Source organism: Winogradskyella rapida (assembly GCF_042675845.1).
GTDB classification, from domain to species: domain Bacteria; phylum Bacteroidota; class Bacteroidia; order Flavobacteriales; family Flavobacteriaceae; genus Winogradskyella; species Winogradskyella rapida.
In genome coordinates, this window is the sequence record NZ_JBHTKM010000017.1 from 289,685 (window position 1) to 405,027 (window position 115,343).

The following is a 115,343-nucleotide window of genomic DNA, read 5'->3' on the forward strand; positions in this document are numbered from 1 at the left end:
TCTCTTCAGCATAATCTTTAGACACTTCTTGATATAAACGGTTTGAGTCTTCATAACTAAGAGAGGCACTTTCTACTTCTATAGTGTCTAGCAACAATACCGTTTCAAAGGGCTTCATTTGAGGATAATCTACCATTCTCACCTTTACTTCTGCAAACCTAAAACCGTACAACTCTTTAATACTAAAGATTTCGAGGACTTCAATAATATCACCATTAGCAATAAAGCCTACTTCTGTGTTGGGTTTAATCCAGAAATAATTATTTTTAACAACCATTAAGTAATCGCCCGAAGACAATTCACTTTCATTAAATAAGATCCGCTGCCGTATTTGTTGGTTATACATATTGGCGCGTTTATTACTTCTTACTATTATAGCGGTTTCTTCATAGCCATTTTCACTATAAGCATCATTAATGGCATCCATAATTTCATAACCGTCTATTAGTCTCACGCTATCGGTAAAGCCATTCAAGTTAAATTTAAAGCTTTCATAAATGGTAGAATCTAAAACTGCTCTTAATTCGGTGGCATTACTTAAAATACCCGAATCATATTCTTGTCGCACCACTTCATCTAACTCAATCCCTAGAACATCCTTAACGTAAGTTAAGCTAAGATTGTTTTCATCTAGAGCCGGACTTAAATCAGACTTTACCGGTGGTAATTGGGCTTTATCCCCTATTAATAAGAGTTTACAATTCTGACCCGAATACACATAAGAAATCAAATCATCTAATAACGAACTGCTATCAAAGGATTTAGAATCTGGAGGCGTATCTGAAATCATAGAGGCTTCATCAACTATAAATAAGGTGTTTTTATGTTTGTTGGGTTGAATAACAAAATTAACACCCCCGCCCTTCTCTTTTTTAGGAAAGTAAATCTTCTTATGAATGGTAAAGGCTTCTTTCTTTGAATAATTAGAAATCACCTTAGCCGCCCTTCCTGTAGGTGCCAATAATACGGCACTCTTTTTAGCGTGCCATAAATTAGAAACTACAGTACCTATAATACTTGTTTTACCGGTACCGGCATAACCTTTAAGGAGATAGATGGCATTTTTATTCAAATCAAAAATAAATTGAGACAATTGCATTAGCACCATATCTTGTTTAGACGTTGGTGTAAAGGGAAATTTAGATTTTAATAGCGAATAAAATGCGGATGCATTAGAAATCATATAAGAATTTAAATAATAGAGCAAGATAGCATTATTCTCTCTTTTTAGAGCCCATTATACCTGAAGTTAATTATTTTTTTTGATTTTTATTTTAGATAGTTTTTAGCAACAAAAAAAAATTGTAGATTTGCGTTAGACCTAATTAATAAAAACTAATATGAACGTAATTATTGCAATTGTAGTTATTATACTTTTAACCGTAGGAATCGTATGGTTAATTGACAAATTTGTACCAAGAAAAATAAAACCAGTTATTAATATCTTACTTTGGGTCTTAATTATTTTCTTAGGCTATATTACTTATAATTCTGTTTACAAAGAAATAGAATTTAACCAACTTAAAAAGAAACGTTACGCTGTTGTTATTGACCGTCTTATTGACATTAGAGATTCACAATTAGCTTATAAAGATGTTAACGGTGCTTACACTGCAAGTTTTGATTCTTTAATTAAATTTGTTGAAACAGGAAAAGTGCCAATTACACAACGTCGTGATACTTTAGTTTTAGATGAAGAACGTACACGTGCTTTTGGTGGCGTTGAAACCATGAAGACTTTAACACTTATTGACACCTTAAGTTATTACTCAGTTAAAGATTCTGTCTTTAAAGGAAGTGACCGTTACAAAACCATGATGAATGTTGGTGTTGGTAAAGAAGGTGCTAAATTTACACTTAAAGCTGATAAGTTAGATGAATTTCCAGTTTTTGAAGCAAGTGTAGAGAAAGATGTTATCTTAGCTGACCAGGAAGCTTACTTGGTAGAAAAAGAAAAGCAAGTTGTTTCTGTTGATGGTGTAAATGGACCAACTTTAAAAGTAGGATCTATGGAAGAAGTTTTCACAAAAGGAAACTGGCCAAAAAGCTACACTAATAAAGAATAGTTTGAAAATAAACGATATTAAAGAACTGTCCATTCAAATTAATTTGAATGGGCTTTCTTTTTGTATACTAAACAAAACTCAGAATTCTATTAAGTTTCTTAATAGCATTACCTTTGATGTTAAGCAAACTCCAGACGAAGTCCTTCAACTTTTAAAAGAGGAACTCAGTCAACAAGCGGTGTTTTCTGAAGATTTTAATGCTGTTAGAGTTATTCACCAAAACGAACTATCAACCTTAGTTCCTGAAGCACTCTACGATGAACAATACAAAACCGACTACTTAAAGTTTAATTCTAGAATTTTAAGAAACGATTTTATCACTGAAGATCGCCTCTCTACCAACAACAGTGTTAATGTTTACGTTCCTTATGTCAATATCAACAATTACATTTTTGATACTTTTGGTGCCTTTGAATACAAGCATGCCTCCAGTATTCTTATAGATGCATTATTAAACCTTACTCAAGAGACCGAGGAAGACCAAACGGCTGAAGCTAAAGTCTATATTCATGTTAATACCGTAAGCATTGAAGTGTTAGTGGTTAATGGCACGCAATTAGAACTGTTTAACACGTTTGAATACTACAGTAAGGAAGATTTTCTTTATTATATTTTATTTGTGTTTGAGCAGCTAAAACTCGACCCCGAAACCACCGAAGTAGAACTTGCAGGCCACATCTCCCTTGGCGATGAGCTTTATGTTTTACTCTACACTTATATCAGACATCTTAACTTTGTAGATAAAGACTACAATTACGCTATAGATACAGACTTAGATAGACGCTATTTATATCATTATTTTTTAATCTTAAATTCCTTTGAATGCGCATAATTTCAGGATTATTTAAAGGCAGACGTATTACGGCGCCTAAAAAGTTACCCGTAAGACCTACCACTGATATGGCTAAGGAAGCCTTATTTAATATTCTTAATAATCAATATTATTTTGACGATATCTCTGTTTTAGATTTATTCTCAGGCACTGGTAATATTAGTTACGAATTTGGATCGCGAGGCACTACACAAATTACTGCGGTAGACGATCACTATGGCTGTATTAAATTTATAAATGAAACGGCAGATGCTTTTGATTTAACCATCAGTACCATTAAAAGTGATGTTTTTAAATTTTTAGAAAGATCCAAACAAAAGCATACTATCATTTTTGCGGATCCTCCTTACGATTTTGAGGTGGAAGCTTTTTCTAAAATTCCAGAATTGGTCTTTCAAAATGCCTTATTAGAAGATGAAGGCGTTTTAATTGTAGAACACTCTAAGCATACTGACCTAAGTCATTTAGAGCATTACGCCTACTCAAAGAGTTACGGTGGAAATATGTTTAGTTTTTTTGAACCAGACAGCGAATCGTAACACACTTATAAAAAACAAAGCTTCATGAAAATCATGAAGCTTGTTTATTTAAGCATATCTATAAGCCGAATTCTGTACTCCAAAAAAAGAGCCCTTATCATTTATCTACGTTTACTGTTACCAGCAAACTTTAGCTGCCTACCCTCTAACAATCGCGCGTGTACGCTCAAGCGTTAGTATACATGACATTGCACCTCATAGAGTTTACCTGGTTTCACTACAGCATGACCTGTACATACTTTCTGTTGCACTTTTCCTCACCTTCCGGCGGATGGCTGTTAACCACTATGATTACACTATGGTGTTCGGACTTTCCTACCCTAAATACATTTAGAATCGATAAGGCGATATACTTGCCGCAAAAGTACATAAATTGTTAATAACTCCTATTAAATTTCAATCCTTATAAAGAGCATTTAAATGGTTATTATTAAATTTGTCATTCAGTAATAAATTTTAAGTCTCACAACACCGAAAGGTATTTAATTAGCACAGTAAACATTGGAACACTTTGTAGTATCGGCTCGAAAATACAGACCACAAACCTTTAAGGATGTTGTAGGTCAACAAGCTATTACAAACACTTTACTGAATGCTATAGAGAACAATCACTTAGCCCAAGCCCTATTATTTACAGGGCCAAGAGGGGTTGGTAAAACTACCTGCGCTCGTATTTTGGCTAAAATGATTAATAGCGACGGACAGACTAGTGAAGACGAAGATTTTGCCTTTAATATATTTGAACTTGATGCCGCGTCTAACAACTCTGTAGATGACATTAGAAATCTAACAGACCAAGTACGTATTCCGCCTCAGGTTGGAAAATACAAAGTCTATATTATTGATGAGGTCCACATGTTGTCTCAGTCGGCCTTTAACGCTTTTCTTAAAACTTTAGAAGAGCCACCAAAGCATTGTATTTTTATACTTGCAACAACTGAGAAACATAAAATTATTCCGACTATATTATCACGTTGTCAAATTTTTGATTTCAAACGTATAACGGTTTCAGATGCCAAAGACTATTTAAAATATATTGCACAAGAGCAAGGTATTGAAGCTGAAGATGATGCTTTACACATTATTGCGCAAAAGGCTGATGGCGCCATGCGAGATGCCTTATCTATATTTGACCGTGTGGTTAGTTTTTCTGGAAAGCACCTTACACGACAAGCGGTTACAGAAAACCTAAACGTATTAGATTACGAAACGTATTTTACCAGTACAGATCTTATATTAGAGAATAAAATTCCGGAGTTATTAGTACAACTCAACAGCATTCTCTCTAAAGGTTTTGATGGCCATCATTACATTGCAGGTTTAGCTTCTCATTTTAGAGATTTAATGGTCTGTAAAAATCCTGCCACCATCCCTTTATTAGAAGTTGGTGAAGATACCAGTCTAAAATACAAAGAACAGTCCCAGAAAACCTCGCATGGCTTTTTAATGCAAGGTATACAGCTCGCCAACGACTGCGACCTCAAATACAAGACTAGTAAAAATCAACGTTTACTCGTTGAACTCACGCTTATGCAACTTGCCTCTATCACTTTTGATGGAGAAAAAAAAAATTCTAAGCACTTCATAATTCCGCCGTCTTATTTTAGAGCCAAAGGCATAAGCCCTATTGCGGTTACAAAACCTAAGCCAGCGGCCGCTAAGACTGCAGCCAATACACAGGCCTCACAAACCACAGCACAAAGTACACCGCCTGCTGCTAAAACGCCAAAGCCTAGTATCCCAAAGTTATCCTTAGATCAAGCTAATAAACGCACCTCAGGACTTTCCTTAAAAAGTATTAGGGAGAAAAAACAACATCAATTACGCCAAATGGACGTGGTTATTGATGAAGACAATCTGCCTAAAGAACCGGTTACACAAGAAGCGTTGACCGAAGCTTGGCAAGAGTACACCAACCAAATGGATAAAAAAGGGGAAAAAATTATGGCCTCTATTTTACAAATGGACGATCCTAAATTAAACGGAACAACCATCCATTTAACCTACTCTAACAGCACCAATAAAATAGAATTACAGCGTGCCGAATCTGCTTTAATGGGCTTTTTAAAGAAAAAGTTATTAAATTACGATCTAGCGCTAGACATTACAGTGAACGAAGAAATTGCAAAAAAGTTTGCTTATACTCCTATTGAAAAGTACGAAAAACTAAAAGAGAAAAACCCGAACGTTGAGATTTTAAGATTAAAATTTGGACTAGACATTTAATACCATGCGACATACTATAGCTATTTTTATCCTAATTATTTTTGGCACTATTAGCTGTCAAGGACCTAAAAGTAAGCGTCAAGCCTTGTCCGAAAGTATTACCGAATTTAAGAACAACGTCACTTTAGAAAAACAAGTTTTTATTCCTAAGGCGTATATAGAGCGTGAGGTAGACACCTTATTACGCAACGGGTATCGCGTTAAAATTAAGACCTACGCAGACATGAGTCAAAGCGTGTTAATTTCTAAAATAAAAGATACCGTAAATTACCAAACGCACTACCGTAATTTTAACTTCGATATTCGTGTTGAAAAAGAAGGCCAATTAATTTACGAAGAACATTTTAACAAAGCGAAAGCCAACGCCTTATTAGGGTATCGTGATAATTATGAGGCGGATTCGCCTTTTTATAACTTCCATTCCTTAGGCGTATTAGAATCTATACAGGTTGATGATGAGCCCGCATTAAAAGATGAAGTTCTTATAGATGTGGTGTATAGCATTCCTGAAACGGATCGTTTTGCCCAACACACCTTATTTATTAATGAAGATGGGAACCTACAAATGGTACATGTAACACAAAATTAATTATGCTAGGATTAAAATTACCAACTGACCCAAGATGGGTTAATATCGTTGAAAAAAATATTGAAGATATTTTAACAGACCATGCTTACTGTGAGCAAAAGGCAGCAAGTACAGCTATTTCTCTTATTGTAAGCTTTCCGGAATACACGGAATTAGTAGAGGAAATGATTGCTTTGGTCAATGAAGAAATGAGTCATTTTAAAATGGTGCATGATCTCATCTTAGAACACGGATGGACGTTGGGTAGAGACCGTAAGGACGACTATGTTATTGCGCTTTTAAAATTCTTCCCAAAAGGCGGAAGCAGAACCACACAATTGGTACACAGACTCCTTTATGCAGCTTTAATTGAAGCTAGAAGCTGTGAACGTTTTAGATTACTTTCAGAAGCTTTAGAAGACCAAAAACTCGCTAAATTTTACCGTAAATTAATGATTAGTGAAGCCAACCATTATACAATGTTTCTAAATTTCGCACGAACTTATGGCGACCGTACGGAAGTCGATGAAAAATGGGAAGCCCTACTTGTTTATGAAGCCGAAATAATGAAGGACCTAGGGAATAAAGAAACCATTCATGGTTAAGCTAAAAACCTCTTGAAATCACTCATAAAAAAAACGCCTTAACTAAAGTTAAAGCGTTTTTTTTATGTTAGTAATGTCGTTTTATAATTTCATTCCTATACCAAATTGTAACACATGGTTATTGGCTTCTGTATCTGTAAAATCTTCATCTAAAATATTAGTAATACCATAATAATACCTTGCATCTACAAATAACTCATCGGTAATCATATATTCTAATCCTGCCACACCAGAAAAGGCAAACGTCTCAAAGCTATCTTCATAAGCCCACGTTTTTAAGGCTATTTGAGGGCCATAACCTAAAGTAAAGTTATCCGCTATATTTACTCTAAATAGAATAGGTAACTTTATATAATCGGCTCTAAGATTACGTTCTTTTCCACCTTCTGCAGACCACTGTAATTCTGTAAGTAATGAAACACGGCTAGACAAATTAAACTCTACAAAACCTCCAAATGCAAAACCGTTTCTATGTTGGTTTTCAAAGGTTGCATCGGGTTCAAAATCTAAATTAGACACATTTAATGCGCCTCGAACACCATACAGGATATCTTGTGACATTCCGATAGAAGTAGACGCTACAAACAATAAGGCAACAATGTATTTTTTCATAATTTTCAATTTGAGAATACTAATATATATAAATTCTGAAACGAAGATGAATTAATAGGTCTATATAGAGAAAAATCGGACAAATGGAATATTTCGTACTTATAACTACACAGTTACACTCGAAACGGTCTCATAATACATGCTTTTTATAATCCCATCAGAGAGTCCAATTTTAGGAACATAAATATCTTTTGCCCCACTCCATTTCATTGCTGAAAGGTAAATTCTAGTTGCAGGAATAATCACATCGGCCCTATCTTGATTAAGGTTGAGTTTGGTAATACGTTCTTCATAAGAATAATTTTGAAGCATCTTATAGTAACTCGTTAAATAGAAATAGGTCAACGGTTTTCCGGCGTCTTTACCCGAGATTTTAAAAATCTTATTGATATTTCCACCAGAACCGATAAGCGCTATTTTTTCATAAGGACTTGTATGCTCTTTGATCCAGCGTTCTAGCTCTATCCAGGTTTCATTCTTTACAATATCATTCAACAGTCTTACGGTTCCGATTTTAAAGGAAAGCGATACTTTTTTATCGCCATTATGGATTACGGAGAACTCTGTACTTCCTCCCCCCACATCTACATATAAATAGGTTTTATTAGGGTTTATAAAAGACTGCAAATCTGTAGCAGCAATTATAGCTGCTTCTTCTTCCCCGTCAATAACTTCGATATTAATCCCACAGGTCTCTAAGATTTTTTCCGTTAAAGGCGCACTATTGGCAGCCTCGCGCATCGCCGAGGTAGCACAAGCCTTATATCTTACCACACCATGCGACTTTATAAGAAGACTAAAAGCCTTCATGGTGTCTAACATCCGTTCTTGGTTGTATTCTGAAATTTCCCCCTTTAGAAACACATCTGCACCTAATCGAATTGGGACTCTGACCAGTGAGTTTTTTTTAAAAACCACCTTGGTGTCATCTTGTTCTATAATGTTTGAAATTAATAATCTTACAGCGTTAGATCCAATATCAATAGCTGCATATTTTTGTATTTTCAGCATGTTCTATCCTTCAAATTTGTTTAAATAATACTTGTATGTATCAAATTGTGCTCTCACTTTTGGTTTATCGTTTCTAAGATAAGTATTATTTTGCGTTTCATCAATGATTCTAGCTTTAACATTGTCATTCCAACAAATCTCATATAAATCTTGAAGCTCCTGTTTGATGTCTTCGTCATAGATTGGGCAACTTACCTCTACTCTATGATCTATATTTCTCGTCATCCAATCTGCTGAAGAAATATAAATTTTTGGGTCGTTATCATTAGAAAAAATATACAAACGGGTATGTTCTAAAAACTTATCGATAATACTGATTATCTCTATATTTTCACTCATTCCTTTTACGCCTGGAACTAAGCAACAGATCCCTCTTACAATCATCTGAATTTTAACACCTGCCCGACTAGCTTCATACAGCTTATCAATCATCTTATAACTACTGATACTATTCATTTTCAGCTTTATATAAGCAGACTTTCCGGCTTTGGCGCTTTCAATTTCCTTATCTATTAAACTAAATATTTTAGTCTTGGTATAGTGCGGAGATGTGATAATATGTTTGTAGCGATTTACCTTATAATTCACCTCAAAAAAGTTAAAGACCTTATTCACATCTTTAAGAATTTTAGCATCCGAAGTCATCAATGTAAAATCCGTATAAATTTTAGCTGTAGACTCATTAAAATTCCCTGTACTTATAAAACCATACCTTACAAGCTTGTCATTCTCTTCGCGCTCAATAACACACATTTTACAATGTACTTTTAAGCCGGTTACCCCAAAGAGCATAGTAATGCCTTCGTCTTGCATCTGCTCTGCATAATTAATATTAGCCTCTTCATCAAAACGGGCTCTAAGCTCAATAGATACGGTAACTTTTTTTCCGTTTTTTGCGGCATTAATTAAAGAACTGGCCACGTGAGAAATTTGCGCCAATCTGTAGATGGTAATTTTTATGGTTTTTACTTGTGGGTCTAAGGCCGCTTCACGCAAAAACTTAACAATATAAGAGAAGGTATGATAAGGCGTATACACCATATAATCCTTCTTCGCGATGGTTTTAAAAATACTATCTTCAAAACTAAGTCCTTTTACAGGAAGTGGTTTAATTTTATCATAGAGCAAATCTGTACGACCTAAGCTTGGAAAGCTCATATAGTCTCTTCGATTATGGTAACGCCCTCCCGGAATGATACTTTCTTTTTCATCTATAGCCATCAATTTTAGAAGAAAGGTGAGCGTATCAGGATCAATATTCATATCGTAAACAAAACGCACTGGCGCTCCACTTTGGCGATCTTTTACACTTTCAGATAGCTTATCGATAAAACTTTTACTCAGATCACTGTCAAAATCCAACTCCCCATCGCGAGTAATTTTAATCATATGGGCACTAATTGCGTCGTAAGTAAATATATTAAAGATATCATCGAGGCAATACCTTAAAATATCATCCACCATGATAATATAGCTATTCCCATCTAAACTTGGTAAGACCACAAAACGATCCATGGTAGAAGAAATCTCTATAAGCGCCACCTGATCTTTACCTTCCTTGGTACTCATTTTTACAGTAAGGTAGGCCGATATATCCATAAGTTCGGGTAAGGCCACCTCTTCATTTAACATGATGACCACTAATGCCGGACTCAACTCTTGATAAAAATAGTTTTTTATAAAATCGTGATGACGTTCATCAATTTTAGTCTCATTAATCACATAGATGTTCTCCTTTTGGAGTTCCAAATCAATTTCCTCTAAAATTTCTAAACTATAACTCTGTTGCGCAATTACAATTTGTGTAATCTCCTCTAAAAGATCACCTGCACGGATACCTCCAAGTTCTGATTTTCCACCTTTTCCCGCTTCATAAATACGTTTTACCGTAGCATATCTTACCTTAAAGAATTCATCGAGGTTATTAGAGAAAATTCCAAGGAAACGCAAACGCTCAATAAGCGGCACATCCTTATCTGCCGCCTCTTGAAGTACACGCTCGTTAAATTTTAACCAACTTAACTCTCTATTAATATATATGTTTTTATCTTTTGTCATTATCTTAAATCCTTTGGAATAATAATTAGTTCTGTGGTTCCTTTTTTCAACGCATTCCAATCTTCAATATCTACACAAATTTTCACTAAACCACTTGTAGGAAGATTATCTATATATTGATTTCCAAAGATATTAGAAATTGACGTTAAAGCGTGGTTGTGACCAAAAATCATAACCTGATCAACATCATTTCTTAACCTTTTTATAAAGTCAATAACATTTCTACCATCAAAATCATATAGTTCTTCATCAATTGTAATCTGATCCACTTCCCTATTAAATATCGTAGTGAAAATCTTACAAGTATCGAGTGCTCTTTTGGCTGGACTAGAAAAAACGTTTAACGGTGCGCTATTTTTCTTACAAAACTCTTGAGCTACTAATGCCGCATCCGTTCTACCACGCTGTTTTAAAGGCCTTTCGCGATCTAACACATCATATTCCCATGATGACTTTCCGTGTCTAACAAGTATAATTTCCTTCATTTTATGTCGATAAAGTGCATTTATTCTCGATAAAGAGTTGCATATGTCCGTTTTGACGAGTATATTGCCTCTTCAACTCAAATATTTGTGTATGCTTTTAGTTATAAGTTATTTTGTTTTGTAAAACTAAAGTAAATGACCCCAAATTTAAAACATATTAATAAATCCATTTACTAGTCTTACAAAACAAAATTCCCTCCCTCAAAATATTTAATGATGTTATTAAACAGCATATGTTTAATAAAGAATTGGTATAAAATAAAAATTGAAAATAAAACATCGCAGTGCGACTATAAAAATTTTGTTAATCAATATTAAGTATGAAAACTATGTTAACCAAAATATTAATAGGGACTAAAAGCTATAAGTCTGCTTTATTAGACTTAGCGCTATTACTTATAAAACATTATAAGCAACTTACTGAAGACTTTTATACTACTCTAAAAAGTCAACCATGGACCTACGGTTCAATGCCTTTTCTTAAATCACAATTTAAAAACAATATAACGCTACCAATATTTACCTTAATTAAACCACACAATCAAATTTTAAAGCAATCATAGCCTGGTTAACTTAAAAAAGTTTACGATGAAACACTTATACAATCCCAAATCGAAAATACCATTTAGACCTTTGATGACCTTAGCGTTATTCGCCGGTCTAATGATGGTGAGTCTCCAATCTTTTGGACAAGGTGTAAAACCTTTGCGTCATAGCGCATCTCAAACTACTAATGTTCCTTCTGAGGATATTAATTTAACGAACGCGCGTTTAGATGCGTATCGCGCTTCAGACTACAATGACTTACAAGTTGAAGTCAACGGAAACGCTAATGTAGCCTTTAACTGTGCAGACGGCCTTGGTTATATTTTAACCAATGTAGGCAGTCCTAACGGAAATGTTACGGGTTTATATTCCTTTGATCTCTCTACAAACACACTTTCAGTGATTAAAGATCCTTTAATTGCTACAACAAATACCTCACAGTTTGTTAATGCCATTGGTTACAATGTTGTTGACAATTTCTTGTATGGCTATTTACAAGGAAGTGATAAAGTGGTAAAAATTGACAGTAATGGTGATATAGAGTTATTAGACATTGTGGGTCTTGTTGGGACTAACTATCCTTCAGGAGATGTTGATGAAAATGGAATTCTATATTTATTTGGTCAAGGCCGCTTTGTTTCTATAGATTTAAACGCCACAAGTCCAAACTATTTAGTTGCTAATACCTTATTACAACAATCCGTATCTATTAATGATATGGCGTTTAGTCCTGTAGATAATAACATCTATATGATTACGAGTTCTAGCAGCCGAACATTACTTCGATTCAATACAGCTACCAATACCATGACTACCTTAGGTCAGGTTTCAGGATTAAGTTCTGAAAGCTCCTATTCTTTTGGTACCGCTTATATGGATGCCTTAGGAAATATGTATATTGCGAATAACTCTTCTGGAAACACTTATAAAATTGCGACGCCTCATTTAGGAGGCTTAACAGCAACCTTTTATAGTAATTTACCAGGCGTAAGTCCTGGAGATGGAGCACGTTGTCCTTCTCAACCTACAAAACCAATGGCTATTGCTGATAGCGTTTGTATGACCGCTTCAGAGAGTGAAGTGACCTTTAATATCGCCGCTAATGATTCTGAAGGAACTTATGCTCTAGATGCTAATTCGGTTGAACTTATAGATCCGGTAACATCACAACCAACAACTACAGTAACTATTGCTGGTCAAGGTACATTTACGTTAGGGGCTAATGGGGAATTAACGTTTGAAGCTTTACCGACTTTTACAGGAGCCTCTTTAAGTTATACTATTAAAGATGTTATTGGTTTTACCTCTATCCCTGCTGTTATTACCATTAATTTAAACGATACAGCAGCACCAACAGGTGAAGCTACACAAGTATTTTGTGAGAGTGATAACTTAACGGTTGCAGATCTTCAAGCCAATGGAACAAATATTCAATGGTATGCTTCTGCAACAAGTACAACTCCTTTAAGTACAACAGCAACTGTTGATGCAGGAGAAACGTATTACGCGTCTCAAACTAGTGCTGAAGGTTGTGAAAGCACAACACGATTTGAGGTTACAGTTGCCTACGCTCCTAAAATTACATTAATAGCTCCTGAAAAAACAGACTGTACGGTTATGAACGGTACGTCTTATACCATCCAAGCAACGTTTACGGGAACAGCACCTTTTACAGCAACTGGTGATGGTCAGTCTGGAACTTTTACAGCTAATAATGACGGTACTACAACTTGGGTTTCAGGTCCGATTGATAGTTCGGTTGAAGTATATAATGTAACGATTGAAAATGAATGTGAGAGCTTAGTCTTAAGCGGAGACTCTCCTTCTGAATGTTTAAATACACCTTTTGATTGTGAAGACGGATTTGCTTACATCATTATCAACACAGGAACCGGACAACACAATTACGTTTCTGGTCTATACACTTACGATTTAAATACAAACAATCAAAGTCTTATTAAGTATCCATTGATTGAAGATACTTCAGGTTCTCAATTTATTAATGGTATCGGATATAATGTTTTTGATAACAATATCTACGGTTTACAACAAGGAACTCGAAATATCGTAAAAATTGACGCTTCTGGTAATATTGAATTTTTACCAATTGTTGGCGCTTTCGATGTTGGAAACTACAGTTCTGGTGATGTTGATGAGAATGGTATCTTATTCTTACATGGTGAAAATAAATTTGTTTCTATAGATTTAAATCCTTCAAGTGCGAACTACCTACAATCAACGACATTATTAAATTATTCAGTTACCATTAATGACCTTACTTTTAATCCTGTAGATGGTAACCTTTACATGATGACAAGTACACCGGCTAAAAAGTTACTTCGATTTAACACCACAACCAATGTCTTAGAAGATTTAGGTTCGGTAACAGGTTTAAATTCTGAAGCTGATAACTCTTTTGGTACTGCGTTTATGGATGCCTTAGGAAATATGTATGTGGCGAACAACCAATCTGGAAACATCTATAAGATTTCACTTCCACATAACGGTAATTTAGCAGCAACTTATTATAGTAACCTTATCGATGTTCATCCTGGTGATGGTGCACGTTGTCCTGCACAAATTACGATTCCTGTAGCGATTGACGACTATGTATGTCTTACTTCTGAAGAAACTTCAGTAGAAATTAATGTCTTAGACAATGATACTTCTGGAACCTATGAGCTTAACCCTAACTCGGTTCAACTTGTAGACCCAGTAACTTCAGACCTTACTAACACGGTAACGATTGCAGGACAAGGTACATTTACTGTAGGAAGCAATGGCGTTGTTTTATTTGAAGCCTTACCAACATTTACAGGAACATCTGTAGACTACGTTATGGCAGATATCATTGCAACATCATCTATGCCTGCGACAATTACAGTGAGTGTTAATGAAACTACTGCACCAACAGGAGATGCAAATCAAGATTTCTGTGCATCTAGCGATCCAACTGTTGCGGATTTAATGGCAACAGGAGAAAATATACAATGGTATGCAACTTCAGACAGCACTACAGCACTTGAGGCTACTGAGGCTCTAGTAGATGGTAACACTTACTATGCCACACAAACCACAAGTTTAGGTTGTGTTAGCTTAGAGCGTTTTGCGGTTACAGTAAACTTTACAGCAGATATTACGTTGGTCGCTGAAGAAGAAATTACCTGTTCTGATGATGGAACAACCTACACGGTTAGCGCTACTTTTACAGGAGAAATGCCATTTACAATAAATGGAATGGCTCCAACAGGAACTTGGATTGAAAATGATAACGATACCTTTACATGGACATCTGAAGCTTTACCAAGTGATCAAGATTACAACTTCGAAATTCAAGATGTAAATACTTGTAACCTTATCACCTTAGCAGGTGTTGCACCAAACTGTTGTGAGTTTGAAGTGACGTGTCCTACGTTTGAACCAACAACTGTAGCATGTTATAGCGATTTACCAACGGAAACAACGTATACAATCGATGCTTTTGAAGCGCTAGGAAACGCTGATGGAATGATTGGAGATAATGCTTGTGGTATTATTGTAATTACAGCATCGAATAGCGAAGATCAAGGTTTATGTGAGCAAACAATAACGCGTACCTACAGTATTATATCTTATGAAGATACCAATGGAAATGGCGTTCATGATACGGATGAAACTAACGTTATAAATAGTACAGAGTGTACGCAAACTATAACTGTTGCTGATACTGAGGCACCAAGCTTTACAGTCCCAGCAGATATTACAGTAGAGTGCGATGTAGACGTTACTGATTTAAGCATCACAGGAGATGTTACAGATGAAGCTGATAATTGTGCTACTGCACTTGAAGCAACGTACACCGATACTGTCGAAGCAGGAACATGCCCAACCGTATCTTTAATCTCTAGAGCATGGTCATTAACGGATGCTTGTGATAATACAACAACTTATACGCAAGTCATTACGGTACAAGACACAACGGCTCCAACCTTTACAGCGCCAGCAGATATTACCATTGAATGTGATGTTGATCCGTCTGATTTAAATCTTACAGGAGAAGTTACTGATATAATCGATAATTGTGCAACAAACCTTGAAGCGACTTACACGGATACCGTTGAAGATGGTACTTGCCCTAGCCTTTCAGTAATATCTAGAGTTTGGTCTGTAACCGATTCTTGCGATAACACAGCGACTTACACACAGATTATTACAGTTCAAGATACTACGGCACCAACCTTTACGGTACCTGCTGATGTGACTTTAGAATGTGGTGTTGATGTTTTAGATTTATCAATTACAGGAGATGTAACGGATGAAGCGGATAACTGTGCTACTGGATTAGAAGCTAGCTTTACAGATACAGTAGAAGACGGAACTTGCCCTAGCCTCTCTATTATTTCTAGAGAATGGTCATTAATGGACGCTTGTGGAAACACGACCTCTTTAACACAAATCATTACTATTGAAGATACAACAGCGCCAACCTTTACAGTCCCTGCTGATGTGACTTTAGAATGTGGTGTTGATGTTTTAGATTTATCAATTACAGGAGATGTTACAGATGAAGCTGATAACTGTGCTACTGGATTAGAAGCTAGCTTTACAGATACAGTAGAGGACGGAACTTGTCCTAGCCTTTCTATTATTTCTAGAGAATGGTCATTAATGGATGCTTGTGGAAACACGACCTCTTTAACACAAATCATTACTATTGAAGATACAACGGCGCCAACCTTTACAGTTCCTGCAGATATTACTGTAGAATGTGATGTTGATGTTACCGATCTATCAATTACAGGAGACGTAACGGATGAAGCTGATAATTGTGCTACTGCACTTGAAGCAACCTATACAGATACGGTTGTAGATGGTTCTTGTCCTATAGTATCAGAAATTTCAAGAGTATGGACATTGACTGATGCTTGTGATAATACAACAAGCTACACACAGACCATTACGGTTCAAGATACAACTGCACCTTCATTTAATGAAACTTTACCTGCGGACTTAGCCGTAGAGTGTGATGCAGTGCCAACAGCTGAAACCTTAACAGCTTCAGATAACTGTGGTACAGCAGAGGTAAGCTATGAGGAGGTTATTACAAACGGAGCTTGTGTAGGCGACTACATTATAGAACGTACTTGGACAGCGACCGATGCTTGTGGAAACGATGCTGTACATACACAGATCATCACCGTTCAAGATAATACACCACCAACGGTATTAACCGATTTTGAAGCGAATGTGAGTGTAACTTGCGATAATATTCCTGAGGTGCCTAGTTTAGTGTTTGAAGATTCTTGTTCAAGTAATATTGACGTTTCTTTTACTGAGGAGTCTACACAAACGAGTACTTCTGAAGATTACATCATCACAAGAACATGGTCTGTTATTGACGACTGTGGAAATGAAGCCTTATTTACACAAGAAATTTCAGTAGAACTGACAAGTACAGTGGAAGGAACAGACGTTAATCTATGTATCTTAGATAGTGAAATAGATTTATTTGACTTACTAATTGGTGATTTTGAAACTAACGGTTCTTGGACTGTTGTTTCTGGAGAGGCGACTTTAGACGGAAGCATCTTTGATCCTTCTACAGCACAGGTTGGTGAATATACCTTTAGTTATGAAGCGAGCAGCCAAGCTTGTCCTACAACTGCAGAAGTGACAATTACTTTAGATGACGATTGTGTAGTATTAGCTTGTGGAGAAGATGATGTTGTAATTTCTAAAACGGTGACCTCTAACGGAGACAATATTAACGAGTTCTTTACTGTAACTGGTGTTGAAGATTGTGGATTTGTAATTGAATTACAAATATTCAACCGTTGGGGAGCTGAGATTTACAAGTCTAACAATTACGGAAACGACTGGGCTGGTGAAGCTCATGGGTCATCAATTGGAAGTTCAGGGAAAGTCCCAACTGGTACATATTATTACATTATTAACTTAAAAAATAGTGGATTAGAACCAATAGCAGGTCCTATCTACGTAGCTACAAATTAATAAAAACTTAACCGATGAAGTTATCAAAAATTCTAAGTATTGTGGTACTATTCTTGAGTGTATCTTCTGCATTTGCCCAGCAGTTACCTCAGTTCACCCAATACATGTTTAACACGATTTCGATTAATCCTGCCTATGCAGGAAGCAGAGAAACACTAAGTGTTGTAGGTTTACATAGAAGTCAATGGGTAGGTTTAGATGGAGGACCAGAAACGCAAACCCTATCTATACATACGCCATTACGTAATGAAAATATGGGTTTAGGCCTTTCATTTATCAACGATAAATTGGGTTATGAGAACTTCTCATACCTCTATGCCGATTATTCTTATACCATTCAGGCGACTGAAACTGTAAAATTAGCCTTTGGTATTAAAGGAGGTTTAACACATTACAGTTTAGATGAAGAACTTTTAACAGATCCGTCTGTTGTAAGTGACCAATTCTTTAATGATGTCTCTAACCGATGGAGTCCTAATATTGGCGCTGGTTTGTATTTACACTCTTCACGTTGGTACCTTGGGTTATCAACACCAAGAATTCTAAACACCGATTATAATAATGGTCGTAACGGCTCTGTAGACTATGTAGCCTTAGAACGTATCAGTTATTATTTCACAGGTGGATATGTATTCGATTTAAGTGAGAGCGTAAAACTAAAGCCTTCTGCCCTATTGAAAGCTACGAATGGTGCACCGTTATCGTTTGATCTTTCGGCCAACTTCTTATTCAATGAAAAGTTATGGTTAGGAGGTGCCTATAGAGTTAATCAATCTGCCGCAGCTATTGGAGGAATTGCAGATTTCCAAATCTCTAAGCAACTCCGTATTGGTTATGCCTATGAATACCCAGTTTCAGATCTTAAACCTTACACTAGTGGTACCCATGAAGTATTATTAATGTTTGAAGTATTTAAAAGTAAACGTATAAAATCGCCTAGATATTTCTAAAAAGACCCCAATTATGAAGATTAAAATATTAGCGCTCGTAATAATTTTAAGCAGTTCTTTGTCTTTTGCACAAACGAAACTAGCCGATAAATTCTTTGAAAATTATGGTTATGTAAAAGCCATTGAATTGTATGAAAAAGCCTATGAAAAGGGAGATGAAAGTGCTCACGTTCTAACACGTTTAGGAGATGCGTACTATAACAACTCCAATTCTGAAAAGGCTGTATACTGGTATGAAAAAGCTTTGAATCAATACAACGATATTGAAGCTGAGTTTGTCTATAAGTATATTCAATCTTTACGAAGTATTGGTAACTATGAGGAAGCCGATGTTTGGTTTAAGAAATTAAGTGATGCTCAACAAGGTGATAGCAGACTTAAAGGGTACAACCCTGATGAAGTTGATATTTTCGATAAATTAACGTCGAAGAATGATGAGCTTATTGTAAACATTGAAAATTTAGATTTCAATACTGAAAATTCAGATTTTGGTCCATATATGTTTGGTAACACACTTTACTATGCTTCTGCCAACAGTGATGATAAAAAAGTGTACAACTGGAATAAAGAACCTTTTTTAGATCTTTTTGAAATTGAAGTCACGGATGAAGAGGATGGGTCACAATCTTATGGTTCTTCAACCTCTCTTAATGCTATGGAAATTAATACCGATTATCATGAAGCTTCTATAGCGATTACTAACGACGGTCAGACCATGTATTTTACACGAGATAATACTAATAAACGTAACCGTTTAGAATACGATAAAGAAGGAACCACTCACCTTCAAATCTATAAAGCCACGTTAGTAGACGGCGCTTGGGATGATGTAGAGGAATTACCTTTTAATGATGATGTCTTTTCAACAGGTCACCCTGCTTTAAGTCCGGATAACAAAACCTTATACTTTGTATCGGATCGTGAAGGTGGTTTTGGACAAACCGATATCTATTCCGTAGAAATCAACGATGATAACACTTATGGATCTCCAGTGAACTTAGGTGAAGGAATCAATACAGAAGGACGTGAAATGTTTCCATTCGTGGCCGCTGATAACACCTTATACTTTTCTTCAGACGGACATTTAAATCTTGGGTTATTAGATATTTTTAAATCTGATGTTTTACAAGTAGAGATTGCTTCAGATCCTGTGAATTTAGGAGCCCCTTTCAATAGTGGTTATGATGATTTTGCCTATTTTATTAATAACGACAACCAAAAAGGATACTTCTCATCAAATCGTCCTGGAGGAAAAGGTAGTGACGATATTTACAGCTACACCGTAACAGAATGTAAACAACAAATTACAGGTACTGCAAGAGAGGCTAGAACTGATATTATTCTTGCTGATGTAAAAGTTCAACTCATTGATGCTACAGGTAAGATTATTGAAGAGGTTACAACGACGGCTGACGGTACTTATAGCTTTGATGTAGACTGTAATCAGACTTATACCGTATTAGGTAGTAAGGCCGATTATAAAGATGATAAGGCGACGTTAACAACGACGAATACTAATGAAGAAGTTCATACTGCAGACCTAACCTTAAGTCCATTAATTTCTGAAGATCAAATTGTCATTAATCCAATATTCTTTGACTTTGACAAATGGAACATTAGAACGGATGCCGAATATGAATTAGAAAACATTGTAGATGTGATGCGTAAGCACCCTGATATGGTGATTAAAATTGAATCGCATACCGATAGTAGAGGTCGTGATAAGTACAACTTAAAATTATCTGACCGTCGTGCTAAATCGACTAAAGACTATCTTTTATCTCGTGATATTAGCCCAGACAGAATTGAAAGTGCTATTGGTTATGGTGAAACACAGTTATTAAACGATTGTGGTAACGGTGTAAAATGTACAGAAGAAGAACACCAATTAAACAGACGTTCTTACTTCTACATTATCGATAGTAATAAAGATAAAGAAGAATAGGCCTCCTAACTATAAGGCTTATACTAAGAGAAAAAGCAAACTCATTTTTGAGTTTGCTTTTTTGTTTTATAAGAGTTAGTTAAAATCGAATCTTAAAAGCCCATTAGCATCAAAATCCTACGGCATAGTCCTTAAAATTTTATTAACTTAAAATCTATAAGGAGATTCTTTATAATTCGTTCTAGGGTTGAAGATATAACTCTAGAAATAAAACAGATCTAGCATATTCCGCAGGAATGGCCGTTAATTGGTAGAGATCTAACAACTCCTCACAAACAGTGTTCGTCTTTATTTTTTTTCACGCTATGCCATTTTTAGACTTTTTTTATAGTCGTGACCTACATTTTTAATGGTATCCATTTCCCAATTAAACCTTCAATTAATCTCGGCTTTCAATTTCGTATTGGCTTTAAAAAAATGGTACCAGTCTCTGGTCTACGTACCACTTGTTGCAAAGCCAAACCCGTTGTTCTGAACGTCGCTAGCATTACCTAATTCGCCTTATAAACTAATCAATCATTTCAGGTAAGACCATTGTAAATCCAGTCCCGTATTTTAATTCCCTAAAGAAATTCAAGATTTACATGGGGTAGGTTATTAATACGGAATGAGCGGAGTGATGACATTAAGTTCTAAATCGCGTTACAGAACTATAACATATAGAAAAACACTTATGCACCCCTACTCTAGCGGCATAAGACTTTTAAATAGGCTTATAAGATTAGTTACACTTAAAAAGAATACTATATCACCGCTAAAACAAAAGTCCCTTAGACGGCGTTTATCCTTCACTACTAAAAGGAAACACGTTAACGCTCGTTCTACGGAAAATGTTATGCTTATACCAAAGCTATTAAACAAAAAAAGTATAGAATATTAAATTCTATACTTTCTAAATAGGGCCAAAGACCCATTATTATATCTAAAAAAATTGAGGTTTTAAGACTTTAGAGTTTCAACGCATCACTTAACGGGTACTCCTAGAGTCTCTAATTCAAAACGATTTATTACAATCGCTTCGTTTTCTACAACCTAAAGGGAAATGCTTATCGTTTAATAAACATATTGGTAAAATACCATTTTCCGTTACTATTCTGTTCTGCCGACACATCAAAATCCGTGTAATCTCCAACAATATTATCTCTATGTCCTGGGCTTGCAATCCAAGCGTTAACTACAGATTCTGCAGAGCTGAAACCATAGGCTACATTTTCTGAAACCACATCTGCATCAGCATTGGCTTGTAAACTTTGTTTTCTTAAGAAGAAGTTATCATGAGAAACGTTATTCACTTCAATCATATACTCCGTATGTGTAGAAGCAACCGCTTTTACCGTTGTATTATTTGCTAACGTATTTAAACCTTCGTTAATCCTATACGCATTAATAAGCTCCATGATTTCAATTTCAATCTCTTTAGCATCAGGAGCAACAGGAACTTCAATAGCGTTTAAAGAAGCGTCATCTGCAGCATCAGTTGCACAAGAAGTAATACTAAGTAGGGCGAAAACAGCCACGAAAGGCAGTAGTTTAGTAATTTTCATAATGTAGGTTAATTAGGTTTGGGACTGCTAAATTAACCTCACATCTGAGCTAAACTGTTAATAAAATGTTAAAATCGATAAACAACGTGCATTTTATCGTCTTTTCATGTAAATAATCGATGAAATGCACTTTTTCTGTCAAAAAAAATGAATTACAGCGTCAAAATCATGCATTTCATCGGAAATATATAAAAACTGACGCTGCTCATTTTTAACTTTTAATTTAAGGGGCTAATCGGTCTATTTTCCAATTGTAATCTTCTTGCAATTGAAAGCGAATTCTATCGTGCAAACGATTAGGACGTCCTTGCCAAAATTCCATTTCTACAGGTTTTACTATAAAGCCACCCCAATGTTTAGGACGTTCTATGGTTTTGCCTTCATAGGCTTTCTCTAAGGCCTTTAGTTGATTCTCTAACTCAGAGCGGTCTTTTACCACTTCACTCTGATGGGACACTAGGGCGCCTAATTGGCTGCCACGCGGACGGGATTCAAAATAGCCATCGCTAAGGTTTTCCGAAATCTTTTCGGCTTTGCCTTTAATAATAATTTGCCTTTCGGCTGAAGGCCAGAAAAAAGAAATACAGACATTCGGATTGGCTAGAATCGCTTTTCCTTTTTCACTGTTATAATTGGTATAGAAAATAAACCCTTCATAGGTATATTTTTTAAGCAGCACTACTCTACTTTTTGGAAAGCCATCTAAACCTATTGTAGACACCGTCATTGCATTGGCTTCTTCCACATCAAAATTTTGATCGACCTCATAAAACCATTTCTGAAATAATTCCATAGGATTATCTCCAATGAAGGCTTCTAAAAGTTCTTGTTTCTCGTAAGATTTTCTATAATTACCTAGGTCTGTATTCATTACAATTAAATTTATATTTTTCTTTAAAAAATATTTCTACAATTAATATTTTACCCATAAATTTAAGCATTAATCCCTATAAATGAAGTTTGAAGACAGTAAATATTCCGACCTTTTGGAATATGAAAAAGTGTGTTTCTCATTCGGAACGTTTTACCTCACGGAACGGTTCTTATTATCAGAATTTAATGAAGGTGTTCATGTCAATTATGAAATCGCCGGAGAATTAGTCACCAAATTTAGTGCACTCATAGACAAAAAAATACAGGTTGGATATATTGCCAATCGTTATAATTCCTATTCTTTTGATCCGCAATTATGGGTTGACTTTAATAATGAATATGATACCTTTATCGCCTCGGCAATTATCACCTATTCAGATTTCAGTTATCTAAATGCTTCTTTAGAAAAACAATTTTTCAATAAAAGTTTAAAGCGATGTCGGAACTTGAAAGAAGCTATTGATTGGATGTTGCAATTACGAGAATTTAATCAAAGTTAAAGACCTTTCCGTCTTTTGCCAGAACAACATTTTCAAAAACCGTTTGCGCCTCCGTTTTAAAGTCCTCATAGCCATTGTAACGGGTTGAATAATGCCCTAGGATTAAAGTCTCTACTTCGGCTTTTTTTGCGATTGTAGCCGCTTGTTTTGCCGTACTATGGCGTGTAGGCAGACATAGTTTCTCGTTTTTCTCTAAGAATGTGGATTCATGATACAAAACCGTACTCTTTTTAATCAACGGCACGATGGCCTCATGGTAAGCCGTATCACTACAGTAGGCATAACTCTTAGGTGGCACTGCATCTTTGGTTACTTTAGCATTACTTATTAAAACACCATCTTCGTTAACCACATCAAAACCTTGCTTTAACTTTCGGTAATAGGCAACATCAATATTGGCTTCTCTAACCAAATTAATATCTAGCTTTCGCTCATTTTCCTTTTCCTTAAAAAGAAAACCACTGGTATAAATACGATGTTTTAAGGGAATGGTATACACCTCTACTTTATCATCTTCATAGATTAACTCAGACGCTTTAGAGCTTAATTCATGAAATATTAACGGATAATTGGTCCAACTCCCAGACAGTTTCATCTGTAAGGTTATCACCTCTTTTAAACCTTTGGGCGCATAGATGTGTAATTCAGTTTCACGAGTTAGCAAACTAAAGGTATTCACTAAACCAATTAAACCAAAATAATGATCGCCATGCAAATGAGAAATAAAAATATGCTTAACCCGTGAAAATTTTATCTTGTTCCGCCTTAATTCTACTTGGGTACCTTCGCCACAATCAATAAGAAACATATGGTTTTTTATTTCAAGAATCTGTGCAGTGGGATTGGTATTGGTCCGTGGTGTTGCGCTATGGCAACCTAGAATTGTTAGTTTCATTGATACAGGTAAAGGATTATAAGGGACAAACTTTTAGAGTCATCTCCTTAAAGAAGAATTTAGAACCCTAAGTCGCGCTCAATATCTTCCATTTCAATGATATCGTAAGCTTCTTGTAGTGTCGGTACCACAACCATTTCTACAGGAACAAGATCTAGGTCTACTTTTTCAGATACAATAACAAAACTCTTTTTATCGGCTCTGTGGTTATTACTTAAACGTAAAAACTCTACCACCTCTTCTAAAGCGACCTGTTCTAAACTCGATAATTTAATGATGAGATGATAATTTTTATGGGTATCATATGCCGCTTCAATATTACTAACTAAGGTTTTAACTGAAGCTGTTTCTTGTGTAATAATGGTAGTGTTACCGTCTCTATCTATAATCATAATCTATTGTTTTATTTTAGACGCCAAAAGATAAATTACAGCCATCCTAACCGCTACTCCATTTTCTACTTGATTGAGAATAATAGCTTGTTTAGAATCTGCAACATCACTTGTAATTTCTACACCACGGTTTATTGGGCCGGGATGCATAATAACAATCTCTTTATTAAGGCTATCTAATAGTTCTTTATTAACGCCAAATTGTTGTGTATATTCTCTTGTTGAAGGAAAGAAACTAATATCCATACGTTCGTTTTGTACACGAAGCATATTAGCCACATCACACCACTCTAAGGCTTTCTTTAAATTGGTCTCTACTTTAACCCCTAAATCTTTGATATATTTAGGAAGTAAGGTTTGAGGACCACAAACCATCACTTCTGCACCTTGCAACTGCAGGGCGTAAATATTTGAAAGTGCTACCCTACTGTGTAAAATATCACCAACAATAACGACTTTTTTACCTTTTACAGTCCCTAATTTTTCTCTTATAGAATACGAATCTAATAAGGCTTGCGTAGGATGCTCGTGAGCGCCATCACCGGCATTGACAATACTGGCATTAACATGTTTAGACAAAAACACCCCTGCGCCAGGATTAGGATGCCGCATCACCACCATATCTACTTTCATAGATAAGATATTATTTACCGTGTCTATTAAGGTTTCTCCTTTTTTAACTGAAGATTGAGACGCCGAAAAATTAATCACATCTGCAGAAAGTCGCTTTTCAGCCAATTCAAAAGATAATTTTGTTCGTGTTGAATTTTCAAAAAACAGATTGGCAATGGTAATATCTCTTAGAGAAGGCACCTTTTTAATAGGTCTGTTGATGACTTCCTTAAACTGATCTGCGGTTTCAAAAATAAGATCGATATCTTCTTTAGTAAGATATTTAATTCCTAATAAGTGATTGACACTTAATTCGCTCATTTCTTTCAGTCTTTATTAGCTAGTGACCCTTATTTATAGGTCCTTAGCAATTTACTTTTATGTTTATCTTAATTCTAAATCCCATGTTGATATACAGCGTCTGTGCTATCAACATCATGATCGGTTTTATTTATCTACCAAGTACACGGCATCTTCCCCATCATTCTCTTGCCATTTTACAATAACCTTTTGGTTGTCTATCGCATCGACTTGTCGGCCTCTATAATTAGGTTGTATAGGCAAGTGTCTACTAAAACGTCTATCTATTAAGGTTAGTAATTCTATATCTTTTGGGCGTCCAAAGGACTGAATGGCGGTAAGGGCAGATCGTATACTTCTACCGGTATATAATACGTCGTCTATAAAAACAACATTTTTATCTTCTACAATAAAATTGATGCTGGTGGTATTGGCCTCTAAAGGTTTATCACCGCGTCTAAAGTCGTCTCTAAAAAAGGTAATGTCTAAATGTCCGAGTTGAATATCCTTGATCTTATAGTCGTCGCTAAGCATTTTAGCTAATCGATCGGCTAAGTATTTTCCGCGTGGTTGAATACCGATTAATACCGTTTCAGAAAAATCATCGTGATTTTCAATGAGTTGACAAGCCAATCGGTGAAGGGTAATATTGACTTCTTTAGAGTTAAGTAAAACTTTTTGACTCATATCGTTTCCTAGCATTATGGTTTACAAAGTTAAGGTAAATATATTTGTTTACAAGGGATATTTTAAGCTCTTTCCGCAGTGAATTTTGAGAAGAACAACACATCATGCTTCTGTTGTAATGAAGAAATCAACTCTCATTATAGCAGGAAGAAAAGCCACCTCATTCTAGAAGGCTCTTAATTAAGACCTTGTATAGTGTTGCCGTTAGTTTTAGAAGATTTACCTAATGATATAGGTTTTGCACTAGTTCTTAAAATAAGGGCATAAAAAAAGCCTCTCTAAAAATAGAGAGGCTTTTATATGATTAATGGTTTTTCTTTATCACCAAACTAAAGCTCGGTGTTGCGAAAAAAGGAATTATTTTTTCCCGTCCATTTTATCTTTAAGTGCTTGTAAAGCATCATTTGCATCACCTAAAGTAGGTTTAGCTTCTGCCGCTTGAGCTTCTGCTTTTTTCACAGCTTGCTTAACGATTTTAGCTTCTTCTTCTCTAAAGATTGCAGTATGAGATGCTACTACACGTTTGAATTCTTTATTAAATTCAATGATCTTGAATTCTGCTTCTTCACCTTTACCAAGTTTAGAACCATCTTCTTTCTCTAAGTGACGTGCAGGAACAAAAGCAACGATATCTTCGTTAAAATCAATTGTAGCTCCTTTATCTACCATCTCAGTGATCGCAGCTTTATGAGTTGTACCTAAAGCAAATTCAGTTTCATATTTATCCCAAGGGTTTTCCTCAGTTTGTTTATGACCTAAAGATAATTTACGTCCGTCTACATCTAATTCTAATACTACTACTTCTAGAGTATCACCTACGTTACAGAACTCAGATGGGTGCTTAATTTTCTTAGTCCAAGATAAATCAGAGATATAAATTAATCCGTCGATACCTTCTTCTAATTCAACAAAAACACCAAAGTTTGTAAAGTTACGTACAATACCTGAATGCTTAGAACCTACAGGATACTTCGTAGTGATATCAGTCCATGGATCTGGCGTTAATTGCTTAATACCAAGAGACATTTTTCTGTCTTCTCTATCTAAAGTTAAGATTACAGCATCGATTTCATCTCCTACAGATACGAAGTCTTGAGCTGAACGTAAGTGTGTAGACCAAGACATTTCACTTACGTGAACTAATCCTTCAACACCTTCTTCTACTTCAACAAAAGCACCGTAATCAGCGATAACGACAACTTTACCTTTTACTTTATCTCCAACTTTTACGTTTTCACCTAAAGCTTCCCAAGGGTGCTTAGATAATTGTTTAAGACCTAATTGGATTCTTGATTTGTTTTCATCAAAATCAAGGATTACAACATTTAATTTCTGATCTAACTCAACAATCTCATTTGGATGGTTGATACGAGACCAAGATAAATCTGTAATATGAACTAAACCATCTACGCCACCTAAATCGATAAACACACCGTAAGAAGTAATGTTTTTCACAATACCTTCTAAGACTTGTCCTTTTTCTAATTGACCAATGATTTCTTTCTTTTGCTCTTCAATATCAGCTTCAATTAAAGCTTTATGAGAAACAACTATGTTTTTGAATTCGTGGTTGATTTTCACAACTTTAAACTCCATAGTTTTGTTTACATACTGATCGTAATCTCTAATAGGCTTCACATCAATTTGAGAACCTGGTAAGAATGCTTCAATACCAAATACGTCAACGATCATACCACCTTTAGTTCTGCATTTTACAAAACCGTTTACGATTTCACCAGTGTCATGTGCGTTATTTACACGTTCCCATGCTTTAATAACACGTGCTTTTCTGTGCGATAATACTAATTGACCTGTTGCATCTTCACGAACATCAATTAATACTTCAACTTTATCACCTACAGCTAGGTTTGGGTTGTAACGGAATTCGTTAAGTGAAATAACACCTTCCGACTTTGCATTAATATCGATAATTGCATCACGGTCTGTGATAGTAATTACAGTACCTTCTACAACTTCATCATCTAAAGTGTCAACGAAATTTTCTGATACTAATTTTTCAAATTCTTCTAATTTCGTATCCGCTACTTGCTCAATTCCTTCTTCGTAATTGTGCCAATCGAATTCTTTTAAGAATTTTTCTGGGTTTGCTTGTGCTTCAGAGATTACTGGAGCTGCCGCTTCAGTTGCTTCAACTTCAGCTTGGTTTGTTTCTTTTTCAGACATGTGTGCTGAATAAAAATTTGTATTCTGTAAGTTTTGAAAGATTTGCGAAAAATCTACAGAAGTTATTATTAAATTTGTTTTTCTTTCCCTTTCCTTACTTTCTTGTATTCGCTAAAAAGGAGTGCAAAAGTACTACATATTATTCTGAAAACCAAATACTAAATCATGTGACTTTATTTTTTATTTGGGGTCTTAACTTATAGAAGATCAAATTGATGGTTTACAGTTTACATTTTAAATCATAAATTCTTATCTTTACAAGTAACGATTAACAATTCAAAAAACAACTATTATGGTAAAAGCAAAATATCAAGATGTTCTTGATTTAGGAGAAAAATTAAACATTAAAGAAGGAAAAGTTGAAGAGGCTGATGGGAAACTAAAAGTTTGGGGAACTGCAGCAACACCTTACGAAAAAGATTTAATATGGGATAAGATTAAAGAAATCGGAGGCGAATCTCCTTCTGATATTATGGCCGATATTAAAGTTGAAGACGATTCTGTCTATGCAAAGCACACGGTTAGTTCTGGTGAAACTTTAGGTAAAATTGCAAAGCAATATTATGGTGAGCCAGGGAAGTACCAAAAAATATTTCAGGCTAACACCGATATTTTAAAGAACCCAGATGTGATTCATCCTGGTCAAGAATTAGTGATTCCTAAATTATAATCAGAGACCTTAACATCTTAAATTATATAAAAAAGCGACTTCCCTTATGTTTAGGAAAGTCGCTTTTCATCTTTAATAAGATTATATTTTATTGTTCTATTAAAGTCTTAGCCATAAGCACTAACCTATCGAGCTGCGTTTCAATACTTAAGTCTGAATTATCAATCTCTACTGCATCTTCAGCTTTTACTAAAGGCGAATCTTCTCTAGTAGAATCGATATGATCTCTGGTGGTGACGTTTTCAAGCACTTCTTCATAACTTAATTGATGCCCACGACCTATTAATTCTTGATAGCGACGTGTAGCTCTTGTTTCTGCAGAAGCCGTCATAAAGATTTTTAATTCGGCCTCCGGAAATACCACGGTTCCAATATCGCGCCCGTCCATTACAATGCCTTTGTCTTTCCCCATGAGCTGTTGTTGCTCTACTAACTTACGTCGCACTTCCGATAAGGTTGCCACAGGACTTACATACTTAGAAACCTCTAAAGTTCTAATGGCCGCTTCTATATTTTCTCCGTTTAAATATACCTCAGCAAAACCTAAGTCCGGATTAAACTTAAAGGTAATATGGATAGAATCTAAATTTTGGATCAACGCTTCTTCCTTAAAAAAACCTTCTCCTATATACTGCTGCTCTAAAGCAAAATAGGTAACCGCCCGATACATCGCTCCGGTATCTACGTAGATATAGTTTAACTGCTTTGCTAATTGTTTCGCAATGGTGCTTTTACCAGTGGATGAAAATCCATCTATGGCAATGACTATTTTACTCATATATTATTGTAAATCGATTTGAAGCCCAAAAAAACTTGTGTTTGAAGCTCCTGAATATCTGGCATGCGTATAACTGAAACGCATTTTATTAAGTTTAATTCCGACACCTACTGAAAGTCCAGAAAAGTTTCTCTGGTCTACAATACGTAGTTCTTCCGCACGTCTAAAATTATATCCCAAACGAATATTGAATCCGCCTTCTGGGAATAATTCGGCTCCTAAAATTAAATGTCTCAGCCCTTCATTAAAAAAGCTGACCTTCTCTTCTGTTTGATTCCCATCTAGATCTGTGGTAACACGTGCCGGATTAGCCACTGAAATTGGCCATTTCTGTAAATTCTCTAAAGTAAGATGCCAACGTAAAGGCACATTTTCTAGCGTTTGAGACATCCCAAAATTAACCTCTAAAGGTAAAGGTTCGTTTTGACCAGCATAGGTGGAAAATTGAGTTCCTAAATTTCTAACGGTTAAAGCGGCGTGAAAATCGAGTTTTTCGTTGATGTACATCACACCAAAATCTAAGGCGCCACCCACTGAATTATATTGTTCTAAGGCCGAAGTAATCACTTTTAAATTAGCACCGACATAAATATCTGAAAATGGAATCTTATAATTATAACCAGCTGAAATTGCCGTTTCGTTACCACTGAATGTTCCTGTGGAGTTTCCATCCAAATCATAACCATCAAAGGAACCATAGTTTATATAAGTGACTCCGATATGAAAAGTTTGTACATGCCGATCCCAAGTATACGCATAGGCCGCAGTACCATAACTGATATCCCCCAAATAGCTTGAATAGTTTATAGCAAGCTGATTATGCATTTTATAGTTTATTGAAGCCGGATTGTATAAGGCTTCCGTGACATCATGATCAAAATTGGTAATAATTTTACCACCTAAAGCAGCCTGTCTTGGCGAAGACACCAAGTTTAGAAATTGATACGTTGATTCTCCACCTAATTGTGCGAATACAGAACATGCTGAAAGCATTAAAATAAAGGTAGAAATCCTTTTGATCATAGACTTGCAAAATAAGTAAATCTATCTTAAAACGGTGATATGATTTTTTTATTTTTTTTAAGCTTTAGATATTGTTACACTTTTTTCTGTTATCGTGTATCTCTGCTCCTATATAGGCATAAAAAAAAGCCTTTTAAAAAGGCTTTTTATTTCAAAAATGGTAGTAGGTATTAACTTTGCCTTATCCCAATTGTTGTGAGGTAAGGCAAAGTTATACGTCTCTAGAATCCTAAACGCTTATAGCTGTTTAGCATTATCCACTTTTTGTTTGGTAAGGGCTAGTTTTAACACATCGCTCATATCTTTTACGTAATGGAATGTTAAGCCTTTAAGGTATTCTGGTTTAATTTCGTCAATATCACGACGGTTGTCTTCACACAATAAAATCTCTTTTATACGCGCTCGTTTAGCCGCTAATATTTTCTCTTTTATACCACCAACTGGTAAAACCTTACCTCTTAAGGTAATTTCTCCCGTCATGGCTAAACTCTTTTTCACTTTACGTTGCGTAAATAAAGACACTAGTGACGTTAACATCGTAACTCCAGCACTAGGACCATCTTTAGGTGTTGCCCCTTCTGGAACGTGAATATGAACGTTGTATTTATTAAAGACCTCAGGATTAATTCCGAATTCCTCTGCATTCGCCTTGATATATTCCATAGCAATAGTTGCAGATTCTTTCATCACCTTTCCTAGGTTACCAGTAATAGAAAGTGTTCCCTTTCCTTTTGAAAGAATTGATTCTATAAATAAAATATCACCACCTACACTAGTCCAAGCTAAACCTGTAACCACACCAGCAACATCATTGTTTTCATATTTATCGCGCTCTAACCTTGGACTTCCTAAGATTTCAATAATATCATCATTAGAAATTTTGATATTATAATCCTCTTCCATCGCAATATTTTTAGCAGCATAACGCACCATTTTAGCAATTTGCTTTTCTAAGCCTCTTACCCCCGATTCGCGTGTATAGCCTTCCACAATTTTTTCTAATTGCGGTTTTGCAATTTTTAATGCGCTACTATCTAAACCATGCTCGGTTAATTGTTTTGGTAATAAATGTCTTTTGGCGATTTCTACTTTTTCTTCAATCGTATATCCCGTAACATTGATAATTTCCATACGGTCTCTTAAAGCAGGCTGAATGGTATTTAAACTGTTAGAAGTCGCAATAAACATAACCTTAGAAAGGTCGTAGCCCATTTCTAAGAAATTATCATAAAACTCATTGTTTTGCTCCGGATCTAAAACTTCTAACATGGCAGAAGACGGATCGCCTTGACTTCCTGTTGAAAGCTTATCAATTTCATCTAAAACAAATACAGGATTAGAGGTTTGGGCCTTTTTTAAACTTTGAATAATACGCCCTGGCATAGCACCAATATAGGTTTTACGGTGTCCACGTATTTCAGCTTCATCACGTAAGCCTCCTAAAGAAATTCTTACGTACTCTCGGCCTAAGGCTTCTGCTATAGATTTTCCTAATGAAGTTTTACCTACACCTGGAGGTCCATACAGACATAAAATTGGCGACTTCATATCGTTACGTAGCTTTAAAACCGCTAAGTATTCAATAATTCGCTTTTTAACATCGTCTAAACCAAAATGATCACGATCAAGAATTTTCATGGCACGTTTTAGGTCAAACTTATCTTTACTAAACTCGTTCCATGGTAAATCTAAAAACAGATCTAAATAGTTACGTTGTATAGAATACTCGGCAACTTGAGGATTCATACGTTGCATTTTAGACAATTCTTTTTCAAAATGCGCTTGTACTTTATCGTCCCATTTTTTCTGCTTTCCACGCTTTTTCATCTCTTCGATTTCTTCTCCCGAAGACACACCACCACCTAATTCTTCTTGAATGGTTTTCATTTGTTGGTGTAAGAAATACTCACGTTGCTGCTGGTTCATATCGCTCTGAACCTTTGACTGTATGTCGTTTTTAAGTTCTAACTTCTGAAACTCTAAATTCATGAATTTCAACGTTTGAAGCGCGCGTTCTTTAAGATCATTAATCTTTAAGAGTTCTTGCTTTTCTTCAACATTAAGATTCATATTTGAAGACACAAAATTGACTAAAAACGAATCGCTTTCAATATTTTTAATCGCGAAACTCGCTTCAGAAGGAATATTTGGACTTTCTTTAATGATATCTAAAGACAAATCTTTAATCGAGTCTATAATCGCTCTAAACTCCTCATTATCTTTCGCTGGTTTAGCTTCAGCAATATCAGAAATGGTTGCCGTTAAATAAGGTTTTTCAGAAACTACTTCTTTAATTTCAAAGCGTTTTTTTCCTTGAATAATTACCGTTGTATTGCCATCAGGCATTTTTAAAACCTTTAGAATACGTGCCACCGTACCGGTTTTGTAAATATCCTTAGCGGTCGGGTTTTCTACAGACTCATCAATTTGAGAGACCACACCGATAACTTTACCGCCTTTATTAGCATCATTAATTAACTTGATAGAAGCGTCTCTTCCCGCTGTAATTGGGATAACAACGCCCGGAAACAATACCGTGTTTCGCAATGGTAATATTGGCAATGATTCTGGTAAAGATTCATTGTTTATTAATTCTTCATCTTCAGGTGTCATTAACGGAATTAATTCTGAATTCTCATCAAAATCCTGAAATGACAGATTGTCTAAGTTTAAAAAATTTGATTTTCCCATATATATTTTTAAGTCATTCTGTCACTCTTACCGACAGAATCCTATGATTTTTAAATGTATTAATAATTAACTTTATACTGAATACCAAAGTATTACAAGATATTTAAAGTTATTCACATCGTAATAAATTCAATTGTTATGCCATTCGTTTTATAATGCTAAATAAATCGTAAAATAATTTATTGACTAGAGCAGTCTTTTATCCTACATAAATAGTATAAGCTTCTGAAAAAGTAAACCGCTCTAAGTAAAGGCCATTATTTTTTTAATGTTATCCTAATCAACTCTTCAAAAACTCTAAATAAAAAAGGCTACCCTTTTAGGTAGCCTCTTAAATCTATTTCGTTATAACCTCAATTAGTTAAGGCTATAGCTTGCTAATGTCCCAGAACTTAGGTCGCCAACAAATTCTATTAATCCTACATCTTTCGCATAGAAATAATCTACAGTCGTCGTCGGTGCGCCTAAAGCTTCCAATTCCAATCTAACTTGCAAAACGTTGTCATATTCTACGCCTTCCACGGTACGCGTTAAATCTCTAGCGATCATTTCAAAATTATATGTTGCACCATAATCTACATTTGGAATCTCAGGATAATTAGAATCAGTAGCGGTATAAGAAATGGTATAACTCACATGACTCGTCCATTCATCACCCGCTTCAGCAGAATCTACTAACATTTTTGTTGTAATATAACTTGTTGTAATCGCATATCCAGGAATATCATACCCTCCAACTGCGGTTCTTATATAATAACTATCTCCAGACTTAAGTAACCAAGACTCAGAATTTAATAAGTCGTCAAATTTGTAATAGGTATCCCCATCAATAACCTCAGTCCCTACCATATCATAAGTTACACCTCCATAGAACGTATCATTAAAATTCCAAAAATTACCAACAGCTCTAGGCCAATAATCTCCCGTGGAAGCTGCTCCTGTATCATCGGTATTACCTCCATCTGATCCTCCGTCATCATCGGAAACCCCTGACGTTAAGTCTGAATCTAAAGGTTCATTTTCACAAGACTGAAAAGAGGCCACAGAAATTAAAAAAATAAAAGCGAAGGCTAGTTTGGTAATTTTCATCATAATTGGTTTTATAGTTAAAAATACTTGATTTATTTATTTTTTGTTGGCACTCGGAATAACAAGAAAATTCCTGCTAAAAAAAAGACGACCAAAAACAAAATGGCATTTCTCATACTGCCTGTAACCTGATCTATCGTTGCAAAAATGACCATCCCTATAACAATACCTATTTTCTCAGCAACATCATAAAAACTAAAATACGATGTGGTATCATTAGTCTCTGGTAAAAATTTAGAATACGTAGATCTTGCTAAAGATTGAACACCACCCATAACCAAACCAACAAGTCCTGCTGCAATATAAAACTGAAATGGCGTCACCATAAAATACGCATAAAAACACAGGGCCATCCAAAAGCCATTGATAACAATTAATGTTTTAATATTTCCAACAACAGAGGAGGCTCTAGAGGTTAAAAATGCTCCTAAAATAGCAACCACTTGTATAATTAAAATACTAGAGATCAATCCGAAGGTTTTAGCATCTGCCCCACCCCATGCAATCTCTTCTTCTCCAAAATACACGGCAACCAGCATAATGGTTTGAACCGCCATACTAAACACGAAAAAAGCAATTAAGTAACGCTTTAGACGTAAGTTAGATTGCAACTGCAACCAAACTTGCTTGAGCTCTCTCAATCCATTAAAAACAACATCTTTGGTAACTTTACCGCCTTTAGAAACACCTTTAGGAAGTATATAGAAGGTGTACTGACTAAAGAGCATCCACCATAACCCCACGGTAATAAAAGACAATCGCATAGCTTCAAACGAGGCCTTATTTTTAGCCGCTTTTACGGCTTCAGCAACTTCGATTTCTGTCCCTGTTTCTTGCAGTGACACCGGGATGCTAATATCAAACCCGAACCATTGTGGATACATTACCATGGCCAAATTCAGAATTAATAATAAAACACTTCCTAAATAGCCCAAGCTAAACCCTTTGGCACTAATGCGGTCTTGCTGTTCTGGAAATGCAATATCAGGCAAGTAGGAATTGTAAAACACTAAACTCCCCCAATAGCCAATAAGTCCCATAAAATAAAAGAGTAAACTTAAATGGATATGATCTAGGTTAAACCAATACAATCCTATACAACCTAAACCACCGACGTAGCAGAAGAATTTCATAAAATTCTTTTTATTCCCAATATAATCGGCAATACCAGAAAGAATTGGAGATAAAAACGCCACGATTAAAAATGTAAACGCCGTGACATAAGTAATTAGAGCGGTACTTTTAAAAAGCACCCCAAAGGCCATAACATTCTTTTCTATCTGACTTACAAATAAAGCCGAATAGAAAATTGGAAAAATAGAAGAAGCAATCGTTAAGGTATACACTGAATTGGCCCAATCGTAAAAAGCCCATGCATTTAATAATTTTTTACTTCCTTTTTTAATTTCACTCATAGTTACTTATCCTTTATAAAGTTCTCATCTTAGATTAACCAAGCGTATGCTGTAGAACTCTGACCTATTAACACAAAAAAAAGCTGCTCAAAATGAGCAGCTTCGAAAGTAAACAAATATTCTTAAATTTTTAATTTATCGGTCTAAATGATGTCACCCCAAATTTTTGAGCTTCTTCCTTAGCTTTCGGCGCTAAAGCCGTTAAGTTTTCTATCCTAGAATCGTTGCTAGGGTGTGTACTTAGAAATTCTGGAGTAGAAGATTCACCACTATGCGCTTTCATACGAACCCATAATTCTGCAGCTTCATCGGGGTTATACCCTGCAATTGCCATAAGGTAAAGGCCAATTTTATCGGCTTCGGTCTCATGAGAACGACTAAAAGGCAACATTCCGGCAACATTAGACACTACACCAAAAGATTGGTTAAAGATTCCTAAAGCTTGATCATCGTTAGATAAGGCCACATTACCCACTACAGACACCCCTTGCTGAATATACGCCGCACTCATACGTTGCTGACCATGGTTCGCTAAGGCATGCGCTACCTCGTGCCCCATAATTGCGGCTACACCAGTTTCGTTATCAGCAATAGGAAGAATTCCTGTATAAAACGCAATCTTCCCTCCTGGCATACACCACGCGTTAACCTGATCTGATTCTATAAGTTTATACTCCCAAGCATAATCTTCCAAGTACCCTTCAAAACCATTAGCGGTAAGGTAGCGCTCTGCAGCAACAGCTATACGTTGCCCTACACGGGTAATCATTTCGGCATCAGAAGTTCCTGTCACCACTTTATTTTCAGCAAGCACTTCATTGTATTGTGCAAAAGCCGTTGGAAATAATTGATCGTTTCCTACAAATGCCATTGTTTTTTTACCTGTAAAAGGGTTTGTAGCACAGGATACGGCTACCACTACAATGACAAGACTTGAGACTATTTTATTAAGTTTCATATGTTTCTTTTTGTTTAAACGTTATTCGCTCTATAGGCTTAGACACTAAATTAAATATTTTGTCACTATTTAATGACCTCTTTTCCTTTAATATGTAACTGAGAAAAATTCTTGCAGATTCTTATGGATTGTCCTTTCTCTCTATCAAAAGGTTCAATTTCCATTTTTTCATTATCTAAATAGATCTCAGTAATCTCAAATGGCAGACCGTGAAATTGAATATTAAACTTCTGGAATGTCGCTTCAAACTTTCCTTCTTTATGTTGATTAATAATCAATTGTTTGGATTTCCCTGAAAGACTAAAATTTCTAAGACTGTAGCGGCCTTTCGTATAATCGAAGCCATCATTAGCATCGCTATACAATTCACTGCTCTCTTTCCCTTTTTTATAATATACATCTAGAGTTATCTCTATAATCTCTTTTTCTCCAACATACTGTTGTATTGGATACTTTGGAATAATAGCCCCAGCTTTTACATAAATAGGCATACTATCAATATCGGCATCAACCCACATTTCTCTTCCCCCCTTTACAACGGTATCCGTCCAGTAGTCGTACCATTTTCCTTTAGGAAGATACATACGACGCCCTTTAGCGTTAGGTTCTAAAATTGGACAAGCCAAAATTTGTTCGCCAAAAATAAACTCATCCGTTCTATAATGCGTTTGCACATCATCTTGATCATACAGTACTAAGGATTTTAGCAATGGCGTTCCATGATCTACATAATTCCAAAAGGCGGTATATAAATACGGCAACAATTGGTATCTAATTTCAATAAATTTTCTAACAATATTAGTTACATCTTCATCAAAAGCCCATGGTTCTTGATCACCATGATCTCCTGAAGAGTGCACTCTAAAGAATGGATGAAAGGTTCCTAACTGTACCCAACGCGCAAATAACTCGCCTTGTGGCTGCCCGGCAAAGCCTCCGATATCACTCCCAGCAAAAGAAAAGCCCGACATCGCCATACGTTGTGCCTGAATGTTGGCAATCCATAAATGCTCCCATGTTGCTACATTATCTCCTGTCCAAGTAGAAGTGTAACGTTGTGTTCCTGAATAAGCGGAACGTGTTATAACAAATGGTCGTTTTGGAAATGAATAACGCTTTAAACCTTGATAGGTAGCACGTGCCATTTGCATACCATAAATATTGTGTGCTTTTCTATGACTACAAGGATTACCATCGTAATCATGACGCACATCATCTGGAAATGTTTTATTAGGCACTTCCATCACGGCGGGTTCATTCATGTCATTCCAAACCCCTTTAATTCCGATATCTTCAATAAGTTCTTGAAATAAGCCCGACCACCAATCTCTAACTTCAGGATTCGTAAAATCTGGGAAATAACATTCACCAGGCCATACTTTCCCTTTCATATAATCCCCGTCGGCACGCTTACAGAAATAATCATTCTCTAGGGCTTCCTGAAATACCGAATAGGTTTTATCAATCTTAATTCCTGGATCTATAATAGCTACAGTTTTGAATCCGTCGTCTAACAGTTCTTTCACCATACGCTTCGGATCTGGGAAATAGCTTTTGTTCCATGTAAAACAACGAAAGCCTTCCATATAATCGATATCTAAATAAATAGCATCACATGGAATTTGTAATTTTCTGAAGGTAGAAGTGATTTCTTTTACCTTACTTTCGGGATAGTAACTCCATTTACATTGGTGAAAACCTAAAGCCCAAAGTGGAGGTAAATGGTGAGGCTTACCGGTTAAATCCGTATAACTCTCTACCACATCATTCATCTTAGGACCGTAGAAAAAGTAATAATTCATCTCACCTCCTTGGGCCCAAAAACTGGTTACATTTCTGCGTTCATGTGCAAAATCGAAAGAAGACTCAAAGGTATTATCAAAAAAGACCCCATACGCTTTTCCTTGATGCAAGCCTGTGTAAAATGGAATGGCTTTGTAAATAGGATCGGTATCTTTTCCGAAAGCATAAGAATCGGAAACCCAATTGCTATAACGTTTCCCTTTTAAATTAAGATGGTTTGGTTTGTCTCCAAGTCCGTAATAACTCTCGCCATCTCTAGAAACTTTACTCATTTTAACGACGTTACCACCATGCTCGTAACTTTCTTCCCAATGGAATCCACGTTCATCCTGACTTATTAAAACGTCATCAATAGCATCGTAAATTGAGATTTTCATATCTGACTTTGAAATCTCACATCGTAATTTAGAGGTGATAATTTCATACGTATTTTCCTTCTCCTCAATCTCTAGCTTATTATACCCTATACTGGCATATTTGGTAATGGCGTACGAAAAGTCATTTTTAAAGTTCCCTACGGTTGTATATCTAAAACGAAGTAAACTATCTCTAACTACTGTTAATTCTAAAATAACGTCATTATCTGCAGTAAAATAAAGTTTATCAACGTCCTTTTTGAAGTCTATGATTTTTGAAGGAAATAAGTTTCCTTTATTTTCTAATTCAGTATTTATAATCATAAGTCGATTTTTAGGAACAATAAGCAGTAAAAAAACGGAAAAAATACAACATTAGAAAGCGTTCGCCCTTGATATTACAAATTGTTATCAACGAAAACGTTTTCAATTTGTGGATTATAGTCTTCTGACAGTGAAAAGAATAGGGTTTAAAACCAGAAAAACCTGTTAGTTTTTACACCTAACAGGTTAACATTTTATTGGTCTTAAGTTATTTTGAATATTTAAAAGCTACCATACCCAAAGGCGGAATATCTATTTTTATAGAATGATCTCTAAAATTCCACGGTTCAGCTTTGGTTGCTTTCGCTTTATTTTTATACTGTCCGGAGCCAAAATAGGGTTTAAGATCGCTATTAAAGATTTCTTTTAAACGTCCTTTTTTAGGCAGTCCTATTTGATAGCCTTCCCTTGGTACCGGCGTCATATTGCAGGCCACAATAATAGTATCTTTATCATGATGTCCTTTTCTCATATACGTAAATACGGCATTTTCTGAATCGCCATAGTCAATCCACTCAAAACCTTCCATTGAAAACTGCTTTTCATATAACGCAGGTTCATTTTTATACAAGGTATTTAAATCTTTTATAAGTTGTTGTACACCTTGATGCGGACTATAATCTAACAAGAACCATTGCAGACTGTTTTGGAAATCCCATTCTTCACTTTGTCCGAATTCCGCCCCTTGGAACAATAAATTTGTTCCTGGATGTGTAAACATATAACAATACAATACCCTTAAATTGGCAAAACGCTGCCATTCATCTCCAGGCATTCGTCCTAAAATTGAGCGCTTCCCATAAACGACTTCATCATGACTTAGCGGTAACATAAAATTTTCTGTAAAGGCATAGGTCATTGAAAAAGTTAAATCATTCTGATGGTAAGGCCTATGAATAGGATCTTTAGCAAAATATTGTAGCGTATCATGCATCCAGCCCATCATCCACTTCATTCCAAAACCTAAGCCACCAATAAACGTAGGTTTAGACACCATTGGGAATGCCGTTGATTCTTCGGCTATCGTTTGTACATCGGGATAAGACGCATAGACAGCCTCATTCATTTCTCTTAAAAATGACATGGCTTCTAAATTTTCGTTTCCACCGTACATATTAGGCTCCCATTCCCCGTCTTCCCTACTGTAATCTAAGAATAACATCGAAGCTACAGCATCTACCCTTAGGCCATCGGCGTGGTATTGGTCTAACCAAAATAAGGCATTACTAATGAGAAACGATTTAACTTCATTCCGTCCATAATTAAAAATTAAACTCTTCCAATCTTGGTGATAGCCTTTACGTTTATCGGGATGCTCATAGAGCGCAGAACCGTCAAAAAACCCTAAGCCATGGGCATCTTCAGGAAAATGCGACGGTACCCAATCTAGAATAATTCCGATATCGTTTTGATGAAATTTATCAACCAACAATTTAAATTCTTCCGGGTAACCAAAGCGCGATGTGGGTGCAAAATACCCCGTTACTTGATATCCCCAAGACGGATCATAAGGAAATTCCATAACCGGCATCAATTCTACATGGGTAAAATTCATGGCTTTTACATAGCTCACCAATTCATCTGCCATTTCTACATAAGACAAAAAACGTCCTTCTTCAAAATGTTTTTTCCAAGAGCCTAAGTGCACTTCGTAAACCGAATACGGCGCATCTAAGGCATTATGCTTAGCCCGTTTTTTTAACCAAGTGTTGTCTTGCCACTGGTAATCATCTTCCCAAACAATAGAGCCTGTACTTGGGTTATGCTCACAACGCCGTGCATAAGGATCTGCTTTTTCGGTAACGATGCCATTATTATGGCTATGAATTTTATATTTATAAATACTGCCTTTACCAACATTAGGAATAAAGCCTTCCCAAATACCACTAGAATCCCAACGGACGTTTAATGGATGTTCTTCTTCATTCCAAAAATTAAAATCGCCTACCACAGAAACCTGCTTAGCACTAGGAGCCCAAACGGCAAAATAAGTCCCCTTAACCCCTTCTAAAGTGGTGATATGAGATCCAAATTTTTCATACAATCGGTAATGCTTACCTGATTTAAAAAGGTTGATATCAAATTCTGTAAAACGACTGTGTACAATGACTTTTCCCATAGATTAAAGTACAAAACCTTTAGGAATCACTGTACCTTTTTTAATAACTACAATACCATCTTTAATTACATATTTATCTGTTTCGGTATCTTCAAGATGCGGACCGCCATTAATTCTAACGTCGTCACCGATACGTACATTTTTATCGATAATGGTATTTTTAATAAAACAGCGCTCTCCTATTCCCACTAAAATTTCTGTATTATTTTTATTAATGCCTTCTAAAGACTCATAATCGTCATTCCCCATCATATAGGTATTTATTATTGTAGAATCTTTTCCGATTCTAGATCGAATACCGATAACGGATTTTTCAATTTTTGCTGCACTAATAATACAACCTTCAGATACCACAGCCTTATCTAAACTTGTCCCTGAAATTTTTGAAGTTGGTAGAATACGCGCATTGGTATAAACACGTTGTTTAGAATCGTAGAGATTAAATTTAGGAATATCATCGGTTAAACCAATATTTGCCTCAAAGAAGGAATCTATATTTCCAATATCCGTCCAATACCCTTCAAACGGATAACTTACCGTTTTGTATTTTTCAATAGACTGTGGAATAATTTCTTTCCCAAAATCTACGGTACTTTCATCGGCCATAAGCTCAATCAATAAATCTCTATTAAAAACGTAGATTCCCATTGATCCTAAGTACTCACGTCCTTGACTTTTCATTTCTTCTCCAACGTCAGATTTCCAATCCACTAAAAGGTCCGATGATGGTTTTTCAATAAAAGAAGTGATCAGGTTATTCTCGTCCGATTTTAAAATCCCGAAAGAGGTGGCGTCTTTCGCATTTACAGGATAAGTAGCCACTGAGATATCGGCCTTACTTTCTATATGCTTATCAATAATATCATTATAATCCATTTGGTAGAGCTGATCTCCAGAGAGGATGAGTGCAAACTCAAAATCGTGCTGTAAAAAATGATCCATACTTTGCCGTACTGCATCGGCAGTGCCTTGAAACCACTTATCACTTTTAATGGTTTGTTCTGCAGCCAAAACATCTACAAACGCAGAGCTAAAAAAACTGAAATGATAAGTATTCTTTATGTGTCTATTTAGAGAGGCAGAATTAAACTGCGTTAACACATACATACGTTTCATATCAGAATTGATACAATTAGAAATAGGAATATCCACTAATCTATACTTACCAGCAATCGGCACCGCTGGCTTAGACCTTTTTTCTGTTAATGGGTAAAGCCGAGAGCCTTGACCTCCTCCTAAAATAATTGATAATACTCTGTCGTTAATCATAGTGTTGTTGGTTTATTGAATTGTACAAGTTTATGTAGGTTTTTGCTGAAGTTTTCCATGAGTGATCAATACTCATTATAAACGTTCTATTGGCTTGAAATTGGACTGTATCATTATAAAATTCTAAAGCACGATGCACGGCATAGGCAATATCAGAGACCGTAACATCGTCGTGACAAATGCCAAAACCGTTGTCATTAATATCTACAACGGTATCCTTTAATCCACCAATGCGTCGCACCACAGGAACCGTTCCGTAACGCAGACAATACATTTGGTTGAGTCCGCACGGCTCCACACGCGAAGGCATCAGAAGAAAATCGGCCCCTGCATATATAATATGAGACAATTTTTCATCGTAGCCGATGTACACATTGTAATTTCCACTATAGTTGGCCCTTAATTGGCTTAATTGTTCTTCTGTATCTTGATGTCCTGACCCCAAAAGCAAAATATTCACAACTTCTTGTTGCAAGACTTTATGAAACACTTCTGGTAACAATTCTGCACCTTTTTCCCCCACTAGACGCCCAATAAAAGCTACTAGAGGTTTTTCTTCATCTAAATTAAATCGCTTACAAAGCCACTTTTTATTTGCTTTTTTTCCTGCAGCGACTGTTGTGGCGTTATAGTTTTCAATAATATAATCGTCCGTTTCGGGGTTCCACACTTCGGTATCAATACCGTTTAAAACCCCAACGGCTTTGCCACTTTCGTGCGCTAACAACTGTTCTAATCCGTTGGCATTTTGCTTCAACTCTTCCATATAACTCGGCGATACGGTGGTAACACGCCAAGCACATTTTATTGCTGCAGCCAAAGGGTTAATCACCTTATCCCAATCTAACAAACCAATATGTTCCATATTAAATGGAGGAATTTTATGCAAATGTTCATACGGCATCCATCCTTGGTATTGCGCGTTATGAATGGTTGTTATAACAGGAATTTTATTCAGAGCTTCATATTTATAACACTCTTGCGTCATAAAAGGAATTAACCCCGTGTGGTGATCATGGCAATGCAGAATATTTGGAAATTGCTTTAAGGTTAAAATCCAATCTAAAGCTGCAATCTGAAAGGCCAAAAACCGATCGATATCATTTTCAGAATATACAAATGGCGTATTCAATAAGGCATCAATGGCGACAAAATACACCTCAAACCCTAAAGACACCTCAGATGTCTTTAAAATTTGATACGGATAAGATGTATTCCCTAAATGCACATGCCCCTCAAAAACAGCGCTAAAATTATGGGTAGTGGTAAACGGATTTTTATAGAAAGGCATAATAACGGCACTCTCTTCTCCATTATCATTTTGGTATTTTGGTAAAGCCCCAACCACATCTGCTAAGCCCCCAACTTTAGCTATAGGGTAACATTCTGCGCTTAAATGGAATATCTTCATCTATTCGGTCAATTTGTTTCTAAATTTAACAAATATTTTTGGGAAAATTCAACCATTTCCTAAAATAAATAAAAGAAATTAGTAATTCTCAAGAGGATTTTACGACCAAGAGAATAAAATCAATTTTAAAGCTCTTGAAAATGAAAAATCTTCTTATAATTACCTTCACCATTTTTTTATTTAGCTGTAACGGTACGGCTCAAAAAAACGATGAGAATAAAACTAAAAACATTCCTTTCGCTATAACAAAGACGGATGCCGAATGGAAAGCTCAGCTTACCGATCTGCAATACCACGTTCTAAGAGAAGCAGGCACGGAGCGTCCGTTCTCTAGCCCATTGAACGACAACCATGAGGAAGGCGTCTATGTTTGTGCTGCTTGCGACACGCCTTTATTTAAAAGTGAACACAAATTTAACTCCGGAACCGGTTGGCCAAGTTTTGACCGCCCTATTGGAGATAATGTCGCCTTTGGAAGCGACACCAAACTGGGTTATACAAGAGATGAAGAACACTGCGCTACTTGTGGTGGCCATTTAGGTCATGTTTTTAACGACGGCCCAAGAGCGACAACTGGAAAACGCCATTGCATTAACGGTGCTGCTCTGAAGTTTATCCCTACAGAAGATTAGTGTTCTCATAGCCGCTTTCTCTCCCGTAAAACATTCGTTTTAAGCAAAACGGGTCTAAATAGCTTGGTCTCGTATTTTAATGCAATTTAAAGGCTTCTGATGTTGGGATTTTCTTTTTGGAATTTGTTACTTTTGTAAATACAAAAATTCAATAAAAAAAACTTACCCATGAGTAAATACGATATTATAGTATTAGGAAGTGGTCCTGGTGGCTACGTAACTGCAATTAGAGCATCACAATTAGGATTTAAAACTGCGGTAGTAGAAAAAGAAAGTCTTGGTGGTGTGTGTTTAAATTGGGGTTGTATTCCTACAAAAGCCCTTTTAAAATCGGCTCAAGTCTTCGAATATTTAAAACATGCTGGAGATTACGGATTAAAAGTTAACGATGCAGAACACGATTTTGATGCCATTGTTAAACGTAGTCGTGGTGTTGCTGATGGAATGAGTAATGGCGTTAAGTTCTTAATGAAAAAGAACAAAATTGACGTTATTGAAGGTTATGGAACCTTAAAAACTGGAAAGAAAATTGATGTGGATGGCAAAGAATATTCTGCCGACCATATTATTATCGCTACAGGAGCACGTTCTCGTGAACTTCCTAGCCTACCACAAGATGGTAAAAAAGTGATTGGTTACAGACAAGCCATGACTTTAGAAGAGCAACCTAAGAAAATGATTGTTGTAGGTTCTGGAGCTATTGGTGTAGAGTTTGCTTACTTCTACAACTCTATAGGAACTGAAGTTACCATTGTAGAGTATTTAGATAAAATTGTACCTGTTGAAGATGATGAGGTATCTAAACAATTAGAACGTAGCTTTAAGAAATCGGGTATCAAAATTATGACTTCTGCTGAAGTAACGTCTGTAGATACTTCTGGAAGTGGTGTTAAAGCAACTGTAAAGACTAAAAAAGGAGAAGAAGTTTTAGAAGCGGATGTTGTACTTTCTGCAGTTGGAATTAAATCGAACATTGAAAACATCGGTTTAGAAGATGTAGGTATCGCTGTTGATAGAGATAAAATCTTAGTTAATGATTTCTACCAAACTAACATTCCTGGTTATTACGCAATTGGAGATGTAACTCCAGGTCAAGCTTTAGCTCACGTAGCTTCTGCTGAAGGAATTCTTTGTGTAGAAAAAATAGCAGGACAACATGTTGAAGCTTTAGACTACGGTAACATTCCAGGATGTACCTATTGTTCTCCTGAAATTGCCAGTGTTGGTTTAACTGAAGCTCAAGCTAAAGAACAAGGTTTAGACGTGAAGATTGGTAAATTCCCATTCTCTGCTTCTGGTAAAGCTAGTGCCGGTGGAAATAAAGAAGGTTTTGTAAAAGTAATTTTTGACGCTAAGTATGGCGAATGGTTAGGTTGCCATATGATTGGTGCCGGTGTAACCGATATGATTGCTGAAGCTGTTTTAGGCCGTAAATTAGAAACTACAGGTCATGAAGTCTTAAAAGCTGTTCACCCTCACCCAACCATGAGTGAAGCGGTAATGGAAGCTGTTGCTGCAGCATACGATGAAGTTATTCATTTATAAGAAGACCGTATCCTTATAATTAAAAAGGTGATTTGAAAGTATTCAAATCACCTTTTTTTTATTGCAACCTTAAGCAAATTAGACGACACGTTTAGACGTATAATATTAAGGTTGCATAGAAAGAAAAAAGCCTCAGATTAGTCTGAGGCTTTTTTTATCTTTATTAGCGCTTAGGATTAAAACATAAATCCTAAACCAAACTGCCATACATCATTTTTACCATCTACACCGTCAAATACAGTATCATCTTTAAATATACTGGTCACACCAATATTATAACGTGCACTTAAAAAGAAACCGTTATCAAACTTGTACGATGTTCCTAAGGCCACACTCGTATCAAAATCCTTTACATAAGAGTCATCGTTATCAATTTCAATATCACCACCATCATCGTTAGGTTGCGAATCAAACTCTTCATGAATTTTAAATCCGAATTGAGGTCCTGCTTCAACACTTAGTCCTTTCACTAAATACACTTTAAGTAATAATGGCACTTGGATGTAATCTAATTGATATTCGATATTTTCATCGGTATCAAAAACATTATCCTGATCTCTTTCAGCAATATCAAACCCTTGCCCAGAGTAAAACACCTCGGGTTGAAAAGAAAGACGTTCTGAAATTGGAAATTCCGCGACCAATCCGGCATTAAAACTTGTTCTTGAATCGACATCATCAAAATCGTCACCACTCAGCTTAGAAAAGTTAACCCCTCCCTTAGCTCCTAGTTCTACCATTTTTGAGTCTGACTGTGCATTAATTGAAGTTAATGCTATTAAAAATACGCCTGTAAATGCAATTAATTTTTTCATCTTAATCATTGTTTTAATTTGGGTTAATACCACAAAGCTATAAGCCTAAAACCACCTACCCATAGGGCTTAACAGCAGTTTAACAAGTTGTTAATCAAGCGCATAAATCAATCGGAAAAGTTTTATTTTAAGACCTGCTCAAATCGAGAAATCATTAACTCGTATGCCATTAAAGCACCTCTTTTGAAATTTATAGCGCATCGTCAAAAAGTGGAATTTTTAGTGAGCTTGCCCTAAAACAGAAGATTTATCAAATTTAATTTTTGGAAGACGTTGTCCCTTGAAGTTAAGGTTGCCTGTAAATTATTTTATTGAAGAGCTATAAAACATTACAGCGCTAAGTGAAGCATACCTCATATTATCCGTACAAGACTTATGAGATGTCAGCGGCGTTATTCCGAAGTAAAATCTAAATGGATTTTATAACATTAAAACGCCTGAAGGCTAAATTGGCATTAAAACAACAAAAAAAAGGTATGCTTTCCTATTGATTGCCGCTTACTACACGTCATCAATGTGGAACGCATCCCTATTCCGGATTGTATTAATTCCGTACAAAAGCCGTGGCATTCACAAACGACTTCAATCCCAATAACCCGTTATTCAATGTTATTTCTGAAAAATTTTAAGAGGCACTGATAAAACTCTCAATAGCCAATTCATAACTTTGTAGACCAAAACCTAAAATAACACCTTTAGCATTTGGTGAGATATACGATTGATGCCTAAATTCTTCTCTAGAAAACGTATTAGAAATATGCACTTCTACAACCGGTGTAGTAACAGCCTTAACCGCATCACCAATACCCACTGAAGTATGTGTGTAAGCGGCCGCATTAAGAATAATACCATCATAACTAAAGCCAACTTCCTGAATTTTATCAATGAGTTCTCCTTCTATATTTGACTGATAATAGGTTAAATCGACATCAGGATATTTTTTCACAACAGCTTCGTAAAACTCGGTGAAGGTTAAACTACCGTAGATATTTGTTTCGCGCTTTCCTAATAAGTTAAGATTAGGCCCATTTATTATAATCAACTTTTTCATAAAGTAAAGATATTAAAATTACAGCATAAAAAAACGTAGCCTTCCCTTCGGTTTTCATTTTAATCCTTTTCCACGCCCACAAAAGAAATATCCATGAGATATTAGATTCTATAAACTTTTAAATACTTATTTTTAACTATGAAATGGGATCAGGCACTCGCAGACTACAAACATTATCTTCAAATTGAACGTGGTTTATCTAAAAACTCTATTGAGAATTACAGTTACGATATAAAAAAACTGAAGACCTATTTGGCTACTGAAGACCTAAAGGTAACACCCCTAACAATAGATACAACGGTGGTGAAGTCTTTTATTTATTCGGTTTCAAAATCAATAAATCCCAGGTCTCAAGCTCGTTTAGTATCAGGACTTCGTAATTTTTTTGACTATCTCATTTTTGAAGATTACAGAACAACCAATCCTTTAGATCTTATTGAAACCCCGAGAATTGGCCGTAAACTACCCGACACTTTGTCTATTGAAGACATTGATAAGCTTATTAATGCGATAGATTTAACCTACACTTATAGTGGTATTAACCTAGGCGAACGCAATAGAGCCATGCTCGAGACCTTATACAGTTGTGGGTTACGTGTAAGTGAGTTAATTGCTTTAAAAATTTCAGATCTTTATTTTGAAGAAGGCTTTATTAAAGTGAACGGAAAAGGAAATAAAGAACGTTTTGTTCCGATTGGAAAGTCGACCCAAAAATTCATTTCTATTTGGATGGCTATAAGAGCTCATATTGCTATCGAGGCCGACTCTAAAGACATACTCTTTTTGAATTACAAAGGACGCCAACTCACAAGAGCTATGGTTTTTACCATCATAAAAAAACTCGTAAAGACCGCTGGAATAGAGAAAAACGTCTCTCCACACACCTTTAGACACTCATTTGCTACACATCTTTTAGAAAATGGAGCGGATTTAAGAGCTATACAAATGATGTTAGGTCATGAAAGCATTACAACAACAGAAATTTATATGCATGTTAACCGAACGCACCTCAGCGATATCTTAGAGCAGTTTCACCCTAGAAATTAAAGACTCCCAAATAAAGAAAAAAGTGCCGTAAATTCAATAAAAGGAAAGCTAAACGCAATTCTGTTAAAGCTGTTAAACTGAGTTTAATATTGTGACCTTCTGGAAAGAAAAGTGTCTCAAAATAAAGCCCACTAGAATGAATTTTATTGCCCTAACGCTAAAAAACATTAAATCAATAGCTTATAACACCTTTAATTCTAAAGCTGCAACTTTTGAAGCTAATAAATATAAGCACGCTCTAGAATTATCTCAAGTCGGTTTTTGGGATTGGCAAGTCTATAAAAATGAGGTTCATTTTTCTAAAGAATCTAAACATATATTAGGCTATCCTGACGATCACTCCCTAAATAATGTGCAATTTTGGAATGAGCAAGTACACCCCGAAGATCGCGAAGCGTATTTTGAAAGCTTTAAACAGTTCTTAGAAGGTCTTAATTTACTTTACGAACATGAATACCGTGTAAAATGTAGAAATGGGCAATACAAATGGATTTTAGACAAGGCGAAAGTTGTAGAACGCGATGCCAACCAAAAAGCCACACGGATTATTGGAACGCACACCGATATTTCTAAAAGCAAACAAAGTGAAGACCTCTTAAAAAAGAAATTAGACGTTATCACCAACCAAAACAAGCGTCTATACAGTTTTACGCACATTGTGTCTCATAATCTAAGAACACACATTGGAAATTTTAAAAATATCTTAGAATTCTATAATGAAGCCACTAGCGAAACTGAAAAAGGCACCTTGATGGGCCACTTACAGACTATTTCTAAATCCTTATCCACGACCATTAAAGATCTCGATGATATTGTAAGCATTAAATCTAAATCCAATATTAGCGAACTTAATGAGCGCGTAGAACTCTACCCTTTTACGTCTACGATTATAAACAGTCTTTCCTTAGAAAGTGAAAAAAACGAGGTGCGTATACACAACGACGTTAGAAAAGAGGACGTTTTAATGACCAATAAAGCCTATTTAGAAAGTATTTTATACAATTTAATCTCTAACGCCATTAAATATTCAGACCCTAACAAACCGTCTGAAGTTACTATAGCATCTATGGAAACCGAAAGCCATGTTAGGATTTTAATTTCAGATAACGGAATTGGTATTGATCTGAATAAATTTAAAGATCAGGTTTTTGAAATTTACAAAACCTTTCATGGCACCAAACGTAAAGACTCTAGAGGCATTGGTCTCTTTATTACTAAAACTCAAGTGGAGGCATTAAATGGTGAGATTCAAGTGGAAAGCAACCTTAATCATGGCACCGCTTTTTCACTAAGCTTTAAAAAGCAAAACGCACTCTAAATTAGAGTGCGTTTTAAGTTTATATAATGTGAAGCGTTTTTATTTTGCAATATTTACCGCTCTTGTTTCTCTTATCACAGTAACTTTTACTTGTCCTGGATAAGTCATATCCGTTTGTATTTTCTGAGAGATTTCAAACGATAAACTTGCAGCCTTATCATCTGATACTTTTTCACTCTCTACAATAACACGTAATTCTCTACCAGCTTGGATGGCATAAGCTTTCTTTACCCCTGTAAATCCGAAGGCCACATCTTCTAAATCTTTTAATCGTTGGATATAAGAATCTAAAACCTGACGTCTTGCTCCTGGTCTTGCTCCTGAAATCGCATCACAAACCTGAATAATTGGCGATAACAACGTCGTCATTTCAATTTCGTCGTGGTGTGCTCCAATAGCATTACAAACCTCTGGTTTTTCTCCGTGTTTCTCAGCCCATTGCATACCTAAAATAGCGTGAGGTGTTTCTACATCGGTTTCTGATGACGGTACTTTTCCAATATCGTGTAGTAAACCAGCACGTTTTGCTAATTTCGGATTTAATCCTAATTCCGCAGCCATCACCCCACAAAGTTTAGCAACCTCACGTGAGTGTTGTAATAAGTTTTGACCGTAAGACGAACGGTATTTCATACGTCCTACCATTTTAATCAATTCTGGGTGTAATCCATGAATTCCTAAATCGATAACCGTACGTTTTCCAACTTCAATAATCTCTTGTTCAATCTGCTTTTCTGTCTTTCTTACCACCTCTTCAATTCGTGCCGGGTGTATTCTACCATCGGTCACTAATTTGTGTAAAGATAGACGTGCAATTTCTCGTCTTACAGAATCGAAACAGGATAAAATAATAGCTTCAGGAGTATCATCAACAATAATCTCTACACCTGTTGCAGCTTCAATGGCTCTAATATTTCGACCTTCACGTCCAATAATACGACCTTTAACGTCATCAGATTCAATATTAAATACAGAAACACAGTTATCTACAGCTTCTTCTGTACCAATACGCTGAATAGTGTTTATAATAATTTTCTTAGCTTCTTGTTGCGCGGTTAATTTAGCTTCTTCAACATGGTCTTGAATAAAGGCCATGGCATCTGTTTTTGCTTCCTCTTTTAAAGATTCTACCAATTGCGACTTCGCCTCTTCTGCAGATAACGATGAAATAACTTCTAATTGCTTTATTTGGTTTTTATGCGCTTTTTCAATTTCTTCTTGCTTCTTGTCTAAAAACTCCAATCTAAAATCGTAATCTTTTATTTTACTCTCTAAAGATTGATTTGATTTTTTGGCTTTACTTAACTCGCTAGAAAGTTGAGATTCTTTATCTCTAATGCGTTTTTCAGTTTCAGCCATTTTTTTATCGCGAGAAAAAATCACTTTTTCATGTTCTGATTTTAACTCAATAAACTTCTCTTTGGCCTGCAGTATTTTATCCTTTTTTAAGGAATCACCATCAGATTTGGCTTGTTTTAAAATTGATTGTGCTTCGATTTCTGCGCTAGCAATCAACTTAGACGCTTTCCCTTTTTCTAAAGCTTTAGCGATTAAATATCCTATTATTATTCCTCCTAGTATTCCTCCTACAATAAACATTATTGCGTAATTATCCATCTTTATAATTTAGTTTTAGTGTATAAAAAAGCCTACACTAGTATCGGTTTTGTATAAACTCCTTAAAAACAAGTTTAGGGCTAACAAGCTGATCAAAAATCTGTCTAAGCTACTGAAGCAAGTTCAGCACTAACAGCACGATTTTACAACTTAAACTCACCCTTTTTAAAGAATTGATCGTTGAGTTTATCAAAAAATATAACTAATGTAGGCAGTAACCTTTTATTTATTTTAAAGAACGTACGAGTTAAACATGTTGACTTAAAAGTTCATTTAAAGCTTCTAGCTTTTCCTGTACTTCTTCATTAACATACTCTTTATCTATTGACTTTTGCTCTACTTGAGCCGCAAATTGTAAAGCACACATGGCTAAAACATCTTGCTTGTCTCTTACAGAGTAATTCTGCTCAAATTGCCCAATCATCGCCTCAATATTCTTTGTGGCTTTGCGTAAACCTTCCTCCTGACTAGGGTTTATCGTCAACGGATAAACTCTATTGGCTATAGAAAGTTTAATTTTTAATTGTTCAGGCATTATAATCTAAATTTACAATATTATTCTGAGAGTTGTCCTATACAATGGTCTATATCTCTAATAAGTGCATTTATTTTGAGTTTTGTTTCTCGTTTATTTTCGTCACTACCAAGCATTGAATTTGCCATTTTGAGGGTATCATATTTTTCTACCCATGCAGAAATTTCTTCTTGCTGTTCTAAAAGCTTTTGTTGTTGCTGTTCTAATTGACTTTCTAGCTTAGCATTGGTTTGTTTTAAAACGGTTTGCTTGTGTAAAATCTTACTGATTTTATTTTCTAGTGCATCAACAATGTCTTCTATTTTACTCATAAAAGCAATTCAATACTATTAAAACAAAGTTAACATACCTATTGAATAATCACAATTCTTTTACAATTATTTTTTATTAAAGCCACCGATTTTTTAAGCTTATCCTTCTAAAATTTCCTTAGCATCTGCTTCATTAAGAGCTAACCCTCAAGATTCCCAATAGTTAAGGGCTCAATAAATTTTTATTCTCAAAAATCAGACCCAAAATTTAGCCTTGCGTCTTACATTTATTTCAAAAGCACATAAGTTCTGTTAAAATAAGACATTACTAAATTTATACCCTTGAACAGTTTGGAAACTGTAAGCAAATTAATATTTTCGCTATTATAGCTATATATATGAAACAATTTTTAATTCTCGTTCTTATTTCTTGTTCCCTTTATGGGCAACCTCACACCGCTACAGGTGAAGAATCAGAATATCCGCAAGATTATTTTAGACATCCTTTAGACATTCCATTAGTCTTATCAGGAACCTTTGCAGAATTACGATCTACCCATTTTCATGGTGGCTTAGATATTAAAACGCAACAACGTGAAGGCTTAAAAGTTTATGCTGCTGCTGAAGGTTATATTAGTAGAATTAAAATTTCGCACTATGGTTATGGTAAGGCGCTTTATGTGACCCACCCTAATGGCTATACCACCGTTTATGGGCATCTTAAAAAATTTTCTAAACGCTTAGAAGATTACATTAAGCAATGCCAGTATGATAAAGAGCGTTTTGAAGTAGAGGTCTTTCCGCATTCAAAAGAACTCCTAATTGCTCCCGATGAAGTTATTGGCTATTCTGGTAATACTGGTGGTTCTGGCGGGCCGCACTTACATTTTGAAATAAGAGATAATCTTGAGCGCCCCATAAACCCTTTGCTTTTTGGTATGGAGGTTAAAGATTCTAAACGCCCTTACGTTAAAGGTGTATTTGCTTATCCGAAAGACGAAAATGCTACCATTAACGGAAAAAACGAACGTGTTCCATTAAGGCTTATTCCTAAAAGTACTGGTGATTACGCTGTAGAAAAAATTACCGCTTATGGTAATATCGGTTTCGGAATTACCGCCAATGACCAACAAGACTTAGCCCCAAACAATAATGGGGTAAGCAATATTCAAACTTTTTTTAATGGGAATAAAAGTTTAGAAATCGATTTTAAGCGTTTTAGTTTTGATGAAACCAAACACATAAGACGCCTTGTGGATTATGAGTATTACATTAAACACCGTACTAAAATTCAAAAGTTATTTATTGAACCCAACAATCCGCTTAGTCTATATAAAGATGCTTATGATCAAGGCTATGTACGTGTTGAAGATAGCACGGCCTCTGTTTATAAAGTAAGAGTTAGAGATTATCACGGAAATGAATCTTGGGTGGTTATCCCTATTGATGGTAAATATGAGCCTCTAAAAAAAGACAATACTCTTATTGATCGTTCTAAACAATCTTTAGTGTACAGCAACAAAAACAGCACATTGACTTCTGGAAATTTTACGGTAGACTTTTATAAAAACACCTTATATGATGATGCTTATATTGATTTTAAAGTGAATTCAGACACCCTATTTTTAGGGGAAGATAAACTACCGATGCAACAGAACTTCTATATTAATTACGACCTAAGTAATTATAAAGCGGAGGACCAAGACAAGTTGTACATAGCGCGTTTTTATGGAAACTATAAAAAACCTTATTACGTTTCCACCTCTCGTAAAGGCAATAGTTTAACTGCCAAGACAAAAGCTTTAGGAACTTATGCCCTAGCTATGGATACCGAACCGCCTGTGATTACTCCGGTAAACTTCACCAATAAGAAATGGATTAGCAACTACCGCTTTCTAAAATTAAAGATTGAAGATAAATTAACAGGCATCAGCAAGTACAGAGCTACGGTAAACGGAAAGTGGATTTTAATGGAATACGATTATAAAACCAATTCATTGGTTCATGATTTTAATGATAACGTGGTGAAAGACACTAAAAACGAATTAAAAATAATTGTCACCGATAATGTAGGAAATAGTTCTACATTTGAAGCAACATTTTTTAGAAAGTAGTAAATTAGAACCCAGATAAATACCTGTTAGACTTTTATGCTTTTAACGCCTATTACTGGTGTTATCTTAAATTTATTATGACCTTGGCTTCCTAACCACACTAAAAACATCATATTTGAAACGCTCATATCTTACCGTCCTCATTGGCTTAATTTTTAGTCTTTTGTCTTTTTCGCAATCTGCAATCGTTAGAGGTGTAATTCTCAATGAAGCCCACCAACCTATTGAAGGCGTCAATATTACCACCAATACAGGTGAAGGAACCGCCACCAATAGTAATGGTTTTTACGAGCTTAGAATTCCATATGGCATAGAGGTAACGGTGATTTTTAGTCATGTTTCTCACGAGCGTGTAGAACAGAAATTTCTTTTAAAGAACGGTCAAGAAATAGAATACAATCCGGTAATGCTTATGGATGTTGAGCAAATTGCCACGGTAGTTATTAACACCAATACGCGGCAATCTGTAGATGGGGTTACCTCTATTTCACCACAAATGATAAGAACGATAAAAGGTGCACAACCTGGCGTAGAGAATATTTTAAAAACATTACCCGGCGTTAATATTTCTAATGAATTAAGTACGCAATACTCTGTTAGAGGGGGAAATTTTGATGAAAACTTAGTCTATGTTAATGATATTGAAGTTTACCGTCCTTTTTTAATCCGCTCAGGAAACCAAGAAGGTTTAAGTTTTGTTAATACCGATTTAGTTCAAAATGTAGATTTTTCTGCGGGTGGTTTTCAAGCCCGATATGGCGATAAGCTATCTTCAGTTTTAGACATTACTTACCGAAACCCTGTAGATTTCGGAATTAGAGCCGATTTAAGCCTCCTCGGTGGTAGCCTTGCTGCAGAAACCGTTTCTAAAGATGGAAAATTCTCGGGTATTGCCGGCGTGCGTTACCGCGATAACAGTTTACTTTTAAATAGTCTTGAAACCGAAGGCAATGTAGAACCTGTGTTTGCAGATGCGCAAACCTTTCTGACTTATAGGTTTTCTAGTAAATTCCACCTTAATTTCTTAGGAACAATTTCATCTAACAAATACAATTTTCAACCTGAAAATAGACAAACCAATTTCGGAACCATAGATGATCCTGTTGCACTTTTAGTGTTTTATGACGGTCAAGAAAAAGACCAATATCAAACCTATTTCGGAGCCTTTAAAGCCAATTATTTTCTAAATGATCAAGTGACGCTAAAACTTTTAGCTTCAGCCTACCAAACTACAGAGCAAGAGTATTTTGACATCTTAGCACAATACCGATTAGGTGAAGTTAATACCAGTATTGGAGACGAAAATTTAGGAGAAGTTGAATTTAGCGAAGGTATTGGATCTCAATTAACCCATGCCCGTAACGATTTGGATGCTTTTATTATTAATGTAGAACATCGTGGAGATTATAAAATTGATGATGAAAGTACTTTAGAATGGTCTGCGAAATACACGCATGAAGATATTAGAGACCGTTTGGTAGAATATGAAGTGATAGATTCTGCCGGTTTTTCCATTAGACCGCCTTTAGTTAGCGGGAACAACCCACAACCTTATGAGGCGTTTTCAGGACCTTTAACCGCCTATCAGAATATCAGAGCAACCAACCGCGTTCAAATTAACAGGTTTCAAGCCTTTTTACAATACAGTAAGCAGACGGAGTGGAATGGCCATGAGGTTTTTTACAATGCCGGTGTAAGATCGCATAGTTGGGTGGTAAGCGGTGATACGTTTAGCACAGGCGATTCTCAGACGGTTATTAGTCCAAGGGGGCAATTTGCCATCAAACCTAATTGGGATAAGGACATGCTGTTTAGAGTTGCTGCCGGACTTTACTACCAACCGCCTTTTTATAGAGAATTGAGGGATTCTTCAGGAACCATTCAACCCAATGTAAAAGCACAAAAATCTTTCCATGTCGTTTTAGGTAATGAATACAGTTTTGAAATTTGGGAACGCCCTTTTAAGTTGGTTACCGAAGCTTACTATAAAGGCATGACCGATGTTAACCCTTATACTCTAGAAAATGTTAGAATACGTTACAGCGCAAGTAATAATGCTGTTGCTTATGCCTACGGTTTAGATTTAAGAATAAATGGAGAATTTGTACCAGGAACCGAATCCTGGTTTAGTTTTGGTTATTTAAAGACCGAAGAAAACATAGACGATCGTGGTTATATTGCAAGACCTACAGATCAACGCTTAAAATTTGGTGCATTATTTCAGGATTATGTTCCTAATATGCCCGATCTTAAAATGTACCTTAACTTGGTTTATAACACCGGAGTCCCTGGAGGTTCTCCAAGTTATGCCGATCCTTACGACTACCAATTGCGATTACGAGATTACCGCCGTGCAGATTTAGGGATTTCTTATCAGCTAGTAAATCCGGAAAAAACATACAACGCGCAATGGAAAACAGCCTTTAAAGAACTCTCAATTGGTTTTGAAATTTACAACATGTTTAACAACCAAAACTCCATTACCAACACTTGGGTGAGAGACGTGTACTCTAAAGCTCAATATGCCATTCCTAATTATTTAACACCACGTGTGTTTAACCTAAGAATGTCCGCACGATTCTAAGCCTCAAAATATTAAGGGCAAGAAAAGAGTAAGGTTTTGAAAGAATTCAGCAACTAACACGTGTTTAATTTTCTTATATTTGATACACTAAGGTGTTTTAAGTCAACTTATTAGACTTTAGTGATAAAAATTAAGAATTATGAAACTATCCCTCTTTTCATTTCTGCTATTAAGTTGTAGCCTATCTTTTGCTCAACTTAGCGTTCAGAATAACGCTTATATCTTTGTAAAAAATCAATACCTCTACGTTACCGACGACGTTAATATTAATGATACCGATTCTAAAATATATCTAAGAGACGAAGCCCAACTTCTACAGGGTGATGGCCTTACCGGTAATTCTGGTGTAGGCCAATTAAGTGTCTATCAAACAGGGACCGCTAACCAGTGGAGTTATAATTATTGGTGCTCACCGGTGGGCAATAATTCGGCCGCCTTTGGTAATGAAGCCGCCTATGTTAACTTAATCGATGAGGCTACAGGCATACCAACCGCTAATGATCCTTTAGGCTTAACCTCTAGCACGGATGCCTTATTCACTAGCAGTTACGACGGAAGTTCTAGTCCGCTTACAATTTCTGAACGTTGGTTATGGACTTTCCAAACCTCTACAAACTATGCCGATTGGGTTTATGTGGGTAGTTCTGGAGCTATTCTACCTGGATTAGGATTTACAATGAAAGGAAATGGAACCAATGACACAGGCAGTCAGCTTTACGATTTTAGAGGCAAACCCAATAATGGTACAATTACCAATAACGTTGTCAATGGACTAAATACTTTAATAGGTAACCCCTACCCGAGTGCTTTAGACGCTGCAGCATTTATTCATGATCCAGACAATCAAGCCGCTATAACAGGAACCTTACTATATTGGGAACAAGACGGCTCTGTTAATTCGCACATATTACAAGACTATAGAGGAGGGTATTATGCTTTCACCATTGATGCCACAGGTACTGTAATCACAGATTCCCCAGCTGAATTTATGACGTATGATGAGCAAGACAATACGTATCCCCTCACTACACCTCAAGATGGGGTAAAATCGGCACGACGTTATATTCCGATAGGGCAAGGTTTTATGATAGAAGGCGCTGCGGGAACCATTTCTGCACCAGCAATGGTATATACAAAAAATGAACATCGTGCCTTTGCTAAAGTTTCAGATGGAAATAGTTATTTTTTTAGAAATCAAAATGATAATGAAACTCAAGACAATGGAGGTATTCAATACCAAGCTAATGGACTCCCTATTGTTCCAAGTGATTTTAAACGCTTCAGAATTAATGTAGATTTCGCGGTAAACGGCACCTTTTTTACCAAGCAATTGCTGCTGAATTTTCACGATACCGCCACAGAAGGATTTGATTATGGTTTAGAGTTAAAAGGCAGTTCTTCAAATGTTAACGACGCCTATTTTTCATTGGATGATGCCATCTATTTAGCACAAGCCTATCCTTTTGAAACGGAACTGAGTATTCCCATAACTTTAACTATTGATGCCCAACAACCTTTGCGTTTTAGAATTTTCGACATTCAGAATTTTGAAGAGTCACAGAGCATTTACCTACATGATACCGCCACGAACACGTATACCGACCTTAGCGCTAATGATTACGAATTAGATATCGCACCCGGCTTCTACACCGACCGTTTTGAAATCGTTTTTGAGACAGAAAACACTTTAGACATCAATCATTTAAATCTCGAAAACTTAAGCATTAAGCAATTAAATAAAACACAAGAAGTATTGGTAGAGAATCCCACGGGCTTAGATATCCAAGCCATCAGTCTTTATGATGTTTTAGGAAAACAAGTGGTAAAACAAACCTACACCACTACGCATACGCAATACAATATACCGACATCTCATTTAAGTAACGGTGTCTATGTGGTACATATTAGCACCCGTACGCAGAACGCTTTAAAAACACAGAAAATCATCATTGAGCATTAAGCGGTTGTAAAGGCTTTAAGTACATCGATAACATAATCTACATCGTCCTTGGTATTAAAAATACTGAATGAAAATCGTACGGAAGGTTGTTTTAATTGTTCAGCATCTAAAATAGCTGTTAATACATGAGACTGTTGGTTACTTCCACTTTGGCAAGCACTTCCTCTAGAACAGGCAATGCCTTTTAAATCTAGCTGAAACTGCAACATTGAAGCTTTCTCAGGTGCAATAGGTAAACACACATTAAGTAAGGTAAACGTGCTGTCTTCCTGGGATTCACAACGTCCGTTAAAACTTGTTTTAGGTAGCTCTTTTTTTAATGCTTCAACAAAATAGCTCTTAAGCTCTAAAATGTATTGTTTTTCAACTTCAAGATTATCATAGGCCAATTTAAGCGCTTCAGCCATACCTACAATATTATGTATAGCTTCGGTTCCTGCTCTATATCCACGTTCTTGTTCACCTCCAAAAATTAAAGGCTTTAATCCTGATTCTTTTCGAATAAAACAGAAGCCAACACCTTTAGGACCGTGAAACTTATGCGCACTCGCCGCCATAAAATCAACAGAAATCGCTTCTAAATCGATTTGGTAATGTCCTACGGATTGTACCATATCAGAATGAAATAAGGCCTTATAGCTTTTACAGAGTTCCGCCACTCGTTTAAGTTCTAAAATATTTCCAATTTCATTATTAACGTGCATTAAACTTACCAAAGGTTGGTCTGCGGCTTGTAGTAATTCTTCGAGATGGGTATAATTAACCCTACCACACTCATCTAAATCCACATACTTTAGCGTTATTTGGTATTCTTTTTCCAATTGCTCTACAGTATGTAAAACGGCATGATGTTCAATTCTTGAGGTAATAATTTCCTTTATTCCAAGATCTCTTACCGCACTTCTTAGTGCTAAATTATCAGCTTCGGTACCCCCTGAGGTAAACACTATTTCTGAGGCCGAAACCTTAAAATAACGGGCAATATCCTTTCTACATTGTTCTAAAAGCACTTTAGAAGAACGTCCAAAACTATGACTAGACGACGCATTACCATAGGTTTCATTTAGTACTTGCGTCATTCGTTTCACCACTTCTGGTCGTAATGCCGTTGTGGCTGCGTTATCGAGATATACTGAATTCATGACGCAAAAATATTGTAAATAAAATTATTTAGTTAATCCAACGTTATAATTTTACAAATCCATTATTTTTGTTGAAAATAGAATCTATGATACGCCCATTATTACTTTTCTTTTGTCTTACCTTATTGACCGCCTGTGATGATGGCGATATCTTAACTATAGATTTAGATTTTGACGAAGAACTCGCCTATTGCGACAACTTTGAAGAGTATCATTTGGTCTATGACACCCGTGAAGATCCTAATGAAGCACTGATTTTAATTTTTGAAAAAGGCGAAGATATTAACGATGCCTTCTTTACTCATGCTACAACTGAAGGATCTCCAGAAACTTTAACTATTGATGCGAGTACCACTAGATTTATATACAGAACCTATAATAGAGCCTTAACCTCTGATGACGTCTGTGCGGTAGTATCGCCTTCAGGTCTTTCTGTTCAAGAAGATTACGAAGCGGGTTCTGGGACAATATACGTGACTTCTACCATTGAAGATGATGATAACGATGGCGTTCCTAACGAATACGAAGGCATTGCTGGTTTACCTGATGAAGATGGTATTTACTGGGATTCTTTAGACACGGATGGTGATGGTATCCCAAACTATTTAGATATTGATGATGATGGTGATAATATACTAACAGCTAACGAATTGGACGACGATAATGCCGATGACGATGATAACCCTTTAACTAACCCTTTAAATACTGATGCAGATCATCCAACAAACAGTGATGATATTCCTGATTATTTAGATAATGATGATGATGGTGATGGTGTTTTAACTCGATTAGAAGATGCTAATGGTGAAAATGGACCTGGTGACGACCGCATCTCTGTTAACGGCATATTGGTTGAACTTTACCTTAATAGTGAAGAAGCTACAGCTTATACTTTTGACGATTACGATGCGTATACAAATTCTTACACAAGAACCGTTGAAACCTCTTTTGTAGTCACGGATACAGATTTAACCATTTTTAGATCTACTGAAATTAATTTAGGAACCTTAACAACAGAAATTGAAGATTTTAATCCTGATGATTACGACAATTAAGGCGCTACATTCTGAAGAATACGTACTTCCGTAGCTCCTAGCCCATAAGTTTTATAATCGGCATCATAAAAAGTAACATTATTATAACGGCTGAAAAGGGTTTCTAATTCTTGACGTAGAACGCCCTCTCCTACACCATGGATAAATACAATTTTTGGTATGCGTTTACGCATGGCAAATTCTAATTGTCCTCTGGCCGTATCTAACTGAAGGTTAAGCATATCAAAACTTGTCATATGCTTATACGATTTCGTGAGATGGTGAATATGGAGATCCACCTCAAATTTTGGAGCATTTCGTTCCTTAGGCTTCACAGTAGGCGCCGATTTTCGCTTTTTAGAGGCTTTCTCTCTTTTAACAGCTTCAAAATCGGTATTATAAATGGAGCGTTCCAATGAATGCCCAGAAGCGACAAGCATCAATTCTCGGGCTTCAAACTGAAACTCAAATCCTTGCGCATCCTCTAGGGTCACTACTTCATCTGAAACCTTAGTAACAACACCCGTTATAGCATCGTCTATAGTTTCAACCTGATCTCCTTTTTTAAACTTCATGGTCCTTTTCTGTTTTTACAAACGATTCTTCTGGCTTATCGTATTTACTCGGAATATTTCTAGAAGTTCTATAAATTCCAAACATTAATAAAGAGACCCCACCTATTAAAACGTAAGGGTTAGAATCGGCCTGACTTTGTGCGTATAATGCTAAAACACCACCAACAATAATAGAAATGGTATTTATGACTCTTGAGATATTCATATATAAGTATTGTATTACGGTGCAAAAGTAAGATTTAGAAGCATTAATTGCTGTTATTTTATAAAAGAAATCAAGACGTCTAGAGAAAGCCTAATACTGCTTGGTGTTATTTTTATATTGAATTGGACTGCAATGTCTAAGACAAATTAATTATTTTAGCCGTATGTTATTACTTACAACAGGACTTGAAGACTATATGTTACCCTGCTTATGGAAGCAAACCTTTAATGTAGACTGTATGGGGTGTGGCACCCAACGTGCACTTAATCTCTTGTTACAGGGTGATTTTGTTGGAGCCTTCTATATGTATCCTGCCATATACACCTTAATTATAATGTTTGCTTATTTGGTGTTACACCTTAAATTTCAGTATGCCAATGGACATCGTATCATTTTAGGCCTTTTTATATTAAATATTAGTATTATTGTTACAAGCTTTATAATCAAAACTTTTTTAATCAACTAAAAATCAAATTAATTATGGAAAAACAACCAATCCCTAATGGAACTTTAATTCTCATCATGGGAATTTTATCAATAATAGGCTGTTGTTGCTACGGTTTACCGGGACTAGTCTTTGGTATCGTCGCTATTATACTCGCAGGCAAAGCAAGCAAACTTTTTATGGAAGCTCCCGAAAGCTATACAGGTTACGGAAATGTAAAAGCTGGTAAAATTATGGGGATTATTGGTGTAGTTCTTAGTATAGTAATGGTCGTATTAATCATTTGGATGTACACCGCTATAGGTATAGAAGCGATGCAAAACCCTGAATTAATGGAAGAAAGAATGCAAGAGATTTTTGGTCCACAACCTTAAAACTTATAAGTTCTTTACTATAAAAAAAAGCGATTTTCAATTCAGAAAATCGCTTTTTTTATAACTAAACTTCAAGCGCTAGATTAGGCTTCAAATTCTTTTAAGGTTTTCGTTATAATAGACACACAGTCTAACAATTGCGCTTCTGTCATCACTAATGGTGGTGCAAAACGAATAATGTTACCATGTGTTGGTTTTGCCAATAAACCATTATCTCTTAATTTCAAACAAATATTCCAAGCGGTATCGCTGTCTTCAGAATCATTGATTAAAATAGCATTTAATAATCCTTTTCCTCTTACTGAATTTACAATAGAACTGTTTTCAATAAACTTAGAAAGTTCACTTCTAAATAACTGTCCTAAAGTTTCAGCGTTTTCGGCTAATTTTTCTTCTTTAACAACGTCTAAAGCCGCAATAGCTACTGCCGCAGCAATTGGGTTTCCTCCAAACGTACTTCCATGATTTCCTGGCTTAATCACATTCATTACAGCATCATCAGCTAATACTGCCGAAACCGGATAAGCGCCACCACTTAAGGCTTTACCTAAAATTAAAACATCAGGTTTTACATTTTCATGATCAACAGCTAACATTTTCCCCGTTCTTGCAATCCCTGTTTGTACTTCGTCTGCAATAAATAATACATTATGTTTTTCACATAAGGCTTTGGCTTTCGCTAAATAACCTTCAGAAGGTACATAAACACCAGCTTCCCCTTGAATAGGTTCTACTAAAAACCCTGCGATATTAGCATTATCTTTAAGAGTTGCTTCTAAAGCTTCTAAATTATCGTATTCAATTTTAATAAAACCATTGGTATAAGGTCCAAAATTTTTACGCGCTACAGGATCATTACTAAAGGAAATGATTGTAGTGGTTCTTCCGTGGAAATTGTTCTCACAAACAATAATCTCTGCATCATTTTCATCTATTCCTTTCACTTCATAAGCCCACTTTCTACAGATTTTTAAAGCCGTTTCAACAGCTTCTGCTCCTGTATTCATTGGTAAAAGCTTATCGAAATTAAATGTTTCCGAAGCATATTTTTCATACTTCCCTAACATATCATTATAGAAGGCTCTTGAGGTAAGCGTTAAGGTTTTTGCCTGCTCGGTCATTGCTCCTACAATTTTTGGATGACAATGCCCTTGGTTTACTGCAGAATAGGCCGAAAGAAAATCGTAATACTTTTTACCTTCTACATCCCAAACATACACACCTTCTCCCCTGCTTAATACTACAGGTAACGGATGGTAATTGTGTGCACCATACTTGTTTTCTAAATCTATCGCTTGTTGCGAATTTAATTGCTCTAAAACAGCCATTTTAAAAAGTTTAAACGTTAATATCCACATCAAAAATGGATATCTAAAATAACCATTCCTTATCTACCTTTATCCTTTCGAAGTGTCCGAAAATTCAGCGTGGGAAAGAAATCATCCCTAGAGAGTTGCAAATTACAAAAATATTAGAGAATTGCTACTAGCTTATGACGCAATTAACGTTATGCCATTTGTAAAATTGCACCTATCTTTGCAGTCAATTTTATAGACACACAATGCCAAAAAGAGAACGAAACAAATTTGTTAGACGCGGAGAAATAATTGAAATCTTAATAGAAGATTATGCCTTTGGAGGTAAAGGTATAGGACGTATTAGAAATGAACACGGCGAATTTGTGGTCTTTGTTCCTAATACATTACCGGGACAATTAGTTAAAACTCAGATTAAAAAAACGAGTAAAAAATATGCCGAAGGGAAACTTTTTGAAGTCTTAAAAGCTTCTGATGATGAAGTTGATATGCCTTACCAAAGTATTCCTGGTGCACCTTATATTCAGTTACCCATTGAAAAACAACACCAATACAAGAAGCAAAGTACCTTAGAGCTTTTTAAAAGAATTGGTAAAGTTGCCGATATAGAAGACAAATTTGACGAATTTGTAACTTCTCCAAATACCTTTCATTACCGAAATAAAATGGAATATGGTTTTTCTGCCATAGGTTATGATCACGATCTTAAAACTGATGTTGATGAGTTTACCTTAGGCTTTAAAAAACGTGGTACTTGGTGGTGTGGTGACGATCTTAAAAAAGATTCAGGTTTATTTGATGCCGAATTTGAAAACCGTTTAAAGGAGATTAAAGCCTATTGTGTTAACACCAACTTAGCGCCTTGGCACCCACCAAAGCGAGAAGGGTTCTTTAGGTATTTTGTAGTTAGAAAATCGTATAAGACCAATCAGTTGTTATTTAACTTAGTAACGACTTCTTACGACCTTCCAAAGTTTGATTTAAATGAATTTGCTAAGTTTTTGGTTGAATTATTTGGCGATCGTGTTGCAGGATTATTACACACCATAAATGATGAAACTGGCGATAGAACTATTGCCACTACAGGAAGTATTTCCTTAGTCTACGGCGATGATAAAATTGTTGAAGAGTTATTAGATCTGAATTTTGAAATAAGCATGAAGAGCTTTTTTCAGACCAATCCAAAATGTGCCGAAAAACTCTATACTAAAGTTGTAGATTACGCGCTAGAAAATAAAGATGCTGTAGATAATACTGTGGTGTTAGATTTATTCTGTGGTACAGGAACCATAGGTCAAATTATTGCGAATAAAGCTGAAAACACAAAAATTGTAGGGGTAGATATTGTTGCTGCGGCCATTAAAGATGCTGAAGAAAATGCCAAACGTAACGGTATAGAAGGCCTTAAGTTTTATGCTGCCGATGTTGGTAAATTCTTAACCGAGCACCCTGAATACACCAATAAGATTAGAACTATTATTTTAGATCCTGCCCGTGCTGGTATTGCTCCAAAAACCTTAAAAAAGATAATAAACCTCAATGCAGAACGTTTGGTTTATGTATCTTGTAATCCTGCTACTCAGGCTAGAGATACCGAGCAATTAATGGCATCAGGGTATACCATTAAAAAGATGAGCTTAGTAGATCAATTTCCGCACACCGCACATATAGAAACGGTTGTGTTATTTGAAAAATAATCGATGAAAAACGTAAAATTTTTAATTCTATTTATAGCTATTGCACTGATTAATTGCGAACGCGATGATATTTGTGCCGCTACAACGCAAACGACCCCGCGATTAATTGTGGAGTTCTATGATGCTACGGATACCGATGAGTTACTCAATGTCTCTAGAATTACCGTTTATGGAGAAGGATTAGTAACGGATGAAGATGGTAATAGTATTGAACCCACAGAAGAATCGGATGCTACACTACTCTTTAATGAAAATGCAAATTCGGTAGAGTTACCTCTAATTATAGATGCGGAAGGTGTAGAAACCACGATCACCACCCGTTATGTGATAGAAAAAGACACCGATTTAAGAATTGAAGATGAAGATGACACCACCAACTCTAACATAGACATTATAGAAATTTCTTATAATACTGAATTTGTTTATGTCTCTAGAGCCTGCGGATATAAAAGTAATTTTAACAGTTTAGGTGTTGCCAGAATTACCGATGCCGACAATTGGATTTCCAATATAGAAATTGAAGAAACGACACAAGCAAGTATAGAAAATGAAAACACAACACATGTACGCATCTATCATTAGAGGTGTTTTTTTAACGCTGTTGTTTTCTACAATGGCTTATGGGCAACAAGAAAAGAATAAAACAGTCCAAGATACTTTAGTTTATAAACAAAAGTATGGTCTTAGATTGGGAACCGATATTAGCAAATTAGCACGTAGTTTTGTCACTGACGATTACTCTGGATTTGAAATTATGGGTGACTACCGTCTCAGCAAACGTATTTATATTGCTGGAGAAATAGGAAATGAAGAACGTACATTAGACTATAACCAACTCAACAATACCACGAAAGGAAGCTATTTTAAAGCTGGTATTGATATGAATTTTTATCAAAACTGGTTAGACATGGAAAACATGATTTATGCTGGTTTTAGAGTTGGTGCCGCGAGTTTTAGCCAAACAAGAAACAGTTATACGGTTTACGATGTTTACAACCAATATTGGGGCGACCGCTACACGGTTAACGAATCGCAAACCTTTGACGGCTTGTCCGCTGTATGGACCGAATTACAAGTGGGCCTCAAGGCAGAACTTTTTAATAATTTCTATGCAGGGTTTAACGTGCAGCTAAAAGTGCTTATTACCGAAAAGGAAATTGATAATTACGAAAACTTATATGTTCCTGGGTATAACCGTACTTACGACAGTAGTCGTTTTGGTGGCGGTTTCGGGTTTAACCTTTCTTATTTAGTTCCTATATTTAAGAAAGATAAAATTGTCATTCAAGAGAAAGAAGTAGAAGATTAAGTTGCTTTGACTAAATACTGCCCTTACTGCTAGTCTATTTCACTTCAATTCCTGTTCTACGGTATCTTAAAATACTTGCGATCAACAGAATCACTAAAATATAAAGGCAATGAATTGCCTTTAAACGAAAACAACCTAACCATACAAATTGTACGGTTAGGTTGTTTATTTTATACATTATGGTTTTCTATTTTAAATAGTCCAAAACATTTTTTTCTATTCGTGCCTGAATATCCGACACATCTGCTTTTACAAAGGTATCTCCAGTGATATTTTCATAAAGCTCTATATAACGTTCACTTACCGATTCAATATAATCATCACTCATAAAAGGAACAGTTTGTCCTTCTAAACCTTGAAAATCATTAGCAATTAACCATTGTCTTACAAATTCTTTTGACAATTGCTTTTGTGCTTCGCCCTTATCTTGACGTTCCTGATATCCTTCAGCATAAAAATAACGTGAAGAATCTGGGGTATGAATTTCATCAATCAATACAATTTTACCGTCTTTAGTTTTTCCAAATTCATACTTAGTATCGACTAAAATCAAGCCTCTAGCCGCAGCGATCTCAGTACCACGTTGAAATAATTTCTTGGTATAATCTTCTAATACAATATAATCTTCTTCAGAAACAATACCTTTCTTCAGAATGTCTTCACGAGAAATATCTTCATCATGATCGCCCATTTCAGCTTTTGTAGCAGGTGTAATAATAGGCTCTGGGAATTTATCATTTTCCTTCATACCTTCTGGCATCGCAACACCACAAAGCATACGTTTACCAGCTTTATATTCGCGTGCAGCATGCCCAGACATATAGCCACGAATTACCATTTCAACCTTAAAAGGCTCACATAAATGACCGACAGCCACATTAGGATCTGGTGTTGCAACCAACCAATTAGGTACCAAATCTTCAGTTTCCTTCATCATTTTAGTCGCAATTTGGTTTAAGATCTGCCCTTTGTAAGGAATTCCTTTAGGCATCACCACATCAAATGCACTTAGACGATCGGTAGCAACCATCACCAATTGCTCGTCGTTGATGTTATAAACTGCTCTTACTTTTCCTTTATAAAAACTCTTCTGATTCGGAAAGTTGAAATTGGTATCTATTATGGTGTTCATGTAATCATCATTTATTGTGAACTACAAATGTAATTTCTTTCCTTGGGCGAAACAATAAAGTGCATAAAAAAGGAGAAATAAAATTTCTCCTCTTTAATTTAACCAGTATGTTTAAATATTTTATTTAAATCTAATGTTATACGTTACACCAAGTCCTACGGCTTGTACATCAATATCATTTTCTGCAAAGGTGTTTTGGTAGTAGGCATAAAAATTCCAATCGCGGTTATGGTAACCAATTTGTGGATTTACATAAACCCCACCGTCATTATCATCTACACCGGTTAAAAAACCATATCCTACATCTGTTCCGAAGAAAAGACCATTTGGTGTAAAATAGTAACGGATAAATCCGGCTAATGGAATTACTCCAAAATCATCATTCTCATCCTCACCAAAATAATTGGTATATCCGGTAGCAATACCGACCCCTACATTGGGATTGAACAAATATTGCCCTCTTAAATCGGCACCCAAAGAAAATGACGAGACATCACCAGCATCACCTACAGGCACACCAGCTGTAATTCCTGCTTTTAGCCATGAGTTGTCCGAGTTGAAGTCAATATCATCATCTTGAGCAAATAATGGGCTTAATCCTAATACGAGTCCTAATGTTAAAAATATTTTTTTCATGTTTTTTTAAGTTTTGATTACTATGACAAATTTAGGCCCATTAGCACCCAAAATTTTTATACAATTTGTCATATCTTTTATATAATCAAACCCTTGAAAAACCTAAGAAACTCGTTTATAAACACTTATCGATTACTCCCTATTTTCAATACTTTTATAAGCCGCAATAACTTTCTTAACAAGCTTATGACGAATAACATCTTTATCGTCTAAATAGATAATACCAATACCCTCTACATTTTTTAAAACCAGTAAGGCTTCTTTTAATCCTGAAATTGTACGGCGTGGTAAATCAACCTGACCTGGATCTCCGGTTAATAAGAACTTCGCATTCTTTCCCATTCGGGTTAAGAACATTTTCATCTGAGCATGCGTGGTGTTTTGTCCTTCATCTAAAATAACAAAAGCATTATCTAAGGTACGCCCTCTCATAAAAGCTAAGGGTGCAATTTGAATAACCCCTTTCTCTATATAACTATCTAATTTTTCAGCCGGAATCATGTCGCGTAAGGCATCGTATAAAGGTTGCATATACGGATCTAATTTCTCTTTTAAATCTCCTGGTAAAAACCCAAGATTTTCTCCAGCCTCTACAGCAGGACGTGTTAGAATGATACGTTTTACTTCCTTTTTCTTTAGAGCTTCTACGGCTAAGGCTACCCCAGTATAGGTTTTACCTGTTCCGGCAGGGCCAATAGCAAAGACCATATCATTTTTACGCATACTGTCTACCAATTTGCGTTGGTTTGCCGTTTGGGCTTTAATTAATTTGCCCCCAACACCATGGACCAATACTTCTCCACTACGAGATGTGGTTTCGTAATCTGCGGTGCTGTCACTGGTTAATACGCGCTCAATAACATTTTCGTCGAGTTTATTATACTTGCCAAAATGTTGCATAAGCATGGTCATTCTTTGGTCAAATTGTTCAAGTAAATCCTCATCGCCATACGCTTTAAGTTTATTGCCGCGGGCTACAATTTTAAGTTTAGGAAAATACTTTTTTAACAGCTCAATATTAGCATTTTGAGCTCCGAAAAATTCTTTAGGAGATATTTCTTCGAGTTCTAGGATAAGTTCATTCAAAAGCGAGCTTTATTTAGTGCGTTAATATGTTTTCTTTTATTAATTTTGTAATTCTGTTGTTTACACACAAATTTAACTATTTTACAACCACAAATCTTAAAAAAATATCAACAAATCAATCTATGGCGATAATCACTTTAACGACTGATTTTGGATATAAAGATCATTTTACTAGTGCCATAAAAGGAGCTATTTATAGTGAACTTGATGAAATAAATATTGTAGATATTTCGCATTCTGTATCGCCTTTTAATATTAGTGAAGCCGCGTATATTATTCAGAATGCGTACAGCAGTTTCCCTAAAGGAACCATACATTTAATCGGTATAGATTCCGAGTTAAGCCCTGATAATAAACACATTGCACTAAAATTAGACGATCATTACTTTATCTGTGCCAACAATGGGATTATGAGTATGATTTGCAATGAGATAGCCCCTGATAAGATTGTTGAAATTAACATTCATGACAAGGTTGAAACCAGCTTCCCGGTCTTAGATATTTTTGTGAAGGTCGCTTGCCATATTGCACGTGGTGGAACCTTAGATGTTATAGGAAAAGTTATTAACACTATAAAACCCATTAAAAATTTAAACCCATTTGTTAATGATGAACATAACCAGATTATTGGCAGTGTAATCTATATTGATAATTATGGAAATGTGGTGACGAATATTAAGCGCAAATTTTTTGAGAATATTCAGAAAGGACGTCCTTACATCGTTTATGCACGCAACCACAAGTTTAAAGAAATTCTGAATAAATATAGTGACATTATAAATTATGACGATGAAGAATCCGTACGCAGTGTAGAAGGAAAAGCTATGGTGGTATTTAACTCTTCGCAGTATATTGAAATTGCCATTTATAAAAGCAACAACAGCACCGTTGGTAGTGCTTCTACGCTAATGGGTCTAAAAACCAAGGATACGGTAACAATTAACTTTTTAAACGCTTAAGCTTTGTTAGTAAGAATTGTAAAAATGAGTTTTGAACCTTCTAATATTGAAGAATTCTTGACTAATTTTGATCAGGTAAAAGATAAAATAAGACATTTTGAAGGTTGTAATTTTTTAGAACTGTATCGCGATCAGCAGCAGCCTCATATCTTTTTCACCTATAGTTACTGGGATTCTGAAACGCATCTCAATCAGTACCGCCACTCAGATCTATTTAAAGGAGTTTGGTCTAAAACTAAGCCTTTATTTAATGCTAAACCCGAAGCTTGGAGTGTAGACAAAGTCGCTTCGCTTACGTGAGTTGTGAGTTGTGAGTTGTGAGTTGTGAGTTGTGAGTTGTGAGTTGTGAGTTGTGAGTTGTGAGTAAATTAATATGTACGAATTCAAAAAAAAATTAAAGAATAGATGATTGCCATTTTAAAAAAAGAAATAAACACCTTTTTCGCTTCACCAATAGGCTATTTGGTCATTGGGGTGTTTTTATTACTCAACGGCCTTTTTCTATGGGTCTTTAAAGGCGAGTTTAATATTTTTAATTACGGACAAGCCAGTTTATCTTCCTTTTTCTTATTGGCACCATGGATTTTAATTTTCTTAGTTCCGGCTGTAACGATGCGAAGTTTTAGTGATGAAAAAAAGCAGGGAACTTTAGAGCTCTTGGTCACAAAACCTATTTCGCATTTTCAAATTGTATTGGGTAAATATTTCGGAGCCTTTGTTTTGATACTCATGGCCCTCCTCCCTACGCTATTGTATGTATATACCGTGTCTTCTTTAGGAAATCCTGAAGCCAACCTAGATATGGGGAGCACCATTGGATCTTATTTTGGTCTTTTATTTTTAGTAGGCGCTTATACCGCTATTGGCGTGTTTGCCTCTACACTATCAGACAATCAAATTGTGGCCTTTATCATTGCGATTTTTATTTGCTTCTTTTTCTATTTCGGATTTGAAGGCTTATCAAATTATCACATTTTTGGCGACCTTATATATTTAGAAAACTTAGGAATGGCCGCGCATTACAACAGTATGAGTCGTGGCGTTATAGACACCCGAGATTTGGTCTACTTTATAAGTATTGCTATCGCCTTTTTATTATTCACCAAACTTAGAATTCAAAAACAGTAAAATGATTATCACACCTTTATTTGTCGTCTTTTTAATAATTGTTTTTGTACTCTTATTTCTATTTTTAAACACTGTAGATAAGCGAAAATGGTTAACCCTACTCATCAGTTTGGTATTAACACCATTTGCCTATTTCTTTGTATTCTATCCGTTTATTAATATTTTAAGCAATCACCATCATCAGAAGTATTTTAATAGTACCGCTTGGATTGAAGATCCTAATCTGCGATACGAGATGATTGATAACACGATTACTTCAGACACCTTAATTGGCCTTTCAAAAGAAAAAGTAAAAGCCCTTTTAGGCCCAGAAGAATGGTTAACCTGGGATGATGCCGCCAAAGCTCATGACACCAATAAATGGAATTACGGTTTAGGCATAGAACCTGGTGCCTTTACGGAGCACAAAGAATGTGTAGAAATCACCTTTAAAGACGAAAAAGTGGTAGCCCTTAAACCTTACCAAGAGCTAATAACCTTTGAGAAGCAAGACGATGAAAAAAAATAAAACCAGCCTATATATTCTAGCCATACTTGTTGGATTGGTTCTTGTTAACCTACTCTCTAGCACGGTTTTTAAACGTTTCGATTTAACTAAAGACCAACGCTATACTTTATCTGACAACTCAAAAACACTCATTTCAGATTTAGATTCGCCTTTAATTATTGATGTGTTTTTAGAAGGTGACTTTCCTTCGGAATTTAGATTGCTTCAAACCGAAGTACGTCAAATTATAGAGGAGTTTCAGCTTGAAACCGATCAAATTTTCATCAATTATATTAATCCTATTGAAGATGAAACAACCCGCGAACGCAATATTGAAGAACTTACTAAATCAGGATTAGAGCCCTATATCAACACGGACAATAGCACCGGAAAAGTAACCCAAGACATTATTTTCCCTTGGGCATTTGCAAGCTACAAAGGGGAAACGGTAAAAATTCCACTTTTAAAACGTAGTATTACTCAGGGCTTACAAGAGCAAATTAATAATTCCGTACAAGCTTTAGAATATGCTTTTGCTGATGGTTTTAATAAATTGGTAAATGCTAAATCTAAGAAAATTGCCATTTTAAAAGGGAATGGTGAGTTAGACGATATTTATATGGCAGATTTTCTAACCACTGTAAAACCTTATTACAATTTAGCACCATTTACTTTAGATAGTGTGGCCAATAACCCACAAGGGACTTTAGATAAATTAAAGGATTACGACTTAATTGTTGTGGCAAAACCTAGTGTTCCTTTTTCTGAAAATGAAAAATTAGTTTTAGACCAATACACCATGAATGGTGGTAAAAGTTTATGGTTAACGGAAGCTGTGGCTATGGACAAAGACAGTTTGTACAATGCGGCAGGACGCGGAGTTTCTATTATGCGTGATCTTCACCTCAATGATTTTTTCTTTCAATATGGAGTAAGAGTCAATCCTACCTTAGTCAAGGATCTTTACTCGGCACCTATTATGCTATCTATTGGCGAAGGCAGTCAGGCGCAGATGCAACCTATACAATGGCAATATTCGCCATTAGCCGCGTCTAACCCTAACCATGCCATTACTAAAAATTTAAACTTGGTTAAGTTTGATTTTGCAAGTCCTATTGACACTTTAAAAAACAGTATTAAAAAATCGATTTTATTACAAAGCTCACCAAAATCGAAATTAGAAGGTGCCCCAACAACTATTTCATTAGATGCCGTAACGCAATCTCCAGATGAGGCCAGTTATAATCAAGGTCCTCAAAATCTGGCTGTACTCTTAGAAGGCGAATTTACATCGGTGTACAACCAACGGGTGTTACCCTTTAAGGTCAAGGATTTTAAAACGCAAAGTACTGCCACTAAAATGGTGGTTATTTCTGATGGTGATGTTATAAAAAATGAGGTTTTAAGAAACCGACCTCAACAATTAGGTTTCGATCAGCTCACCGGAAAATCATTCGGAAACAAAGAATTTCTGCTAAATACGGTGAATTACCTTTTAGACGATTCTGGACTTATAAACATAAGATCTAAAGAAATTAACGTTGCCTTTTTAGATGCAGACAAAATAAAAGAAGAAAAATCGAAATGGCAATTTATTAATATCGCTTTGCCTCTCATTGTTTTAGGGCTGTTTGGCTTTCTCTTTAATTATTTACGAAAACGTAAATACACTGCGTAATAGACCGCAATAGTTTGGTGATAAAACCATATAAAGCGACCTATTTTGTTAATAAGTTTGTTTTATAAAACCCTTCTATTGAGATATATTTGTAAGACCAATTAAAAGTATAAAACACATCTATTCAGCATGAAATTTATTGTTTCAAGTACCTATTTATTAAAACAGCTTCAAGTATTAGGAGGTGTTATTAATAACAGTAATACACTACCAATTTTAGATAACTTCTTATTTGAACTGAGCCAATCAAAACTAACGATTTCGGCTAGTGATTTAGAAACTACAATGTCTGCAACAATTGATGTTGAAAGTGATTCTGAAGGTAGTATTGCTTTACCAGCTAGATTACTATTAGATACCTTAAAGACGTTTCCAGAACAACCTTTAACCTTTGTTGTTGAAGATAATAATACAGTGGAAATCAGTTCTAACCATGGTAAGTATGCCCTAGCTTATGCTGATGGTGCAGAGTTTCCAAATGCGGTTTCTATAGAAGATGCGAGTACAACAACAATTATGGGCGATATTTTAGCCACAGCAATTAGTAAAACTATTTTTGCTGCGGGTAATGACGACTTAAGACCTGTAATGAGTGGGGTATTCTTTCAGTTTTCGCAAGATAGCTTAACGTTTGTGGCTACAGACGCTCACAAATTAGTAAAATATACACGTGCTGATGTAACGGCTACAGAATCGGCTGAATTTATTATGCCTAAAAAACCTTTAAACCTTTTAAAAGGAATTTTAGCAGGAAGTGATGATGACGTGCTTGTAGAGTATAACGACTCTAATGCAAAATTCACCTTTGAAAATTCAGTATTAATCTGTCGTTTAATTGATGGTAAATACCCTAACTACGAAGCGGTAATCCCTAAAGAGAACCCTAACAAATTAGTTATAGACCGTACACAGTTTTTAAATTCTGTACGTCGTGTTAGTATTTTCTCTAACAAAACAACACACCAAATTAGACTTAAAATTGCAGGTGCAGAATTAAATATTTCTGCTGAAGATATTGATTACTCTAATAAAGCTGAAGAGCGTTTAAGTTGTGACTACCAAGGTGATGATATGCAAATTGGGTTTAACTCACGTTTCTTAACGGAAATGATTAATAACTTAAATTCTGATAATGTTCAGTTAGAAATGAGCTTACCAAACCGTGCCGGAATCTTAACGCCTATTGATGGTTTAGATGAAGGTGAACAAGTTACTATGTTGGTTATGCCAGTAATGCTAAATAGCTAGTATTTCAACTACGCCTTATATTTAATCATAAAAAAAGCTCACTAATTTAGTGAGCTTTTTTATTTAGTCTAATCACTGTTAATCAAGACTATTATTGATATAAATAAATGAACCTTTGTAATCTCCGGAAATTACAACCCCATCTGCTCGTGTAAACGTAAATGTTAAATTAATAGCCTCTACAGCGTAATCTATAACGGTAATACTACCATCAACGATTCTTAAATCTGAAGTTCCATCTCCTAAATAAAATTGACTCACGCCATTTTCAAAGTCGGCACCAATAAAATCACCATCCACAACAAACTCTAAACTTGAAATTTCTGATAAGTTGTAAGTTCTATTAGGTGTAAGATCTAAGGCATTAATTCGAGCCGAAAATAAATCCACATTATTAATTGCCGTCCCGTTAATAGCAGCTGTTATTTCTGCCTCAGTTTTATTGCTCACACTTAAATATACATAGTGACCTATTGATGCAGGTTCTACAATGGCCGTTTTCATTTCATAAACCGATGCTCCTACTGTAATATGGTTTTCGTTTTGAGATCCTGAATTATCATCATCGGATGAACAAGACACACTTAAAATAACTAAGATTGCGAATGCAAAACGTTTTATATGTTTCATAGATAAGACATTTTAAAAGTTAGAAAAGGCCCACCTCTTACAATGGGCCACTTGCTATAAATCCTAAAACAAGGACTTATTTTTTAAGGAATTTTTGAGTTGTAGTATTGGTATTTGTTTGTATTTGCACCATATATAAACCGCTAGGTAATTGCGATACATCAACACTGTTTGTTAATGCATTTGTTTGCTTTACCAATTGACCGTTAATGTTATAAATAACAAGACGTTCTACCTGTGCCGTTGTACTAATAAACAATTTATCGCTTGCTGGATTTGGGTATAGTTTTACTGAATTTGTATTTAAAGATACATCATCAATTCCTAATGTTGAATTGTATTCATAAGCTCCTAAATCTATAGTGGTATTGAAAACTCTATCACTACCAGATAAGTCTAAATCACCAAATAACGCCACATCGTAGTAAGCGTTATCGCCTTGATCAACAATATAATTTGAAGCTGATGTTGGTTTGTATTCAATATCTAAATTTAAATCATCCGTTGCAGGATCTAAAGTGGTTAGGTTAGTCGTTGAAAACGTTCCGTAAGTTCCAGAGTTTGAAGGTACATTAGCAATAGAATTTTTAATAAATACATCGTAATGCTCCTCTATTCCATTAGAAATATCTCTGGTTGCTGCTGCTCCGTTAACAGTATTCTCCCAAAAAATAGAATTATTAACATTTAGGTTGACACTTCCATTACCTGATGCTGTAATAGAATTACCATAAGTACCATTATAATCATTATTAACAAACGTACTATTATTAATGACGACATCTAAAGTACTTCCGTTATTCCAATCTTCTCTGTAAATATTTAGAGCTGAAAGATTAATATCATTAACTGCGACCAATACATTTGCCCAACGTGTAAAAATATAACCGTTTGTACTATCCGACTGTATATAAACCAATCCCATGTTTACAATGGTATTATTAATAAACTTGGTGTTTTCAATAAGTAATCCTTGATTAAATTTTCTAATTTTAAGTAAATAGCCATTAGAATAGTTATTCCTAAATACCGAATTTTTAATTTTCAAATTATTAGCATTTAAACTATTTGGTATAAATATCACACCATTTTCTTCTACGCCACCAGATTGTGAGGTGTCGTAAATGTTTTCAAAAATAATACCATCAAAAGTGACGTTGCTTGTTCTTAATTCAAATAATCGTTCTGCATTATCTGTTTTGTTCGATGAGAAATCTCCATCAATATCATCACCATTAATATCACCCGTAAAAATGGTAGCATTTGTAGTATGAATAGCTGTTAAATCTCTATCGGCTAGAGTCGTTTCGGTTCCTGAAAAACCTCCAATAATATCCACTTCATCTGTATTAATGGCTATTGGCGTGTTTTTATCTGCTAATGTATAGGTTCCCTTTGCTACCCAAACAGCATCATTTAAATTGGTATTTGCTAAAGCAGGAGTTATGCTTGTATATGCATCTGCCCATGAACTACCATCGTTGGCACCTGTTGCATTTGCATCTACATAATACACAGTTGGTATGCAATTTTCACTATAACTTGTTTGATTATCTTTAGTCCAACCTACAACATACTGACCACTATTTGCTGGTGGCGAAAAGCCTGCATCAACTTGAATACAAGTTAAACTTGGATTACCATAAGCTTTCATCCAGTTTATATTGCTGTTATTACCATTAGCTATATTTAATTGGTATAAAACACCGTTATTATGACATTGTATGTCTGTAATTAGCGTATTGGCACTAATATCTAAAGTTTCAATTTGATTATCAGCACAATGTAAACGCGTTAAGGCTAAGTTATTACTTACATCTATAGTTGTTAAATTATTTGTGTAACAATCTAAACGTGTTAAATTGGTAAAGGCTTCAATACCTGTTAAATCTGAAATAGATAGACCATTGATAAGAAGCTCTGTTGTAGCTTGTGCTTCAGCCACTGTAATTTCAGTATCATTGTTTAAATTGATACTACTATCGTTTACTAAAAAACTTTTGAAATTAGCATCAGGAATATTTACTATTTGGTTTAACGCTACGCAATCTTCACTATAAAATCCTGAGTTACCTTTGGTCCAACCTTGGCTGTATATTCCGGCATCTGCTGGTGGTGTAAAACCAGCATCTATCTGAATGCATGATAAACTATTTCCATAGGCTTTCATATAACTAAAGTTGCTGTTATTACCATTAGCTATATTTAATTCATATAAAACACCATTGTTATGGCATTGAATATCTGTAATTGATGTATTTGCACTAATATCTAGAGTTTCAATTTGATTATCAGCACAGTGTAAACGCGTTAATGCAAGGTTATTGCTTACATCTAAAGCCGTTAAATTATTACTATAACAATCTAATCGTGTAATATTGACAAAAGCTTCAATACCTGTTAAGTCTGAAATGGATAACCCATTAATTAATAATTCACCCGAAAAAGCTTGCGCTTCGGCAACTGAAATTTCTGAATCATTATTGGTGTTAATAGCTGGATCTGCTAATAAATAGCTTTTAAAATTAGTATCTGGAATAGTAACGTTTTGGGCAAAAGCCGAAAACACACCCAAGCATAAGCAGGTTGTAAATAAGAGTAAATTTTTTTTCATGGTTGTTTTGAATATTAAAATTAATCAAGTACAAAACAACGCTAACACTTCATGTTTTTAAGTGGCTTTTTTCTGAATAGGGCTATTTTCTTTCTGAACGTAAACACGTAAAAACACTGATTACCAAACAAAAGAAAAGGCTATCTAAACGACAGCCTTCAAAAAATCCCCTTAATAATCTATATATAATTACTCACAAGTCATTTTTTGTCCATAAGGCATTTGCCCGTGAATAATGCCTCCAAATTCCGAACTACCATAACCACTGCCATTATAATGTTGCTTGATTAAAAAGCCTTGTAAGTAACAGTCGTTATTTTTATTTTTCTCGGTAAACGCGCCTTTTATCCAACGGTATAAAATGTGTCCTGTGTATTTGTTTTGTACAATACTCCAATCATTAGATTCTATATTTAGTTTTAGAAGTTTAGCACCATCTTTTTCAATAGTTTTAGACACATTTTGTTTGGCAAAGCTTACTAATGAGGCATTGCTATTCATACTACCAGCGTTTGGCATTTTTATAGCATCCATCGTTGATTTTGCAGCAGCATCATAATTCGCTTTTAGGGTCGCTTCAAATTCTTGCACAATTGGTTTTGCTTTTTCTAACCAGTCTAAATGAAATTGTTCCTCGCCTTTACCAATGACGTTAAGTATGGTAATATCTTTTTGATGCATATACGATGGCACGTTAAAAGCGTGTCCGCCTTGGTGCGATGCTGCATAAATCACAAAAACATCGTCTGCAATGAGCATTCCTCTAACTAATATTGGCATACCCGTACCAAGTTCTAAAGTTTGCGATCGGTCTGCACCAACTTTGGTTGTAAACATTCCTGAAACCAACTCGTAACCTATATAACCTTCTGGCGACATAGCTTCTAATTCTGGTGTCGTTAAAAAGCGTAACCATGCATATTCAGGATCTTGTGCAGGTAATAAATCTACATTGTCCCCTCTGTCTGTCATTTGACGTCTTAACTTTACACGGTCTACACCAACAGCACTCATCCCTTTGGTCATAGCAAAAGGGTACGACATGTATAAAAAGTCATCACTTATACTAGAGGCTGTTTTAGATTGGTTTGCTTCAGCGTCTTTTTGTTTTTTCTCAAGATATTTTTGATAGTATAAATCTTGCTTCGCTTGATCGTTAGGATATTTTTTGGCTAATTCTGCTTTAAATTCTTCATCCGAATAGTCTGTCTGAGCTGAGGAACTACCAACCATTCCTGTAGCGTCTTCTGATTTGGAAGATGAACTTACCTCCTCTTTGTTTTTCAGCTTCTGCTCTACAGCTGCCTTTGCTTTTCTTTGAAGCAATCTTTTAAATTGTGCATGTGACGTATTAAAAACCAATGCCAATAGGAACAATAAAATAACTCTTTTCATTTGTCTGATGTTTAATTCACTTCAAAAGAAGCAACTTCAACTGTACAAACAAGGCTGATTTTTCTGAATAGACCTATTTTCTTTCTGAATGTATTCTAATCACAAATTTGCACGCGATATTGAATAGATTCTTTTGTAACAAGCTCAATACTAAAATCTAAGCATCATTATAGCCTTTATTCTATGATTTCCTTTTATTATTTAAAGAGCCCTTTATAGCCTTAAAATGCATTCTCTACTTCAGCAGCTTCCAACATTAAATAATGTAAATCTGTATTTTTTATAAAAGGTTTTAAGAGTTGACTTCCTGGGCCATACATCGCTAATTCTACATAATCTGCAGAATGTTGCATACTTATCCAACCTACAGAATTATGTTGTTTTTGTATACTAGCCAAGAGATTAAAAGGCAAATGTTTGGGGTTATAAAGACCATTAGCGGTTGGTATATTTTTGTAATAATCTAGTAATTGCTGACACTCGTCATTAGTGAGCGCTATAGTATTAGCATAGTGTATTCTCTCTTTTACTTGTGAAACCGATGTTTCCTTTCCAACACCATTTAAAATCCACTCGTTAGTGTGCTTGTAGTTTTGAATTGCATCAAAATTAGTATTGGCATTTTTACCATAGATTACACCTGGATTGGCATTACCATGGTCGGTCGTAATAATCACTAAGGTTTCGCCATCGTCTTCCGCAAAATCCATAGCAACTTTTATAGCTTCATCATGATCTATTTGATCGTGAAGTAATCCCGCAATATCATTACCATGTGCTGCCCAATCGACTTTACCAGCCTCGACTTGTAGCACAAAACCTTTGTCATGATCTTTCATAGCCGCAATTGCCTTTGCTGTCATTTCGGCAAGAGTCGGTATTTTTTGTGCTAAGGATTTATTTTGCTTTCTATCTATGGCGTAAGGAAGTGCGTTATCATCAAAAACACCAAGTATAGGTTTGTGATTTGAAGCGGCAACCATATCCTGTTTTGTTCTTAAAACCTGATAGTCTTGAGATACAAATGCTTGATACATATCTTTTTTATCCTTTCTTTTATCTGAAGCAAAGTATTTATGTCCTCCACCCATCATTACATCAAACTTATACTCTAAGTACTGTTCTGCAATAGTTTCTTGGGCATTTCTAGATTTCGAATTCACACAAAATCCAGCGGGTGTCGCATGAGTAATGGGGACAGAAGTTACACAACCCGCTTTTTTGCCTGCTTTTTTAAATTTTTGCCAGATAGGAAGATGTGCTTCACCGTTTTGACTAACATTTAAAGCGCCATTTGCAATACGGACGCCTCCTCCCCAGGATGAACTTGCTGCGGCAGAATCGGTAACAATAGAACTTGCCGACGCCATATCCATCAGGGCTCGGTTCACCTTATTCTTTTTATAGAGTTCTAACCAATGAGAACCTTTTCCTGTTGCTCTTGAAAGGTACAAATCAGTCATATTTAATGTCCCAATACTCATACCATCACTAACCACAATTATGATATTCTTAGCCTTTTTATTTTTATTCGTAGCATCATAATTATCATTACTAGCGAAACTATCAAAGGGCTGCAACAAGCTGGTCCCTAATGCAAATAAGGATCCTTTCTTAAAAAAATGTCTTCTGTTCATTATGATGGGTTTTATGATTAATCAATAAGTTCTCCTTTACAGTCTTCTAAAATGAAAATAAAATGATCGACGTCTTCACTATTTAAGATCAACTTACCGGTGACACTTACAATAGCATCCGTTTTAAAATTTGGTGTGTTTTTAAATTGAAGTTCTATTACGGTATCAGGTTCACCTTGACCACAAAAAAAGCAAGAAGACATTGGGGATTTAGATAACATATACATATCATCTTCTGGTGCTATATTTAGAAAATAACCAGTAATTTTAATTTGTTTACCATCTAATGCTTTAACAGCAAGTAGAAATGTAGGATACTTAAAAAATTCCTCATAGATGGGAAAGAATTTATCGGTATACTCTACATGAGACATATCTTCCCAAGTGACCTGTTTCTGACCATAACTTAGTGACGTAAATAGAAGCGTAATTAACAGTACAAACTTATTTCTCATGACTTAAAATTGTTGAAATATTCATTTTAATAATTGGATATATAGCCAATGAGACGGATAAAATAACCATCATAAAAATCAAGACAGCGACGTATAACAATTCTTGAAGTGGTAGATCTATCAATAAATTTTGTTGACTTTTGTTGAACATATAATTGGCCCCTACCGTTAATCCTATTTTCACTAGGAAATAGCCTATCACAAAGGCTAAAAAAGCAATCATTAACCCTTCATAGAGCACCATTTTTATTAACTGAAAATTACTAGCGCCATAGGTTCGTAGAATGGCCAAGTCGAAAGCGCGCTCTTTCACCATTTTATATAAACTTATAAAAATGGTGAGGCCAGACATCACTAAAATGACATAAGCAATCCAAGTAATCGTTTTAAAACCGACACTTGTATACTCATATAGCTTATGCAACTCAAAACTAGGTAAAGCCGCTAACAGATTTGTACTTTCATTAATTTTCCTAGGGAAGTTTAAAAGTGATCTCGCACTTTTAAACTTAACTAATAAAGACGTAATGTCCTTATCTGCTTCTCGTTCTTCGGCGCCGTCATCGTGATGATGGTGATGCTCATGATCCTCATGTGACTGATGTTCATCTTCATGATGATGCACCTCCCAAATACTTTCTAGATTGGTAACAATTAAGCGATCTATGACTTTATGTGTCGGTTTTAAGATGCCTACTATAGTTAATTCATCATTATGAACATCAACACTGTTTTCAACTAAACCATGCGAACTTAAAAAGGTATCTCCTAGCTTCAAATTTAAACTTTGGGCTACAGAAGCTCCCAAAACAACTTCCATAGATTGCGCTACATATCGACCTGTTTCTAATTCGGCTTTATAAATAGATAAGAAGGCTTCAGTTGTTCCTACAATTCTATAGCCTTTGTAATTATCGCCGTAGGACATGGGTACTGCCGACTTAACTCTCGGATTTTTTATAATCTTTCGCGCTTCCGCATATGAAATATTTCCTGTGGGATTGTCTAAATGCAATACCGATGCTAATACCAATTGTAACGGACTTCCTTTGGCACCAATCACTAAATCTATGTTTCCTAAATTGGTTTCAATCTGGTTTTTAAAAGCATATTTTATCTGCTGAATTCCTAAGAGCAGTGTAATACTAAGGGTTAAAACACCAATGCTCAAAAACGTATATAACGGTTTACTTCTAATATTTTGCCAGCTGATTTTCCAAACATTCATAGTACAATAGTATTTTGGAAATAAGGTCTTATTCTATGATCGTGCGTAATGACGACTAAATTAGCTTTGGTTTTGGCAGCTTGTTTTACTAATAAATCGAGTACAATTTTACAGTTAGCATCATCTAAACTAGAGGTTGGTTCATCTGCTAAAATAAGTTCTGGCTCATGGATTACCGATAAAGCAATCCCCAGACGCTGCAATTGCCCTTCACTAAGTGTTTGTATTTTACTGGTTTTACAGTCTAACAAATCCAATTCCGCTAGCAAGGCTTCAATTTTCTGAAGATTGACCTTTTGATAGCTAAAAAAAAGTCGTGCTTTTAAATTCTCTAAGACATTTAGAGTTTGAATAGCATGATTTTGTTGAAATACAAGTCCAATATTTTGGCCTCTAAATCGATCTAAGCTGTTGTCACGAAGTCTCGTTATGTCCACGTTATTTACAGCTACAATCCCAGAACTTGGTTTTAAGATGCCCGCAAGAAGATGCAATAATGTGGTTTTTCCGATACCAGATTTACCTAAAATAAGTAAGTTTTCCTGTGTTTTTAAATCGATATTAGGAAAACGAAACAAACGATCTGTTTTTTTGTATTGAAAGGTTAGATTACTGCTCTGTAACATTTTAAATCTTATATCAAGCTTGTCTCACTATAGGCCATTGGTCGTCCTGTGGAAAGCCATTAGTTTTCCATAAGCTCACTTCTTCATCAGTTAACAGGCAAGAGTCTAGTTCACTTTGCATAGCGGCTTTATCTATATATTGACCGATAAATACCAGTTCTATTTTTCGATCTCCAAAAACAGCATCCCAATTGGCTTCAATTTGAGCTTGATTCTCACTAAAGGCATTGTAATCTATACGCTCAGCAAAAGGCATCGAGGCCCACCAAACTCCAGCAGAATCGGCTTTACAAGACCCTCCTGCAGAACTCCAAATTAAAGCTTGACCAGATCTTGAAGCCATCCAAAACAAGCCTTTACTTCTAATAACATTTTGAGGAAAATTGGTGTTTAAATAGGTTAAAAAACGTTCGGGATGAAACGGTTTTCTACTTCTGAAGACCAACGACCCTATACCGTATTCTTCCGTCTCTGGTGTATGTTCGTTTTCGAGTTCTTTTATCCAACCTGCTGAAGCTTCTGCTTTTTCATAATCGAATAATCCTGTATTCATTACAGCATCGGTGGCAATTTCAGAGTGCTTAGTAAGGTGAAGTTTGGCTTCCGGATTTAAGGAGTGAAGGATACTCTGAAGCTCTTGAAGCTCCTCTGCACTCACCAAATCAGTTTTATTGATGAGGATCACGTTTGCAAATTCAATCTGATCTGTGAGTAAATTTACAATCGTGCGGTCATCACCTTCAATATCTGTAAGTGCTCTTGTGGCAAGATAATCGGCACTCGAGAAATCTTTCAGAAAATTAAAAGCATCTACAACCGTCACCATGGTATCTATATAACTAAAACGACTTAGATCAATGTTACCATCTTCACTTTCAAAAGAAAATGTTTGTGCCACAGGAATAGGCTCGCTAATGCCTGTACTTTCTATCAGTAGATAATCAAATTTATCTTGTGCGGCTAGTTTTTCAACCTCAACCATTAAATCTTCTCTAAGGGTACAACAAATGCAACCATTAGACATTTCTACTAAAGTTTCTTCGGTTCTAGAAAGTGTATCTTCATTCTCAATAAATTGAGCATCGATATTCACCTCACTCATATCATTAACAATAACGGCCACTTTTAAGCCTTCTTTATTGTGTAAAATATGATTTAACAAGGTGGTTTTTCCGGCTCCTAAAAATCCACTTAAAACAGTTACTGGTAATTTTCTCATGTACTAAATAAACTTACTTTATACTATTATTTATAGTCTAAACAACTACAATTTAAAGCGTCTCCTGCGCCACGATATTTAAAAATTCTTGTCGAATTTCAGCATCATAAAAACGGCCACCATATTCTAAAGTTGTGGTAAAACTACTTTGGTCTTTGATCCCTCTAGAGGATACACACAGATGCTTTGCTGTTACTGAAACAATGACATCTTCCGTATCTAAAGCCTCTTGCAAATCATTTAAAATTTGAAGCACTAAGCGTTCTTGAACCTGCGGTCGTCTTGCATAATAATCTACCAAGCGATTAATTTTAGATAAACCCACCACTTTATCTTTCGGAATATAGCCTACATGCGCATAGCCTGTAATAGGTAGAAAATGATGTTCGCAAGCGGAATTTATTGTGATCTGTTGCTCTACTAACATCTTTTTATAACTGTACTTATTTTCGAAAACAGACAATTTTGGTTTGTTAGCAGGATCTAATCCATAAAACAATTCCTGAACATACATTTTAGCAAAACGGTAAGGCGTGCCTGAGAGACTATCATCTGTTAAATCGAGCCCTAAGGTTTCCATGATCTTTTGAAAATGAAATTGTATGTCTTCTATTTTTTCGGCATCTGTTTTTTCGAAAGCATCTGCTCGTAATGGTGTTTTAATACTCGTTAAAACATGGTTATCGCCTACGGTTGTTATCTCTTTTTTATCTTTCATGTGTACAGCATTTATCGGTGTTGCACTGGCAATATTTTCGGTTATACAAATGCAGTGCTATTAAGCCCATGGCTGGGATGTATATGGCATATTCTGGTATTGAAAACCAGCTCATTTTTTCGTTCAGAATAATAAAACATAAAAGCCCCCAACTCCCCCACAATACCGGTTTCATCCAGGTACTTGATGTCGTTTGCGTAGTACGATATATGGCAAAAAAGGAAATAATTATAAATAAATAATCAATACACCGCCACCAGATTGGGGCTTCACTGCAACCTGCAACGGTACAACTTTGAACAAGAAATAAAAAAGGTGTAGCCACGCAATGCATAAGGCAGAGTCCACTTGCCATGGCTCCTAATTCATCTGACTTTTGTTTTGTAAATATCATATCCTACTATTAATGCAACTATGTCGCAAAATTAAGCAAAATATTTATTATTGCAACCAAGTTGCATTATGTTTATTTATAGACTCGGCTATTACAAAATATAGAATCTTGTTTCAGGAATTTTTAAACGGTTGCAAAGTCAGATGACGAGCCGTAGTTTTAAAGTCAATACCTCACACACACCGAACTAAAAGGAGTTCAAGCACATTGTATTAGTTTTTTGAAATCACTCTACTTTCCTACTCTTTCAGAAGAAACAGTTATAAAAGCGTATGGAAAAACACTTCAAAATAAGACCTTCAAGACAAGGACAGCTATAGTGAAGGTATTCATATCTGAAGATCAGATAAGGATATTACAGAAATGTTTCCTTAATCACTTCAATAAATTGATCGCGTTTAGATTTTGAAATCGGAATTCGCTTTTGATTGTTCATCAGTAAATAATCACCATCATCTTTTACCAATTCATCTACATATTTTAGATTAATTAAGTAAGATCGATGACATTTAAAAAACATCGTGTTGTTCTCTAACTGCTCTACAAAATGCTTTAAGGGCTTACAAATTGTTTTTTGCTTGCCATCAATGAGCTGAACATTGGTATACATACCATCGGCTTCAAAATACACGATATCATTATGTGAGGTAAACATGATGCCTTTAGGGATTTCTAAAGCAATCTTATCTATAGACAACTGTTTTAAGGAGTCGCGTAGTTTGTTTAATTGGTCGTTTAAAGTATGTGCCGTTATCGCTTCTTTTGCCTTCTCTACGGCTGCTTTTAACTCGGAAGTATCTACGGGTTTTAATAAATAATCCACCGCAGCCATTTTAAAAGCTTCAATAGCATACTGATTATAAGCCGTCACAAAAATGATTTTAAATCCTATTTCACCCGGAAAATATTCAAGAATATCTAAGCCGGATTGTTGAGGCATTTCAATATCTAAAAACACCACATCGGGTTTTGAGGTTTTAATCAGATCTACACCCGAAGCTAAATCTTGCGCTTCTAAAAGCGTTAAAATACTGGGACAATGCGTACTGATTAAATTAGACAATAAATGTCTAGCACGTTTTTCGTCATCTATAATAATTGCTTTCATCAGTTTAGGGTATTGACATGGTTATAACCACTCTGGTCCCTGAAGCTGTCTGATCGCTATCCTTCAAATCTTCAATGGTTATGGTTATATCGCGTTTTAATTTGTTTTTATATAAATGCACACGTTCTTCATTGGCCTTAGTTGCAAAGGGTTTATGTTGTTGGTGTGTTTGTTTTATTTTTTCAGATTGTTCTCTCCCTATTCCATTATCTTCAACCGTTATTTGCAGTTTGTTTTGCGAAATAATCTGAGCCTTTACACTTAGTTTTCTATCCGCTGATTTATGCAACAACCCGTGTTTTAAGGCGTTTTCTACATAAGGTTGAATAAATAATGAAGGCACTTTTATATGAGGGGTTTTCAGATCTTTCGCCACGTTGATGGTATAATCTAACTCGTCTTCAAATCGTACTTTTTCGAGCTCTAAATACAATTTTAAAGCCTTTAACTCTTCCTCTAAGGTAATTTCATTTTGCTGACTGTACTCTAAGTACATCCTAATTAATCGACTAAATTTCACCAAATACGAACTCGCCAATTCTTTTTCGTTAGACACTATATAGTCTTGAATAGAATTTAACGCATTAAAAATAAAATGTGGATTCATTTGCGAGCGTAGATTTTCTAATCGCAAATTGGTAATTTTTTTATCAATTAAAATCTTATCAATTTCAGCAATACGGAGTTCTTCTTTTTGATGGAGTTGCCATCTAAAATACAGCCAAATTAGACCAAAAACACTAAGTAAAATAAGCGTATAAAACCACCAAGTTTCCCAAAACGGCTTTGCAATAACAAAACTAATGGGCGATGCAAAGACCGCCTTTTGAGCACTCACATTTTTTGCTTTTAACTCCACTATATACCTGCCGCTCGCTAAACTGTTAAAATTAATAACGTGGGTATTTAACGGAACAGTTTGCCAAGAACTATCTAACTGCTGAACCCGATAGTGATAAGTAACGTGTTTGTTAGATTGAAAACCGTTAGAATTAAATTGTAGTTCAATTTTATTGGCATCGTACGGCAATTGGTATTGAGACTGTAAAACGGTATCTCTATCATTTATACGAATGGCTTCTAGCGCTATTTTTGAAGTTTTAAATTTTTTAAATAAACGAGCCCCTTTGGGTAAGACATAAAAAGATTGTGGCAAGCTTACAATAATGAAGTCTTTAAGAATAAGAAATTCATCTACGGCTGTATTAAGACCATCTTGAGCACTTAAGGATTTTAAATTCGGACTCCGTGTGTTATACTGAAATAAGCCCACATCCGTTGAAATCCATAAGTCGTCACCATCAGGTTTTACGGTATTAATTTGAACCTCTTTAGGCAGTTGAACTATTGATTTACTTAACTTATTATCAGCAAGTCGCATTAAACCGTTATGTTGCGTAGCTAACCAAACCCCTACTTTAGATTGGCACATGGTATTCACCAACAAACTTTGTCCTTGAAATTGTAGTTCTTCTGATGAAAAGTAATTTAAATCGTATTGAAATAAACCATCCATATAAGCTACAAAAAGTGTATCCTTATGCACTACAGAAGCCTTAACACGACTAGAGCGAAGGATCTTTTTTTCTTTTGAATTGTATGGATTATTGTAAACAATGCCTTCTTTAAAGTTCCCGTAGAAGAGCAAGCTGTCATTAAGTTTAGAAATGGATTTCGCTACAGAAAATTTGTTAATCGCATCCGTTATTTTATCGTTTTTTAGATTCACAATAAAAGATTCTGACGCATTTATGCTGACAATTAATTGCTGCTGTTTTTCATCATAAAATAGATTGCCTATAATTTTTTGCCCAGGTAATTTCAAAGTTTTAATACGCTTCAATTGATCACAAAAGAAAAGTTTACCATCATTAGTCCCCAAAACAAACTGATTCGCTTTTAATGCGCAAGAGGCTGTTATTTTAGATTTGGTCGGAGCAAGTGCCACATGTCTAATCTCTAAATTTGGCGACACAAAGACCCCGTTATCTAAAGTCGCAAACCAATAGTTATTGTTAAAATCAACCTCAACGTCCGTAATCGATTCGGTATTAAATAGCTGTTCCTTAAAAATAAATTGCCCATGCTTTAGTTCATAAACAAAAATACCGGCAGTCGTTAAAAACCAATAGTCGTTTTCAAAATTTAAAAGATTGTATATAATTTCATCTTTTAATTCAATAGGCGTTTTGGGTTGTTTTATAGAATCATCTGCTTTATTAATGATATAAATAATATTTTCCGAATCACTTTTGTGGGTTAAAAACACCTCCTCCTTAAAAGCAAATAACCGAGGAGATTGAATTAACTTCAAACTATTAATCTCAAATAGCTTTGTAGAATGAGCGCCTTCTATTTTATAGACGCTATGCTTATTTAATTGCCCTTCTTCATTAATCACAAAGACGTAATTACTGGATTTACTATTAGCATTACTAATACATAAACCCTCAAAAACCTTAGTGATTTTTTTAGTGGTTTTATCAATATCAAAAATCCCGGTAGTCGTAAATAAACGAATATGATGGTCTAAAATAGTATAGGCTGCCAATTGCCCTTTTACCAACTGACTGGCATCATAAAACAAATGTAATTGATCGTTTTCAGCATAAAACAACTGACCATAGATGTTGTTACACCATAATTTACCTTCTTGATCTTCCTTAAGCTGAAACAGGGAATTGGCCTTTTGATTAGCATGACTATAACGGGTATAAGATTTTCCATCATAGCGAAATAGGCCTTTATCGGCCGCAAACCAGATAAAATGATTACGGTCTTCTAGAATGTCATAAAATTCCACGTCGGGAAGTGTTGAAACAGCAGACATGTGTTCAAACACTGGATTTTGAGCGTAGCTCCATGCCTTAACAAACCATAAGGCAATTACAATGATATACGTTTTTAAACTATACATAAGGTGTTGTACAATTCACAAACTTAAATATATAATTATTTTATGATGAAATGATTTTTCTGTAAGTCAGTAATTTTCTTCTAAACTAAAAAACGCTCACATTTCTGTAAGCGTTTTTACTCCATCTCGTGAAATTAAACTAACTAATAAAATTAAGAGACAATGGATAGCTAGGTAATTCTCCATTACTAGCTTTTATGGCGTTTACAATTGGCATCACAAATGCTAAAATTGCAATTAAAATTAAGGTGACAATCCCTAAACCAAGGGCAAAAATGAGTGGAATACTTATAATTGAATACACCAACATACTCAGTTGAAAATTTAAAATAGATTTTCCATGTGCATCCATCCCATCGACTTGTTCTTTTTGCGTAGCCCAAATAATTAATGGTGCTAAAAGCCCACCAAACCCTGTCACATACGTTAATAATTGCGATAAATGTGTAATTACTAATAGTTGGTTGTCTGTGCGTTTAAGCGTGTGATAATTTGATTCCATGATTACTTATTTTACACCTATAGGACGCTGGAGACTTAGAAATGTTACATTTTTTTTTAAAATTCTATGAAATTGTGGGGAAACACCCCTGAAGTCCCCTCGAGGGGACAATTCTACAACTGGAACTTTGATTAAGTTACAAGCTCTTTTGATTTGAATAAAGTGAGTTTGCATGTTTTTTTTATACCGAAACAGGAAAAGACACCTTTGAAGTCCTTTTGAGAAACAAGTCTTAAAATTCAATTTGAACAAAAGAAATACCATCTTTTAACAAGACGAACAACTTCCCCCCTCTTTCTTTACGCCTAACTTGACTAAAATAGTTTCTAACAAACACCATTTTGTAAAGGCGGATTGAATTAAATTCACACCAATAAATACAGTAAACCACATCCAATTTGGATTCACATATACGGTTAAAACAACGCTTAAAAGCACCATAAAACCAACAATAACTCTAAAATAGGTATTTAACATCTTTTCTTTTTTTATAACTTTCAAGGTTTTGCGAACCTCGTCGGTTTTGATTATTAATTAAAAGCTATACGAATACAGCTCAGATACTGAGCATAATTCAATATTTAAATTTTCTAGATTTTAAATGAATCTTTCAATAGGCACCACAATCGCTTTGATTGGATTGTTAGATTCTAAATTTTCATTAAAAACTTTAATCGCCTCAAACAAACCATCGATGCGTGCTTCATCCGTAAATGAGAAGAACATACTCGATTCATTTCCACCTCTTTCGGAAGGAAACCAACTAGAGGCCATTAATAAAGACGAACTATTTTTATGCCCATCAATTTCAGAACTGCTAAACGTTTCTATATCTGCCTTTTTAAACAATTTTAAAACATCATTTTGATACTGTTCTACTGCTGTGACTATGACTAATTTCATTTGCTCTTTTTTTTATACAACCTATAAGGTTTTACCAATCTTGTAGGTTTAATTTTCAATCTCAATTATCTCTTAACACCACACTTCAAGGTTTTGAAAACCTTGCAGGATATCATATATTAATTCGGTCAGTTCGAGTGATTCCGAATACTTTCGGAATTGTATCGAGAACCTTTAAAACTTCTCGATACTATTTTTTCGTCCCTTAAAAATCACTCGAAGTGACGGAAATGGTAACTTTATCGAGGCGAAATCTTTTCTTATAAAAGTCCTGAATAACACTTCTCGATACTATTTGTTCATGCTTCACAAATCACTCGAAAAGACAGAAACGTAAATTAAATTGAAGCGAGATCTGATCTTATAAAAGTCCTGAACACCCCTTCTCGATACTATTTTTTCGTTCCTCAAAAATCACTCGAAGTGACGGAAATGTTAATTTAATCGAGGCGAGATCTGATCTTCTAAAAATCCTAAACAACACTTCTCGATACTATTTGTTCATGCTTCACAAATCACTCGAAGTGACGGAAACATTATTTATAATTCTTTTTCTCTATCATGTAATACACCAATGGTACCACTAACAGTGTTAACACCGTAGATACAATGGTTCCTCCCATTAATGATATGGCTAAACCTTGGAAAATAGGGTCAAATAAAATTACAAAGGCGCCAATAACCACTGTTCCTGCGGTTAGTAAAATTGGTGTTGTTCGCACTGCTCCGGCTTCAATTGCAGCTTGTTTTAAAGGAACACCTTCAGCTGTTCTTAAGTTGATAAAGTCAATCAGTAGTACTGAGTTTCTTACCATAATTCCGGCTAAAGCAATCATACCAATAAAAGAAGTTGCTGTAAAAAATGCGCCCATCAGCCAATGGCCTAGGATAATTCCGATTAAGGATAATGGAATAGCCACCATCATTACCACTGGGGCTTTAAAGTTTTGAAACCAGCCTACAATTAAAATATAGATTAAGATGATAGCGCCTAAAAAGGCAATCCCTAAATCTCTAAAGACTTCCAATGTAATTTGCCATTCGCCATCCCATTTCACCGTGTAATCATCTTCAAATTCGGGTTGCCCTAAATACATTTCGTTCATTTCAAAACCTTTTGGCAACGGTATGTCTTTCAGTTTTTCTTCCATACCTAAAATAGCATACGCCGGACTTTCCAATTCCCCAGCCATATCGGCCATGACATAAACCACACGTTTCTGGTTTTTATGGTATATACTTTTAGCAGCAATAGTTTGAGAGATATCTACCAAATCAGAAATAGGTACCATGTTACCTTGTTTCGACTTTACTTTTAATTGTGAAATATCAGTAATGGTCGATTTTTCTTTTTCATCTAAAGCTAATACCAAACCAATCTGATTCACCGCATCTTCATCATACAATGTGGTAATCGCTCGATTAGATAAGGCCATATTCATGGTATAGGCTATTTGCTGTGGTGCCACACCATATAACATTGCTTTTTCTTTATTAATATCGAATTGATATTCAATTTGGTCATCTTCAACCATCCAATCAATATCTACTACATCATCAGTGTTTTTCAAAATATCTTGAACGTGATTGGCCACTCTAATTTGCTCATCATAATCTGGTCCATAAACCTCAGCAACAATAGTCGATAATACTGGTGGTCCTGGTGGCACTTCTACCAACTTCACATTAGCGTTATATTTTGCTGCAATTTTCTGAATATCTGGACGTAGTAATTTTGCAATATCATGACTCTGCGCTGAACGGTCTTCTTTAGACAATAAATTCACCTGAATATCGGCCATATTAGAACCACCACGTAAATCGTAATGACGTACCAATCCATTAAATGTAATCGGTGCTGACGTCCCAACATAATTCTGATAATTGACCACTTCTGGTCGGTTAGATAAGTATTGCGAAATCTCTTGCGCCACAACTCCTGTACGTTCTAAGGTGGTCCCTTCGGGCATATCAATTACCACTTGAAATTCATTCTTGTTATCAAAAGGCAACATTTTTACGGCTACCGAATTGGTAAAAAACAAAGCCATAGTACCTAATAAGACCGCAAAAGTGCCTAGTAAGAACAACCAACGTTTGCCTTTACTTTCTAAAAGTGGTCTTTCAAACTTGTTGTAAATTTTATAAATACGGGTGTCTTCTACCGCTTTTTCAGGCTTTTCTTCTGCACCTTTTTTATCTTTTTCTCTTAAGAAAATATAACCTAAATACGGTGTAATGGTCAAGGCGACAAACAAGGATAAAATCATTGCAATAGATGCTCCAATTGGCATTGGTGCCATATAAGGTCCCATTAATCCCGATACAAAAGCCATTGGCAATACCGAAGCAATTACTGTAAAGGTGGCCAAAATGGTAGGGTTCCCTACTTCATTAATGGCATATAAAGCCGCTTGCTTAAATGGTAAGCGTTTCATCTTAAAATGCCTGTGCATATTTTCGGCAATAATAATGGAATCATCAACCACGATACCTGTTACAAATACTAAGGCAAAAAGGGTGATTCGGTTAAGCGTATAATCCATCATATAGTAACTCAACAAGGTTAAGGCAAATGTAATTGGCACGGATAAAAACACCACCAATCCACCTCGCCAGCCCATGGCCAACATCACTACAATGGTTACAGCAAAGATAGAACCGATAAGGTGCAACAGTAATTCAGATACCTTATGTGAAGCGGTTTCGCCATAGTTTCTTGTGATTTCTACATGAACATCATCAGGAATTAAATTGGTGCGTAAATGTTCTACTTTATCGATAATAACCTCAGCGATTTTCATGGCATCAGCACCTTTTCGTTTAGCTACTGAAATGGTCACAGCAGGATATTCCGATTTATAGTCAGCAGACTGCTCTGCGCCTTTTCCAAAACCTAAGCTTACATAATTTTGAGGGACTTCTGGCCCATCAATAATCTTCGCCACTTGTTTTAAGTAAATCGGCTGATTTTCCTGAACACCAACTACTAAATTTTCGACATCAGTTACTGAGGCTAAGAATTTACCTGTATTGACTAAAAATTCTGTATCACTTTTATCAAAACTTCCGGCACTCAATTGACTGTTGTTGACTTTAATCATTTCAGACACCGACAAGAAATCTAATCCGCTCGCGGCTAATTTATCCTTATCTAAAACCACACGTAACTGACGGTCTCTTCCACCAATTTTATGCGTAATGGCCACATCATTTACCTTCTTAATTTCAGCCTCTAACTCCTGCGCCATTTGGTTGAGTTGGTAATCGTCATAATTCTCACTCCATAGCGTTAAACCCAACATAGGCACATCATCAATAGCACATGTTTTTACCAACGGAAACGTTACACCAGCTGGCATTTGGTCCATGTGTTTATTGATTTCGTTATACATTTTTACAAACGAACGCTCAATATCTTCACCCACATAAAACTGAACAATCACCATCCCTTGCTCTTTCATCGATGTTGAATACACATATTCCACACCTTTAATATTCGAGATTAATTGCTCTAAAGGTTTGATAACACGCGATTCTACTTCCGTTGGACTTGCGCCTGGATAACCCACAAAAATATCGGCCATTGGCACGTCGATTTGTGGCTCTTCCTCACGTGGAATTAAAAACGAACTATATACACCAACCACCATAAACACAATCATTAAAAGCACGGTGAGCTTCGATTGCATAAAGACTTTGGCTATTTTACCTGCGATTCCTTCTTTCATAATTGGCCCCTTTTAATTTCCCCAAAGGGGAAAAACTGTTACGGGTTATTTTTTAGTTATACTTGTTTGTTTTTATCGTCGAAGCTAAATTGAAAACTGCGACTGTCTACTAATACCTACTGCACACTTATTTTCGCTCCATTGTAAAGTTTTCCTTCAGCAGAAACGATATAGGCTTCATCTGCATTTAATCCCGATAATACTTCTACTTGGTCACCAAAAGTTCGTCCTAAACGCAACCATCGTAACAATGCTGTTTGACTTTGACTTACGGTATACACCCCAGACAATTGACCATTGGTTACAATAGCATCGGTTGGAATTAACACCATCGACGTCTCTGCTTTTCCTTCTACCGGAAATTGTACGGTTGTAAACATGCCTGATAAAATATTGGCTTCTGTTTTATCTAAATCTATCTTTACTAAATATTGTCCACCGGTGTTTTTAGCCGATGTACTGACTTCTGTCACTGTTCCTTTAATGGTTTGGCTGATAGATTTTACCAATATGTCTACAGTAGTTCCATTTTTTATCTGAGAAATTTCAGATTCTGGCACCATAGCCATCACTTCAAAATGGCCTGGTGTTTCCATACTGATTAATGGTGCGCCTGGATTTGCCATATTTCCCGCTTCTACATTTTTACTGGTAATGGTCCCGCTAAAAGGTGCTGTAATATTACTGTAAGTAAATTGGGCGTTAATTTCATTCTTCATTTGTTTGGCTGATTCTAAACGGGCTTTTGCCATATTGAAATTAGCCGTCATATCATCCATTTCTTTTTGTGACGCACTGTTTTCTGCAAACAAGTTTTTAAAGCGATTATAATCTTTTTCTGCATTATTAAATGCCGCTGTTGCTTCTGAAATACCAGCATTCACTTGTGCTCGTTTGGCTTGTAAATCGGCATTATTAATAGAGACTAACAATTGGCCTTTACGAACTTTATCGCCTACATTAACGTGCACTTTATTGACGTAACCCATCATTCGTGTGCTTAAATCGGCACTGTTTGCGGCTTGAATTTTTCCACTAACCGCTAAAAATGGACTGTTGCTATTCGTTTCAACCTCACTTGTTTTTACAACGATGGCTGGCGAATTGTCTTCAACTGCTTTTTGGTCTTCGCTTCCACAGCTCGCAAGTAACAAGACCAATGATAAGGTTAGAATTGTATATGATTTTTTCATTTTATGATTTGTTTATTTATTAGGTCTCGACTGCGCTCGACCAGACATAGGTTTGTCACCTCGAGCGCAGTCGAGAGGTTATTCTTTGGTTAAAAATTCTAAATAAGCTTGCGCGTAATTGTATTCAAATATGGTTTGGTAATATTCCAATTGTTTCTGTGCGTATTGGGTTTCAGCGATTAATAAATCGGAAGTTTTTTCTAAGCCTTCTTTAAATCTATTGGTTCTAATTCTTAGCGCTTCTTCAGATTGCTCTAGAGCCAAAGTGGTTAAATTCAATTTATTTTCTGCATCTGAAAAGGCACGTTTGGCCTTATTCAGTTCTAACTGACTTTGAGATACGTATTGCTTGTATTCTAGTTTTGATTTTTCGAATTCCGATTTACTTTTTTGCGCTTTCCCAAAACGTTTAGACCCTTGGAAAATATCCCAACTCAACTGCGCTCCAAACAGATAACCATTAGCATCAGCCTGAAATATTTGATCATCATATAACTCGTAACTTCCAAAGGCATTTAATCGTGGTAAGAAAGCCATCTTATCCGCTTTATTCATAGACTCATAAGCTTCTGAAGCTAGTGCCATCGCTTTAATATCAGAACGATTTTCTGAAATGCTTCGGTCTTTCATTTCTACAGTTGCCACTTCTAATTCATCCGTTGGCCTATACATCACGTAAGCTTCATCATTCATTAAAAATGACAAATAATTAGAGGCATTTTGCACATTACTTTTTGCGGATTGTAATTGATTTTGAACTTCAGTAACGCGTACTTCAACATTCAATACATCGGCACGTTGTAAATACCCTTGCTTAAAACTATTATCCGCTAATTTTTTATTAGCATGAGCCGCTTCTAATGCTTTTTCTAAAACCTCAACCGCTTTGTAAGCCAATTGCAATTGCATGTACGCTTTATCCACTTCAAAAGCCAAATAGTCTTGGGTACGTTCCGTTTTTAAAGACATGGCTTCCATTTTAGATTTGGCCGCCTTACGCTGATACATTCCATCCATGTTGATTAAGGGTTGTTGGATTTCGAATTTAGTCGCGTAATTTTCAATCTGAGACGGGTCGTTTAGCAAAGCCGGACTAAAATCGTTTTGTGTCAATATTTCTTGATTCAACTTAGAACCAAATGCCATTAAAGGATTGGTCGTGGCTATGGCCGTATGACTCGCTGTAATATTGGGTAAAAACACCGCATTAGTTTGTTTAAAATCGGCTTTCGCTTGATTAAAGTCTTCTTCAGAAATTTTAATACTTGTATTATGTTCTGAAACTCTAGATAAAACGTCCTGTTTAGAAATAGCAACTTGCTCTTGTGCCTGTAAACTAAGTTTACTAAACAAGGTTAAACAAAGCATTATTATGGTTATTCTTTTCATATTTAATGTATTTCCTACACAAAAATAGAGCGAACAAAAAGGTTTCTTAGTAACCAATGTTACCGAACAAAAAAAGCATTCACTAAAAAATGAATGCTTTTCACTAACCAACCTAAAACTGACCATCACATCAGTTTATATTTTAAACCTTTTAATTCTAAAAACCAGACTGTATGACCATTACAAATAATCAACTAAAAGAAAATGAAGTTGTATTTAGGCGCATACCAAAGGATTTTACATCATAAATATAACCTACACTCCTCTATAACTTTGTAACTATTGTTACCTAACAAGGTGCATATCGATTTTAAAATTTCAGGTGTATAAAAAGCCGAAGTTTCCTAATCAGCACTACGCTAAGTGGCAAAATATGTTTAAATTTATTCTCTAATTTTTTTAAACCCTCTTAACACGATTCCTACTGCATATACTAGGAATCTTGTCAACACTATAATTCAAACTTTAATGAATATTACAGCTGCATATACAGACCTTTATCAACTCACCATGGCACAAGTGTATTTTGAAACCAAACCAAAAGGACGTGCCGTTTTTGATTATTATTTTAGACATAATCCTTTTAAAGGTGGGTATTCCATATTTGCAGGCTTGGAAGACGTTTTAGAACACCTTGAAACCTTAAAATTTTCATCGTCGGATATGACCTATTTAAAATCGAAAGGTTTTAAAAGTGATTTTTTAGACTACTTAGAGAATTTCAGCTTTAATGGTCATATTTATTCGTGTAAGGAAGGCGATATTGTATTTCCTAATCGGCCGATATTACAGGTTGAAGCCAATATTATTGAAGCTCAAATTATAGAGACTTTTTTATTAAACATTCTTAATTTTCAAACTCTAATTGCCACCAAAGCCAGCCGCATACGCTACAGTGCTAAAGATGCTGTTTTATTGGATATGGGCTTACGTCGTGCCCATGCTACGGGAGGTTACTACGCTTCTAGAGCTGCAGCCATCGGCGGTTTTGATAGTACCAGTAATGTAAAAGCTGCTGAGGATTACGACATTCCTTCTACAGGAACCATGGCTCATTCTTTTATTCAAAGTTATGAGGACGAATTACTAGCCTTTAGAGACTTTGCCAAAATACGACCAGAAAATTGTGTGCTTTTAATTGACACCTATAACACTCTAAAAAGTGGGCTTCCCAATGCGATTACGGTGGCGAAAGAAATGGAAGAACGTGGTGATAAATTACTAGGCGTCCGTTTAGATAGTGGCGATTTAGCGTATTTATCGAAAAAAACAAGACAACTATTAGACGATGCTAATTTGGGCTATGTAAAAATCGTGGTGTCTAATCAACTCGATGAATATGTTATAAAAAGTTTAAATGAACAAGGTGCACCTATTGACATTTACGGTGTGGGTACCAATTTAGTGACCGGAAAGCCCGATGCCGCACTTGCAGGCGTCTATAAACTTGCGGCTTTTAATGAGACACCAAGAATTAAACTTTCTGAAAATATTATTAAAACATCATTGCCATTTAAAAAGCAGGTCTACCGTATGATTGATGATCATGGTATGTTTTATGGTGCTGATGCTATTGCCATTCATTCCGAAGAGAAAGTGACTCAAATGGAACATCCGTTTGACATTACAAAACGTTTAGACTTAACGGCCTTTAAACACGAAGCCTTACTTCAACCCGTGATGAAGGATGGTAAAAGAACCATTCCGGTGAGAACAGTGGCTGAAATTTCTGAATTTTCTCAATCGCGATTACAACAACTTCCTAACGAATACAAACGTTTTCAAAATCCGCATATCTATAAAATAGGCCTTAGCTCCAAGTTGAAAGAAGAACGTGATGCGTTAATTACACAACACCGATTTTAGTCTGAAATTATAATCCTATAAAATTAAATGATTAGTTATGAAAACGCTCTTAATTATTGATGTGCAGAACGATTTTATGCCAGACGGCTCACTTCCTGTGGCTGAAGGGGATCGCATTGTTCCGGTCATTAATAACATTCAAGATCAATTTGATTTAGTTCTCGCTACACAAGATTGGCATCCTAAAGACCATATTAGTTTTGCAAGTAACCATGACGGAAAATCTAACTTTGATGTCATTGAATTGCATGGAAATCCACAAACTTTATGGCCAGACCATTGCGTACAAGGAACGGAAGGTGCAGATTTTCATCCCGATTTAAACACGGCACAATTTGAAGCCATCTTCAGAAAAGGTACTGATAGCGCTATTGATAGTTACAGTGCCTTTTATGACAACAGCCATTTAAAATCTACCGGATTAACCGGTTACCTTAAAGAAAAAGGTGTTACAGAACTGTATCTTTGTGGTTTAGCCGCCGATATTTGTGTTTATTTTTCAATCCTAGATGCCTTTAACGAAGGGTTTGACTGCACTTTTATTGAAGATGCTTCTAAAGCTTTAGATGATGTTCATTTAGATAATCTAAAAGAAGAAATGCTGGCTAAAGGTATTAAAGTTTTGAACTCTGAATCGCTATTTTAATTAACGCGATAGACAATGCACAAAAAAGCATTCACTATAAAATGAATGCTTTTTTAAAATCAACCAAAATAAACTGATAACCAAATCAGTTAACTTTTCTTGTGCCTCCGTGTCCACCAGCAACAACAACCATTATTTTAATACTTAAATAAATGAATTTGAAAAACTGAATCACGGGATTCATCATTTTGAATCGTTGATATTTTGATATTCTTTGCGTCATGATTTATAAATTATTGTTAGAACAATGTTTTTAATATTTACTCTGGTATTAGCCACCAAAAGGGTTTCATTTTAGCTTTATAAATAAAGGCATAGTGCAACGCCAGTTTTAACCAATGGCCTGCTAAGCCAATTTCACCAAAGGTTTTCCCTAATTGTCGCCCTTGTGTTTCAGGATATTTTTCATAATCGGGAACAATAGGAAAGGTCGTAATACTAACTCCAGATCCTTTTGTTAATCCAAATCCTGCGGAAGCGATACAAGCCGCTCCCATATTTCCCATAGAGCCTTTATGATGTAAACTTTCTTTACCACCTTTAATGGAATCTATAATATTGTCGGCTACTAATTTTGCCGTAATCCCAGAGGGCATTCCCGTTCTTGGTGGTGCTGGTGTAATGTCAGTTCCATTTTTACTTTTTCTTGGTTTTGAAATGGAATGCGGTGGTGCAAACGCAATCCCTGGTGCAAAAATGTTTTTATAACTGGGGTTTTTATAGGTTTCTGGCCAATCTCTAACCGACCATTCTTCATAAGGTTTTGGTGTATAATCGGCATCGACAATCATAAAACCTTTAAATAATTTTTCTGTGATGTCGTTTTCATTTTTATCATAAGCCTTAAATCCATGACCCGAAAACGACGGGATTAACATGGCAAAATCATAAGTTTCGGATTTGTGCTCACCTTCAAGGTTTTCATAATGCGCTACACCATCTTCGACTTTATTTACACCTGCGCCTAAAATCCATTTAATGCCTCGATCTTCAAAAATCATTTCTATCATTTCGTGCGACTTCATCGTTAGGCTTCCATAACTCATTAGCATCCCATCCATTCCGAAATCACCTAATTGATATTCATTAGAAATCCAAGTCACTTCAGCCATATCTCTGACCTTATGCTTACGTAATTCTTGTTCTACATTCAAGATATATTCAAAAGCAGCCCCTTGACAAGTAGATTTAGCGTGACCAGTACCAATTAAAATTTTAGCCTTCTTACCCGCTTTCATTTGTTGGATGACTTTATTTAAACCTTCCCAAGCATGGTTGGCATGAGAATAGGTACACACGGAATAGGCTTTGTTTTTACCTGGTATTAAGCCTTCGGTCGCTTCAAAATTGAGCTTTGGTCCCGTTGCGTTTATAAGATAATCGTAGGTGATTTTTTCTTGTTGGCCTTTTTGGTTTCCTACTACATATTCGGATAACACATAAGGACTTTGTTCGGTTTTGTCACCTTCAGGATGGAACGAAATTGCTTTAGCTTGTTTAAACTGAATTCCTTTCTTTTTATATAAGGGTGCTAATGGAAAATAAATTTTTTCGGATTTCATTTTACCAATCCCCACCCAAATATTAGATGGTACCCATTGGTAATTACTATTGGGTGACACGACGACGACCTCGTGTTGTTTTGATAATTTTCTACGTAAATGCGTCGCTGCGACGTGACCAGAAATTCCTGCTCCTAAAATGACAATTTTAGACATGACCTTAAGTTTTTAATAAAGGTACTTCGCTTCTAAAGAGTACCCCGTAACTTAGGTTACACAAGGAATTTCAATCTTATCGTTACGATTTATTTATACGTAAATACAGTTTTTTAGCCAAAATCATAAGGAGGATACCGCCTAAAGCAGATACCACAAAATTGACTATTAAACGTGCGGTATTAAAATGACCATGATCCATAATGGACCAAGGATCGAACCCTAAGCGACCAAAGGTTTTAATAAATAAAATACTCCCAAATACGCCAATTAAAGTGTTCCCCGTAAAGCCAAATGAATATTTCTTTTTAAAATAAGCAAATACATTGGCTGCAATGAGCCCAATAAAAATACTAATTAAAGAAATTAAAGTACCGGTCATAACAGAGACGTTTCATTAATGTTCGCCGTAACCAACATCATCCATTTTTCCTTTAAAAACACGATATTGGATGGTAAAATAAATAATCACCAAAATAACAGCAATAACAAACCAATACACCCCAACCGATAAACCATACTCATGTGCCGCCACATTATATAAGGTTAAATCTGGATTTATAGCGTTAGTTGAAGGCAAGACCTTCGGAAAAATAGAGGCTACTGTAGAGGCTAATCCGCCGAAAAGAAATAAAGACGAAAACAAAAAGCCCATACCATGCTTCTGAAATGATTTTACTTTAAATAAGCCAAACAAACCTGAAAAGGCAATAAGAGGAAAAATCCACAACCAAGGATGGGTTATAAAATTATGAAATGGCTTTGGTTCTATAATATGCCATATAAAAAGTGAAACGACCACTAAAATGAGTAGAACGCTATTCAAATTAAAAACAACTTTCTTTAGTTTCTCATTTAAATCGGAATTGGTTTTAAAGATTATCCAATTGGCCCCATGAATGGTTAAGGCAACCACACCGATAACGCCTAAAAGCAAGGTAAACCAATCTATGATCCCTAAATGTTCTGCATGAGGACTAAAGCTAGAATTCCAAAGTGGCAGAAAGAAATAATGAGGCTCGTGTGTAGACACACCATCAGTCACCATACCCAAATTAACACCTCTTACGACATTCCCTAAGGCAATACCGAAGAATAACGCCAATAACAAACTAGAAATACCAAAGGCTTTATCCCAAATAGATTCCCACATTTTATTATGAACTTGTCCTCGAAGTTCTAAGCCGATAGCTCTAAAAATTAATAACCATAAAATCATCATTAAAGGCAAATAGAAGCCACTAAATGAAGAAGCATATAAGGTTGGAAACGCAAAAAACAAGACTCCTCCAGAGGCAATAAGCCATACTTCATTGGCATCCCAAAAAGGCCCAATAGCATTAGTAATGGCTTTTTTATCTTTTTCTTTTTTAGCAAAAAATAAATGAATAATTCCTGCTCCAAAATCATAACCATCTAAAATGACATAAATGGTTAACATGGTCATTAATACAATATACCAGAATAGTTCCATAGTTAGTGTTGTTGCGCGGTTTCAGGACCTTTGTTAATGATTTTTCCTGCTAACATTAAAAATAAAAGTCCAAGTAAAATATATAGGCCTATAAATCCTAATAAGGTAAATAAGGTGTTTCCTGAAGACACGGTTGGCGAAATACCTTCAGAGGTTTTTAATAAATTATACACCAACCATGGTTGTCGCCCTAACTCGGCGGTATACCAGCCTGTTGTATTGGCGATATACGGAAAGGGTAACATAAACATTAGCGTCCATAAAATCCAAGTTGTTTGGTATAATTTTTTGCGATATAACTGTACCGCAGCCAATAACATTAAACCTATAAAAATAGTCCCAAGACCCACCATAATATGGTAGGCGTAATACAAGCCAGGGATATTTGTGGGGTATAAACTCTCATCAAATTCATTAAGCCCTTTAATTTCGGCATCCCAACTTTGATAGGTTAAAAAGCTTAGAATATTAGGCACGGCTATTTTATTGTCTAATTTTTTATTGACCACATCGGGTTGCCCGATAAGTACAATTTCAGAACCGCCTTTTTCAGTTTCAAAAATGCCTTCCATAGCCGCAAAAGTAACAGGCTGATGTTTTACGACATTTTTAGCCACTAAATCTCCCGTAGGAAACGCGACTAAAACACTAGACACCAAGCCAAAAATAACTCCTGTTTTCACAAAAAGTTTTCCAAACTCACTATGCTTATTATTCAACAAATAGAAAGCACCAACACCAGCCACCACAAAGGAAGAGGTAATTACAGATCCCATTTGATTGTGTAAAAAGGACGGTAGAAGCCAAGGATTAGAAAATAACGCGCCAAAATTAGTCAGCACATACCTTCCGTTTTCTAATATTTCATAGCCTACAGGATATTGCATCCAAGAATGGGTTGCGATAATGAGATAACCACTTGCCCACGAGCCTAAAAACACTAAAAAACCGGTTAGAAAATGTAATTTATGCCCTAGGAGTTTTTCACCAAAAAGAAAAAGTCCTAAAAAGGACGATTCTAAAAAGAAGGAAAACATCCCTTCCATGGCTAATGTTTGCCCAATGATCCCACCTGTGAGTTCTGAAAACTTAGCCCAATTGGTACCAAATTGAAACTCCATAGGAATTCCCGTGACAACCCCCATAGCAAAATTAAGTGCAAAAATCTTCATCCAGAATTTTGCAGCGTCATTGTATTTATCAAGTTTTGATCTGAGAAATTTCCACTTAAAATAGACGATCATTAAAGACAATCCCATGGTTAATTGTGGAAAGATGTAGTGAAATGTAATCGTGAATGCAAACTGCATACGATCATAAAAAAGCATGTCTTCCATATACGATGTTTTGGAGATAACAAAGTTACGGTTTTTACATGCGTTGCAGTGTTACATTAGTTACAATTTACAGCTATATGGTGTTAAAAAATCAAATTTTAACACTAACCATTTTAGCGGAGCTTTAAAGGCTAAATTCAAAGTTTCAAGTCCCACAGTAAGGCTTAAGATTGAAATTCCTTAACCGCTTCACTCAAGTCATAAACTGCAACTTGGTCGGTGTATTTAGAAATAAGACTACTTGCTGCTGCACTTCTATACCCGCCGGCACAATGCACAACAATAGGCTTATCTTTTGGAATGTCTGCTTTAGCCTCTCTTAACTGATGTAATGGAATTGCTAAGGCCGATTCAAATATTTTCCCTTCCTTCACTTCGCTCTCGTTTCTCACATCAATTATGGTGTAATCCTCTTTATGTGCTTTAAATTCAGAAATCTCTAAATCCTTGGATGTTTCAAAGCCACGATCACCTAAAGTGATCACTCCTGCGAGTTGTTTTTCATATCCAATTTTCGCTATGCGGTGTAGAATTTCAGATCTGCATTCCGCAGAGGCAATAACTACGTAGAAAGTTTCCTTAGGTTTAACCACAGCACCTAACCAGGTTTCAAATTTATCATTCTCGGAGTTGGCCTTTATATTAATACTCTTAGGCAAATGGTTCTTTTTAAATTCTGAATGAGGTCTTGTGTCAATAATTAAATGAGCATCATTTGGAGCTGTAGAAATCTTAAAGTGAAAAGGTGGTTTCGCTATTCCTTCCTCTAGTGCACTAGCTCCTTCTTTATTAATATCTACATTATAACTAAAGTAAGACGGAATAAAAGGCTGATCTTCTAAAATAGAAGCAACAAATTCATCTTCCGTTAAATTTTTAAAAGCCCAATTTTCTTCACGTTCCTTAGCCAAGGTACTCGAACCTTCTTTACTCATGTTCTTTCCACAAAGCGAGCCGGCTCCATGAGCAGGATAGACTAAAGTACGATCGGGCAAATGATTAAATTTATGTTGCACGGTATGATACATACTCTTGGCGAGTTCCTTACGTTTTGCCTTCGTATTCCCTGATTTTTCTCTTAAATCTGGACGCCCCACATCTCCAATAAAAAGCGTATCTCCTGAAAACATAGCATGCTCATCGTTTTCATCTATAGCAATAATACTAATACTATCGGGCGAATGTCCTGGGGTATTTAAGGCTTTAAAGGTTATTGTGCCTAGCTTAATCTCATCGCCTTCATTAAAAGTTTTATGTGGGTATTCCGCGCCCAATAATTTACTTACATAAATATCGGCTCCGGTTTCCTTTTGCAACTGTAAATGCCCGCTTATAAAATCGGCATGCGGATGTGTTTCGAATATAATTTTTATCTGAGCTTTATGTTTTTCTGCAAATTCATAATACGGTTTTAAATCTCTAGAAGGATCGACTAACGCTATTTCATTACCACTGCGTATGGCGTAAGAAAAGTGTGCTAAAGGCTTATCTTCAAATTGTTCAATATGCATTATAATTAAGAAATTTTAAAAATGGATTTGACATGGGTTATTAGACCGTTATACGGAACTCTAGTATAACTAAAAAAAGGCAGTGTCATTAATCGATTTACAATCGATGTTATCCCGAATGCATAGGAACATCCTAAGGCGCCCCATGATTTATCGATAGTTAACACGCCTCTTTTTACTATTAATTAGCGGTCTTAATTACATTGATAATTGCATCTTTCTGTAAGACTCCAGATTCTCGCCACACCTGTTTTCCATTTTTAAACAACAGCATTGTAGGAACGCCTCTTACCTGATATTTTGAGGCTAAAGCTTGATTTTTGTCGACATCAATTTTTATAATTCTGACGTCCTCCCCCATCGTTTCTTTAACGTCCTTTAAAATGGGTGCCAACATTTTACAGGGTCCACACCAATCTGCAAAAAAATCGACTAAAACGGGTTGATCTTGATTTATTAATTCTGAAAATTTACTCATACCTAACTTTTTATTTTTATCCATAAAAATTACTCTACCGACGCGCGGTGCAATTCTTATAGGTTTTATGTTTATATAATTTTTGACTTTGTTTTAAAGTTACAAAGATTATTTCAAAACTAAAGTGACCTATGTTACAGTCTAATCAAGAGTGGGTCGTAAAAGCAGATTGATCTATTGCTAAAAGCGCTTGAGGGAAGGCATAAAATTTTATAGTCTTATCCGTATCCGTAATTAAAGCTAAGGCGGCTTGGTAATGCACATTAAAGTTAAGACTAAAGACCTTGACAATTGGTCTATGTAATTCCATTTGAAGCTTTATATAATGAACACCATCTGTTACGGGCATAGTCTTAAAATCATCATTAACCCCTATTCCCATGGCTTTCACCAAAGCTTCTTTCCTAGTCCATGTTTTATAAAATGTTTCAAGAGCATCGGATGCTTTATTAATCCAATCCTTTTCTTCTTCTGTACAAACGGTTGGTATGATATCCTTATACTGAAATTGTTGATTTACGAATTCAACATCTACACCCAATTCACAATTTCCAATGGCCATTATGGCATAATCTTCAGAATGCGACACGTTAAAATGCAGCGCCGGATTCTGCGATAGAAACGGTTTATGATGCTTTCCTTTTCTAAAATTAATTTCTGAAACATTAAGGTTTGTTTCGTCTGAAATCAACAATTTAAGTAAGGCTCTACAAATAACAAACCTATTTTTATCTTTCTTAAAATGATAACGTTCAGCACGGTCTTGCTCTGTATTATTCAATAACGTCCATAAGTAGGACATCATAGGCTCATAAGTGGAAAGCTGAATTTTAAACACTTTTATATCTTCAAGTTCCACCTTAGTTTGGTCTTCACTATAATTAGGAAGCCTTATCGATTTACAATAGACTGTTGTCATAATCCTGATCTTTGATCTAATACCTCTTGAAGTCGTTTGGCATAAACTTCCACATTAGGAGTCTCAAACATATCCAAATGATTTCCAGGAATCATATGTCTTTGTACCCCTTGTTGTGCAAATTTACGCCATCCTAGATATTTAAAATCATGCGCAAAAAACACATTATCTTCAGCTTTAAACAAATCTACACTAATATCTTGGGGTTCCATAACGTATTTCATACACGCCAAAGAATGCATGCGATCCATTTTCAACGTCCGGTTATGTTGCAATTCAAATTGTTTTTCATGTCCTAATTTAAGTCTTAGATAAATCCCTTCTAAACTTAATTTCAACAATCGCATTCGGCGTTTAAAATTCTTAACACTGCTAAACATATTCAGGAAAACATAAGCTTTTTGTGCCCATCCATATAGAAAGGAAGCCACGCGTTTCTTCTTAGAATCCCTATAAAAATAACTCGGAAACACATAACTATCAAAACTAGCGAGCATGCTCACTTCCCGACCTTTTGCTTTTAATTGCTTGGCCATTTCAAAGGCTATAATTCCACCCATAGAAAACCCTGCGATGGCATAAGGCCCATTAGGATTATTAACCTCCATTTCTGAAATATAATGTGCCGCCATAGCCTCAATAGCCTCTAAGGGTTCTGTTTTTCCATCCAAACCCTTTGGTTGTAGGGCATAAACCGGCTGATCATCATCTAACAACTTGGCCAATTCATTAAACACGTAGATTCCGAAGTGGGCACCATGAATTATATACAGTGGGGTTTTAGTTCCTTCTGTTTTCAGCGGTACTAAAGAATTCCAAGATTGTTTCTTATCATCTTTATCTATAAAAGCAGCTAGTTTCTCAATGGTTGGATAAAGCATTAATGCCGAAAGCGGCAATTTCTTTCCCGTTTCTTTTTCTAAACGCGTTACCACTTTAATCGCTAAAATGGAATGCCCACCCAATTCGAAAAAATCGCTCGTAATATTTATGTCCGTTTTATTTAATACTTCAGACCAAATCGAACTTACTAATTTTTCAGTAGCGGTTTGCGCCGTTTTAACTTCTGAATTTGAGACGGTCTTGGTAGAGGTCTGCAGCAGGGCTTTACGATCTATTTTCCCATTTAAGGTTGTTGGAAATTTGGTAATCAACCGGAATTCATGCGGAATCATAGGCGTTGGCAGTCCTTCTGCCAACTGTTGCTTCCATTTCTTTATTTGATACTTGGGCAGCTCGTCAATCTCATGAGACACAAAATACGTAACTAAAAGATCGTCTTCAACCACAACGACGGAACGTTCAATTCCTTCAAGATTTTCTAAAGCCTGTTCAATTTCTTCCAGTTCAATACGATGGCCTCTAATTTTCACTTGTTGATCTATGCGACCTAAACACATTAACTCTCCATTTGGTAATAATTGTCCTAAATCCCCTGTTCTGTAGAGTTTGGAGTCACTCTCCGTTTCAAATGAAGCGGTTATAAATTTTTCTTGTGTTAAATCTGCGCGTTTCCAATAGCCTTTAGACACTCCATCTCCACCAATCACGAGCTCTCCTGTTTGACCAGGTCCCATTAGCATGCCTTGGGCATTTACAATATAAAATTGCGTATTGGCAATAGGATGACCAATGGTAATTTGCGTATCTGTACTTAAAATTTGTTTGGTAGACGACCAAATAGTGGTTTCTGTGGGTCCATACATATTCCAAAGTTCATTAACCTTCGGAATTAACTTTTTTGCTAAACTCAATGGTAAGGGCTCTCCTCCACACAATGCTCTAATTGGTAAAGGCTGATTCCACCCCACGTCTAACAGCATCTGCCAGGTTGTAGGTGTGGCCTGCACCATCGTGATCTTTTCTTTTTTTAAGGCCTCTAATAAAACCCGACCATCTTTAACCATAAGCTCATCGGCTAAAACTAAAGTTGCTCCGGTTAATAAAGGAAGAAACAATTCTAAACCTGCAATATCGAAGGACACCGTCGTTATAGAAAGCAAACGATCGGCTTCTTGCATCCCAGGTTCGGTCATCATACTGAAAAGAAAATTCACTAAATTTTTATGGGTTACGACCACCCCTTTAGGTTTTCCTGTAGAGCCCGAGGTATACAGCATATAAGCGTTGCTCTGAACATCAATTGCAACATTTACAGGTGCCGCAGAAAAATTAGCGCCTTCTGCCAAAATCTCGTTTAAGATTAAAACCGTCGTCTCCGTTTCTAAACGAGACGCCAAGGCTGTGGTGGTGATTAAAAATGGAGCTTCAGAGTCGTGCAACATATAATTTAAACGCTGAATGGGATAACTTGGATCTAATGGAATATAAGCTGCGCCACATAGCAAGAGTGCTTTTAGGGTTACCATTAATTCCATAGAACGCGGTAAACAAACCCCAACAAAATCACCTGGCGCAATCCCTTTTGACCTTAAGCAATGTGCGAGTTGCTGACTTTGTTCTTCCAAATCCTTATACGTGATTTCGGTATCTGAAAATTTTAGAGCGACTTTAGCGCTATAGTTCTGCGCTTGCTGGGTTAGCAACTCATGTAAGGGCAGATTAGAATAGGCTGCTGTCGTCGCATTAAGTGTTTTATAATTGGTGTCATCCGTTTTAATAATCTCTGAAATAGCACGCTCCGGATTTTCTACAATGTTCTCTATGATATCCTCTAGAGCACTCATCATCTTTTTAATGGTCGATGCTTTAAAAAGAGAGGCGTTATATTGCCATTCTAAAACAAAATCATCTTCCGAACCACTGGCATTTAGAAATATTTCAAAAGCTTCATACGTTCTAGGATTAGCCTTTAATTTAAACGTCAAATCTTTAAAAAACACAAGATTACTCATCCCCATATCAATATTAAAAACCACAGGGACTAGTGGAATACGAGAAGGATCTCTAGCTATGGGTAATTTTTGAAGGAGTTGACCAAAACTTAATTGTTGATGATCATAGGCATCAAACATTAGAGATTTCCGATGTTTTAAATAGGCATTAAATGGCTGATCTAAAACCACTTTACTTCGTAATGGCAGTAAATTTACACAATGCCCAACAAGTTGTGTTTTTCCGGTTACGGCTTGGCCGGCTGCAGGCAATCCTAAAACAATATCATTCTGTCCTGTTTGCTGACATAGAAGCAATTCAAAAGCCGTCATTAACGTTGTTACAAAACTACTCCCAACCCGTACACCTGCTTTTTTCAGCTTAGCTAACAAGGCACTATCTAGAGGAAAATCTAAACGATCACTTTTATAATTACGCACCTCTGGTCTTGGGAAATCCGTTGGTAGATTGAGCTCAGGCACATTAGGCTGATACTGATTGAGCCAAAATTGTTCGGTTTCACGAAATGCATCACTTACTAAATAGTTTTGATGTTCGTCTGCAAAGTCACTGAACGGGATAGCCTCTGGAATTTCAAAATTCTCATGAGAACTATTTGAAGAATACAGCAACCCTAATTCTTCAATCATAATACCCGTGGACCAACCATCACAGATAATATGGTGTGCGGTTAATACCAATTGGTATTCATGTTGATTTAATCTTAGTAATCCTGCTCTCAATAATGGTCCCTTAACCAGATCAAAAACCTTATTGGCATCGGCTAAGATATACTGTGCAACGTCATCCTTTTTTTCGGAATCACTGCGTTGAGTAAGGTCCACAACCTCTAAAGGAACAGGAACCTCTTCTAAGATCGTCATAAAGCGTCCATCCGTACTAAAAATAGCACGCAAAGCTTCGTGCCTTTGAACCAGCTGTTGTAGCGCCTTCTCTAAGGCTGTTACCTCTAAATCACCTTTTAAAATAACAGAAACAGACTCGTTATACGACCTATTAGCGTCCTCTCCACCTAACCTACACCCAATCCAAATTTCGGCTTGCGATTGGGTAGCGTAAATGACCTTTTCAACTTTTGGTCCATCAAAAGGGTTGAAAGTGTTCTTATTTTTAGTATCAGTTGGTTGCAAAATCATTTCTATAAAACGGTTTGGGCGTGTGATTAAAAATTGTCTTTCTTATAATTCTATACGAAGAAATTCTCCGTCATTCTCTCCATCCTTAACAAACCATGCCGGATTCCCTTCAGCATCAATTCCTAAACGGGCATTAGAAACGGGTGGCTTATTCAATTCTTTTGTGGAATACTTTGTAGCATCATCTTGAGTACGCTCATGACCATTTAACTTGGTCTGCAGAATCCCAACAGCAACTAGCGCTTCAACGCTTAAAATGATATTCTTAATTAATTGATCTATATCCTCCTCAGAAAAAGCTTCCGTCATATAGCAAGGGAAACCATCCCAGATATGGAACCCTTTTTCTCGCATTAAAACAAAGACGAGTTCTGAATACGGAATCTCTTCTAAAAATTTAAGGCGCCATAAAGAACGGTAATAGGTGATTTCTATCGGAAGGCCATGTTTTTTGAAGTATTGATTCAACTCATTGGCTAAGCGTTCTGTTTTGGCTGATAGACCATTTTGAAGCGCAATGCCTTTATTTTTAAAGTGATTTAAGGACGCTTTTGCAGCAGCTAAAGCTAGAGGGTGACGTACAAAAGTCCCTGCAAAATAAGTCACTCCTATTTCTGGGAAAGAATCGTCGCCAAATTTCCAGAACCCACCATCTAGGGCATCCATATACTTTCTTTTCCCACATATTGCCCCAATAGACATGCCGCCGCCAATCACTTTTCCGTAAGTCGCGACATCCGCTTTTATCCCAAATATGGCTTGTGCGCCACCAGGATGCATTCTAAATCCGGTAATAATTTCATCAAAAATAAGAACCGTTTCCGAGGCTGCAGTGACTTCCCTTACCTCCTTTAAGAATTCAATCGGTTGAAATTCTGGTCTACGACTCTGAACAGGCTCTACAAGTACCGCTGCAATTTCATGAGCCCGTTCTTTAATTATGGCTAAACTTTCTTCAGTACCATAATCTAAGATTAACATATTCTGAACAGCCCCTGGCATAATCCCTGGAGCAGCAGGAAATGTTCTTAATTTTTTTGATCCTCTCACAATAACCTCATCATTAATTCCATGATAAGAACTAGAAAAGGCGACAATTAATGAACGACCAGTTACCGTTCTTGCAATACGCATAGCGCCTAATACGGCCTCTGACCCCGTGTTACATAAAGCCGCTCGATCATGACCTGTAAATTCACAAAGCAATTCACACACCTCTCCCGCTAATGGATGTTGCGGTCCAACCTCAAAACCTTGCTCTATTTGATGGTGTAACGCTTCTTTTATAAAATCGGGTTGATGACCAAATAAACAGGCTCCAAAGCCATTTAAAGCATCTATATATTCATTACCGTCCAAATCCCATAGGCGATTCCCGGACGATTTTTCAATCACCAACGGATAAACCAATTCTTTAGTTAAAGGTTTAAAACCAGACACCACTCTTGGGTCTGCCATTTTAGAACGATGGTGTTGCGCATACGCTTTACTCTTAGCCGTTTTCGTATTATAACGCATTGTTAAGTCCTTTAAGAACGCGCTTTGCGCATCACTTAAACCAATGGCTTGTTTATCGATTTTAGGCGAAGCACCAAAGGGTTTTTGATGCGCTTTCTTTTCTTCTTCTGTTCTTATATCCACATTAGTATTCACTAAAGGTGATACGGTTTTGCTTGACCTTTGCTCTTCAACTTTTGGAGGATTTGAAACCACTGGTGCAGGCGGAGCAATAGGCATTCCACCTCCTTGAAGTAATTGCAATTGTTGCCCTAAAAGCTGTAATTGTTGTGCAATAAGATGCAATGCCGGATTCTCACCGCCTTGAGGAACGACATAGGGATTCTGCGCCGTATTGCCCATAGGCGCTGATTGTGGCATCGGTGCTTGCTGCTGTTGCTGCACGGGTTGTTGTTGTTGTTGTTGTTGTTGTTGTTGTTGTTGAACAGGTGCAAAAGCTTCCGATGGTAATACCGCATCTAAATGCTCAGCCAACAAATTAGGTGACCCAAATTCATCATTAAGCTGTCTGAACGTTATAGGTACATTAAATTCATTTTTACAGGTAATAGCCATTTGCGTTAGTACTAAGGAATCAAGACCAAGTTCTAAAAAACTATGATTTGCTTCATTTTCTTCAATTTCAATTCCTGAGTTATCTTCAATGATCTCTGCTATTTTTTTAAGAAGTAAAGGTTTTCTCATAATCGTAGTATTGCTATTCGGTTGGGGTACATTAATGCTGTTGACTTCAATTTCAATAGGATTTATAACCGTATTTATCGTTGTTGCGGCCTCAACCACAGATTCTGCTACCGGTGGTTCTACCCAGCACGGTTTACGATCAAACACATAAGAAGGCAGCCAAACTTTTTGTCGTTCTTGATCCTTATAAAAAGATTTCCAATCGGGCTCTAAACCATTCAACCATAAATCGCCAAGGGCGGATAAGACGGTGTGATAGGCATTTTTGCCATCTTTAGGAACCGTTAAACTTGA

94 protein-coding genes and 2 other RNA genes (2 of these 96 running past the window's edge) are annotated in these 115,343 nt (G+C 35.8%); 33 read left to right on the forward strand and 63 right to left on the reverse strand.

Annotated elements, in window-relative coordinates; translation table 11 throughout:
• Window positions 1–1,183, reverse strand: the 5' portion of a protein-coding gene (locus ACFQ13_RS05090) for an ATP-dependent DNA helicase (RefSeq protein WP_386114787.1). Its footprint begins 257 nt before the window's first position; the window shows 1,183 of its 1,440 coding nt (coding positions 1–1,183); the start codon lies at window positions 1,181–1,183; the stop codon falls past the left edge of the window.
• A gap of 157 nt (window positions 1,184–1,340) precedes the next feature.
• Here ACFQ13_RS05090 and ACFQ13_RS05095 point away from each other — a divergent pair, with 157 nt between their 5' ends.
• The 3 genes from ACFQ13_RS05095 to ACFQ13_RS05105 are packed head-to-tail and all read left to right on the forward strand — an operon-like array spanning window position 1,341 to window position 3,437.
• Window positions 1,341–2,066, forward strand: a complete 726-nt coding sequence (locus tag ACFQ13_RS05095; protein WP_386114789.1) for a hypothetical protein — start codon at window positions 1,341–1,343, stop codon at window positions 2,064–2,066.
• 1 nt (window position 2,067) lies between these two features.
• Window positions 2,068–2,898: a DUF3822 family protein gene (locus ACFQ13_RS05100; protein ID WP_386114792.1), complete on the forward strand. Its 831-nt coding sequence runs from the start codon at window positions 2,068–2,070 to the stop codon at window positions 2,896–2,898.
• Entirely contained in the window at window positions 2,889–3,437 is a 549-nt protein-coding gene (locus ACFQ13_RS05105; protein WP_114309426.1) for an RsmD family RNA methyltransferase, read from the forward strand. The genes ACFQ13_RS05100 and ACFQ13_RS05105 overlap by 10 nt, the downstream gene beginning before the upstream one ends.
• 45 nt (window positions 3,438–3,482) lie before the next feature.
• On the opposite strand, the gene rnpB is transcribed toward ACFQ13_RS05105, so the two are convergent.
• Window positions 3,483–3,793: RNase P RNA component class A (gene rnpB, locus ACFQ13_RS05110), an RNA gene on the reverse strand.
• 145 nt (window positions 3,794–3,938) lie between these two features.
• On the opposite strand from rnpB, the gene dnaX reads away from it, so the two are divergent.
• Genes dnaX through miaE form a run of 3 tightly spaced genes read left to right on the forward strand, consistent with a single transcriptional unit; the run spans window position 3,939 to window position 6,836 of the window.
• Window positions 3,939–5,663, forward strand: coding sequence for a DNA polymerase III subunit gamma/tau (gene dnaX, locus ACFQ13_RS05115; RefSeq protein ID WP_386114794.1), 1,725 nt, complete (start codon window positions 3,939–3,941; stop codon window positions 5,661–5,663).
• Window positions 5,664–5,667: 4 nt separating this feature from the next.
• Entirely contained in the window at window positions 5,668–6,252 is a 585-nt protein-coding gene (locus ACFQ13_RS05120) for a hypothetical protein (protein ID WP_386114797.1), read from the forward strand.
• A 2-nt stretch (window positions 6,253–6,254) separates the two neighbouring features.
• On the forward strand, window positions 6,255–6,836 hold the full coding sequence (gene miaE, locus ACFQ13_RS05125) for a tRNA-(ms[2]io[6]A)-hydroxylase (protein WP_386114799.1): 582 nt from the start codon (window positions 6,255–6,257) through the stop codon (window positions 6,834–6,836).
• An 81-nt stretch (window positions 6,837–6,917) separates the two neighbouring features.
• Here the strand turns inward: miaE and ACFQ13_RS05130 are convergent, their stop codons facing one another.
• From ACFQ13_RS05130 to ACFQ13_RS05145, 4 genes are all read right to left on the reverse strand, one after another.
• Window positions 6,918–7,448: a porin family protein gene (locus ACFQ13_RS05130; protein WP_386114802.1), complete on the reverse strand. Its 531-nt coding sequence runs from the start codon at window positions 7,446–7,448 to the stop codon at window positions 6,918–6,920.
• A 105-nt stretch (window positions 7,449–7,553) separates the two neighbouring features.
• Window positions 7,554–8,459, reverse strand: coding sequence for a Ppx/GppA phosphatase family protein (locus tag ACFQ13_RS05135; RefSeq protein ID WP_386114805.1), 906 nt, complete (start codon window positions 8,457–8,459; stop codon window positions 7,554–7,556).
• A 3-nt stretch (window positions 8,460–8,462) separates the two neighbouring features.
• Window positions 8,463–10,517 (reverse strand): polyphosphate kinase 1, encoded by a 2,055-nt coding sequence (gene ppk1, locus ACFQ13_RS05140; protein ID WP_386114807.1) that lies wholly within the window; start codon window positions 10,515–10,517, stop codon window positions 8,463–8,465.
• Window positions 10,517–11,002: a SixA phosphatase family protein gene (locus ACFQ13_RS05145; RefSeq protein ID WP_386114809.1), complete on the reverse strand. Its 486-nt coding sequence runs from the start codon at window positions 11,000–11,002 to the stop codon at window positions 10,517–10,519. The genes ppk1 and ACFQ13_RS05145 overlap by 1 nt, the downstream gene beginning before the upstream one ends.
• 320 nt (window positions 11,003–11,322) lie before the next feature.
• Between ACFQ13_RS05145 and ACFQ13_RS05150 the strand changes: the two genes are divergently transcribed.
• From ACFQ13_RS05150 to ACFQ13_RS05165, 4 genes are read left to right on the forward strand one after another with little or no spacing between them, the layout of a single operon-like run.
• A complete protein-coding gene (locus tag ACFQ13_RS05150; RefSeq protein WP_386114812.1) occupies window positions 11,323–11,565 on the forward strand; it encodes a hypothetical protein in 243 nt (80 codons plus the stop codon).
• A 25-nt stretch (window positions 11,566–11,590) separates the two neighbouring features.
• The gene (locus ACFQ13_RS05155; RefSeq protein ID WP_386114813.1) at window positions 11,591–17,539 is read left to right on the forward strand and encodes a DUF6923 family protein; all 5,949 of its coding nucleotides are present in this window, start codon (window positions 11,591–11,593) and stop codon (window positions 17,537–17,539) included.
• A 14-nt stretch (window positions 17,540–17,553) separates the two neighbouring features.
• Complete coding sequence (locus tag ACFQ13_RS05160; RefSeq protein ID WP_386114815.1) at window positions 17,554–18,489, forward strand: PorP/SprF family type IX secretion system membrane protein; 936 nt, start codon at window positions 17,554–17,556, stop codon at window positions 18,487–18,489.
• Window positions 18,490–18,502: 13 nt separating this feature from the next.
• Window positions 18,503–20,434, forward strand: coding sequence for an OmpA family protein (locus ACFQ13_RS05165; protein WP_386114817.1), 1,932 nt, complete (start codon window positions 18,503–18,505; stop codon window positions 20,432–20,434).
• A 1,046-nt stretch (window positions 20,435–21,480) separates the two neighbouring features.
• Here the strand turns inward: ACFQ13_RS05165 and ACFQ13_RS05170 are convergent.
• Window positions 21,481–21,978, reverse strand: a complete 498-nt coding sequence (locus ACFQ13_RS05170) for a CAP domain-containing protein (protein ID WP_386114820.1) — start codon at window positions 21,976–21,978, stop codon at window positions 21,481–21,483.
• A 223-nt stretch (window positions 21,979–22,201) separates the two neighbouring features.
• Window positions 22,202–22,849, reverse strand: coding sequence for a pyridoxamine 5'-phosphate oxidase (pdxH, locus tag ACFQ13_RS05175; protein ID WP_386114823.1), 648 nt, complete (start codon window positions 22,847–22,849; stop codon window positions 22,202–22,204).
• A gap of 82 nt (window positions 22,850–22,931) precedes the next feature.
• Here pdxH and ACFQ13_RS05180 point away from each other — a divergent pair, with 82 nt between their 5' ends.
• Complete coding sequence (locus ACFQ13_RS05180; protein ID WP_386114825.1) at window positions 22,932–23,351, forward strand: hypothetical protein; 420 nt, start codon at window positions 22,932–22,934, stop codon at window positions 23,349–23,351.
• On the opposite strand, the gene ACFQ13_RS05185 is transcribed toward ACFQ13_RS05180, so the two are convergent.
• From ACFQ13_RS05185 to rpsA, 5 genes are all read right to left on the reverse strand, one after another.
• Window positions 23,338–24,246, reverse strand: coding sequence for a ribonuclease Z (locus tag ACFQ13_RS05185; RefSeq protein WP_386114827.1), 909 nt, complete (start codon window positions 24,244–24,246; stop codon window positions 23,338–23,340). The genes ACFQ13_RS05180 and ACFQ13_RS05185 overlap by 14 nt on opposite strands.
• Window positions 24,247–24,305: 59 nt before the next feature.
• Complete coding sequence (locus tag ACFQ13_RS05190) at window positions 24,306–24,638, reverse strand: ribonuclease Z (protein WP_114309405.1); 333 nt, start codon at window positions 24,636–24,638, stop codon at window positions 24,306–24,308.
• Between the two features lie 3 nt (window positions 24,639–24,641).
• Window positions 24,642–25,571, reverse strand: a complete 930-nt coding sequence (locus ACFQ13_RS05195) for an aspartate carbamoyltransferase catalytic subunit (RefSeq protein ID WP_386114829.1) — start codon at window positions 25,569–25,571, stop codon at window positions 24,642–24,644.
• Between the two features lie 126 nt (window positions 25,572–25,697).
• The gene (gene pyrR, locus ACFQ13_RS05200; RefSeq protein WP_114309698.1) at window positions 25,698–26,237 is read right to left on the reverse strand and encodes a bifunctional pyr operon transcriptional regulator/uracil phosphoribosyltransferase PyrR; all 540 of its coding nucleotides are present in this window, start codon (window positions 26,235–26,237) and stop codon (window positions 25,698–25,700) included.
• A 357-nt stretch (window positions 26,238–26,594) separates the two neighbouring features.
• Window positions 26,595–28,421, reverse strand: a complete 1,827-nt coding sequence (rpsA, locus tag ACFQ13_RS05205; RefSeq protein WP_114309402.1) for a 30S ribosomal protein S1 — start codon at window positions 28,419–28,421, stop codon at window positions 26,595–26,597.
• Between the two features lie 292 nt (window positions 28,422–28,713).
• Between rpsA and ACFQ13_RS05210 the strand changes: the two genes are divergently transcribed.
• Window positions 28,714–29,091 (forward strand): LysM peptidoglycan-binding domain-containing protein, encoded by a 378-nt coding sequence (locus ACFQ13_RS05210; protein ID WP_181858377.1) that lies wholly within the window; start codon window positions 28,714–28,716, stop codon window positions 29,089–29,091.
• Window positions 29,092–29,179: 88 nt separating this feature from the next.
• On the opposite strand, the gene cmk is transcribed toward ACFQ13_RS05210, so the two are convergent.
• From cmk to ACFQ13_RS05260, 10 genes are all read right to left on the reverse strand, one after another.
• Complete coding sequence (gene cmk / locus ACFQ13_RS05215; protein ID WP_386114831.1) at window positions 29,180–29,869, reverse strand: (d)CMP kinase; 690 nt, start codon at window positions 29,867–29,869, stop codon at window positions 29,180–29,182.
• A gap of 3 nt (window positions 29,870–29,872) precedes the next feature.
• Window positions 29,873–30,892: a type IX secretion system protein PorQ gene (gene porQ / locus ACFQ13_RS05220; protein WP_386114833.1), complete on the reverse strand. Its 1,020-nt coding sequence runs from the start codon at window positions 30,890–30,892 to the stop codon at window positions 29,873–29,875.
• Window positions 30,893–31,129: 237 nt separating this feature from the next.
• Window positions 31,130–33,583 (reverse strand): endopeptidase La, encoded by a 2,454-nt coding sequence (lon, locus tag ACFQ13_RS05225; protein WP_386114835.1) that lies wholly within the window; start codon window positions 33,581–33,583, stop codon window positions 31,130–31,132.
• Window positions 33,584–33,940: 357 nt separating this feature from the next.
• Window positions 33,941–34,675 carry a hypothetical protein gene (locus ACFQ13_RS05230; protein ID WP_386114837.1) on the reverse strand — a complete coding sequence of 245 codons (735 nt, stop codon included), beginning with the start codon at window positions 34,673–34,675 and terminating at the stop codon, window positions 33,941–33,943.
• Window positions 34,676–34,704: 29 nt separating this feature from the next.
• The gene (locus tag ACFQ13_RS05235) at window positions 34,705–36,087 is read right to left on the reverse strand and encodes an MFS transporter (RefSeq protein WP_386114839.1); all 1,383 of its coding nucleotides are present in this window, start codon (window positions 36,085–36,087) and stop codon (window positions 34,705–34,707) included.
• Window positions 36,088–36,217: 130 nt separating this feature from the next.
• Complete coding sequence (locus ACFQ13_RS05240; protein ID WP_386114841.1) at window positions 36,218–37,045, reverse strand: M48 family metallopeptidase; 828 nt, start codon at window positions 37,043–37,045, stop codon at window positions 36,218–36,220.
• A gap of 65 nt (window positions 37,046–37,110) precedes the next feature.
• Entirely contained in the window at window positions 37,111–39,528 is a 2,418-nt protein-coding gene (locus tag ACFQ13_RS05245; RefSeq protein ID WP_386114843.1) for a glycoside hydrolase family 31 protein, read from the reverse strand.
• A 208-nt stretch (window positions 39,529–39,736) separates the two neighbouring features.
• Complete coding sequence (gene glgB, locus ACFQ13_RS05250; RefSeq protein ID WP_386114845.1) at window positions 39,737–41,647, reverse strand: 1,4-alpha-glucan branching protein GlgB; 1,911 nt, start codon at window positions 41,645–41,647, stop codon at window positions 39,737–39,739.
• A gap of 3 nt (window positions 41,648–41,650) precedes the next feature.
• Complete coding sequence (locus tag ACFQ13_RS05255) at window positions 41,651–42,916, reverse strand: glucose-1-phosphate adenylyltransferase (protein ID WP_386114846.1); 1,266 nt, start codon at window positions 42,914–42,916, stop codon at window positions 41,651–41,653.
• A complete protein-coding gene (locus ACFQ13_RS05260; RefSeq protein ID WP_386114848.1) occupies window positions 42,909–44,327 on the reverse strand; it encodes a glycogen synthase in 1,419 nt (472 codons plus the stop codon). The genes ACFQ13_RS05255 and ACFQ13_RS05260 overlap by 8 nt, the downstream gene beginning before the upstream one ends.
• A gap of 140 nt (window positions 44,328–44,467) precedes the next feature.
• Here ACFQ13_RS05260 and msrB point away from each other — a divergent pair, with 140 nt between their 5' ends.
• Together msrB and lpdA are read left to right on the forward strand one after the other, a co-directional pair.
• Complete coding sequence (msrB, locus tag ACFQ13_RS05265) at window positions 44,468–44,959, forward strand: peptide-methionine (R)-S-oxide reductase MsrB (protein ID WP_386114850.1); 492 nt, start codon at window positions 44,468–44,470, stop codon at window positions 44,957–44,959.
• A gap of 168 nt (window positions 44,960–45,127) precedes the next feature.
• Window positions 45,128–46,504, forward strand: a complete 1,377-nt coding sequence (lpdA, locus tag ACFQ13_RS05270) for a dihydrolipoyl dehydrogenase (RefSeq protein ID WP_114309371.1) — start codon at window positions 45,128–45,130, stop codon at window positions 46,502–46,504.
• A 176-nt stretch (window positions 46,505–46,680) separates the two neighbouring features.
• Here the strand turns inward: lpdA and ACFQ13_RS05275 are convergent, their stop codons facing one another.
• Window positions 46,681–47,319 carry a porin family protein gene (locus ACFQ13_RS05275; protein ID WP_386114852.1) on the reverse strand — a complete coding sequence of 213 codons (639 nt, stop codon included), beginning with the start codon at window positions 47,317–47,319 and terminating at the stop codon, window positions 46,681–46,683.
• Window positions 47,320–47,944: 625 nt separating this feature from the next.
• The gene (aroQ, locus tag ACFQ13_RS05280) at window positions 47,945–48,370 is read right to left on the reverse strand and encodes a type II 3-dehydroquinate dehydratase (RefSeq protein ID WP_386114855.1); all 426 of its coding nucleotides are present in this window, start codon (window positions 48,368–48,370) and stop codon (window positions 47,945–47,947) included.
• Window positions 48,371–48,508: 138 nt separating this feature from the next.
• Here aroQ and xerD point away from each other — a divergent pair, with 138 nt between their 5' ends.
• Window positions 48,509–49,417 (forward strand): site-specific tyrosine recombinase XerD, encoded by a 909-nt coding sequence (gene xerD / locus ACFQ13_RS05285; protein ID WP_386114857.1) that lies wholly within the window; start codon window positions 48,509–48,511, stop codon window positions 49,415–49,417.
• Window positions 49,418–49,553: 136 nt separating this feature from the next.
• Window positions 49,554–50,735, forward strand: coding sequence for a sensor histidine kinase (locus ACFQ13_RS05290; RefSeq protein WP_386114858.1), 1,182 nt, complete (start codon window positions 49,554–49,556; stop codon window positions 50,733–50,735).
• Window positions 50,736–50,774: 39 nt separating this feature from the next.
• On the opposite strand, the gene rny is transcribed toward ACFQ13_RS05290, so the two are convergent.
• The 4 genes from rny to ACFQ13_RS05310 all read right to left on the reverse strand — a co-directional run bounded on the left by rny (window position 50,775) and on the right by ACFQ13_RS05310 (window position 53,198).
• Entirely contained in the window at window positions 50,775–52,352 is a 1,578-nt protein-coding gene (rny, locus tag ACFQ13_RS05295; protein ID WP_114309357.1) for a ribonuclease Y, read from the reverse strand.
• 55 nt (window positions 52,353–52,407) lie between these two features.
• Window positions 52,408–52,538, reverse strand: a non-coding RNA gene (gene ssrS, locus ACFQ13_RS05300) — 6S RNA.
• Window positions 52,539–52,599: 61 nt separating this feature from the next.
• Complete coding sequence (locus ACFQ13_RS05305; RefSeq protein WP_386114860.1) at window positions 52,600–52,887, reverse strand: cell division protein ZapA; 288 nt, start codon at window positions 52,885–52,887, stop codon at window positions 52,600–52,602.
• A gap of 20 nt (window positions 52,888–52,907) precedes the next feature.
• Window positions 52,908–53,198 carry a hypothetical protein gene (locus tag ACFQ13_RS05310; protein ID WP_386114862.1) on the reverse strand — a complete coding sequence of 97 codons (291 nt, stop codon included), beginning with the start codon at window positions 53,196–53,198 and terminating at the stop codon, window positions 52,908–52,910.
• A 338-nt stretch (window positions 53,199–53,536) separates the two neighbouring features.
• Here ACFQ13_RS05310 and ACFQ13_RS05315 point away from each other — a divergent pair, with 338 nt between their 5' ends.
• The 3 genes from ACFQ13_RS05315 (at window position 53,537) to ACFQ13_RS05325 (ending at window position 59,796) form a co-directional block, all read left to right on the forward strand.
• Window positions 53,537–55,252: a M23 family metallopeptidase gene (locus tag ACFQ13_RS05315; protein WP_386114865.1), complete on the forward strand. Its 1,716-nt coding sequence runs from the start codon at window positions 53,537–53,539 to the stop codon at window positions 55,250–55,252.
• Window positions 55,253–55,367: 115 nt separating this feature from the next.
• Window positions 55,368–57,836 carry a TonB-dependent receptor gene (locus ACFQ13_RS05320; protein ID WP_386114867.1) on the forward strand — a complete coding sequence of 823 codons (2,469 nt, stop codon included), beginning with the start codon at window positions 55,368–55,370 and terminating at the stop codon, window positions 57,834–57,836.
• A 139-nt stretch (window positions 57,837–57,975) separates the two neighbouring features.
• Window positions 57,976–59,796 carry a T9SS type A sorting domain-containing protein gene (locus ACFQ13_RS05325; RefSeq protein WP_386114869.1) on the forward strand — a complete coding sequence of 607 codons (1,821 nt, stop codon included), beginning with the start codon at window positions 57,976–57,978 and terminating at the stop codon, window positions 59,794–59,796.
• Here ACFQ13_RS05325 and ACFQ13_RS05330 read toward each other — a convergent pair.
• Entirely contained in the window at window positions 59,793–60,938 is a 1,146-nt protein-coding gene (locus ACFQ13_RS05330) for a cysteine desulfurase family protein (RefSeq protein WP_386114871.1), read from the reverse strand. The two genes, ACFQ13_RS05325 and ACFQ13_RS05330, sit on opposite strands and share 4 nt — an antisense overlap.
• 86 nt (window positions 60,939–61,024) lie before the next feature.
• Between ACFQ13_RS05330 and ACFQ13_RS05335 the strand changes: the two genes are divergently transcribed.
• Window positions 61,025–61,993 carry a hypothetical protein gene (locus tag ACFQ13_RS05335; RefSeq protein WP_386114873.1) on the forward strand — a complete coding sequence of 323 codons (969 nt, stop codon included), beginning with the start codon at window positions 61,025–61,027 and terminating at the stop codon, window positions 61,991–61,993.
• Here the strand turns inward: ACFQ13_RS05335 and ACFQ13_RS05340 are convergent.
• The gene (locus ACFQ13_RS05340) at window positions 61,990–62,547 is read right to left on the reverse strand and encodes a Smr/MutS family protein (protein WP_386114875.1); all 558 of its coding nucleotides are present in this window, start codon (window positions 62,545–62,547) and stop codon (window positions 61,990–61,992) included. The two genes, ACFQ13_RS05335 and ACFQ13_RS05340, sit on opposite strands and share 4 nt — an antisense overlap.
• A complete protein-coding gene (locus tag ACFQ13_RS05345; RefSeq protein WP_386114877.1) occupies window positions 62,537–62,752 on the reverse strand; it encodes a hypothetical protein in 216 nt (71 codons plus the stop codon). Before ACFQ13_RS05345 ends, ACFQ13_RS05340 begins: the two co-directional genes overlap by 11 nt.
• Before the next feature lie 163 nt (window positions 62,753–62,915).
• On the opposite strand from ACFQ13_RS05345, the gene ACFQ13_RS05350 reads away from it, so the two are divergent.
• Together ACFQ13_RS05350 and ACFQ13_RS05355 are read left to right on the forward strand one after the other, a co-directional pair.
• On the forward strand, window positions 62,916–63,218 hold the full coding sequence (locus ACFQ13_RS05350) for a DUF2752 domain-containing protein (RefSeq protein WP_386114879.1): 303 nt from the start codon (window positions 62,916–62,918) through the stop codon (window positions 63,216–63,218).
• 14 nt (window positions 63,219–63,232) lie between these two features.
• Entirely contained in the window at window positions 63,233–63,571 is a 339-nt protein-coding gene (locus tag ACFQ13_RS05355) for a CCC motif membrane protein (RefSeq protein ID WP_386114881.1), read from the forward strand.
• An 83-nt stretch (window positions 63,572–63,654) separates the two neighbouring features.
• Here the strand turns inward: ACFQ13_RS05355 and rocD are convergent, their stop codons facing one another.
• A complete protein-coding gene (gene rocD, locus ACFQ13_RS05360) occupies window positions 63,655–64,899 on the reverse strand; it encodes an ornithine--oxo-acid transaminase (protein WP_386114883.1) in 1,245 nt (414 codons plus the stop codon).
• A gap of 233 nt (window positions 64,900–65,132) precedes the next feature.
• Between rocD and rlmD the strand changes: the two genes are divergently transcribed.
• From rlmD to ACFQ13_RS05375, 3 genes are read left to right on the forward strand one after another with little or no spacing between them, the layout of a single operon-like run.
• On the forward strand, window positions 65,133–66,584 hold the full coding sequence (rlmD, locus tag ACFQ13_RS05365; protein ID WP_386114885.1) for a 23S rRNA (uracil(1939)-C(5))-methyltransferase RlmD: 1,452 nt from the start codon (window positions 65,133–65,135) through the stop codon (window positions 66,582–66,584).
• A gap of 3 nt (window positions 66,585–66,587) precedes the next feature.
• The gene (locus ACFQ13_RS05370; protein ID WP_386114887.1) at window positions 66,588–67,166 is read left to right on the forward strand and encodes a DUF6452 family protein; all 579 of its coding nucleotides are present in this window, start codon (window positions 66,588–66,590) and stop codon (window positions 67,164–67,166) included.
• A complete protein-coding gene (locus ACFQ13_RS05375; RefSeq protein WP_386114890.1) occupies window positions 67,147–67,893 on the forward strand; it encodes a DUF6048 family protein in 747 nt (248 codons plus the stop codon). Before ACFQ13_RS05370 ends, ACFQ13_RS05375 begins: the two co-directional genes overlap by 20 nt.
• Before the next feature lie 187 nt (window positions 67,894–68,080).
• On the opposite strand, the gene ACFQ13_RS05380 is transcribed toward ACFQ13_RS05375, so the two are convergent.
• The 3 genes from ACFQ13_RS05380 to ACFQ13_RS05390 all read right to left on the reverse strand — a co-directional run bounded on the left by ACFQ13_RS05380 (window position 68,081) and on the right by ACFQ13_RS05390 (window position 70,747).
• The gene (locus ACFQ13_RS05380; RefSeq protein WP_386114893.1) at window positions 68,081–69,025 is read right to left on the reverse strand and encodes a phosphoribosylaminoimidazolesuccinocarboxamide synthase; all 945 of its coding nucleotides are present in this window, start codon (window positions 69,023–69,025) and stop codon (window positions 68,081–68,083) included.
• A 120-nt stretch (window positions 69,026–69,145) separates the two neighbouring features.
• Entirely contained in the window at window positions 69,146–69,661 is a 516-nt protein-coding gene (locus ACFQ13_RS05385) for a hypothetical protein (RefSeq protein ID WP_386114896.1), read from the reverse strand.
• A 132-nt stretch (window positions 69,662–69,793) separates the two neighbouring features.
• Window positions 69,794–70,747, reverse strand: coding sequence for a PhoH family protein (locus ACFQ13_RS05390; protein WP_114309306.1), 954 nt, complete (start codon window positions 70,745–70,747; stop codon window positions 69,794–69,796).
• A gap of 122 nt (window positions 70,748–70,869) precedes the next feature.
• Here ACFQ13_RS05390 and ACFQ13_RS05395 point away from each other — a divergent pair, with 122 nt between their 5' ends.
• From ACFQ13_RS05395 to dnaN, 6 genes are all read left to right on the forward strand, one after another.
• Window positions 70,870–71,706 carry an SAM hydrolase/SAM-dependent halogenase family protein gene (locus ACFQ13_RS05395; RefSeq protein WP_386114898.1) on the forward strand — a complete coding sequence of 279 codons (837 nt, stop codon included), beginning with the start codon at window positions 70,870–70,872 and terminating at the stop codon, window positions 71,704–71,706.
• 3 nt (window positions 71,707–71,709) lie between these two features.
• Complete coding sequence (locus ACFQ13_RS05400) at window positions 71,710–72,006, forward strand: putative quinol monooxygenase (RefSeq protein WP_386114900.1); 297 nt, start codon at window positions 71,710–71,712, stop codon at window positions 72,004–72,006.
• A 105-nt stretch (window positions 72,007–72,111) separates the two neighbouring features.
• Window positions 72,112–72,834 (forward strand): gliding motility-associated ABC transporter permease subunit GldF, encoded by a 723-nt coding sequence (gldF, locus tag ACFQ13_RS05405; protein ID WP_386114903.1) that lies wholly within the window; start codon window positions 72,112–72,114, stop codon window positions 72,832–72,834.
• 1 nt (window position 72,835) lies between these two features.
• Complete coding sequence (locus ACFQ13_RS05410; protein ID WP_386114906.1) at window positions 72,836–73,342, forward strand: hypothetical protein; 507 nt, start codon at window positions 72,836–72,838, stop codon at window positions 73,340–73,342.
• Window positions 73,329–74,999 (forward strand): gliding motility-associated ABC transporter substrate-binding protein GldG, encoded by a 1,671-nt coding sequence (gldG, locus tag ACFQ13_RS05415; RefSeq protein WP_386114909.1) that lies wholly within the window; start codon window positions 73,329–73,331, stop codon window positions 74,997–74,999. The genes ACFQ13_RS05410 and gldG overlap by 14 nt, the downstream gene beginning before the upstream one ends.
• Window positions 75,000–75,128: 129 nt before the next feature.
• Entirely contained in the window at window positions 75,129–76,247 is a 1,119-nt protein-coding gene (gene dnaN, locus ACFQ13_RS05420) for a DNA polymerase III subunit beta (protein WP_114309290.1), read from the forward strand.
• 78 nt (window positions 76,248–76,325) lie between these two features.
• On the opposite strand, the gene ACFQ13_RS05425 is transcribed toward dnaN, so the two are convergent.
• The 18 genes from ACFQ13_RS05425 to ACFQ13_RS05510 form a co-directional block, all read right to left on the reverse strand.
• Window positions 76,326–76,877 (reverse strand): hypothetical protein, encoded by a 552-nt coding sequence (locus tag ACFQ13_RS05425; RefSeq protein ID WP_386114912.1) that lies wholly within the window; start codon window positions 76,875–76,877, stop codon window positions 76,326–76,328.
• 76 nt (window positions 76,878–76,953) lie between these two features.
• Complete coding sequence (locus ACFQ13_RS05430) at window positions 76,954–79,491, reverse strand: T9SS type A sorting domain-containing protein (protein ID WP_386114915.1); 2,538 nt, start codon at window positions 79,489–79,491, stop codon at window positions 76,954–76,956.
• Between the two features lie 189 nt (window positions 79,492–79,680).
• Complete coding sequence (locus ACFQ13_RS05435; RefSeq protein WP_386114918.1) at window positions 79,681–80,886, reverse strand: hypothetical protein; 1,206 nt, start codon at window positions 80,884–80,886, stop codon at window positions 79,681–79,683.
• Between the two features lie 221 nt (window positions 80,887–81,107).
• The gene (locus tag ACFQ13_RS05440; protein ID WP_386114920.1) at window positions 81,108–82,523 is read right to left on the reverse strand and encodes an alkaline phosphatase; all 1,416 of its coding nucleotides are present in this window, start codon (window positions 82,521–82,523) and stop codon (window positions 81,108–81,110) included.
• Window positions 82,524–82,540: 17 nt separating this feature from the next.
• Window positions 82,541–82,978: a hypothetical protein gene (locus tag ACFQ13_RS05445; protein WP_386114922.1), complete on the reverse strand. Its 438-nt coding sequence runs from the start codon at window positions 82,976–82,978 to the stop codon at window positions 82,541–82,543.
• Window positions 82,968–84,206 carry an ABC transporter permease gene (locus ACFQ13_RS05450; protein ID WP_386114924.1) on the reverse strand — a complete coding sequence of 413 codons (1,239 nt, stop codon included), beginning with the start codon at window positions 84,204–84,206 and terminating at the stop codon, window positions 82,968–82,970. The genes ACFQ13_RS05445 and ACFQ13_RS05450 overlap by 11 nt, the downstream gene beginning before the upstream one ends.
• On the reverse strand, window positions 84,203–84,832 hold the full coding sequence (locus ACFQ13_RS05455; protein ID WP_386114926.1) for an ABC transporter ATP-binding protein: 630 nt from the start codon (window positions 84,830–84,832) through the stop codon (window positions 84,203–84,205). Before ACFQ13_RS05455 ends, ACFQ13_RS05450 begins: the two co-directional genes overlap by 4 nt.
• 13 nt (window positions 84,833–84,845) lie before the next feature.
• Window positions 84,846–86,051 carry a GTP-binding protein gene (locus ACFQ13_RS05460; RefSeq protein WP_386114929.1) on the reverse strand — a complete coding sequence of 402 codons (1,206 nt, stop codon included), beginning with the start codon at window positions 86,049–86,051 and terminating at the stop codon, window positions 84,846–84,848.
• Window positions 86,052–86,103: 52 nt separating this feature from the next.
• The gene (gene folE, locus ACFQ13_RS05465) at window positions 86,104–86,769 is read right to left on the reverse strand and encodes a GTP cyclohydrolase I FolE (protein ID WP_386114931.1); all 666 of its coding nucleotides are present in this window, start codon (window positions 86,767–86,769) and stop codon (window positions 86,104–86,106) included.
• Entirely contained in the window at window positions 86,759–87,163 is a 405-nt protein-coding gene (locus ACFQ13_RS05470) for a MerC domain-containing protein (protein ID WP_386114933.1), read from the reverse strand. Before ACFQ13_RS05470 ends, folE begins: the two co-directional genes overlap by 11 nt.
• Window positions 87,164–87,518: 355 nt before the next feature.
• Complete coding sequence (locus ACFQ13_RS05475; RefSeq protein WP_386114936.1) at window positions 87,519–88,271, reverse strand: LytR/AlgR family response regulator transcription factor; 753 nt, start codon at window positions 88,269–88,271, stop codon at window positions 87,519–87,521.
• A gap of 4 nt (window positions 88,272–88,275) precedes the next feature.
• Window positions 88,276–91,188, reverse strand: coding sequence for a sensor histidine kinase (locus ACFQ13_RS05480; protein WP_386114939.1), 2,913 nt, complete (start codon window positions 91,186–91,188; stop codon window positions 88,276–88,278).
• Between the two features lie 139 nt (window positions 91,189–91,327).
• Window positions 91,328–91,690, reverse strand: a complete 363-nt coding sequence (locus tag ACFQ13_RS05485; RefSeq protein ID WP_386114941.1) for a DUF4870 domain-containing protein — start codon at window positions 91,688–91,690, stop codon at window positions 91,328–91,330.
• Between the two features lie 267 nt (window positions 91,691–91,957).
• Window positions 91,958–92,167 (reverse strand): YgaP family membrane protein, encoded by a 210-nt coding sequence (locus tag ACFQ13_RS05490; RefSeq protein WP_386115121.1) that lies wholly within the window; start codon window positions 92,165–92,167, stop codon window positions 91,958–91,960.
• Window positions 92,168–92,287: 120 nt separating this feature from the next.
• The gene (locus ACFQ13_RS05495) at window positions 92,288–92,593 is read right to left on the reverse strand and encodes a hypothetical protein (RefSeq protein WP_386114943.1); all 306 of its coding nucleotides are present in this window, start codon (window positions 92,591–92,593) and stop codon (window positions 92,288–92,290) included.
• A 536-nt stretch (window positions 92,594–93,129) separates the two neighbouring features.
• On the reverse strand, window positions 93,130–96,324 hold the full coding sequence (locus ACFQ13_RS05500) for an efflux RND transporter permease subunit (RefSeq protein WP_386114946.1): 3,195 nt from the start codon (window positions 96,322–96,324) through the stop codon (window positions 93,130–93,132).
• A 116-nt stretch (window positions 96,325–96,440) separates the two neighbouring features.
• The gene (locus ACFQ13_RS05505; RefSeq protein ID WP_386114948.1) at window positions 96,441–97,517 is read right to left on the reverse strand and encodes an efflux RND transporter periplasmic adaptor subunit; all 1,077 of its coding nucleotides are present in this window, start codon (window positions 97,515–97,517) and stop codon (window positions 96,441–96,443) included.
• A 78-nt stretch (window positions 97,518–97,595) separates the two neighbouring features.
• Window positions 97,596–98,906 carry a TolC family protein gene (locus ACFQ13_RS05510; protein ID WP_386114951.1) on the reverse strand — a complete coding sequence of 437 codons (1,311 nt, stop codon included), beginning with the start codon at window positions 98,904–98,906 and terminating at the stop codon, window positions 97,596–97,598.
• A gap of 468 nt (window positions 98,907–99,374) precedes the next feature.
• Between ACFQ13_RS05510 and ACFQ13_RS05515 the strand changes: the two genes are divergently transcribed.
• A complete protein-coding gene (locus tag ACFQ13_RS05515; protein WP_386114954.1) occupies window positions 99,375–100,772 on the forward strand; it encodes a nicotinate phosphoribosyltransferase in 1,398 nt (465 codons plus the stop codon).
• 37 nt (window positions 100,773–100,809) lie between these two features.
• Window positions 100,810–101,418, forward strand: coding sequence for a bifunctional nicotinamidase/pyrazinamidase (pncA, locus tag ACFQ13_RS05520; protein ID WP_386114956.1), 609 nt, complete (start codon window positions 100,810–100,812; stop codon window positions 101,416–101,418).
• Window positions 101,419–101,678: 260 nt separating this feature from the next.
• Here the strand turns inward: pncA and ACFQ13_RS05525 are convergent, their stop codons facing one another.
• From ACFQ13_RS05525 to ACFQ13_RS05565, 9 genes are all read right to left on the reverse strand, one after another.
• Window positions 101,679–103,136 (reverse strand): NAD(P)/FAD-dependent oxidoreductase, encoded by a 1,458-nt coding sequence (locus tag ACFQ13_RS05525; RefSeq protein WP_386114958.1) that lies wholly within the window; start codon window positions 103,134–103,136, stop codon window positions 101,679–101,681.
• Between the two features lie 82 nt (window positions 103,137–103,218).
• Complete coding sequence (locus ACFQ13_RS05530; protein WP_386114959.1) at window positions 103,219–103,518, reverse strand: hypothetical protein; 300 nt, start codon at window positions 103,516–103,518, stop codon at window positions 103,219–103,221.
• Between the two features lie 15 nt (window positions 103,519–103,533).
• Window positions 103,534–104,610, reverse strand: a complete 1,077-nt coding sequence (gene cydB, locus ACFQ13_RS05535; RefSeq protein WP_386114961.1) for a cytochrome d ubiquinol oxidase subunit II — start codon at window positions 104,608–104,610, stop codon at window positions 103,534–103,536.
• A 2-nt stretch (window positions 104,611–104,612) separates the two neighbouring features.
• Window positions 104,613–105,947, reverse strand: a complete 1,335-nt coding sequence (locus ACFQ13_RS05540) for a cytochrome ubiquinol oxidase subunit I (protein ID WP_114309234.1) — start codon at window positions 105,945–105,947, stop codon at window positions 104,613–104,615.
• A 164-nt stretch (window positions 105,948–106,111) separates the two neighbouring features.
• On the reverse strand, window positions 106,112–107,458 hold the full coding sequence (locus ACFQ13_RS05545; RefSeq protein WP_386114963.1) for an MBL fold metallo-hydrolase: 1,347 nt from the start codon (window positions 107,456–107,458) through the stop codon (window positions 106,112–106,114).
• A gap of 181 nt (window positions 107,459–107,639) precedes the next feature.
• A complete protein-coding gene (gene trxA / locus ACFQ13_RS05550; RefSeq protein ID WP_386114965.1) occupies window positions 107,640–107,936 on the reverse strand; it encodes a thioredoxin in 297 nt (98 codons plus the stop codon).
• Between the two features lie 145 nt (window positions 107,937–108,081).
• Entirely contained in the window at window positions 108,082–108,855 is a 774-nt protein-coding gene (locus tag ACFQ13_RS05555) for a 4'-phosphopantetheinyl transferase family protein (RefSeq protein WP_386114967.1), read from the reverse strand.
• Window positions 108,852–112,847 (reverse strand): non-ribosomal peptide synthetase, encoded by a 3,996-nt coding sequence (locus tag ACFQ13_RS05560; protein WP_386114969.1) that lies wholly within the window; start codon window positions 112,845–112,847, stop codon window positions 108,852–108,854. Before ACFQ13_RS05560 ends, ACFQ13_RS05555 begins: the two co-directional genes overlap by 4 nt.
• A 42-nt stretch (window positions 112,848–112,889) precedes the next feature.
• A protein-coding gene (locus ACFQ13_RS05565) for an amino acid adenylation domain-containing protein (RefSeq protein ID WP_386114971.1) crosses the window boundary here: on the reverse strand, window positions 112,890–115,343 show its 3' end. 4,263 nt of this gene lie beyond the right edge of the window; the window shows 2,454 of its 6,717 coding nt (coding positions 4,264–6,717); its start codon lies off the right edge, out of view — the gene reads right to left on this strand; the stop codon is at window positions 112,890–112,892.

Coding starts and splice junctions, on each gene's coding strand:
- ACFQ13_RS05095 (WP_386114789.1), top strand. CDS start 1,341: ATGAACGTAATTATTGCAATTGTAGTTATTATACTTTTAACCGTAGGA.
- ACFQ13_RS05105 (WP_114309426.1), top strand. CDS start 2,889: ATGCGCATAATTTCAGGATTATTTAAAGGCAGACGTATTACGGCGCCT.
- ACFQ13_RS05120 (WP_386114797.1), top strand. CDS start 5,668: ATGCGACATACTATAGCTATTTTTATCCTAATTATTTTTGGCACTATT.
- miaE (WP_386114799.1), top strand. CDS start 6,255: ATGCTAGGATTAAAATTACCAACTGACCCAAGATGGGTTAATATCGTT.
- ACFQ13_RS05130 (WP_386114802.1), bottom strand. CDS start 7,448: ATGAAAAAATACATTGTTGCCTTATTGTTTGTAGCGTCTACTTCTATC.
- ACFQ13_RS05135 (WP_386114805.1), bottom strand. CDS start 8,459: ATGCTGAAAATACAAAAATATGCAGCTATTGATATTGGATCTAACGCT.
- ppk1 (WP_386114807.1), bottom strand. CDS start 10,517: ATGACAAAAGATAAAAACATATATATTAATAGAGAGTTAAGTTGGTTA.
- ACFQ13_RS05145 (WP_386114809.1), bottom strand. CDS start 11,002: ATGAAGGAAATTATACTTGTTAGACACGGAAAGTCATCATGGGAATAT.
- ACFQ13_RS05150 (WP_386114812.1), top strand. CDS start 11,323: ATGAAAACTATGTTAACCAAAATATTAATAGGGACTAAAAGCTATAAG.
- ACFQ13_RS05155 (WP_386114813.1), top strand. CDS start 11,591: ATGAAACACTTATACAATCCCAAATCGAAAATACCATTTAGACCTTTG.
- ACFQ13_RS05160 (WP_386114815.1), top strand. CDS start 17,554: ATGAAGTTATCAAAAATTCTAAGTATTGTGGTACTATTCTTGAGTGTA.
- ACFQ13_RS05165 (WP_386114817.1), top strand. CDS start 18,503: ATGAAGATTAAAATATTAGCGCTCGTAATAATTTTAAGCAGTTCTTTG.
- ACFQ13_RS05170 (WP_386114820.1), bottom strand. CDS start 21,978: ATGAAAATTACTAAACTACTGCCTTTCGTGGCTGTTTTCGCCCTACTT.
- pdxH (WP_386114823.1), bottom strand. CDS start 22,849: ATGAATACAGACCTAGGTAATTATAGAAAATCTTACGAGAAACAAGAA.
- ACFQ13_RS05180 (WP_386114825.1), top strand. CDS start 22,932: ATGAAGTTTGAAGACAGTAAATATTCCGACCTTTTGGAATATGAAAAA.
- ACFQ13_RS05185 (WP_386114827.1), bottom strand. CDS start 24,246: ATGAAACTAACAATTCTAGGTTGCCATAGCGCAACACCACGGACCAAT.
- ACFQ13_RS05190 (WP_114309405.1), bottom strand. CDS start 24,638: ATGATTATAGATAGAGACGGTAACACTACCATTATTACACAAGAAACA.
- ACFQ13_RS05195 (WP_386114829.1), bottom strand. CDS start 25,571: ATGAGCGAATTAAGTGTCAATCACTTATTAGGAATTAAATATCTTACT.
- pyrR (WP_114309698.1), bottom strand. CDS start 26,237: ATGAGTCAAAAAGTTTTACTTAACTCTAAAGAAGTCAATATTACCCTT.
- rpsA (WP_114309402.1), bottom strand. CDS start 28,421: ATGTCTGAAAAAGAAACAAACCAAGCTGAAGTTGAAGCAACTGAAGCG.
- ACFQ13_RS05210 (WP_181858377.1), top strand. CDS start 28,714: ATGGTAAAAGCAAAATATCAAGATGTTCTTGATTTAGGAGAAAAATTA.
- cmk (WP_386114831.1), bottom strand. CDS start 29,869: ATGAGTAAAATAGTCATTGCCATAGATGGATTTTCATCCACTGGTAAA.
- porQ (WP_386114833.1), bottom strand. CDS start 30,892: ATGATCAAAAGGATTTCTACCTTTATTTTAATGCTTTCAGCATGTTCT.
- lon (WP_386114835.1), bottom strand. CDS start 33,583: ATGGGAAAATCAAATTTTTTAAACTTAGACAATCTGTCATTTCAGGAT.
- ACFQ13_RS05230 (WP_386114837.1), bottom strand. CDS start 34,675: ATGATGAAAATTACCAAACTAGCCTTCGCTTTTATTTTTTTAATTTCT.
- ACFQ13_RS05235 (WP_386114839.1), bottom strand. CDS start 36,087: ATGAGTGAAATTAAAAAAGGAAGTAAAAAATTATTAAATGCATGGGCT.
- ACFQ13_RS05240 (WP_386114841.1), bottom strand. CDS start 37,045: ATGAAACTTAATAAAATAGTCTCAAGTCTTGTCATTGTAGTGGTAGCC.
- ACFQ13_RS05245 (WP_386114843.1), bottom strand. CDS start 39,528: ATGATTATAAATACTGAATTAGAAAATAAAGGAAACTTATTTCCTTCA.
- glgB (WP_386114845.1), bottom strand. CDS start 41,647: ATGGGAAAAGTCATTGTACACAGTCGTTTTACAGAATTTGATATCAAC.
- ACFQ13_RS05255 (WP_386114846.1), bottom strand. CDS start 42,916: ATGATTAACGACAGAGTATTATCAATTATTTTAGGAGGAGGTCAAGGC.
- ACFQ13_RS05260 (WP_386114848.1), bottom strand. CDS start 44,327: ATGAAGATATTCCATTTAAGCGCAGAATGTTACCCTATAGCTAAAGTT.
- msrB (WP_386114850.1), top strand. CDS start 44,468: ATGAAAAATCTTCTTATAATTACCTTCACCATTTTTTTATTTAGCTGT.
- lpdA (WP_114309371.1), top strand. CDS start 45,128: ATGAGTAAATACGATATTATAGTATTAGGAAGTGGTCCTGGTGGCTAC.
- ACFQ13_RS05275 (WP_386114852.1), bottom strand. CDS start 47,319: ATGAAAAAATTAATTGCATTTACAGGCGTATTTTTAATAGCATTAACT.
- aroQ (WP_386114855.1), bottom strand. CDS start 48,370: ATGAAAAAGTTGATTATAATAAATGGGCCTAATCTTAACTTATTAGGA.
- xerD (WP_386114857.1), top strand. CDS start 48,509: ATGAAATGGGATCAGGCACTCGCAGACTACAAACATTATCTTCAAATT.
- ACFQ13_RS05290 (WP_386114858.1), top strand. CDS start 49,554: ATGAATTTTATTGCCCTAACGCTAAAAAACATTAAATCAATAGCTTAT.
- rny (WP_114309357.1), bottom strand. CDS start 52,352: ATGGATAATTACGCAATAATGTTTATTGTAGGAGGAATACTAGGAGGA.
- ACFQ13_RS05305 (WP_386114860.1), bottom strand. CDS start 52,887: ATGCCTGAACAATTAAAAATTAAACTTTCTATAGCCAATAGAGTTTAT.
- ACFQ13_RS05310 (WP_386114862.1), bottom strand. CDS start 53,198: ATGAGTAAAATAGAAGACATTGTTGATGCACTAGAAAATAAAATCAGT.
- ACFQ13_RS05315 (WP_386114865.1), top strand. CDS start 53,537: ATGAAACAATTTTTAATTCTCGTTCTTATTTCTTGTTCCCTTTATGGG.
- ACFQ13_RS05325 (WP_386114869.1), top strand. CDS start 57,976: ATGAAACTATCCCTCTTTTCATTTCTGCTATTAAGTTGTAGCCTATCT.
- ACFQ13_RS05330 (WP_386114871.1), bottom strand. CDS start 60,938: ATGAATTCAGTATATCTCGATAACGCAGCCACAACGGCATTACGACCA.
- ACFQ13_RS05335 (WP_386114873.1), top strand. CDS start 61,025: ATGATACGCCCATTATTACTTTTCTTTTGTCTTACCTTATTGACCGCC.
- ACFQ13_RS05340 (WP_386114875.1), bottom strand. CDS start 62,547: ATGAAGTTTAAAAAAGGAGATCAGGTTGAAACTATAGACGATGCTATA.
- ACFQ13_RS05345 (WP_386114877.1), bottom strand. CDS start 62,752: ATGAATATCTCAAGAGTCATAAATACCATTTCTATTATTGTTGGTGGT.
- ACFQ13_RS05350 (WP_386114879.1), top strand. CDS start 62,916: ATGTTATTACTTACAACAGGACTTGAAGACTATATGTTACCCTGCTTA.
- ACFQ13_RS05355 (WP_386114881.1), top strand. CDS start 63,233: ATGGAAAAACAACCAATCCCTAATGGAACTTTAATTCTCATCATGGGA.
- rocD (WP_386114883.1), bottom strand. CDS start 64,899: ATGGCTGTTTTAGAGCAATTAAATTCGCAACAAGCGATAGATTTAGAA.
- rlmD (WP_386114885.1), top strand. CDS start 65,133: ATGCCAAAAAGAGAACGAAACAAATTTGTTAGACGCGGAGAAATAATT.
- ACFQ13_RS05370 (WP_386114887.1), top strand. CDS start 66,588: ATGAAAAACGTAAAATTTTTAATTCTATTTATAGCTATTGCACTGATT.
- ACFQ13_RS05375 (WP_386114890.1), top strand. CDS start 67,147: ATGTACGCATCTATCATTAGAGGTGTTTTTTTAACGCTGTTGTTTTCT.
- ACFQ13_RS05380 (WP_386114893.1), bottom strand. CDS start 69,025: ATGAACACCATAATAGATACCAATTTCAACTTTCCGAATCAGAAGAGT.
- ACFQ13_RS05385 (WP_386114896.1), bottom strand. CDS start 69,661: ATGAAAAAAATATTTTTAACATTAGGACTCGTATTAGGATTAAGCCCA.
- ACFQ13_RS05395 (WP_386114898.1), top strand. CDS start 70,870: ATGGCGATAATCACTTTAACGACTGATTTTGGATATAAAGATCATTTT.
- gldF (WP_386114903.1), top strand. CDS start 72,112: ATGATTGCCATTTTAAAAAAAGAAATAAACACCTTTTTCGCTTCACCA.
- ACFQ13_RS05410 (WP_386114906.1), top strand. CDS start 72,836: ATGATTATCACACCTTTATTTGTCGTCTTTTTAATAATTGTTTTTGTA.
- gldG (WP_386114909.1), top strand. CDS start 73,329: ATGAAAAAAAATAAAACCAGCCTATATATTCTAGCCATACTTGTTGGA.
- dnaN (WP_114309290.1), top strand. CDS start 75,129: ATGAAATTTATTGTTTCAAGTACCTATTTATTAAAACAGCTTCAAGTA.
- ACFQ13_RS05425 (WP_386114912.1), bottom strand. CDS start 76,877: ATGAAACATATAAAACGTTTTGCATTCGCAATCTTAGTTATTTTAAGT.
- ACFQ13_RS05430 (WP_386114915.1), bottom strand. CDS start 79,491: ATGAAAAAAAATTTACTCTTATTTACAACCTGCTTATGCTTGGGTGTG.
- ACFQ13_RS05435 (WP_386114918.1), bottom strand. CDS start 80,886: ATGAAAAGAGTTATTTTATTGTTCCTATTGGCATTGGTTTTTAATACG.
- ACFQ13_RS05440 (WP_386114920.1), bottom strand. CDS start 82,523: ATGAACAGAAGACATTTTTTTAAGAAAGGATCCTTATTTGCATTAGGG.
- ACFQ13_RS05445 (WP_386114922.1), bottom strand. CDS start 82,978: ATGAGAAATAAGTTTGTACTGTTAATTACGCTTCTATTTACGTCACTA.
- ACFQ13_RS05450 (WP_386114924.1), bottom strand. CDS start 84,206: ATGAATGTTTGGAAAATCAGCTGGCAAAATATTAGAAGTAAACCGTTA.
- ACFQ13_RS05455 (WP_386114926.1), bottom strand. CDS start 84,832: ATGTTACAGAGCAGTAATCTAACCTTTCAATACAAAAAAACAGATCGT.
- ACFQ13_RS05460 (WP_386114929.1), bottom strand. CDS start 86,051: ATGAGAAAATTACCAGTAACTGTTTTAAGTGGATTTTTAGGAGCCGGA.
- folE (WP_386114931.1), bottom strand. CDS start 86,769: ATGAAAGATAAAAAAGAGATAACAACCGTAGGCGATAACCATGTTTTA.
- ACFQ13_RS05470 (WP_386114933.1), bottom strand. CDS start 87,163: ATGATATTTACAAAACAAAAGTCAGATGAATTAGGAGCCATGGCAAGT.
- ACFQ13_RS05475 (WP_386114936.1), bottom strand. CDS start 88,271: ATGAAAGCAATTATTATAGATGACGAAAAACGTGCTAGACATTTATTG.
- ACFQ13_RS05480 (WP_386114939.1), bottom strand. CDS start 91,188: ATGTATAGTTTAAAAACGTATATCATTGTAATTGCCTTATGGTTTGTT.
- ACFQ13_RS05485 (WP_386114941.1), bottom strand. CDS start 91,690: ATGGAATCAAATTATCACACGCTTAAACGCACAGACAACCAACTATTA.
- ACFQ13_RS05490 (WP_386115121.1), bottom strand. CDS start 92,167: ATGTTAAATACCTATTTTAGAGTTATTGTTGGTTTTATGGTGCTTTTA.
- ACFQ13_RS05495 (WP_386114943.1), bottom strand. CDS start 92,593: ATGAAATTAGTCATAGTCACAGCAGTAGAACAGTATCAAAATGATGTT.
- ACFQ13_RS05500 (WP_386114946.1), bottom strand. CDS start 96,324: ATGAAAGAAGGAATCGCAGGTAAAATAGCCAAAGTCTTTATGCAATCG.
- ACFQ13_RS05505 (WP_386114948.1), bottom strand. CDS start 97,517: ATGAAAAAATCATATACAATTCTAACCTTATCATTGGTCTTGTTACTT.
- ACFQ13_RS05510 (WP_386114951.1), bottom strand. CDS start 98,906: ATGAAAAGAATAACCATAATAATGCTTTGTTTAACCTTGTTTAGTAAA.
- ACFQ13_RS05515 (WP_386114954.1), top strand. CDS start 99,375: ATGAATATTACAGCTGCATATACAGACCTTTATCAACTCACCATGGCA.
- pncA (WP_386114956.1), top strand. CDS start 100,810: ATGAAAACGCTCTTAATTATTGATGTGCAGAACGATTTTATGCCAGAC.
- ACFQ13_RS05525 (WP_386114958.1), bottom strand. CDS start 103,136: ATGTCTAAAATTGTCATTTTAGGAGCAGGAATTTCTGGTCACGTCGCA.
- ACFQ13_RS05530 (WP_386114959.1), bottom strand. CDS start 103,518: ATGACCGGTACTTTAATTTCTTTAATTAGTATTTTTATTGGGCTCATT.
- cydB (WP_386114961.1), bottom strand. CDS start 104,610: ATGGAACTATTCTGGTATATTGTATTAATGACCATGTTAACCATTTAT.
- ACFQ13_RS05540 (WP_114309234.1), bottom strand. CDS start 105,947: ATGGAAGACATGCTTTTTTATGATCGTATGCAGTTTGCATTCACGATT.
- ACFQ13_RS05545 (WP_386114963.1), bottom strand. CDS start 107,458: ATGCATATTGAACAATTTGAAGATAAGCCTTTAGCACACTTTTCTTAC.
- trxA (WP_386114965.1), bottom strand. CDS start 107,936: ATGAGTAAATTTTCAGAATTAATAAATCAAGATCAACCCGTTTTAGTC.
- ACFQ13_RS05555 (WP_386114967.1), bottom strand. CDS start 108,855: ATGACAACAGTCTATTGTAAATCGATAAGGCTTCCTAATTATAGTGAA.
- ACFQ13_RS05560 (WP_386114969.1), bottom strand. CDS start 112,847: ATGATTTTGCAACCAACTGATACTAAAAATAAGAACACTTTCAACCCT.